This is a genomic window from Mycoplana sp. MJR14 (assembly GCF_029210525.1).
In the GTDB taxonomy this organism is placed as follows: domain Bacteria; phylum Pseudomonadota; class Alphaproteobacteria; order Rhizobiales; family Rhizobiaceae; genus Mycoplana.
This window is the reverse complement of the sequence record NZ_JARGEO010000001.1, coordinates 452,752-565,669: the sequence shown is the minus strand read 5'-3', so window position 1 is coordinate 565,669 and position 112,918 is coordinate 452,752. Positions and strand designations below refer to the sequence as shown.

Here is a 112,918-nt window from a genome sequence, read left to right as displayed (position 1 = left end):
ACGTCACCAAGAAGACGAACCTGCCTGAAGAGCTGGTTCATCTCGTCTTCCTGCGCGTGTCGCAGATCAACGGCTGCGCCCATTGCATCGACATGCATAGTCGCGATCTGCGCAAGACGATGTCCGTCGATAAGATCACGCTTGTTCCGGTGTGGGACGAGGTGCCTCACCTGTTCGGCGAGCAGGAGCGAGCAGCACTGGCCTGGGCTGAAGAAGTCACGAATGTCAGCCAGACCCATGCCTCCGACGAGGCCTATGCCGCCGCTGCCGCCGCTTTCGAACCGAAGGATCTCGTCGATCTGACGATTACGATCGCTGCGATGAACGCGTTCAATCGCCTCGGGGCGCCGTTTCGTCTTCCGGTGGCGGCAAAGGCCTGATGGCACCTTGCTGGCCGAGAAACGTCTTGTCGGCCTAGTTCACGGCCGACAGGACGCCAGGATGTCATGCGCCAAGGACGTCGTCTAAGACGATTGACGCCCAGGGCATCGAACGTTGGGGCACTGGGCGGGCCCTATCGTCTGCATCCATCAACGAATTTGAAGACCGTTATAAACGTGGCGTGATGGTTTTGATCATGCCCGAATGGTATCTGCGGCCATGACCCGATCTGCATCTCCCGCCTTCATGTTCACTCTCGTCGCCTGCGGCACGATACTTGGCATCGCCGGGACCGACCTCGTTCTACCAGCCGTCCCGATAATGCCGCGGGAGCTCGGCGGAACCCCAGCCCTCGCTCAGATGGTGCTTGCCGCCTATGCGGCGGGGACGCTTGTCGGGTTGCTGACCTTTGGCGAACTCGGCGCAAGGTATTCGGCTCGCAAACTCCTAATCTGGTCGCTGGCGCTGTTTGCAATCACGTCGATCACATCGGTGATGGTGCAGTCCTTGGAGTGGCTCGTTGCGCTTCGGTTCGCCCAGGGCGCGTTCGGCTCCGGTCCGGCAGTCTTCGCGCCGGGCTTCATCCAGGGCCTTTTCACTGGCGAGAAGGCAGCCGGCATGTTCGGGCGACTGGGCTCGATTGAATCCCTCACTCCGGCGCTCGCCCCCATAGCAGGCGTTTTCCTGCTCGAAGCTGGCGGGTGGGAGATGTCCTTTGTCGTCCTCGCCATTTTGGCGACCCTCTGTGCCGCCGCCAGCATCGCGTACGGACACCTGCTTCCGGATCGGGCAGAAGCCCTAGAGAGCCATCGCACCTACGCGTCTATCATGCGCGAGGCGGCCTTTCTCCGGCACGCCTTAAGCCAGGCCTTCTCGCTAGCGGCGATCCTCGTCTTCGTCTTCGGCGCCCCCGTAATCATGACTGAGGTTATGGGCGGCAACATCGGGGATTTCATTCTCTTGCAGGTTTGTGGGATTGCGAACTTCATCCTCGCCTCCAATCTCTCGAGTAAGCTGGCCGGCAGGTTCGGAGTGGAGCGCATGATCTTCATCGGAACGACAGGCCTGTTCGCGGGTTTCGCGCTGATCCTGGCCTACGTCGGATTTGGTGGGAGGAGCCTTGGCGTCATCATACCTGTCTGGGTGATCACGAATGCTGGCTTCGGCATCCGAGGTCCGATCGGCTTCCATCAAGCGATCATCGCGTCGAAGGGCGATCACTCGCGAGGCGCCGCGCTGGTCGTGGCGAGTATCCTGGGATTTACAGCGGCAGGCACTGCCGCTGCTGCACCCTTCCTTAACTCGGGGTGGTGGCCGCTCGCCTTGGCGAGCTTCCTGTCAGCTACTCTTGGGCTCGTGTGTCTCGTATTCCTTCCGAAAGGCGTTGCAGAGGCAGGAATGCGATGACACCCAGCGGAGATAAGCGCCGGCGGAGAAGTGCCACTTCCACTTATTACCAGAACCTCATGTCCCAGTCCCTCACGCATGTCGCTTTACTCGTTCGAGAATACGACGAGGCAATCGCCTTCTTCGTAGGGAAGCTTGGCTTTGATCTTGTCGAAGACACGTATCAGCCGGCGCAGGACAAACGCTGGGTGGTCGTTCGACCGGCTGGAGCCCAGGGATGCTCGATCTTGCTCGCTCGCGCATCGAACGTTCATCAGACGCAGTGGCTCGGCAACCAGGCAGGCGGCCGCGTCTTCCTGTTCCTAAGAACCGACGATTTTTGGCGGGACTATCGCGCATTCACCGCGAAGGGCGTTCAATTTGTGCGCGAGCCGGCACAAGCAGATTACGGCGTCGTGGCCGTGTTCAAGGACCTTTATGGCAATCTCTGGGATCTGATCGAATACAACGACGGTCGACTTTGAGAAGTTACTTTCAAAACTCTGTTGGTTGTCTCACGCCCGCTACCTGCTCTGTCCTGCGGCAGACGTATACCCAACAAGCACCGCATCGTGGTGGCGCCACCCGCATTTTAGTCGGTCCCAGCGCGCTTGATGGGATCTGAACCGACGACCTGTCCCTGCGATCGCCAAACCAGAGCCGACGGTAATGATGACCAATATTTCCATCTCAAGGCAAACCAAAACGCCTGCCGCGGGAGGAGAGATGCGGCAAGCGTATAGAACAAATGGCTGCCCATGAAGAGAGGCTTGTGGAGGAGGCTTCCCGAACTGTTCTCAGCCGGTGCGGGAGCCTCACTCCGTTTTCACTTTGCAATCTTGCGATCCAGGAAGCTCCTGATCAGCGGAGCCATCTCGTCTAGCTTGTCTTCAAGCGCAAAGTGGCCTGTATCAAGGAGATGGAACTCTGCTTCGGGAAGATCGCGAAGATAGGGATGCGCGCCCTCTTCCGGGAAGATCTTGTCGTTCTTGCCCCAGACGATCAGCGTCGGCGGCTTACGGTCGCGGAAGAATGCCTGGAACTGCGGATAGAGCGGCAGGTTGGTGCGGTAATCGTAGAACAGATCGAGCTGGATATCCTTGTTCCCTGGCCGGTCGAGCAGTGCCTGGTCGTGGACCCAGTTATCGGGGCTGATGCGCGTCAGATCCTTGACGCCATCGGTATATTGAAACTTGGTTGTCTCCGGTGCAACGAGCACCGAGAGCGCTTCCCGGTCCTTGGTTGCCCCTGATTTCCAGTAGGCGCGGATCGGGTTCCAGAAATCCCGGATGCCTTCGTCATAAGCATTGCCGTTCTGGACGATCATTCCGGTGATGCGATCCGGATGCTTGAGCGCCAGCCGGTAGCCAACGGGTGCGCCATAATCCATGAGATACATCGAATATTTGGTAGCACCGAGCTTGGTCAGCAGCGTATCGATGATATCGGCATAGTGGCCGAAGGAATACTCGAACTTGGTGTGATCGGGCGCATCGCTCTGACCGAAGCCCGGATAGTCAGGAGCGATGACGCGGTAGCGGTCAGCGAGCAGCGGGATCAGGTTGCGGAACATGTGCGACGATGTCGGGAAGCCGTGAAGCAGGACGACGACGGCGCCGTCGGCCGGACCGGCTTCGCGATAGAACACGTTGACGCCGTCGATTTTCACGGAGCGATAGTGAACCGTTGCAGATGCCTGCTGGGAAATCGCCGGCGTTTCGGCGAACACCATGCTTGCGGGGGTTGTAACAAAGATGCTGGCGGATGCGAAAAGCAGGGCGGCAAGAGTGCGAGACATTGTAGCTCTCCTCAGGAGTGGTTGTGGGCGGCTTGTTGCCCGCAGCCAACATCGCTCGTTCGGCCTGGAAGGAGAACGTTCGTATTCGACAAGGGATTATTACATCTGATGGTATGAGTGTGGCTAGGCGGTCGGCCATTTGGATGAATCGCTACGGTAGTATCGGCGTTGTTTAACGCCCACCGACGGATCGCAGCTAGGGATCGACTTACGGTACGACTATTGCGCTTCTTGGCCACGGATGTTGTCTGGTCAAACGGCAATCCCGCGCAAAGAGACGGCGGGCGGACGCAGTTCGCTCCACGAGCTTAGGCCTAGCTCGGTGATATTGAAGGGCTAATTGAAAAGGCGGTTCTCGCGCAGCCTTGCTGCAGCCATATCGACGAAAGTGCGAACCTTTGCTGGAGCGTGCCGACCCTCCGGATGAAGGATGTGTATGGGTAAAGGTGGTTCTTCGAATTCACTGAGGATGATCTGTAGCTCTCCAGCAACGAGCGCTGGGCCAATCTGGTAGTTGAGAACCCTGGTCAGGCCCCATCCCTCGCGCGCAGACTGTATCGCCGCTTCGTTGGTGTTGCATTGTAAAGCTGCATCCACGGATACTCGCAGATCGTCGCGAAACTTCCACTCAGGTGAAGCCCAGGCTGCGGTCGATGCTGCGATGCGGTGGTCCTTCAGATCGGTTGGCGAGTTCGGAACGCCGTAGCGCTCGAAGTACTTCGGAGAACCGCACATGACGCGACGAACACTTCCGACCTTGACGGCCGAGAGATTGGAATCCGGAAGATGACCGATACGCACCGCGACGTCGATCCCTTCCTCGACGATGTTGACCGGTCGATCGATGAATAGCGTCTTCGCTCTCATGGTCGAATAGGTGTCGAGATAGCTTGTCACGATCGGAAGAACGTACATCTGGCCGAACAGCGCGGACGCGGTTATGGAGAGAGTCCCTGTCGGCGTGGCGTAGGAACCGCCGGCAGCCGCCTCTGCTTCTGCGATATCGGCGAGGATCCGGCGACAATCTTCAAAATAGCGAACGCCTGCTTCGGTCATCTTCACCGAGCGGGTGGTTCGCACGAGTAGGCGCGCACCAATAAGATCTTCGAGCGAGGCAACGGCACGTGTGACAGCCGGTGCGCTCATGAACATCTGGCGTGCGGTGTCCGCGAAACTTTCGGTTTCGGCGACCTTTACAAAGATCCTCATTGCTTGCCAGCGATCCATCCATTCCCCCGAACCGGTCGAAATTCCAAGACCTTAGGGGCTTAAAAACGAAGCCTCAAGAGGCACGGGATCATCCGATTGAGAACGGCAAGCCTGCGAGATGAATTCTATCTCCGCGCAGGCTTCCTCGGAAAGACCGGCGCGCAGGGCGCGCTGGTGCGTCTCCCGACAGGCATTCAAAGCAAGCGAGACCGCGACCGAAGTCTCGAAATCGAAGCTGGAACCTTGCCTGGCAACATCCATCTCTGCGCCTGTCATGCCAAGGGCACGACCGGCTTCTTCTTGTTTCGCCAGCAGCGATTTGCTCGCGTTGGCTCCCGTGAGAGCAAGCTCTATTGAAAGCCTTATGCGAGCACCGATTGACGAGCCGGCCATTTTTCCATCTCCTGGCTCAGCCGTCTAAAAGCCGAAATCACTCAGGCCAGGATGGTCGTCCGGGCGGCGGCCCAGCGGCCAACGAAACTTGCGATCGACTTCAGCGATCGGGTGTTCGTTGATGCTTGCATGACGTTCCCGCATAAGGCCATCCTCGGCAAACTCCCAGTTCTCGTTGCCATAGGCACGGAACCACTGGCCGCTGTCATCGCGATATTCGTAGGCGTATCGGACGGCAATACGATTGCCGGTGAAGGCCCAGAGTTCCTTGATCAGGCGGTAGTCGAGCTCCTTATTCCACTTGCGGGTCAGGAAAGCCTCGGCCTCGGCCCGGTTCTTCGCGAACTCGGCGCGATTGCGCCAACGGGTATCGAGCGTATAGGCAAGCGCCACTTTGGCGGGATCGCGGCTGTTCCAGCCATCCTCTGCAAGACGGACCTTTTCAATCGCGCTCTCTCTGGTGAATGGGGGAAGCGGTGGACGGGACATGGTAAAATTCCTCTCGGGATGATTTCTGACCGCGGGGCGGGAGGCGGTAAGTCTTGCGCCGCCTCCAGGCTTGGCCTTAGGCAGCAGTGTCAATGCGGGGGAAGTCGATCTCGGTGTCGAGGGCCTCGTTCACGTAGTTCGTAAAGGTGTTGAGGGCCACATGGGCGATGATCTCGACGATCTCGGCATCGCTGTAGCCGGCATCGCGAACCTTGGCGATTTCGGCTGGCGCGACGGACCCGCGAGCGACCGTCAGAGCCCGGGCGAACTCGACAGCGGCCGCTGCCTTAGGATCGTTGGATGTGCCGTTTCGGTTGGCAACGATTTCACTTTCGTCGAGCTTGGCGAACTTCCTGCCGGTGAAGGTGTGGGCGGACAAGCAATAGTCACAGCCGTTTGCTTCAGCCATGGCGAGGGCGATGCGTTCGCGGGTGGCCGGCGGCAACTTTCCCTTGCCAAGTGCGCCCTGGAGCGACGTCAAGCCCGACAGCGCTGCGGGGCTGTTGGAAACCAGACGAAAGATGTTGGGGACGGAGCCGATCTGCTTCTGGATGGTCTCGAGGATCGGACGAGAGGCTTCCGGAGCGTCGTCGATCGTTGCCGGGGTAGGAATGCGTGACATTGTATTCTCCTTTTTTGGTTGAGGGAGACGTCGCTCCCTTGGGATTGAATATGACCTGGTGGGGCGGCTTGCTGAACATCGAAAGGGAACAAGGGTCCATTACGTCGGACGCAGCAATCGGCCCTTAGACAGCGAGCTGCAGGCCGCCTTCCTGCTCAGCAGGGACGGCGCAGCAGAGGAGCACTTCGTCGGCGTCGACCTTCGCGGTGGGCTGCTTGACGTAAGCGACAGCACCCTTGACGAGCTTCGTCCGGCACGTCCCGCAGTTTCCTTCCCGACAACTGAACTCAGGCTCGACGCCACGCGCTTCGGCAAGTTCCAGGAGAGTGCCGGAACCAGGTGTCCACCGTGCCTCTTTCAGGGAATTCGTGAACACGACGGGCACAGGTTTTTCGGACGGCTGCGCGACAGGAGACATCAGGGCTGGTGTGGGTTGCCCTGTGCGGACCAGCGACGACGGACCGAAGGCTTCAGCCTGAATGCGATCGTCAGCAATGTTGAGAGCCCTCAGTCCGTCATAGAGGCCTTGTGTGAACTGGGGAGGCCCGCAGAGATAGAAATCGTAGTCGTTGAAGGGAAGGAACCGCGTCAGCATCGCCATATCGATCCGCCCTGCGGCATCGAAATCCCTGCCCTCTTCGGCATCCGTGGTGTCACTGAGGATCCTGACCAGCCGCACGGCGCCCTTGGCCGCACCGACCAGTTCCCCGATCTCCTGATCGAACGGCCTATCGGCCTTGGAACGGGACGCATGGAATAACGTCACCGGGCGGACGCGCTGCTTGCGGAGCCCCTCGTAAACGATATGACGGAGCATCGCGAGCATCGGCGTAATGCCGACGCCGCCTGCAAGAAGCACCGCCGGAAGGGTTGAACGCGCGTCTATGCTGAAGTGGCCGGCCGGCGCGCGCGCCTCGATGACATCGCCAACGGCGATGCGATCATGGAGGAACTGAGATACCTGACCATCGCGCTTGACGCTGATGCGGTAGATCCCGTCGGACGGCGCGACCGAGAGCGTGTAGGTGCGAATGACCGCCTTATTTTCGCCGGGCAGCTTTATGCGGATGGGCAGATGCTGACCGGCCGCGTGCGGGAGTAGCCCTGCGCCATCGCCTGGCTGGAGGTGGAAAGACTTGATCGTCGCGCTTTCATCAACGATCGCGGTGACGGTCATTGGCCGCCAGCTCTTGGCAAACTCTGCGGCGCGGAGACGGTCGGCCGCTTGGCTCCAGCTGCCTGTCATCAGGGAACTCGGCGACCAGCCGTCCTTCTGAAAAGCCCATCTCAACGCCAGTGCATTGCGGCGACGTACGATCCGTGTCGACTTGAATGTCCAGAACCGCTCTGCCCCCTGGAAAGCGGCGATCTCGGGGCAGTCGAATATGACTTCGGCTTTGCCCGTCATCTGCAGCATATCGCCGGTGTTGAAATCCACGAACAGAAGTCCTGCCTTTCCGTTCATCAGGATGTTGCCCAACGTTGCAAAGAAGAGATTGCCATCGAAATCCGGGATCGTCATGACGCCATCGTCACCTACGCGGACAAACCCCGCATTGCCGCCCCGGTGGGACACATCCACCTGGCGCCGGTCCTCGCGATCAACGTAGGACGCGACAAAGAAGGCGTCGGCTTCCCGAATGATCGCGCGCGCCTCGTCATCGAGGGCGGGCAGTTCCTCAACCTCACCTGGAAACGAAGTCTCGGGCTGGCGTTCGAATGTAAAGTCGCGCAGCTGAATGTAACGCGGACAATTTCCAAAGCTCTGGTCGACATCGACGCGGAAACCGCCATCGATCGTCGAGACAAAGCCGTTCATACGGTTGCGGCGGCGTGTGTGCATCTCGATCCCGAGAAGACCGATCGGCAAGCCGTCCGCCAGTCCTTCGCTTGCCGGGTCGCTGGGATCTCGGCTTGCGAGGATGTCTAGGATGGCAGGCGAAGGCGACGACATGAACCCCGGCTGGCCTTCGATAACGGTCGCCCAGGCGTCACCTGCTTGATCGACGCTCCCGAGAACGATGAAGGGGAGTTGGGCGTAGAAGTCACGGTGCTGGTCCGGCATGAAATCGCGAACGACACGCTGGCCGACGGAGGCCATGCGTTCCTTTACGCCGAGCTTTTCCTGAATAAAGGTCTCGCCTTCATGCCACGTCGGCAATCTTGTAAGCTTCACGGACATCTCTGTTCTCCAGAAAAAGAGGCGAAGAGCGTGCGAGGTGCCGCACGCCCTGTCCAGGCTCAGGCGGCAAGACCGGCCGGCGTTTTGACGAAATCGACGAAGCCCGGAAGTTGCTCGACCCGGCGCAGCAGGGCATTCACGGACGGATAGGCGCTGAGGTCGACGTTGCCCTCTGGGGCCCGTGCGACATAGCTGTAGACCGCGACGTCGGCGATGGTCGGACGGTTGCCCACCAGCCATTCGCGCCCTTGCAGATGGCTCTCGATCCGGCCAAGGATGGTATGTGCCCGGCCGATAACTTCTTCTGGGTTGAACTTGGCGCCGAAGACCGTCACCAGACGCGCAGCTGCCGGACCGTAAGCAATTTCACCGGCTGCAACCGAGAGCCAGCGCTGAACGTCGGCGGCCCCTTTTGCATCTTCCGGGAGCCATTCCGTCTTGCCCGACTTCTTGGCGAGGTAGACCAGGATCGCGTTGGAATCGGAAATGAAGACATCGCCATCCGCCAGCACCGGGACCTGCCCGAAGGGGTTCATCTTAAGGAAGTCGGGCTGCTTGTGGGCGCCAGATTTCAGATCGACTTCGACCAGCTCGTGGGGGAGCCCGACCAGAGAAAGGAAGAGCCGGGCGCGGTGCGCGTGACCTGACAGCGGGTGGTGATAAAGTTTCATGTGATCGCTCCTGATTGAAGGCCGGGCTCGTTCCCGATCCGTGAACACAGGATGCAATGCGCAACCGCGCGGCTGAATACTCATGTTCGGCACTGGACTGTTACGCTGAGCGGAATAGTTCGGTAGCGCCAGGATGAAAGGTGAACTTCGCATCCATCCCGTCGGGCGATCTCCCAAGCTGAACAGCGGCTCACATCGTTCCGGTTGTCCGCAGTTCCTTTATCAAGTCGACGAGCTGGCGAAGCTTCGCCGGCAGATTGCGCCTTCCGGGGTAGTAGAGACATAAGCCGGGATAAGGCGGGGTCCAGTCAGCAAGAACCTGCTCCAGCTTACCGGCAGCAAGATCATCTTCGACCTGCCACTCACTCAGGTAGGCTAGCCCCGCCCCCTCACGCGCGGCCCGGAGCATCAGATCGCTATCGTCGAGCACGAGCCTGCCGGGAACGTCGAGCGCGAAGGTCTCGCCTCGCCGCTCGAACTCCCAGCGATAGATGGTTCCGCTCGCCATTCGTGCACGAATGCACAAGTGGTTTTGGAGCTCTGCCGGGACCTCCGGCTTTCCATAGCGGCGGAAGTAATCGGTCGACCCGACAATGGCCGGTCGGATGCTGTCGCCGATCGGGACGACCACCATGTCGGGAGGAACGGCTTCTCGGATCCTGATCCCGGCGTCAAAACCCTTTGCGTTGACATCGACCAGCGCACCCTCCGTGACGATCTCCACCCCCATCTGCGGGTTCCGGCGCATGTACTCCAGGATCAGCGGCGTCAGGATCATACGAGTGGCGCCGATGGATGTATTGATCCGTAAAGTGCCTGTAGCTTCAGCCCGATGTTCATCGAGATGCTCGACGGCGTTGCGGATCGCCTCCAGCGCCGGGCCCACAGTTGCGACGAACTGCTCTCCCGCGGCTGACAGCACCACGCTACGGGTCGAGCGGTTGAACAGCCTGACGCCCATGCGGGACTCCAGCGTAGCGATCTGCTGGCTGAGCGATGACGACGAGATGCCGAGCTCGCGAGCCGCCGCGCGAAACCCGCCTTGTGAGGCGACGGCGAGGACAGCCTCAAGTTCAGCAAGTGAGCCGCGCATCATTGTCCGTAATCTCCTATCAGGCTGAGCATCTTTAACCAGCTTATCAGGACAGTGTCGAAGCGCCAGATATGACGGAACAGCCAAAAGGAGTTTGAGATGCGCATCATCGACAAGGTTTATATCGATGGAAGCTTCGTCACACCGAAGGGATCGGAGACCGCCGATCTCTACAATCCGTCGACAGAGGAGAAGATCGGCACAGTCAGGCTTGGCGGCATCGAAGATGCCCATGAGGCTATCGCCGCCGCGAAACGCGCCTTCCCGGCGTTCTCACGGACGACGAAGGCCGAGCGTGTCGAGATGCTTAAGCGTTTGAACGCAGCCGTCGCCGCGCGCGTCTCCGACCTGACGCAAGCGATGGCGCTCGAATATGGCGCTCCTCAGACCTTTACCCGGTTCGCTATTCCCCACGCTGCTTCAAGCTTTCTGACCATGGCGAAGGTTCTGGAGGACTATGACTTCGAGAGACAGATGGGCCGGGCCCGCGTCGTCATGCAGCCCTCCGGCGTTGCCGCCGCTATCACGCCGTGGAACAGCAATATCGGCTTCATCACCTCGAAGCTCGCAACCGCCATCGCCGCCGGCACGACCATCGTCATCAAGCCCAGCGAAATGAGCGCAACGCAGACACAGATCCTTACCGAGTGCCTTCATGAAGCGGGTTTACCGAAGGGCGTGTTCAACATCGTCAACGGGTTTGGCAGCATTGTCGGCGCAGAGCTCAGCCGGCATCCGGATATCGCCAAGGTGACCTTCACGGGTTCCACCGCGGTCGGCAGGGAGATCCTGCGCAGCGCGGCCGATACCTTCAAGCGCGTCACGCTGGAACTCGGCGGCAAGGGTCCGAACATCATTCTCGACGACGCCGATCTGGACGTTACAATACCCGCCGTCCTGCGGATGGGCTTTATCAACAGCGGCCAGGCCTGCATTGCCGGCACTCGTATTCTGGTACCGAGCCATCGGCTCGACGAGGTTCTGGCCAGGTTGAAACAGGAGATCGAGACATTCAAGATCGGCGCCCCCGACGATCCGGACGCAATGATCGGACCGATGGTTAGTCAAAAGCAGTACGACCGGGTCCAGTCCTATATCGAGCTGGGGACACGACAGGGCGCCTGCCTCCTGACGGGTGGTCTCGGACGGCCTGCCGGATTGGAGCGAGGCTGGTTCACGAAGCTAACCATATTCACTCACGTCAACAACCAGATGCGTATCGCGCGCGAGGAGATATTCGGGCCGGTCCTGTCGGTAATCAGTTATCGAGACGAGGACGAAGCCGTGTCCATCGCCAACGACACGCCGTATGGACTTCAGGCCTACCTGCATGGCACCGATGTCGCGCGCATGCAGGCGCTTGCGGATCGCCTGGAGTCCGGCCGCGTCGTCGTCAACGGCGCCCCCCATGAACCTCTCGCTCCTTTTGGTGGGTTCAAGCAGTCGGGTATCGGTCGCGAGTATGGCGTGTTCGGCCTCGAGGCGTTCCTGGAGCCGAAAGCCGTCATCGCCTCATAAGCTAGCTTGATGGGATCGCATCACGCGTTCTGGATTCGGAGGAGAATCTTACCGACAGCTTTCCCGCTCTCCTGCAACTCGTGTGCCTCGGCCACTTCGTCAAGCGCATATGTCTTCGCGATCAGCGGAGCATATACCCCCGATGCGGCACAGGCCGAAACCTCATCGGCTGCCTGCCTCATCGCGGATTCCGGCATGGTGTAGACATAGACGAAACGGAACGAGAAGCCGCCCAGCAGCGCCGGGAAGAACGGAATCGTCAGCTTCGCATCTGGCGATTCCGTCGAATAGGCCGACACGACACCGTCGCGGGCGAGAGAGGCGATTGCTACGTCGATGTTGGCGGAGATATCGACGTCTACGATGCGATCGACGCCATTGCCGCCGGTGGCTGATCGGACGGCCGCAGCGACATTTTCCTCGCGCCTGTTGACGACAAGATCGGCGCCCGCCGCACGCGCGACCTCCGCTTGCTGCTCACGGCTCACCGTCGCCGCCACCCATGCCCCCGCCCACTTCGCAAGAAGGATCGCTGCATTGCCGACGGCGCCTGCTCCTCCTTGGACGAGGACTCGCTTGCCGCGCAGGTCTCCGTCGGCGAAGAGGCAGCGATGCGCTGTCATCGCTGGAACGCCGAGCGCCGCTGCGATCTCGAAGGATGCGTTGTCGGCCAGCCTGACGGCCTGCACGGAGGGCACGACGACAAATTCCGCCGCAGTACCGAACGCACGACCCCATTGGCCCATGTAGATCCAGACGCGCTCGCCGACGCGCGACAGATGCACGCCGGGACCGACGGCGTCGATGACGCCCGCGCCGTCCTGATGCGGCACGATCCGTGGAAACGGCATGGCCTTGCCGCCAAATCCGGTTCTCGTCTTGATGTCGGAGGGATTGATGCCTGACGCGACCACCCTCACCCGGACCTCTCCCGCTCCCGGCTGCGGATCGGGGAGCTCGCCGACGGCGAGCACCTCCTTTGCAGGGCCTTGTCGGTCGTAGAAAGCAGCTCGCATGACGCACCTCTGAATATACTGCTTCCAACTGACGCGACACAGGCGAACTTGCAAGTAGGCAACAATTTTGCCTATAGATATAGAAAATACACTATTGGAGCATGTAATGACTTCTGGCCAGAAGTGCCCTGTCGAAACCACCGTCGACGTTACGGGGGGAAAATGGAAGCCAATGATCATTTACCGGCTGCTGGACGGGCCGCGACGGTTCGGCGAGTTGCGCCGGCTTGTCGGTGACCCGAGCCAGCGTTCGCTGACGATGCAGCTCCGCGAACTCGAAGCCGACGGGATCGTCGCCCGCGAAGTCTTCGCAGAGGTTCCGCCGCGCGTTGAATACTCTCTGACGCCCTTCGGGCAGACTCTGGCACCCGTGCTGATAGCCATGCGCGACTGGGGCGTCGCGTTCCAGGAGCGGCGCTCGGCCACGTAATACTAGCCTTCGTTGCTCTAGCCAGCCACCGCGTTTGCGGAGAACCTCTCGACGAAGAAGTCGATCAGAACCCGGACCTTCCGCGACACGTGTGACCCAGGCGGGCGCACGATGTAGACCCCAATTTCTGGCAGGCTGTAGTCCGTCATGATCGGCACAAGGGTTCCGGCTTCCAGGTAATTCTGAGCGATCACCACGGGTAGCGCTGCCACGCCCAGCCCCGCCGCCGTCCCTTCGGCGATGCCCGCAGCGCTGTCGGCCTTGAACCGTCCCTGAGCGCTGACGACCACGGTCCGGGTGCCGTCGGAAACCCTCCAGCTTTCGGTCCCCTGCAAGATGGCCTGATGGTCGAGAAGATCTGACGGCTTCTGTGGAACGCCGTGGACACGCAGATACTCCGGGTTTGCAAAAAGGCCTGCCGCAAAGGTGCCAATCTTGCGCGCGGTCAGGTTCGAATCCTGCAGGTAGCCGACGCGGATGCCGCAGTCGAAGCCTTCCGCCACCAGATCGACGTAGCGGTCGCTGTAATGCGCGTGGAGCTGCAGGAGCGGATGCAGGCGGGCGAGCTCGGCCAGTGCCGGGGCGAAGTGCCCAGGACCGAAGGACGAGGGGACCGCCACGCGAAGGCGTCCTCGCAGCTCTCCGGTTGGAAGCATCTCCTCGCGCGCCACGTCCATTTCCAGACACATGCGGGCGGCGTGCTCTCGGAAGGAGACCCCAGCTTCGGTGAGGGATGCACCTCTGGTGGTGCGCGCCAGAAGCTGGACGCCAAGCTCGCTTTCAAGCCGGACAAGCCGTCGACTGACGATCGACTTCGGCAGGCCGAGACGCCGAGCGGCCACCGTGATGCCGCCCCCGTCCGCCACCTCGACGAAGGTCTGCATGTCCTCGAAGCTGATCATTTTGGCGTTCCATTTTTCGTACCACAGAGTGGCACACCATAGAGCTACCGTGCCGCCGATCGCAACGCTAAATTCCAATCATCGAGCGGATCGAAACGAACTTCACTAACCGACGCCGACACAAAAAAGGAACACGACAATGCATAAGGACGTATTCACCCCCGAGAATTCAGCAATGCTGCTGATCGACCACCAGATCGGCACCATGGCCTGGACGCACTCGCACGACATCAACCTCGTCAAGCAGAACGCGCTGAAGCTTGCTCGCATCGCCAAGGCTACCAACATCCCGACGATCCTCACCTCCAGCATGGAAGACCGGATCCAGGGCCCGCTGCTGCCGGAACTCGAAGCAATCCTGCCCGAAGCGTTCGAAGCTCGGATCAAGCGCCCCGGCATCGTCAATGCCATGCACCACGACGGCTTCAACCAGGCTGTCAAGGCGACTGGTCGCAAGAAGCTGTTCGTTGCCGGCGTAACGACCGAAATCTGTGTCACCTTCCCTGTCCTGCAGATGCTCGACGAAGGCTACGAGGTCCAGGTCTCGGCCGACGCGTCGGCTTCCTACACCAAATACGGCGACGACATTGCATTGCGCCGCATGGAGAAGGCCGGCGCAATCATTACAACCGTTGACCAGATCATTTCCGAGCTTGCCGTCGACTGGACGAGCCCGCTCGGTCAGAAGCTGGTCGGCATCCTGAACTACCATTGAGCACGACAAGCGCGTTCGGCGCGGGCAATAGAGCCCGCGCACGAATGAAAGGAGCACAACAATGACCATTACCAAGATTGCCGCCGGCCGCGTACGCGGCGACTTCAGTCAAGGCTTCGGCGTCGAGATCCTATATCCGGGGCTGGCGCTGACTTCGGACGACAGTGGTATCGGCCCGATCGGCAGGATCGATCGCGCCGAGGTGCAGCCGGGTCATCTCATCGGCATGCACCCGCACAAGGACGACGAAATCCTGACCTATATTCGCGGCGGCGAGATGCTCCATCGCGACACGGTGGGAAACGAAAAGACGCTCGGCAAGACCCACTTCATGATGATGAACGCCGGGCATACCTTTCAGCATGAAGAGCTGATGCTCGGTGATCGTCCGGTGCGCGCGCTGCAGATATTTCTGCGACCGAACGCTCCCGATCTGGAGCCGATGGTACAGTTCCATGAGTTCCCGGAGGAAGACAGCGTCGATAGCTGGCGGCTCATCGCCGGACCGAGCGCTGCACCGTTGAAGGTCAGATCTGACGTCCGCGTCTTTGACGCCCGTATCGCTGAAGGGGTCCATCTGCGGCTGCCAGCCGAGGAAACTGGAAGAAACACCTTGCTCTACGTCTACAGTGGAAAGGTCGCCATCGCGGGCGAGGTTATATCGGAAGGGCAAAGCGTATTTTCGACCGGTGCATATGACGATCTTACCGCATGGGCTGAATCAGACGTCTTGCTGTTCTCGATGGATCCTGCGGCGGAGGTTTACCGAGGTGGCATGTTCAGTGGGAACCAGAGGCGCCGCGCCTAGAGATGCAGGCGTCGATCACTCCTCGCTTGCCGGCCTCGGCGTCATCTCGATCACCACCCCAAGGTCACACGGCGTCATCGTTCTGGTCAATATTCACGTTAAGGCTCTGGGCTTAGGCTCTTGAGCGGAATCGAACCATCGGCCAGTACCTCGGTATCGTTAAGTAATTGAAATTTCGGTCACCTGATACAGGCGAAACAGTTCTTCATGGCATATGCGAAGCATTTTGACGCATCTCGCCGTCTCAGTCGCCATCACTGTTTCGTGCGCGTTCTTCATCGCTATCGAACTCGACGGGCGACAGATCACCCCAGTCAATGAGCACCCTTCCATGCTCGTCGACGTGGCCGGCATCAATCTTGTCAGATGCGATCAGCAGGATCCGTGCCTTATCCCGATCGAAGATCTCGGTCGGGCTAATGCTATCCAACGCGATCCGGACCAGCGAGCGGTAGGTGACGAAGCCTGTATGACGCTGTCCCTTGTAGTCAAAGGCAAATGCCATCCACTCACGGCCGTCAACGGGATCACGGCGAAACAGGCGGGGCATCGCCTTACGAAGACGAACCCCTACCCCGCCCCCGTTTTCCGGAATGAAGATCACGCCATGCGATTCGAGAGCGACCTTGACCGCATGAGACGTTTTCGGGTGGTAGGCGCGATTGCCGCGCTCGAAATCTGCGATTGTCTTTTTAGCGATGCGCGAACGTTCGGACAGTTCGATTTGAGACCAATCCACAAGGGCCCGCCCCGCCCGGCATTGTTCAGCTGTAATCATGATATTACTCCAAAGGTTATTATATTGAAGCTAATATGTTTCTTTTAGAGTAAAATCAAGGATATTCGCGCGATAAAATCAAACTGCAGTCCTGCCCCCCTCCTCTCGCGGCTCGCGCCGAAGCCGGGTGGCAAGATTACGCACTCTTCTCGGGAAAACAGGCTGTCGAACTGAAGTGACAGAACTTTAAATTCGGATGAAAGAGGGGGCCGCCCTGAGGCGGCCCCCTACCATTTCAAGCTAATTCAGGATCGTAATACATCGAATCGTCGACGCTCCCGCCCGTCTCGAACTCCGGCTCGAAGTACCCGACACGACTGGCAGCACGACGCATTGTCATGATGCTCGTGAACTTGATCTTATCGCCGTGGAACGCCCGATCCTGATCCTGCTCACCGTTGAGCGACCCCGACAGTGTTGCGATCAAACTATCGTCATGAGACTCCACGCTCGTCTCCTCGATGTAGAGCTCATCGAAATAGGCGTTGGTCGTTGCGATCTCTCCAGAGAGTTCGTTTTCAATTACCATGGGGTCGCGCTGGATGTAATCGTTGATGTCATCACTCAGGTAGGTCGAATCCCATATCTCTCCCCTGAAATGCCCAGCCGCCTCAAGAGACGTCGAAATAATCTCTGCAATTACCCTGCCGTCGGGAAGCTCAGCAGGGACTTTAGAGAGTTCCGCACGCCGCCGATTGATACCATCAATGTCCGGAATAAGGATTTCAGCCCCTTCCAAGGAGGATAAGGGAAATGTGAGATCAGCTTGTAGAGCCGCAGCTGTGCTGTAACCGAAGTAAGCTGCAACAAGCTCATGGGCATGAGACGATCGAAGTTTCGCGCCGCTCATATTTCGGTAGGTTACGCGCAGATGATCTGCGCAATCTTTTTGGATAGACATGACAAATCCATTTCACACCGGCGTCGTGGAGGGGTGGTCGCAAGCGCTTTATGAACACCCTGCGCCGGCTGAATGGTTGCCGTTCAGGAAATAGTCTCAGATATGCCGCCTTTTGGGTCGCTTGCAGCCCTGGCGCTCGGCTCCGTCAGCAAAAGATAACAAAACTTTTATGAATTGCAAGCGATGTGGCGCTCCCTCGACGCAGGGCCCCTCCAAGGGTTGCAGTTTCCGTCCACCATGGTATGTTCTTGTTTTGTTCTACTGTACCTCTACAGACGGCCGGATAGTGAAATGAATAACACTGCCCAAATTAGAAAGATAATCCACGTGGATATGGACGCCTTCTACGCATCCGTGGAGCAGCGCGACAATCCGGGTCTCCGTGGGAAACCGATAGCGGTCGGAGGTGCAGGCGCCCGAGGCGTGCTGACCACAGCGAGCTATGAGGCGCGCGTCTTTGGCATTCATTCGGCAATGCCATCAGTGACTGCTGCCCGCAAATGCCCTGACCTGATTTTCGTGAAACCGCGATTCGAAGTCTATCGCGAAGTCTCCCGGCAAATTCGCGAAATTTTCGCCGAGTACACGTCTTTGGTCGAACCCTTGTCGCTGGATGAGGCCTATCTTGATGTGACCGAAAATCTAAAGGAAATGCCGATCGCGACGGAAATCGCCTTGGAGATACGCGCGAAGATCAAAGCGGTTACTGGTCTGAATGCGTCCGCCGGCATTTCCTACAACAAATTTCTCGCAAAGATGGCCTCGGATCTCAACAAGCCCAACGGGCAGGCCGTCATCACCCCACAGAACGGGCCTGCCTTTGTAGAAGGACTTGCGGTCAAGAAGTTTCATGGCGTCGGTCCGGCCACCGCGGAAAAGATGCATCGGCTTGGTATCGAAACCGGGGCGGATCTGAAAACGAAATCGCTGCAATTCTTGTCACAGCACTTTGGGAAGTCGGGTAGTTATTTCTACGGCATCGCCCGGGGTATCGATGAGCGCCAGGTGCGATCGGATCGGGTGCGAAAATCGGTGGGAGCAGAAGATACCTTCATCCAAGACATCAATGACCTCGGGCTTGCCAGGGACGAGCTGAAGCCGCTTGCAGATAAGGTTTGGGGCTATTGCGAGTCGTCGGGCATCGAGGCCAAAACCGTGACCGTGAAGATCAAATATTCGGATTTCACGCAAGCAACACGAAGCAAGACAAGCGTCTTACCCTTTGCAGATGGCCACGACGTTCTCCGCACCGCAGCCGAGTTGCTGACGACGGTTTACCCTTTCAAGCTTTCCGTTCGGTTGCTCGGTGTTACGTTGTCGTCACTGACGAAAGCGGAAAGGAAAGATGCCGGCTTCGAGAAGCCGCAGCTCCACTTCAATTTGTAGCTTTGTAGCAAGCCCACCAAAAATAGCGTCGACCAAATCCGCCGCACCAATTGTAATCACACGGGTGCCCGAAATTCTTCTGATATCGCTCTATCGCGATTGCTCATGACCGCATGCGCAAAAACAGGGTTCTCCTCAACAGAGCGCTCCAGAATGTTGGATAAAAGCGAGAGGTTCACAAGCTGTTGGGGCTTCAACGCTAGGCGAGTTTCCACCAAATCTTCATCCGTTGTCGCACAGATAAATGAGAAATATTTGCCCAGCAAGCCGACCACGACATCTGAGATCTGAATTCCTGGTTCACTGTGGGAGACGACGAACCGAAAATGGTTCATCTTCGATTTGCCATCGACGAAGGTCACATCTTTGAGGTAGTCGATCACGAGCTCCTCGACGTCCAAGATGTGCGACGCGTTCTTAAGGATGTAAAGACGTTCCAGAAAAAAATGACCGAAGCTATCGACCAGAACATTGGGAGCTTCCGCCTCAAGGAAGGGAAGCGATTTGATCTTTCGCCCCAGCTGCAACACGCCCTTCAGCATCATGTAATTGAAGTGATCAAGCAAATCGGATCGAGCTTCAGCGAGGTCCAACAGTTCATCAATGAAGTCACGCCTCCTCTCGGAACCGACGTTGGGAAATGTGTAGCGCCGGAAGAGATTAATTAAGCCTTCAAAATCGTATCGGAGAATTGAAAAAAGATCGTTTTTGAGAGAACGCTCAAAAGGGATGAGATGCGTCGCCACGTCGTCCGACAAAATGGAATCAATAATATCGACAATGCTCCAATAGATTGGATCAACGACCGAATAGTGGACATAGAGGCCCTGCTCGCTGATCCAGCGCAGAAACGTCTCCAGTTTCCTGCTGCTGAGCATCTGCAGAAATCCGCCCGTCGCGACATACTTCAACTTGATCTCGGGGGCATTGTCCTGCACTCCAAGTATTTTGCGTAGATGCCCGAGGTCAAAGACGCGCTGCGGCCCATCGTAAGCCACTCCGCCAACGACGAAGCAATTTGGTTCGGGGATGTTCAGCCCGTCCTCGCGAATGTGGACGAGGCGATGATTGTTGGTTTCGTCGTAAAAGATCGTGTAGGCGCGATCGGCGTTGAAAAGCCCATGAAGCGCGATAGGTCCGGCACGCCGCTCATTCACATCTATGATCATCCTGTCATGTCCTTCTCGCCCGGCTCGCAATGGGCAACGTCACGTCAACGAACTGGCCACCTGGCGTAGTGCCGCCGGGAGGCTGTGGCATTCGACGGCACGCGCGCCGAGCAAATCGATCACCCAGCCATGATGTCTTTCCGGAACAAACATTCTTGCCCCCGCCAAGCTGTTGAAGATTAAATCTCCGACTTGTTCCGCACCCAGGTTTGCGACCATGCGCTCGGAACAGAGGATATCCGCAGTGGCGATGATCTGCATGCCAGCAAAACGTTCGGCCGCAATCCTCTGAGCCTTGCGTTCGTCTATCACAACCGTATGTCCCAATACCGCCCCAACCGCGAGTGTTGCAGCTTCGCCGTCGTCCAGAGTTTCTGCGGCGCTGCCACTAACCAAGCTTGCAAAGATGCGCTCACCCTCATCATCGAGTTCGACGAACTCGAGCAATTCTTCGCTTACGAGCGCTGCGGCCATTTCTGCATCATTTCGTGCACTGAAACGGTCGGCGACGAGCTCATCGCGGACGACGGCGGATGCCCGAAGCTTTACTCCGAATGCGCGCACGATATCGCTCGCTCGTCCCGTCGCATTGAGATTAATGATCACACTCGTATCGACCACGAGATGAGCTGAGACATCACCGGAGAATAGAGGTTGCCGCATTGGCCCCGCTTTCTTCGGTATCGAGATCGCTGAGGATGTCGCGCACTTTGACACGATCCATATGCAGCATCCGCGCGATCTGGCCCTCGCTCAATAGACCGCGCTTTGCTGCTTGATAGGCCATCAGCCCGGTTTTAAGCGGGACCGGCAAAGCGGCTTCGTCCTTCGTACGATCATTTTGGACTGCATCACCGAGAACCTGCCTCACATGGTCATCCGTGATGTGACCGTTCGCCTGAAACCAGTCCCAGGTGCCGCGTTTGGTCAACTGCAGCTCCTCCAGGCGCCGCACCATCGCCTCCCGGGAAACATGGAAAAAATGAGCGAGAACGATGACATGGCGCCGCGTCAGACTCGATGCGCCGGCCGTGACCTCCTCAAACTTCTGGCGGACTGCTTGGGCTGGGGTGAGAAACCCCCTGGCGAACGCATTCGCATATTTCTCTTCTCGCGAGCTTTCGAGCTCGTCGATTTCATTGACTTCCGGCTGAGTCCGCGTTGCAACGAGGTGCCCAAGCTCATGGGCTGCAGTTTGCGTGCGCCGATCGAGAGGGTGGCTTGAATTCAAAAGAATGCAGGCGCCTACAGATTCTTCGAAAGCAAAGAGCCCCGAGATTTTCGCCGGCAGGCGGCGCACGTAGAGACGCACGCCCATCTGCATCTCCAGGACCGCGCCAATATCGGAAACGGGAGCGAGCCCCAGTCCTAACCAATGACGGAGTTCCAAGGCATGCTGTTCAGCCTGTTGGCGAACGTCGCCCGCGAGAATGGCGCGCTCCGGCGGAAGGTTACGGACACGGGAAATGCCGAGAAGCCTTTCCAGTTCGAGATCGGCCCGAACAAGATCTGACATAAGCTCTGCGGCTTTCGCCACGAATTCTTCTTCGTGGTCAGCGAGCTTGCGGAATTTGGGGGTGAGCTCGACGTGCACAGCTTCTTTGCGTAGGATCGCATTGGCACTGGTGCCGTAAAAGCGGGCGAGCTGCTGAAGCTCGCCAATCTTGACCCGCCGAGAGCCTTTTTCCATGGCAACGAGAGTAGTGCGTGCCACGCCGATCAGGGCAGCCGCGTCCGCTTGCGTCTTCGCTGCGGTCTCCCGGGCAATGCGAAGCCGCTCGCCGAGTTGCTCGGGATTGAGCTGGTCATGACCTTCACTCATATCGGTCACGCCAACCATTGGGCGACGAATGATTTTGGCCCAAGATCCTTCATGAATGCCTTCCATTCTCTGTCATGCTGTTCCAGCAGGCCGAAGAGTCGCTCTTCGGCCTCGCCCGTCGATATTTGCAGATGGTCTGCAAGCTGCCAGGCGCTTCGCTTCACGCGTGGCTGATGCACCGTGGAAAAGCGCATTTCGGCAAGATGATCAAGATGCAATGCCCCAGCTATGCCGTAGCGTTGCATTGCGCGCGTCACCTTGGTGAACCCTTTGACGGCACCATCGGCGAATTCACCGGCCCTAAGGTCTTCCCAGATATAGTTTTCCTTCGGCTCGCTGATGCCGGCAGAATGAAAGCTCAGTCTACGCAGCATGCATGCTGCACAAATTCCACAATGCCGGCGTTCGCCATCAAACGAGGAATTTCGGCTCTGCTGCCAACACGATCGGGTCTTGTTCCACTCATCCGGGTTACTCTCGATCTCAGCAAAGGCAGCAAGCGTTTGTCCTTTCGTGCTCCACAGCTGCGGAAGCCGGAAGCAGACAGGATGATGAAATATCGCTTGGACGACTTCCTCCATTTTGCGAAGGAACCGCGGATGATTGCGATAATCTTCATAGCCGTGGCTCGTCGGGACAAGGGTTGGGCCCAATGCCCCCTGCCCGCTTTCTGGCATTGCTACGTCGTACGTTCCAACTAGATAGGCTGCAAGCGCGCTCAGCAGGGTAAATTTGAACCCGCGGCTCCTGACAGACGATTCCTTGATCCCGCCGCCATACCGCATGTTGACGGAAAACGGGATATTCAGAAACGGGACCTTCTTGCGATCACGGAGCGGACGGTCATCGGCCTTGGAGCCGACCCGGACCCTTATCAACCTGTCGGCCCGCCCTTTGGCGCCAAGGATGGCCGACACCGCCCGCGAATCGAGACCGTCGCTGAAGGGCGTTATCGTACGGCCGGGATCCCCCCATTCTAACAGGCTTTGCTGGCCAAAATCGTGGTCCACATCGATCGACGCAGTGGTGAACGTGATTTTCCAATCGTCGCCGGTCAAGAATTTCAACGCCCCAACGATTGAGCCCGCTACGTCGGGATTTTGCCAGTGCGCGACGTCATGCACCGGGACCATAAGCTCAAATCGCCGTGCCCAACGAAGGCCAGACCGCTTCAGCGCCTTGTCACAGTATTCGACTGCGGCAATCAAAAGCATGGCGTCGTAAACGCGACTGTCCCAATTCTTCGTCCGATAATCATCCAGATCCTCGGTCTTGAAGACGATAGCTTTGCCGATTTCGGCCGAGTGCCACCCGTCATAGGGTTTACGCCCTGGCTCTATCACAGAGACCCGGATCGACGGCGCGTCTGCTAGTATCGTGCTCAAAGAGGGACCCCTTGATCGACGCCATCGTGAACAGTCGGCGTTCGTGCGACATTGACGGAGCGATCGCCTAGAATGGATTTGGCCATGCGATCGAAGGTTCCGTTGTTCGTCATGTACGTGATCGTTTCGTTCATCCGGCGACGCATCTGCTGACATGCGCCAGGTCCAGCTTTAACGAGATAGTGCTCCTCCATAGCCCGGCCTCCAGCTGCAAGGCGTTCAGCCAAAGCAGAAGCCAATCCTTTTTCGAAAGCGACAAGCCCGCCATATCCTTCTCGAAGTGCCATCTGAGCCCCCTCGACAGCATTGGCAGCCAACGTATCGACTGCCGGATCCACCCGCAGCCGATCAAGCTGGTCATGCGTAGTGGAGGCCAAACTCAGAAGGTCTTGGCCGTCGACAATGGCGAGTATCGATTTGATTGTAGGGGCAACTTCGATGGCGACATCGCGCAACAACGCGGCCTCGGCCGCCTCGCCAATCTGATTCACGGTAAAGGCAGGCTTGTACGCCCAAGCGGCAACACGTTGGTATCCATGGCGCAGAGGCAAGCTTTTATGCGGACCGTCGCTCATTCGAATCTCCTAATGTCAGATAGCTTGATATTTTTTATCTGACATGTCAACTTCCCTCAAAGGTAGAGTCTTATTTTTCGGAGCAGAGACGAATGACCGGAGCGGACATAGGAAATGATAAGCAAATATTCTTGGCGCCGCGTCGAAGCGACAAAGACTGGCGACGATTGTCAAGTCAGCTGATAATCGGCGGTGATGCGTCACCGTGGGCAGACGCTTTTCAAGAGTTTTTCTTTGAGCGGCTGGAAAGCCGATATCTCAAGCCTATCCGTCTTCTCCAGAACGAGGGAAGCTGGGAGGGTGAGGGTTTCAGCATAGTCTCCATTCAGTGTGCCATGTTGGAATTTCTCGCGGCATGTCGTGGTGGTCTGATCTATCGCCACAGAAACCCCCAGCCGCCTTTCGAGTACAGCGCGAGCGGAGACCTTTTTGCATCTTTTCTGGCGGAAACCGTGCCGTTTAAAGCGCTTTTCACGCGTGACGATGCTCTTGAATTCTATCGGAAGGTTCGTTGCGCGTTATTGCATGAGGCAAGGACCAAGGGCGGCTGGGCCATTCACGCGTCAGGGCAGACCGGCGTCGATTGCTCGCGGAAGATCGTCTATCGAAACACGTTTCAAACGCTCATCGAAAACTATATCGATGGCTACGGCCGTGATCTACTCACCGACCTTGATCTGCAAGCTGCGTTTGTGCGCAAGTTCAATGATCTTGCTTCATAATTCAGACCGGGGAACTGAAGGACAATGAGTGAATTCAATAGGATGACAGTGGTCGCCGCTGCTGAAGTTATCTCGGATAGCTATTCCCATAGCGACATTGATGTTCTCGAAGTGCAATGGGGAATTGAGGATCGGGGCGGAGGGGGCAGTAAGTCGGCAAGAGTCGTCAGTCTCTCCAAGGCTGCTATCGAAGGTGGTCTGTTAGTCTATACGGAATCCGGCCAAATCAGCTTGGAGCGTGCCATGATCGAGAAGGCCCTTACGAACTGGCTAACTAAAAAGGACACGGCGTCGTGGCAAAAGCTGAAAGCAGGTCTTAGGTTCGACGGTTTTGAAATCGTTGAACCTGATGAGGAAGACGACGTGTGGGGAAGACGAGCCGCCAAAGCATCCGCAACGCTTGTAAGAATGTTGCCAGCCGATGCGCCCGAGCTGGACATGAGAGAGGCTGAGAACGAAGTCATTCAACTTCTTAGGAAACACCGACTGACCACAGCCGAAGGCCATTTGTCTCGAGCGATGTCCGCGTTCCAGCGAGGCGAGTGGTCAGGTGCAAATGGCGAGCTTCGGAACTTCCTTGAGAGCTACTTTAACGAGATTGCGGTCCTGGCGGGTTGCGATCATACTTTGGACAGCCGGCAGAAGCGGGACTTCTTGGGTGGAAGCGTCACACCGCCGTTTCTCTTGGCAGATTACAATGAATGGAGTCCTGATGGGAAAAAATCTCCATTTGTCCAGGCACTTATGAGCCGGATGCATCCCCACGGTGGGCATCCCGGGCTGTCCGAAGAAGAAGACGCGACATTCAGGCTCCAGATAAATTTAGTTACCGCGAGACTATTTTTGCGGCGCTTGGATCGTGGCCCATATTAACCGGCCCCATAGGAAACCTTTGTGCCGCGTGATCAGCGCGATGCGCAACTGTAACACGCGAACGGTACATGAATGTTAGACTTGTTCACTCCGAGATTCCCGGAAGAAAAACTCAACGATCATTTCCGTCTTATCTCGGCCGATCCAGACTACACAAAGGTGCAGCCCGTCATTCAAAACTGGGCGACTGGCCTGCTGAATCGTAGGGGAGAGAGCCAGAAGTTCATCAAGGAATTTCAAACGACGTTCAATTCCTCGATGTGGGAGCTATATCTGAATAGAGCGCTCATTGATTTGAAATGCAGTGTGGACTTTTCAAAGTCGGCGCCGGATTTCTTTGTCCGAGGACCCGGGAACTACGAGTTCAACATAGAAGCTGTCGTCTCTGATCAGCCTCCGACTGCGAAGCAGCGGAAGACCTTTGACGCGCAAGATTTCAAGACTCGCGGTGCGCTTAAACTTGCCGGGAAGATCAGGGACAAGCTGGATCTTTTCCGCGGAAGGAATGGAAAGAAGCACCCGTATTCCTCGATGAGCCACGTGCAAGGTCGGCCGTTCGTCATTGCGATCGCCCCCTTCGATAGCGACCTATCGCTCACTCAAAATAACGAACTTATCAACATGGTCCTTTTTGGCTTGGCGCCGCCGGTGCTCGAAGGGCCAGACTATGGGAAGCAAGGCAAGATAACCTCGCTCCTGAAGCCTTCCGGTGCTCCGGTGGAGATGGGGATCTTCACGAACGATTCGTTCAAGGAGATCAGCGCCGTCTTCTTCTCGACGGTCGGAACCTTTGGAAAAGCAGTCGTTGAAAGTAAGATTAATAGGCTAGTCCGGGCAACCCGCTACAGGGTAATCGACAAGCACAAAATTGCGCCGGGTTCCGTGCTCTGGCAGGTCGGGACGCACCGGTTTCAGCTCGCCGCGCTGAACTACCTTCTCACGCAACGAGGAGAGAGCGAGCAACAGATCGGCGGCGCAGATGTGCTCATTCAGCACTCATCGTTTCATCGTGAAACCCATCTGGATGGGCTTCAGGTCTATTTTAATCCGTATGCAGAGGTGCCGTTTGACCCAAACTTCCCATGGCCCGCAGAAATCGCTCTCAATTACTACGACGTCGAAAGCGGGGAGCACATTCAAGCCCATCCTGACGGCGCGCTCGTCTCAAGGCAGGTTTATGCAATAACCCCCACATACATTCGGCTTCTGCTCGGCAGATACGGCTTTCTTCGATGAGGGGGAGCCGGATTGATGAGATGTCTAGATAATTTTCCCCGCACGCGATCTGGGAGGTGGCTCGAATGACTGATGCTGAACGACTGATGCAAGGCTTTGTCCACTTGCTTGCTCAAAGTCCGTTTCGGATCGCACCGGAGCGTGTTGACGAGCTGGTCAGGGAAATGCAGGGAGAGCCGTGGCCGCTGGACATCAACGCGGGGCGGGCAAACTTTACCGCTTATCCGTTGGAAAAGAAAATCACGGGGACCTACGCGGCGATGCTGAGCATATGGGCGGTAGCCGCCGCGGTGCTCGCGATGATGAACCTCGTGAGAGCTGCCGCTGCGGCGGGCAAATCAACGATCGTCATCGAGCCGGGTGGACCGGGCTCCGAAGTGGTGGAATTCAAGCACGCTGCCGTCGCCCTCATCAGGGATTCGGCGGCATCCTGGAGCGAGGATTTGCCTGCTCCATATCACGCGGCCCCGCTTTCTACGCCGGATGGACTCGTTACCAATCTATTCCTGGCGGCGGCCAGCGTCGTCGTGCTGCACGAGTGCGGTCATATCGTGCAAAAGCACTTGCCAGACTCTCCCCAAGCTCACCAACAAGAATTCGAGGCTGACGCCTGGGCCGTGGATTGGATCCTGGCAAAGGTCATGGATGCAAAGGAACGCGAGTTCCGGACGCTTGCGATCTGCGTAGCCTTCATATGGATCGGCCTTATCGACGATGTACGCCGCGGCGGCACAACCCATCCGCACGCTGCGCAACGACTGGGTCAGGCTTTCGAACGGTTCTCCGGCTTGACCGACGAAAGTGAAGCGCTAGAGATCGGAAGCTATATGCTGAAAGCATTCTTCGATCCGACGACAGACCTGCCCCAGGCCGATTGCGCGAGGGAAGGGTTCGTGGACCGTCTCATTGATTATGTTCGGAGCCGATAGGGCTGCTGAAAGCTCGAATTTCCCAATGCCCGACACATCTGTTACTGTCGAACTCGATGCAATCGGAAGAGCTTATCGAAGAAGTCGGTCACCCTCACTTCAGCGCCGGCCCCGACGAGTTCGTTCGCTCCGAAGCGATAGACTTCATATCCAGCAAGGCGCAGCTCGCGATCTGCTGACACCATTTCAGCATAGATCTTCAATGATGGACGATCGTTTTCCGCGAAATGGTGCTGGCCATCAACTTCGACCACGACGCGCTGCCTTCCGGGAAGAAGCAGCAAAAAATCCATGCGTTGACGTGGAAGTGGAAGACGGTGACGCAGGGTCTTCACAACAGCAGGGTCATAATGAAGATAAACTTGTGGGAGGAGCGCCGGTAGCACCTCACCCAGGTCCGAACGGTACGCCTTGAAGTAGCCGGCGAAAAGCCTCCGTTCAGCTTCCGAGGCTAAAGATTCCTGCAAACGCGCTCCGAGACTCGCTGCGTTCCCGCCTGGTGTGACATCGCTCCACCAGTCGACGAGTTCGGACCAGCGAAGGCCGTTCGAACCGATCGGTCGTTCATAGACCAAACAGCTCTCCTCACCAGATAGAATGACGATGTCATTGTTGATGGCGTCGGCAAAGCCGATCTCTGGCTTCTTTCCCCGGGAGGCAAAGATCAAGTTCTTGGGCCGACCACCCACCCCTCTCACGATAGCACGGAACCCGAAGATCGGATGGCCTGAGAGTTCGCTTTTTTGTGCCAGCTCGTAACCGTCGCGTTCAAGGATCTTGTTGATAGCGCCGATCATCTGAAGCTGATCGTCACCCGACCTTGAAAGAGGGTGGACGGCCTCCTCCAGCAAAGCGGCGAAGCGTGCTCTGGAGCAATCAAACGCACCGATTTCACCAAAGAGATGCTCCACCGACCAGTCACCGGGGTTTTGATCCATGTGGCGATCAACACGGTCACGCAAGCTTCGACCGTTGCTGCCAAGGAAATCATCGATGGGGGAGGAGAGAGGGAAGTAGCGTCCGACCATCTCCACCGTGCTACGCTCGCCCGCGAGATCGTCCCCGAAAGCGCGGGCGACATCTCGCCGTGTGATCTGCGAGAGAAGCGGCTCGCCCGCCTCGAGAACCTTTCGGCCGGCTTCGTCGAGATCGACGTCGCCGCGGTGGGCAGCAAATTTTAGTGCAAACTGCGCCAGTTGTGCCTCTGAAAGGGGCGAAAGGGCCATATCGATACGCTGCCGCTTCGACAGTCCATCCTCGCTGGGCACCACCAGTCCGGCAATTCGCGACGGCTCCTCGCTCAACTGGGTGTGGGTCATCCCCTGCAGCAGACTCATGAGTAGGGTTCGAATGTCACCCGCCATGTCCTGTCCCCTTAGGCAAAGCTAAGACGGCCGTGCAACCGTCGCATCGAGCCAGGCACTCGATCTTTACCGAGTGCACGCGTTGGTAATCACCGCACCGAATGTACAACCTGATGACCGACCTCATCAGGTATCCGCCTTCGGCCAGCGTAATTTGCCTCGACCGATACGCAGGGCCTCCACCAGCCTCGTGTTCCCCGACAACCGGCCTGAAAAAAGACTGGGCTTGGGATCGACGGCTGGCTTCCTAAAGGCAGCGATATGCCGATAGTCAGGTGTGGCCAACCAGGTCCGCCCGTCACCCTCGTCGGTGACTATCCGATAGAGGCCAGCAGGCGGGGCTACCTCGATATCAAGCAGACGACTGTAGTGTTCGACCGACCACTTTTGGATGCCGCCACTGAGTGCTTCCGTTCGAAAACGCGCCCAAAGAGCGGCCGTGTCAGGAGTCGGCCAGTTGCCGGCGTCGGTATAGGCGGTGATCTCGTCGGATTCGAGCCAGGCTCGCATCTCGGCCGGACTAACAAAGGCCGGCTTCGCATCCTCGATCGCCTCCATCGCCGCGCGCCGCGATGGGAGTCCCGCGCGGATAAGCATCGACATCATGAGTTGCGGAACGCCAGTTTCAACGGATGCTGCAGCGCCCCCGGCTACCGTTTCCGGCGACCACCCGAGCGACATGCGGCGGGTACGCACAGCCTCGAGTGCCCAGACCAATCGATAGATGAACGCCTCCTCCACGGCGCGCATATTCTGTGGTCCTATCGTGGAAACATCCTCGCCAGCCACCCAACTGCGCAGGATCACCGTCCAGTTCGCAGGAAGCGCATTCGCCTTGCTCGGAATGAAGGGCCGCATGAAAAGCAGACGCTCGCCGAGGCCGCTGAGGGCATCGACAAGCACGTCAATATCGCCGGCCAGCGCTGCGCCATCGGCCCGGTCAAGGAGCTCGGCCAGCACATCAGCCATTGCATCGATTGCAAGACCGGCCTCCAGTCCAACACCCATGGCAAAATGGCCTCGCCTTGCAGGCGCCGTCGTGGTCTTCCAGATTAGGCTGGCACGCGCCTCCAACACCATTTTATGGAGCGGAGCGACGTCCTCGTCCTCGCGGGCGATCTGCCGGGCCCAGAGCGATCCTTTGAGAGCATCATCCAGGAGTTTCGGCAGGTCGGCGCTATCTGAGTCAAGCGCTTCTATCAGGCCAAATACGGTCGCATCGAGACGTTCGACGATCTGAGAAAGCGGCTCTTCTTCAATAGACTCCTCCTGCTCGGCATCATCATCGTCACTATCGATGTCAGTCACATCAGCATCATTTTGCCTCGACGCAGCCAAGCGCTCTGCCAAAGAAGCTTCCTCCCCAGGCGATCTCCAGGCTTCACGGGCGTTGGCGAGATATTCCCAGGCATCTTCGCGATCGAGAATTCCTTCCCGCGAAAGTCGCTCCAGAATCTCGGCGACGATTTGGATGAGACCGCTCTTGAGCGTACGGGCTTTGGCTGAAGCAACGAGCTTTCGCCATTCCTTCTTTCGCCAATCGACCCTGTCGAACATTACGTGGACAATGAGCCCTTCGACATCCACGAAGGCGCGGCCCGCGCGGCCGGCGACATTCGCAAACTCCTCTCCCTGGATCTTTTCTGATGCCCGATACAACGTGGGCACCAGTAGCACAGCGGCGTTCAGGTTAAGGCCTTGCGACAACGTCGGTGATGCGATGATCACCTTTAGCGTTCCCTCGGAAAGCAACGATTCCAGCTCACGCAGGAATGGACTTGGAAGCCGACCGTGGTGAATGGCAACGCCCACTTTCAGGCAGGCAACTGCGGGATGTTCCTCGCCGAGCCATTCCTTTCCGATCTCCAGGGCGCGAGCGATCGACCCTTCATCGTCCAGAAGGGACTGAAGATGGCCGCGCTTGCAGAGGTCGACGACCTGTTTGCCGTAGCTCTCGACCCAATTCGCTTGGGTGGAAAAGATCAAAGTCCGCTTGCCTTGGCCTGCGAACTCCCACGCTGCAAACAGAGTGAGATGCGAGTTCTGGCGGGGATAAGAATTTTTCTCCCTCCCTAGTGGGGGCTTTTCGACAACAAATTTGTCGAGAAAGGGGCCGTTCTCATCAAGGTCTAGCCGAAGCAGCGCGTCCTTACCCCGCCAGGTTAGTGCGCCGAACCGCTGACGCGTGGGGCGCCAGTCGGACCGAACCGGGCCGCCCGGTTCGTCCGAGCGGATCCACGCGGTCAAATCGTCGAGTTCGTCGCCACTCGGCAATATAGCGGAAAGACATACAATTCGGCGGCCGCCCGCGTCCGCACGTCGAAGCAGACGCTGTACCAACGTCTCGTACCGGATTTCGCGCTCGCTCGGGCCGATCATATGTCCTTCATCCAGGACGATCAGGCCGACGTCATCGATGAGCGAAGGGTCGCTTCTCAGCGCAAAGTCGAGCTTCTCGGGCGTGGCGATGATGATCTCGCGGGTTCGCAAGGCATCCTCGTCACCAGCCGAAACACCGCTCGCGCCATAGAGCGAAGAGACGCTGAACCCGAGCGGCGCGAAAGTCTTTCTGAAAGAGCGTTCGGTCTGCGCGGAGAGGGCGCGCAGCGGTGTGACGATCAGCACCCGGCGGGCCGACGACAAGGTCATCAGTGCTGCGATCTCCGCAACACGCGTCTTGCCGGCACTAGTCGGTAAGGCGACGACGAGATCGTCGGTAACGTCAGTGGAACGCCGGGCCGCTTCGCGTTGCGATGGCCATAGCTCCACCTCGGATGTCTTGCGGGCGTAGAGCGACGAGATGAACAGCCGCCGCAGATCCGGGTATCTTTCCTCCGTTCCGTCCGGAGGCTCGGTCGGTAGGTTCTGGTGTAGCGAGTGCTGCCAGAGGTCATCGATCAGGTGGAGACAGAGGTTCGAAATCCACCACAGGGGGACGTTCTCGGCGTTGTCCGCAAGACTGACTGCAGTCCGCAGCAATGCACGTGCATCCTCGATCGGCTCGGGTTCACCTGTCTCGAGCGCGAAATCAAAATGTGCGAGAGCGCGACAGATCGTCGTGTTGAGTATGGTCGACAGAACCTCATCGATGTCGGGTTCTTCGCCGCGAAGCACCTCGGCAATCTGCTCATCTCCATGAGCGGCATCATTCAGCCAATCACGGACGAAAGCACGCATTTCGCCGAGATCGCGCAGGATTAGGTGCCTGATCGCCGCCTCGCCCGGCGATACATTGAGGTCCTCCGCGGTCTCGTTGAAGAGCGAATAGGCGACGGCCGAGAAACCGGCAAGGTGATAGGTTGCGGCAGCCAGCATCCGGCGGAAACCGCGATCGGCCGCCTCCGGATCGCCGTTGCGTACGAGGGCTTCGAAGGCGTTAGCGGCACGTTCAAACGCCTTGCTAGTCAATTCCGAGGGGCCAGCTTGAGCGCGTAGCGCCATCGCACCTCGAAGCAGGGCAAAGGCGTGCTCTGCAAGATCGGTCTCGATTGTCACGCCGAGCGGCGGCGCATTGGGCGGCAGGACACCTTCCTCGCGCATCAGCGACCAGGCGGCGCCGCGATAGAGGAGGCGCCCAAGAATGCCGTCGACAGTTGCGGCTTCCAGAAAAGTGGTCAGCTCGTCAATCGTCTCCAAGATCTTCCGCCTCGTGATACATCGCCTTGATGAAGTCTTGGTGATCTTCGACGTGAATATTCACCACGTAGTGGTCTCGGTTGGTTCCCGCAGCTTGGAGGTCGTCCTTCAGCGAAGCGTGCGGACCATTGCCCGAGACAGTGAAGAGCATGTGGTCGATGCGATCGGCGCGGAGAGACTTCAATCCCACCTCGTCGCGGAGGCTTCGGCCCAATGCATTGTCGTCCAGGTCGTTGCTGTCGAGCAGGCGATTGGCGACGAACAGCAGAGAATCGGGTGTACAGCGCCCGTTGTCACGGTCGAGCACCTTGCGGGCGCTCGTGACGGTAGCCTTCCCAAGCCTCTCATTGCTCTTGGCCTCGCCTTTCAGGAGCCAGAGCTTTTCGCCAGCCCCGTCGTAGCCAGCGCCTATAAAGTCATCGCCGCGCATGGCCATGTTGCGGCCATCCTTGTAGCGAAGACGGCGTACAGGAACGCGCAGGCCGATCTCTTCTTCCACCAACTCCGTCGCAAGAATTTCGCCAAGATCGCCAGAACGGCCCTTTGGCGTTTGAGGCATTGCCTCGCTAAGGATTGTGGCAGCAACATTGTAGCCGAGCCGCTTTACGTCATCGGCAATGCGTTCGAGGCGGTCGTAGTGCGAGCGGATGGTCTCGGCGAGGTCGTCTCGAATATCGTCTCGGCCTCCATCCTTCTCGATATAGGTCCAGTAACGCTTGCGCTTATCCCTTTCTCTGGTGGCATCGCACCATCGTTCGTAGAGCCCCACGCATTCCCCCGAGTTGATTCCCACGCGGCCAAGCATATCAGAATCATGTATATCAATGATTGTATATAGACTTCCGCCAACCTTACGAAAACTGCACAGTCACTCACGCTTTTCGTCCGAAATGGGCGCGCGAACGGACCTTCCAACTTCGAAGGGCATGAGACCGTTTGTGGCCTCGGGCCCGAGACGCATACCTTTCACGTCTTCACCAACCCGCTTTGTCGCTAACGATCGAAACCTGCGACGTGAGGAGGCGCTCCTCACGGTTGAGCCAAGTTCCTTCTTAGCGTGGGGCAGATCGCAAGGCTTCGCGAACCCGGTGTGGGACAGAAACCCCCTTGTGGTGAAATACGTCGAGGACACCTCAGGCGTTAGTAGATAGCCCGAAAACGAGCGAAGCGCGCCGATCGTCTCGCGACTAGACAATCCCCCACGCCCGAAACCTCCCCCTCCCCGTCATCTCTCTGAGGCCGAGCTCCAAAACGATCCGCCGCGCTGCCTGCGGTGTCACCTCCAGCGCTTTGGCCACCATCCCGGCCGACACCAATGGTTTGGCCATTACCAGCTCGACCAGCTCCGGCAATTTTGAGGACGTCCGCCGTCCCTCCAACTTTCGCTCCATGAGCGTGCGCGCCAGCGTCAGCCGGTCATGCTCTTTCAAACCGATCTCGGCGGCCGCCAAAAGCCCTTGTGCGATGGCGAGCAGCCGGGTTTCCCGGTCGCGATGCCGGCGCCGATCGACGGCAATGGTTTTGAGGCCGAGATTGACCGCAGCAAGATGGGCGCCGGTGGTGATGCCGGCTTCACGAAGGATGGAAGCGCAAAATAGCCGGCCGAGCCAGGGCGCATGCTGCAGAACAGAGAGTTCGTTCCAGGCATCGAGGACAACGATCGCCTGCAGCGCTGCCGGCAGATCTTCGGCCTGGCGCCACACGCCGCGCCACTCGTCGAGCCGTTCGTCTTCGTCCCAGTCGAGATCATAGACGAGAGGGTCTCGTTCGCGGGCATCAGCACGGCCGGGCCGCTTCGCCTGCTCGATCGCCGCTTCCGATCGAGCCAGCAAGGCATCGATGGCTGCGTAGTCGACGCCGGGGAGATTCTCGCCCGCATCCACGTCCCCCTCCCCTTCCGGATCGATGGCGACCGCGGGACGAATAATGCGGGCAGGCTCCACTACCTCAGCGCCGATGTCCGCAGTCTGTCGCAAGATTCGGATGCCTTCGGCCGATAACGCCCAATCCGGCGACTGCGCAGCAATCCGCCGGCGGGTGCGCAGCACGTCACGGGCGATTGTCAGCTCGTGGGTGGGGGTGCGAATATCCCGCGTGGCGTCATGCAGGACAAGATCTTCGAGATGGACGAGTTCGCCATCGATCCACAGCGAAGCGCAGGCGTCGGCAAAATGGGATCGTTCGATCCATCCCTGACCGACCGGTGAACGGGCGATACGTTCGTCCAGACGCGTGAGCGCTAAACCGGCGTCGAAAGCCGGCCGCATCAGGGCTGTCATGCTGATTTTTGCGAGATCGTAAGCCATTGAAATCATGGTAAATGACTTCTTATAGGAATGCTATATTAATATTGGTGTTCGCTACATGGTATGATTGGTGGTTGGTGCTATAACCATCGATAAGTAACCCTTATCAATAGTAGAACATTTTTTATATTTGACTTCCGGCGTATATATCGCACGGGCATAGCGTAAATGTCGATATTTCAGTTAGTAAAGTAATAATTACTCTACAGCACTATTTCATGATTGCGTTGCGTAACAATGCTCTTTGTGTGACACTGCTCCTTGCGAGAGCATGTGTGGCGTTATCGGACCGATATGCATTCAGCGTTGGCGCTTTCGGCCTGTCGGAGGTGCGATTTGCACTCCGCCACATCATATCCCTCGGGCACGCGGCATCATCAGCGCTTGCGGCCGCCCCCTGCTTTGCACCTGCTGTATCTCAAATTTGTGTTTTGCACCGGGAATTTAGCGCCGAAGACAGGAGTGCCCGGCGTACTGGATCGTGGTTTGCGGCTATTGTGGGATAGCATAGAGTAGGACTTGGTTGCGGGGGCGGGATTTGAACCTGCGGCCTTCGCATTATGATCCTGACGATCTGCCATGCTGCTGCGCGCTTTCCGAAAGAAGGGAACCCGCGGCAGGTCGCTAAGCGAGAGGAGAACGCTCCCAGGCGACGGGGATGATGGCGGGCGGCCCCATGCGTTTGGCCTTTGGTTATCACCCGCCCAGCGAGGCGATGCCCCAACGCCGTTTCTTCGCTGTGGCATCCGTGATGGCCATGTCCAAGGATTTTGCATGGTCGCTAGTGACGCGATGGGCGCCTCCGGCCTCCATCAAGCGTTCGCCTTCAGGCTGCCGACCGGCTGCTGCCATATTTCCCGAGCGGCTTGTGCTTTTTGATGCCGCCGAGCCACTGACGATCAAGAATCCACCGTCGGCGGCATTTCATACCATTGGCGCCTAAGGATCGCAGCAACTCCCGTTATTCCTGGACCACATACACCGTGCTTCTCCGTTGCAGTCTGCTCCTCCCCAACAGTTGGGGTAGCATTTCGCGTTTTCCGGCTCAGCGGAGAACGGGCCATGGCGTCAGCCGATACTGGGTCATTTCTCCATCGCAACAGGCTCGATCGCTGCGCCGCCGGCTCCGAGCTGCAGGGCGTCATCGCTCCTCCAAAACCGGCGGACGTGGCACATACCTTCACGATTTCGACTTCTTGAAACGTACACCCGCGCCGCCACCGTTTTCCAAGATGAATTCTATTCCCGCCTTTTCGAACGCCGCGACGATGCTCGCAAGATTGTTGCTAATCGGTATGTGAGCTCCCCGTTCAAAATCCGCAATCGTCTGGCGAGAGACGCTTGCCGCTTTGGCAAGCTCCGTTTGACTCCAACCCAGCATAGCTCGTGCGCCTCGGCACTGCTCCATAGTTAGAAGATTGTTACTCAAGGCAAACTTTCTGATTGACTTCCTACATTTTGTAGGAAAAATGACCTCTGCGATCGAACAGGTGGGGGTACACCTGCTCGATCTGACCACAACCAAGCTTTGGGGAGCTCGGATCATGGCTGATTCCGACAATAGCAGAACTTTGCCTACGGTCATCCGGGGAGAATTCCATTCCTTCGTGGCGGCGTCCTTACCCACATCTCATAGTGCATCGAGGCCTCTGCTTCCGGACCGCGGCGACGATCCCGCACTTGCTGTCTGGACGCAGTGGTGCGCCACCTGGAAGCGTTTATGCGAATCAGTTTTGCGCCAGCAGCAGCTCGAGACGACCCTCATTTCGTATGTATGGCGATCTCCGCATGAACAAGCCGCGGCTTCCCAAGCTTACGAGGAGGCCCTCCAAGCTGAGGCGTGTGCGTTCGTCGCGGAGGCTGACGCTGCGGGAGCCTTGTGGGGGACACCGGCCCTGTCGATTGCCGGTGTAGCGGCCAAGCTCCACGCGGCTGTCACGAAATGGCAGCCCTCCCCCACAAGCCGGCACGAGCCATGGCCGCAAATCCGCTCCGCAATCGACGACCTCCTGAGGATCGATGGCGCCGCTGGAACGGGCGGCCGAAGCTGGGGGCCGGCGCCAGAGAGCCGATGTGGTTTTGAAGAAACGGACGCGAGCCCGTCAAAAGCACGCGTGAACCGGACGGAGCCGGCAGCCTGACAAGACGTGCGCATGCACTTCGTCCTGAAACCGCACGCGTTGGGGTCTGCTCCGACGCGGTGTTTTCCGACTCTACCACCAACCAGAACAAGGAACATCAAATGACACTGGGAAACCGACTTCGCGCTCGCCTTATTTCAGCGTCCCTGCTCGCCATCTTTCTGTGGGTTGCTCCGACGGCACCGGCTCTCGCACTTGAAGAGGAAGAGCTTCGGATCGCCACCGCCTACAAGCTGATGACGCTCGACCCGCACTATGCCAACCTCAATGAGAACACCTCATTGCTCTCCCATATCTTTGAGCGTCTGGTCTACCAGGACGAGAACCTCGCTCTGAAGCCCGGTCTTGCGACCTCCTGGCGGCCCCTGTCCGACGCCCGATGGGAGTTCAAGCTCCAGGACAATGTGCGTTTTCATGACGGTTCGGCCTTTGACGCGGACGACGTCGTCTATTCGATCGAGCGGATCCGGGATTTCCTCAAGTCGCCCAGCGGTGGCTTCCGCTCCTATGTGAGCGGCATCAAGTCGATCTCCGTCCCCGATCCCCTCACCATCGTCATCGAGACGGACAGTGCGGTTCCCAACCTGCCCCTCTTCTTTTCTTCGATCTTTGTCATGAACCGTCCTTCCGACGGTTTCGAGACCACCGAGGATCTCAATGCCGGCCAGGCACCGAACGGCACGGGACCATACCGGATCGAGAGTTGGCGCTCCGGCGAAGAGCTGGAACTTGTCCGCAACCACGACTATTGGGGCGGCAAGCCCTCCTGGCAGCGAGTATCCTTCCGCGTGATCGAGAACCCGGCCGCGCGGGTTGCTGCACTGAGGACCGGAGAGATCGATGTGGCAGACGCCATCCCGGCTCGCGACGTCGCCTCGCTGAAGGAGCGGGGCGTGCGGATCGCAAGTGTCGGTGCCGCCCGCATCAACTTTGTCCAGTTCGACGTCGATCGCGAAACGCTTCCGGGTGTGACCGACAAATCCGGTCAGCCGATCTCCAATCCCTTCAAGGATCCCCTCGTGCGACGGGCTTTGGCCATTTCGATCGATCGCGGCATACTCGTCGACAAGATCCTCGCCGGCTTCGGCACCGCTGCATCCCAGGTGTTTCCGAACGGCCTTCCCGGCACTTCAGCAAAACTTTTGCCGGGAGTGCCTGACTACGAGCAAGGCAAGGCGCTTCTTGCCAAGGCGGGGTACCCCGATGGCTTCAGCCTCGTTCTTGCGGGACCGGCCGGACGCTACCCGGGCGACGCCGAGAGTCTTCAGGCGATTGCGCAGAGCTGGGCCCGTATCGGGGTCAAAGCCCAGCCCTCAGCCTCCCCGTTTTCGGTGTTCAACACCAAACGTGCCGCCGGCGACTATGGCATCTGGTATGGTGGCAGCTCCGGCGAGGCGGTGGACATCATTCTTCATTCACTGCTCGCCTCCCCTGATCCGGAGCGGGGGACCGGTGCGCTGAACTTCGGCAAGTATCGCAACGAGACCTTCGACCGGCTTCTGGCCAGCGCAGAAGGTATTGCGGTCGGCCCGGAGCGGAACGCAGCGCTTGCCGAGGCGACCGAACTGGCGATGGCCGATCAACCGATCATCCCGCTCTATCACTTCCATCATATCGTCGGGTACGGGCCGCGGGTCGGCTCCTATGTGATGCACCCACGCGGCTGGACGACCGCGATGCAGACCCTCGTGGCGGCGGAGTAGGTGCTCATGGGGATGATTTCTGCTGTGCTGGGAAGGCTGTCGCAAGCCATCCTGCTCCTCGTCGCCATGTCCGTGATCGGATTTATCGGCATCCACAGCGTCGGCAATCCGGTCTTCAACGTCGTCAACATCGAGACCGCCACGCCCGAGGACATCCGGGCGGCAACGATCGCGCTCGGACTGGATCAGCCGATCTGGCACCAGTACGTGGTCTTCGTCGACAATGTCGTCCGCGGAAACTTCGGCACGTCCTACATCTATCACCTGCCAGCGTTCGAGCTTCTAATGAGCAAGCTGCCGGCAACACTGGAACTCGCCTCGATCGCCATGCTGATCGCCGCTCCGATCGGAACAGCGCTCGGCCTTGTCGCCGGTCGCCGGATCGGTACCCTGTTCGACAGGACCCTGCTCCAGGCGAGCGTGTCGGCGCTCAGCATCCCCTCCTTCTGGCTGGCGATGATGCTGATTCTTGTCGGCGCCCTCCTGACCGGCTGGTTCCCGTCCGGCGGCAGAGGAACGACGGCACATCTCCTCGGCCAGGACTGGAGCTTTCTGACCGCAAACGGACTGTGGCACCTCGTCCTTCCGGCGCTGGCGCTGGCGATTCCGAACATCGCGCTGATTGCCCGGCTGTCACGCTCTGGCACGATCGAGGTCGAGAGCCTGGACTTCACCCGGTTCTGCCGTGCCAAGGGACTGTCGTCACGAAGGATCCTGTTCCGCCACACGCTTCCGAACATCAGCGTGCCGATCGTGACGATCATTGGCCTGCAGTTCGGCGGCATGCTGGCCTTCGCCGTGGTGGTGGAATCGATCTTTTCCTGGCCGGGTGTGGGCAAACTTCTGATCGACTCGATCCAGCTCCTCGATCGCCCGGTGGTCATGGCAACGCTGACCTTCGTCGCCGTCGCCTTCGTCCTGCTCAACGCCCTGGTCGATCTCTTCTACGCCGTGCTCGATCCGCGCGTCCGCCTATCTTCATGAAAGGGACCCTCATGAAAGCTCTGATCCTGAGCGCACTGAAGAAGCGTCGACACGGCCCTGCCCTGTCCGCGCCCCGGGTGCTGCTTGCGACCTACATCCTGCTTGCCGTCGCCGCTCCCCTCATCGCGCCGCAGAACCCTTATGATCCGCTGCAGATCTACGGCTGGGAGGCGTCATCGCCACCCGGAGCGGCCGGCGGCGGCGGCTATCTCTACCTTCTCGGGACCGACGGGCTCGGCCGCGATATTGTCAGTACCATCCTCTACGGCCTGCGCATCAGCCTGGTGGTGTCGATCACAAGCAGCGCAGCGGCCGCGCTGATCGGTCTGACGGCCGGCGTCAGTGCGGCCTATTTCGGCAAGTGGGTGGATGTCGCGATCATGCGCCTCGTCGACTTGCAGCTGAGCCTGCCGACAATCCTCGTGGCGCTGATTGCGATCGTGACACTCGGGCCCGGTATCGACCGGATCATCCTCGCCCTGATCATTGCGCAATGGGCGACCTATGCGCGGATTGCGCGCGGTGTAGCCCTCAGCGAGGTGGGCAAGCCCTACATGGATGCGGCGCGCCTGATGCGGCTGCCGACGCGCCGGATCATCTTCCGCCACCTGCTGCCGAACAGCATCGCGCCTGCCATCACCCTGATACCGATCGAGATCGGCCATGCGGTGGCGCTCGAGGCGACACTCTCCTTTCTCGGTCTGGGCGTTCCGATCGACAAGCCCTCACTCGGCTCGGCGGTCGCAAACGGCTTCCAGTATCTGCTCACCGGCCAGTACTGGATCAGCCTGTTCCCGGGCCTCGCCCTCTTCGGTCTGATCGCCAGCATCAATCTCGTTGGCGAGGACGTTCGCCGCAAACTCGATCCCAGGAACCATGCGCAATGACAGTGGACCACACGAACGCACCGCTTCTACGCGTTGAGAACCTTGGCCTTCGCCATGTGTCGGGCGCCAGTTCGACACCGATCCTCTCCCAGGTGAGCTTTGACCTCGGGCGCGGCGAAATCCTCGGCATCATCGGCGAGTCCGGCGCCGGAAAATCGACGATCGGCAACGCCATCCTCGGCCTGCTCGCCCCCGAATTCCAGCAGACCTCCGGGACAGTCTCCTTCGGTGGCAAGGCGATGGGCAGCATGACGGCCGAGGAACGGGCCGCACTCCGGGGAAAGCGGATCGCTGCGATCTTTCAGGATCACACGGCGTCGCTCGACCCTTTGATGAGCGTGGGCGCCCAGATCGAGGAAACCTGCCTGGCGCTCGACACCAGGCTGTCGAGACATCAGGCACGCGCCCGCTCGATCGATCTTCTCGCCCGTGTCGGCATTCCGGAACCTGAGCGGCGATACGGCAACTATCCGCATCAGTTTTCCGGGGGGCAAAGGCAGCGCATCGTCATCGCCATCGCCCTTGCAGGCGCCCCCGACATCATCATTGCCGACGAGCCGACGTCGGCGCTCGATGCGAGCGTGCAGAAGCAGGTGCTCGAACTCATCAGAGACCTCGTCGATGAGACCGGTGTGTCCGTCATCCTGATTACGCATGACATGGGCGTGATCTCCGAGATCACCGACCGGGTTCTCGTCATGCGCAAGGGCAAGATCGTCGAAGCCGAACGCACGTCGGTCATCCTCGATCAACCCGCTCACGCCTACACAAAGAAGCTCCTGGCCGCCGTTCCGAGACTCCGAGTGACGACCGGGCCGACGCCTGCGGATGGTGGGAGCGAGATCGCCGCCGATGCACCCTCCGGCGAAGGCCTCCGTGTGCCCATGCATCTTGTCGCGGAAGGTGTTTCGAAGCAGTTCGCACCACGCGGTCCGGTCTGGGGCTTTGGCCGGAGGGGTGAAAGCTTCGGCTTGCGGGACGTCGGCATCCGCCTGCCACGCGGTACGATCACCGGTATTGTGGGTGAAAGCGGCAGCGGCAAGACGACCTTCGGCCGTATCCTCGCGGGCCTCGATACTGCACCTTCGGGCCGGATCATCATCGACGACCAGGCCTATGACATTGCCAGAAGCGGCCGCCGCAGCGGTCTCCTGGGCCGGGTCCAGATGATCTTCCAGGATCCTTCCGTCTCCTTGAACCCGCGCATGACCATCGAGGAGACCCTTGAGGAGAGTATCCGCTTCGGTGCAAGCGCGCGCCGACAAGACAGCCAGGCGAATGTGGCGTCGATGATGGATCGGCTGGGTCTTGCCCGCAACCTGCTTGCCCGCCACCCTCACCAGCTCTCCGGCGGCCAGAAGCAGCGGGTCTGCATCGCCCGCGCCCTTCTGGCCGACCCCGAGTTCATCGTCGCAGACGAGCCGACCTCGGCGCTCGACGTCTCGGTGCAGGCAGAGATCGTCACGCTCTTGAAGGAGACCATCGCCGAGCGGGCGATCACCATGGTCTTCATCTCCCATGACCTCGCCATCGTCCAGGCGATGTGCAGTGCCGTCTACATCTTCAAGGATGGGCGGGTGGAGGATTTCGGGTCGTCCGACTTCATCTTTGCGCGCTCTGACAATTCCTACACCCGCACCCTTATCGAAGCCCGGCCGCAGCGGTTCACCTGCTGAGCGCTGCGACCTCAGCGGTCCGATTTCATCCGGCAGACAGCACAAAGGCATGCCGCTCATCAACGCAGAGCGCTTCTTCACCGAGAGTTTCCTCACAGAGAGTTCCTCACAGAGAGTTTCTACAATGAATGACAGGTTCACATTGGCCGTGACCGGCCAGTCGCTGATCAAGCACGACATCCGTGACATCGCCGCCCCGGCCTTCGCGAAAGTCCAGGCGTTGCTTCGTCACGCGGATCTCGCCTTCAGCAACTTTGAAAGCACGATCCTGGGAAGCCACGGTGGCTGGCCGCTCAAAGGCTCTTACTTCGGTTGCAGCGACGCGGCCGTGCTCGACAGCTTGCAGGCGATCGGGATTCAGGCGCTGTCGCTATCGAACAACCACGCCTTCGACCTCGGGCCGCCCGGGGTGCTCTCGACGCTTGAGGAGGTCGAACGACGTGGCTTTCTCCATGCGGGCCTTGGCCGCGACTACGCGCACGCCTCGCGCGCAGGCATGGCGAGGATCGGCGGGCGTCCTGTTGCCATCGTCGCAATGGATGGAGGGCCGGGGCCGGACTTCATGTATGCCGCCGATGCCGACGGCAGCAGACCGGCACGACCCGGCGTGAACCGGCTGCGGCTCACCCAGGTGCTGGAGGTCGACGGAACGGCCTTTGAACAGATCAGGGCCATTCGCGACAAGGTCGGCTATACGGCCATCGATCTTACCAACGACAGCCAGCCCGACGATCCGCAGCACCCTGCCGCAGATGATGAGCTTGGCATCGCACGCGCCGTGTTCCGGCGGGCCGAACGCTTCGGGCGAACCGTCAGGATCGATGAGACCGATCTGTCCAGGAACCTCGATGCGATTGCGACCGCGGCGAAAGACGACAGTCTGGTCGTCGCCTATCTGCATCATCATCACTGGGCATCCGACTGGTACCAGGTCCCGGACTGGGTGAGCGGTGTCGCCAGAGCGTGCATCGATGCAGGGGCCGCCATGTTCGTCAGCCACGGTGCCCCCGTCCTTCAACCTATTGAACTCTACCGGGGTCGGCCGATCTTCTACAGCCTCGGCAACTTCATCTTTCATGTCCGCTCCGAAACGTCGGCCTGGACGGCCCCGGAGGTCTGGGAGAGCGTTGTCGCTGTATGCTCGTTCGGCACTGGCAACCGTCTGGATGAGATCGCCCTTCATCCCGTCGTCATCGGTGGCGACGAGGCGTTGAAGGAGCCTGTGTTGGAACGGCGCCTGGCGCCACACCTTGCGACCGGGGAAAGCGCCAGCCGCATTCTACGGCGGGTTCGTGCACAGTCTGCCAGGTACGGCGTCGACATCGAGGTTCTCGACGACGTCGGCCTGATCAGGATGTAGTCGGTGCGGGCCAACCAACACCCGGGCATCGGCCCCGCATCCTTCACATGAAAACTCGTCGGGATCCCCATGGACGTACGCAAAGAACTGGTCACCCGCTTTTTCCGCTATGCTGCAATCGAGAGCCAAAGCAACGGGCGCTCGCCGTCCCTTCCCTCTTCCCCAGGACAGGCAGCCCTTGCGGCCCTGCTCGCAGACGAGATGCGGGCACTGGGCGTCGACGACGTCCATGTCGACGACCATGCGATCGTCACCGGCGTCAAACGCGGCAACCGCCCTCATGCGCCATCCGTCGGCTTCATCGCCCATCTGGACACGGTCGATGTCGGACTTTCGCCCTACGTCCGCCCGCAGATCCTGCAATTCGAAGGCAGGGATCTTTGCCTCAACGCTGCCGAAGATGTCTGGTTGCGGGTCGACGAGCACCCGGATCTTCTCAGGTGGCTCGGAGAGGACATTATTGTCGGCGATGGCACCAGCGTGCTTGGCGCCGACAACAAGGCGGCGATTGCCGCCATCATGACGCTGCTTGCACGGCTCGATCGGCAAGACGGACACGGCGACGTCTTTGTCGCCTTCGTGCCGGACGAGGAAATCGGCTTGCGTGGCGCCAGGGCCCTCGAGCTTGAGCGCTTTGCTTGCGACTTCGCCTATACGATCGACTGCTGCGAACTCGGTGAAGTCGTGCTGGAGACCTTCAACGCCGCCTCCTGCGAGGTCGTCTTTACCGGCGTCAGTGCCCATCCCATGTCGGCGAAGGGAACCCTCGTCAATCCGCTCTTGATGGCGATCGACTTCATCGCGGGGTTCGATCGCAGTGACACCCCCGAATGCACGGCGGGCCGCGAGGGGTTCTACTGGTTCAAGGATCTCGTTGCCAATGACACCGAAGCAAGGTTGACCGCGCTCATCCGGGACTTCGACACCGATGGCTTTGATCGACGCAAACGCCGGATCGCGGATATGGCCGAGCGGACAAGAGCACAGTACCCGTCCGGGGCGATCCGTTACGAGATCATCGACAGCTATCGGAACATATCCGAGCATCTCAGCGACGATCGCGCCATTGCTTTGTTGTTTCAGGCAATGGACGCGCTCGGGATCGAGAAGAACCTGATCCCGATGCGGGGCGGAACCGACGGGGCGGTTCTATCCGCCCGCGGCCTGAGCACGCCGAATTTCTTCACCGGCGCTTACAACTTCCACTCGCGGTACGAGTTTCTGCCCGTACCGGCCTTCGAAAGCTCGTTTGAAGTGGCGTTGAAAATCTGCCAGCTGGCGGCAGCGAGCTGAGGACTTGGCTGTCAGGCTGCCTTTGCAAACCGCTCCAGCATCTTTCGAAGCTGGATATTCTCCTGCTGAAGCTTGACGGCCAGCTGCCCTTTCAGCCTGAGATTTTCTTCTTCGAGCAAAGTGAGTTCGTCCACTCCGTTTGAAGCTGGCTCCGCCACGACGACTGATGCAGTGCTGCTGCTGCTGTCCGCGGGACGACTGTCACGCTTCATGCGTCGACGAACCGGAGCCTTTACGGTAGCTTTCTGCGCGTCTTCCGTTTCGGCTAGCGATAGCGAAGGGACTTCGACCGCTTGTTCGGCGGGTTCCATCAGGGCATCCTGGACCTGCGCAACAGGGTCCGTGACCGCAATCTCGTTTGCAGCAGATTGAATACTCTGCTCGGGAGCAATCGCGTGGGCTCGTTCGGCCCCGCCAAACAAATGCGGAGCGTCATTCTCGGCCTCACGCACGAGTGCCTTCAGATCCGTATCGCTCCAGATGGACGTTGGCTTGTTTGCCCGACGGCGACCCGATTTGAATTCGACAATGAACTTTCGCTGCTGTGGCTTCATAACTACCCAACGTTCAAGAGAGCTAGAGCGGCTTATGGCGGCGCATTGTACCGCTCAAGCATCGTCTTGAGCTGCGCATTCTGCAAAAGCAACTTTGCGGCCAGTTCGCGTCTCAGATGCTCGATTTCCGCGTCTAGTGCGGTGACCTCGTCAATAAAGGTGATCGGCGCCGGCCGGGCACCGGAACTGCCGCCTCTATATTCCACGACGTCGGACACTGCAATATTGCCGGCGCTCGTTTTTGCGCCGCTGCTTTGCCTTTTTGCCCGCAGTGGCGGACGTGGCGGTTGCGAAAGATCTTCGCGGTCGTCTGCAGATGACTGGTCGAGAGAGGGGGTAGGCGCCTCCACACTTTGGTCAACTGATGTATTCGCCGTGTCGAGGCCAGCAGCATCGAGGTTGGTCACTGCCGCGTTTTCGGTTTCAACGAAAGAGCCTGCAGCAGTGCCCTCAACACCGCGAGCTTCCAATGCGTGACCGGCCGGGGCCATCGGAGATGTTTCCGGACCCCGCTCCTCGACTTCACGAGGTCCGTCTGTCTCCTTTGCGGTCCGGCGGGAGGCCAGATCAACCAGATACTTCCATGGTGATTTCATCGTGCGCCGTCACCCCGAGCAATTGCACCGGCAAGCCATGCTGGCATGACCGGCGCGATATGAAGAAGAGTGCGAGGACGCGGACCGATCGCGGGATCCGACCGGTCCTGCTTCGATTGGTCAGGCAAGACCGAGCCGTTTGCGCAGATCGGCATTTTCGGCCCGCAGTTTCTCGGCCAAAGCCTTGCGCAGCCGTGCATTCTCTTCCTCAAGCTGAAGGAGATCGGAGATATCAGCGAGACCTGGCGTCTGAGCCTCGAGCTTTGGTTTTGCCGCCCGGGTTTTCCCGACGGACTGGCCAACTTTCTTTGCCCGTCCCTTGGTCGTGACGAGAGCTGCGGCCTTTCCCTCCTTGTCTGCCCGCTTCCTGCGTCCTCTTGCGGGAGCAGCACTTGCCGGTGGTGCTTCCGACACCGCTTCCGTTTGAGCAGTTTTCGGTCGGGGTCCCCGACGCTTCTTCGGTGCGGCCGCTACCTCTGCCGGCGGCGGCGTCTCAATGATATCGATATTGGTTTCGTCTGCCATGAGTTGTTTCCCTCTCCAATGGTACACTCTTTTTCCAATGCTTGACGTGCGGTGTCAATGATTGCGACCTTTTAAAGATGACGCCTCTTCCAAGCATGACGAACAGTGTGTGAAACAGCGTGTCGGCAGATACCAGCATCGAGTTTTGTTCCGGCTTCCAAAGTGAAGATGTGGTCGCTTCAATGTGTAGACGTGCGATGGCTACGACGGTCACAGCAAGGCAACCCGCCAAGTCCCTGTCACAACGCTCCTCTTGTAAACGACGAGGAGAACGGACCGAGTGCGCTTCTCGCGCGCTGATCGGGCGTCAAGCTTTTCGCCCTTTTTGCCGACAACCTGAACCGCGACTGTCTCAGCCACGATTTTCAGATCGTGCGACAGGCCGGTCGGGCCGTCGAAAGCGGTTGCGGCCATGGCGAAGATTACCAGGAGGTTTGCGGACCGCAGTTAAACGCTGCCCAGGCGGCCAGCGCTCCCAGGAGCCTATGCGCAAGAGGCCGAGGGAAAATCGCGCCGGCTCGAGGCGTGCCGGGAAGGAACTGGCTGAGCGCTCCAAGATCGGCGTAACCGGCCTCGTCGATCCATTTGGGATGAACGACCAGTTCGTCACGAAAGATGCGCAATCGGACACCGAAAGAGGCGAGCCCAGGTTTCAGGAAGGCCACGAGAACCTCCTGTGGCGTTCCGCGGGGATGATAGCGTGCCCTCTCATGACCGGCTTTGACGTCGCCTGGACCGCGTGATTGCAGCGCGCAGATCGGACACAGCCTCAGCGAAGGTTCTGACCTCCCACACAGGCTGCCACATCCTCTGGAAAGCGATAATTGGAACCACACTCACGTTCAGGGGTTGGCCTACATATACAAACCAGCGGAGGAATACCGATGGTTAGCGATCCGCGACATCTTGTCGATAAGGTGCAAACCCGGCTGCAGGAAGCCATGGACGACATGCGGAAAGACGTCGAACATGTCGACGAGCCGCAAATGAAAGCCATGCTCGAAACTGCCGCCGAGATCCTGGGCGGTCTCAAAAAGGCGTTCGGCGACTATGAGAAGGAGAACGAGGCCGCATGGCGGTAGCGCGCCTATAATGGCGTCGAGGCGATACGCATGAGCAACACAAATACAAGCGGCATTGCGAAACTGCTCAGCACACTGCCGGACAGACTGCCTCCCGAGGTGACCGTAGGCGACATCTTGAATGCGATGGGTGGCCAAGGTGTTGCCATCGTCCTCTCAATGTTCGCCGTCGCCGCCATGATTCCCACGCCTGGAATACCGGCAGGAACCGTGTTCGGAACGGTTCTCGCTCTACTGTCTGTCCAGGTGATCTTCGGCGCGAAACGATTGTGGCTTCCACGTCAGTTGTCAGCACTGGATGTGCCCCGGTCCGTCGTTGAGTGGACCTCCACGCGTGGCTCGAAAATTCTCGCCCGCCTTGAGCGACACATAAAACCCCGCGGCAAAATGCTTTCGAAAGCTGTAACTCAACCTGCTCTAGGGCTCATCATCTTGGCAATGGCCATCCTGATTGTGTTGCCGATTCCATTCGGTAACGCGCTACCAAGCCTTGCGGTACTGATCATGGCTCTGGGCATGGCCCAGCGTGACTCTCTGACGATCGGAGCAGGACTACTCATCGCAATCATCGCCGCGTCGATCTGTGCCGCTCTTCTTGCCGCCAGCTGGCGGCTGGTTGCTGCTTGATCAACTCACCCGCCTTACCTTTGGTGCACCGGCCCGGCCGCGCCGCGCGTTTCAGGCATGGCGACCAGGTTTCGATCGGATGCCCCTGATCCAGCACCAGGACAAGTGAACTGGACAAGAGGCTGTGTTTTGCTGCGACGGCGACGGATCCAGGTCTCGAGCTGACCCATTGCTGCCGTTTCATGTCGGTTCGGGAAACGGCTGTATATGCTAGGATGCAGCTGGAAAAACGGAGTGCGGCATACGCGATGCGAGGGATCGAACCATCGCTCGCGGACGAAAGCCAACGTTGAGCTTTTGAACGGGGAGACGGGGACGATGCGGCCACCACAGCAACCCGATCTGATAGTTCGGCAGAAATCCCCACCGAACATCGAGTTTCCGTTTGCGTCGCTCTCCGATGGGCTGGTCCCAACCGAGCTGTTCTTCGTGCGAAACCATTTCCCGTCGCCGGACATCCAAGTGTTAGACTGGAGGTTGCGCGTGGGCGGGGCGGTGGAGCGGCCGATCGAACTTGATCTCGACAGCATCAAGGCGATGCGCAGCACGACTTTCACCGCCGTCGTCGAGTGCGCAGGCAATGGGCGCGTGTACTACGTGCCGCCGAAGGAGGGGTTGCAGTGGCAGAATGGCGCCGTCGGCAATGCCGCGTGGACAGGTGTTCTTCTGCGCGAAATTTTGGAAATAGCAGGCGTCAAACCGACCGCCCGTGAGGTTCTGCTCGCAGGCGCCGACAGCGGCGTCGTCGACGCAAACAAGAAGACGGCGTCTCCCGGCCCCATCGCCTTTGCACGCAGTTTACCGCTCGAGAAGGCCATCGCTCCCGGCACGATCCTTGCCTATTCAATGAACGAACAGCCGTTGACGCGTGATCACGGATACCCGCTGCGCGCGGTTGTGGGTGGCTGGTTCGGAATGGCCTGGATCAAGTGGATCACGCATATCACTGTTGTGGAGCAACCATTCCTTGGATACTGGCAGGCACGCGACTATTTCCGTTGGGAGCGCAGCCTCGGGGAACCCAGGATCGTCCCCCTTACGGAGATGGAGGTCAAAGCGCAGATCGCGCGTCCCGTACAGGGAGAGCATCTCATCGTCGGCCAGCCGTACCGGATTTTCGGAGCCGCCTGGAGCGGAGAGGCCGTTGTCCGGCAGGTCCAGGTCTGCCCCGGAGATGGCAAGGGCTGGCGCGAGGCAAGGCTACTCGAAGCAGAGCGTCCCTTTGCATGGCGCCTTTGGGAATACATATGGACCCCGAAGGAAGTGGGGCGACATATACTGCGATGTCGCGCGACAGATGGGGCGGGGAACGTGCAGCCCGACCTCCAGCGTTCCGACTGCGAGAGCTACGCGGTCAATTGGATCGTTCCGGTGGAGGTTACGGTCGTTCCTCAGCCAAAGACGTACGAGGAGGAATTCGTGATCTGATCACGCGCATGGGGAGCGAACGTCGGCTTTTGGCGAAATCGCGATGGCGGACTGACCAAGCATCGAATATAGCTCGACGCAGCGCCGTCCTCTGAACAATAACGGGTGTGCTGCGTCTGATGATGGCGCTCTCAGCTTCGAGATGACACATGAGAGTGACGGTAAACGAACTTCGAACCGCAAGCCGTGTCGTTCAGACGCTTTCTAAAGTTGAGCGTCGAGCTCTGTTGCGGCGCGCGATTGAGGCAATCGGTGAAGTGGGACACAACACGGGAACCCGTCGGTTGCGAGCGCACCTCTTGAGGGTCGACGACATTCAACTCGTTGCGTCGTCAAGCGCGACTGCCGCCGATTCGCTGGTGCAGCAGGCATTGATCGCCGCGGCTGAGATACTTGAAGAGCTGATGGAATGAATTGTCCCGCGAGCGCGGCGGGAGAAGCCCCGCTTGGCTAAAGCGGGGCCCACTCTCGCCGGGCAAACTGCAAGCACTTCCCCTAGCTGCAACGTCCCAGCGGTCCGAAAATGTATGCCTATGGGGCGTATTCGTCCACAATCCGACGGTTGCCGAGAACCGGCGCACTCGTGACGCCGCGAAGCTCCATAGGAGTGACGCCGGTCAACCCCCGTTGAATTTCCGCCACGTCCACCAAGCGGCAGCGGTTGCGAAGATCGCCCATATAGCGATGATGGCCAGCACCCCCCACAAGCCGGTTGGTCGCCGCGTTCTCTGTTGAGCGAACATTCTGAATTCGGACATGAGCGGTTCTGGAATCAATCGGACAGCCAGGAGTATCCCGACTGGTACAATCAATAGGTCATCCAAATACCCGAGCACAGGAATGAAATCGGGGATGAGATCGATGGGCGATAGAGCGTAGGCAGCGATTGCGCCTGCGATAACTTTGGCGGCGAGCGGCGTGCGTCGGTCGCGAGCGGCGATCCAAAGAGCGACCACATCGCGCCTTACAGATCGCGCCCATACTTTCGCCGAGGAGAGCCACTGGTTCATGACCGAATGCATACTAGATGAGCGTTGGATATATATTAAGCGCAGGCCCGCATAACGCCGGAAGCAGTCGCTAGGCGCGTAGCGCGCGGCAACACTCGCCGCTCGGGGCATTAAGGCAGCGGCTTTTCAGCGATGAATGCGATGGTTTGGGGCGGCGGGATTTCGGCGTTCAGCGCGACAAGATATGCCGTGATTCCCAACATGAGGACCGCAATCACCCCGAGCGGAAAACCAACACTGAAGTCCGGTTCTTCCTGGTGGCCGAAACGGTGCTTCTTCATGTCTTCTCCTTCCAACTGGGCCTGAGTTGTCGTGCGCCTGCCCCTGTTGCCGAAGGGGGCAGGCGCACACGGGTCAACGAAGGACCTGAACAACCGTATAGGTATTCGGATCAACGATGACGCGTTGCTGATTGACCACCGCAAATGCGTATTTTGGGTTCTCCGGCACTGGTGTCAACACCACCGTCCTGGGCAAGGGCTTTCCTACCTCTACAACTTCCTCGACAATGACAGGATTGGCCGGCATCGGCTGCTGTTCGACATAGGTCACAACCTGGCGCGGCGGTGGGTTGAGGGCGGCACCTGCCACTGCGCCCACTGCGCCGCCGACCACAGCACCAACCGGCCCCCCGACGATAGCGCCCGTTGCGGCCCCACCTGCGGCACCGGTGACAACACTATCATTGTGATCATCAGCAAACACAGCGGTAGAAGATAGGGCAGCGACGAAGGCCGCAGACAGAAGAGACTTAGCAAGCATGGTTTCACTCCCTTTATTGAACATAGGGAGGGAATGCTTGCCGAGTACGACCGTTCCAAAAGAAGGACCTTTGCTCCCTCCGCCTCGGACCAAAGTCTGACGAATGCGTGGACCCGTGACTTCCGTTGACGTCAAAGCCCTCGGCCCCTTTTGCGGCAGAAGAAAAGTCAACCGTTCCCGGGCAGGGCAAAGTCCCTTTCGCGCGGGGAAATCGCTTAGCAAGGCAATCCGTATCCGGGATCATGTCCCATGGCGTGGTGTAGCTTCGGCGATCGCCGTGCTTTCCGGACGGAGCCGGGAATGGGTCAGCTTGCCGCAGCGGGGAGGCTGATGAGCGGATCATCGCTCATTGCGGCGATGGTCTCAAGGGTCAGGTATCTGGAGCGCTGGACAGCCCACTCGTCGTTCTGTTCGAGCAGCAATGCGCCGACGAGGCGGACGATGGCGTCATCGTTGGGGAAGATGCCGACGACCTCGGTGCGCCGCTTGATCTCGCCATTGAGGCGCTCGATGGGGTTGGTGCTGTGAAGCTTGGTCCAGTGCTGCCTGGGAAAGGTCATATAGGCGAGCACGTCTTCTTCAGCGGTGTCCATGAGTTGGGCGAGCTTCGGCACTTTGGGCCTGATCTGGTCGGCGACGTTGCGCCACTGAGTGCTTGCGTTCTCCGGTGTATCCTGGGCGAAGGCCGTGGCGATGAAGGCGGAGACCACGCGTCGGCCGCTCTTTCCGGCATGGGCCAGCGCGTTTCTCATGAAGTGAACCCTGCATCTCTGCCAAGTGGCCGATAGAACCTTGGAGACCGCGGCCTTGATCCCTTCATGGGCATCTGAGACGACGAGCTTGACGCCTCTGAGACCCCGTCGCGTCAGCTTGCGCAGGAATTCCGTCCAGATCGGCTCGGCCTCGGACGTACCGATCTCCATGCCCAAGACCTCGCGCCGTCCGTCGGTGTTGACGCCGACGGCGATGATGACGGAGGGAGTTTATTCCCAGGCGACTTACACAGCCGTAGCAATTCCGACAGCGCAGACGCAGCAGAATGCTCATATCTATGAAGACGCCGAAAAAATGAGAAATCCGAACCGAATGATTGCTTTGACTCAGCAGCCGAAAAGAAAGCTTGGTCGCAATGAGCCCTGCTGGTGTGGAAGCCGGAACAAGTACAAGCGTTGCCATGGCAGATGAGGCGTGACCGGTCCACGCGGCACAAAAGACGCCAGTCGAAACTAGAGAACCTGCGGCCACCGCTGGTGCGCGTGCATGACGGTGAGGATCTCAATGTCCCGGCTGACGCGGTACGGAATGATGTAGGGAATATCAGCCAGCACGATTTCACGGGTGCCCTTGATACGGCCCGGCCGCCCGCTCGCAGGCACTTCCGCCAGCATATCAACGGCAGTCACGATCCGCGCCACCACGCGGGCCGCCGCATCGGGATTGTCTTTCTCGATATACGCGCCGATTTCATCAAGCCGCCGCAACGCCCGAAGCGTCCACCGTATTCGTTTGCCGCTCATGATTGGCGGGCAGACTTGACGTATTTCCCAACGACCTTCGCCACATCAGTATCGCTGGCGAATTCGCCCCGATCGGCCTCAGCCAACCCGGCTTCGATCTCGGCAAGCTGCCACTCCTGCTGCTCAACGAAAGCCTCAATGGCTTCAGCAGCCATGTAAGAGCGGGAGCGATCCAGCTTTTCGGCAAGCTGATCCAGCTTGCTTGCGGTTTCATCTTTTACACGCACGGTAAACGCCGCAGTCATGGCACCTAACTTTCCTTGGTTCACTTTGATTATTGGTGAACCAATGTGGTTCGTCAAGGTTCGGCTCATGAACAGGCTTTCATTTCCTCCGCGATGGGAGGCCTTTCATATTGATATCATTCCTAAATTCTGGTTGCGGGGGCAGGATTTGACCTGCGGCCTTCAGGTTATGAGCCTGACGAGCTACCATGCTGCTGCACCCCGAATTGAGAACAAGAGAAGGTGCTCCCCGAAGGAGCCCGCGGCACGATCGCCAAGGCTGCGAGGGGAGAACGCTCCGAGGCAATGGGAATGATGGGGCGGGAGGACCTTTGCTCCCTCCCCCTCGGACCAAAGTCTGACGAATGCGTGGACCCGTGACTTCCGTTGACGTCAAAGCCCACGGCCCCTTTTGCGGCAGAAGAAAAGTCAACCGTTCCCGGGCAGGGCAAAGTCCCTTTCGCGCGGGGAAATCGCTTAGCAAGGCAATCCGTATCCGGCCAAATCCACGTGCCATTCCTATGGGAACACGGCTGGCAAGGACAGCACGGGATTCAACTATAGAAATCGTCCCCGCGGACACCTCCGCAGCCAGCAATGTCTAACCTCGGCCAGTTCCATGAGCGTGCTATCGCCTCAACCTGTGGTGCCCACGATGTGCCAACAGCGGATCACGTCCGCTGCTCGCGGTGCGGTGGCAAGGGGACCGAAAGCGATGATCAGAGTTGCCGACGCCGGGATGAAGGAAACCATGGCCGCGATGGGCTCGCCTCGAACGCCGATCAGCATGGACCGCCTACGAAGGCGAGGCAGCCGTAGCGACGTGACTGTAGGAGCTTATCTGCGACGCAGTGAAGGCAGGAGGGGATGAGGGGAGGTCTGTACGACGATTGCTACCCTGGCCGCTCACCGTATCCTTTGCCGTCTCAATCCGAAGCCCGGTCGAACAGCCACGCATGCACGGAACAAGCGATGACCTCGCATAAGAAAATGTCGATGGTGCGCTTCTTAGGCGACGCGCTCGGGGCTGTACCGGCATTCATGTGTCAAAGTTAAATGCGCGCCACCCGAAAGTCGCTCATAATGCGTGCCTAGGCCCACGTTGCAGGGCTTCAGCACGGAGGAAACCAGAGATGGATTGGGACCGCGTCGAAGGGAACTGGAAGCAGATGAAGGGCAAGATCAAAGAGCAGTGGGGCAAGCTCACGGATGACGATCTGGACGTGATCTATGGTCAACGCGACCAGCTCGAAGGCAAGATCCAAGAACGCTACGGTTACGAGAAGGATCAGGTTAGACGTGAAATCGACCATTGGTACGGTCGTCAATCCTGGTAAACGCCTCGCATCCCGGTGCGGGAGACTGCGCAACTTCCGCCGGCGGATCTCCGCCGGCTTTTTTTTGCGCGGGGCCGGTGGTTTTATCGCAGGTAGCCGCCGCCCGGGATGTTGTGATGGAGGTTGCCAACGCCCGCGAGGCCGGCCAAATTGCCGACCTCGCCATACGTGCCACATTCGGAAGAACTTTGTAAGCTCGGCTCGGCTGTCACAGTCTCACGGGCCGGCCCGATACCAGCGAGGTGGGTTGGCCCTCCACCCGCTGGCGCGGCGGTCTGCGGGTGAGCGCCCGCCCGGCACCAGGGGAGATGCCGGTCTTTCTTGGCTCCGTAGCCGGGCTCACAATTGTCATATCATCCGACTTAGCCGTGAACTATCTTCATCGGAAAAGGTTCCTGCTCCACCGTAACTTTTTTCAATTTTCGTGTCTGCCTGAGCCCAGAACCGCGAAACTACACCCGCACCATACCTGACCTCTCACACCGGACATTGGCACAGGTGCGGGGCGGGCTTGCAGACAAGGCACCGCGACGACTAAACTCGTTTTTCATCTGCGCCGCTGCATCAAGTGGTCACCCCAAAAAAACTGGGAGGACAATGATTAGATGGAACGAATACTCTATTTTCTGCCCAGCAAGCCACAGCCGCTATGGGTACGATACTCCACAACAACTGCGATAATGGCAATCTGCATTGCTGTACAGATGGGCCTTTACACGCAGAGTGGCTTCGTTGGTTTATTCTTTCTCTTACCGGGCATTTTTCTAGCCGGTATTATGTTTGATCGCGGTTCGTCTCTGTATGCAACTGCGCTGGGTGCCCTGTTCGCATATTTGTCGCTCAGGCCAAGCGTAACGTTTGCCGGCTATGTCCTGCCAGTCGTGTTGTTCTCAGTGACAGGCGCCGCCATTGGACTTGTTGCCGAAGCACTACGGACAGAGATGGAAAAGGTCGTGCGGGCGGAGAAGGCCAAGACGGTTCTCCTGATGGAGCTTGCCCATCGCACCAAGAACAACCTGGCGATGCTATCGGCAATGATGCGGCTTCAGGCGAAGCTTCCTGGGGTAAGTACTTCAGAAGCCCTCACCGAGATGAGTGAGCGTGTTCGGATCATGGCGCAAGTGTATGACCATCTTACGATACGTGCAGACCGGAAGGTGGTGGATGCACGCACATACTTGATGGAAATCTGCCAGCACCTCACTGCGTCGATCAGCGGAATGAGCCCGGTTGCCGTCAAGGCCGATGCCGATGAACTGTATATTCACAGCGAGCAAGCCGTTCCGATGGCGATCGTAGTCAACGAGCTTGTGACCAATAGCCTCAAGTATGCTTTCCCGGAGGGCCAAGCCGGCCTCATCCAGGTTACTCTGAGGGCCAACGAGGAGGTTGTCCTCTCTGTGACTGACAATGGGGTAGGCATGCGTTCTGACGTCGCAGACGGCGTAGGCGCTCGCGTAGTTTCGCTCCTGGCCCAGCAGCTTGGAGGGACGATCACTCGTGAGAATCTAGAGACAGGGTGTCGCGTCACACTCCGGATGCCAAAATCACACGTTTAGTCATTATGGAAAACCCAGCGGGCATTTCTGCTGAGACCCCCACAGCCTTCCTTTTCTGCCAGTGCCTTTCCTGTGGAACACAGGCCGAAACCGCCGCCCAAGCGACGTCAATGGCTAAGTCACGCCATGTAAAACCCCAACAGCCGCGCTATCCATCCTCACGATGGAGGAATCTTACCGGGCACGACCGAAGAGGAAGGCCCGCGCCCCCGCTATCAGTGCCGCGGAGATCCGCATGCGGAGCATGTGTTCGCCGGATGGAATGGAGAGCGTCAGTTCGGTCGACTGGTCAGGTCGATGAACGACACCTCCTTGTGGGATTGGAACCTGACATGCCTGCACGGCGTGAAGGACATCAGGGGGCTTGATGGCTGGAGCGGCCGCGAAGGTGGAACAAGGCTCGCGGCAAAGGCCTGCGAGGACGCTTATGACGACGCGACGGCGGGAAAGCTCTTTGGTACGACGCAACAGGACGTCGCGGATATCCAATCATGTAGCCTGAGTTGGGACAGGGTGGACGGGGCTCCACCCAGGAAAGGCATGCATCAAAACGCCGATGGTGCTTTGCATCGTGCGGGGGTCGCGAGCAAGCTACGATCGATCTTGAACCGTTCCGCACTCAAGCTCAAGTTCGTCGGGCGTTCCGAGGCTGTTCCAGCTGTCGCTTTCGATGTGTTCGGTGTGGGACATTCGTCCACGGCGGGATGTCTCCTTCCGGTCACGTAGGGAACTCGCTGCGCTGCAAACTGTTAAGCAGCTGAGGAGGCTTTCCTGATGTTCGAACAGAAGTCCCAGAAGTGGCAGAAAGCCGTACTCGTGGAGATCGAATTCGAAGAAGAATTGGCAGTTCTTCAGATCGACAACACCAACGAGGCAGCCAATTGCCTTATGGAGTTGTGGCCAACGCTGGATGGTCCGGCTTTCCATAGGGCGCTGATGATGTGCGCAAGCGCGCTAGAAGGCAGCGCTGACGTTCGCGGCGCGCGGGAGGCCTTTAGGGCAGCAGCGGAAGAAGCGAATATCCTTGTGTCGATTCACTGAACTCACCGCCGCGATCCCGCGCGGCGGTCGTTTCCGATGGGAGGAAGCGCCATGACGAAAGGCCCGAAAGATCCGAAGAAGCCCGTCGAAGTTCCCCCGGGAGAAACCCCTGACTCCCTACCTGATAGCCCCAGTCGCCCGCTTGAGGAGCCTGGGCCAGACGCCGTTCCTCAGGAGGCTCCCGATATTACCCCGGTTCCGAACGAGGAAGTGCCTTCGAAAATGTAACGACGGGGTGAACTAGCGTTCAAGGGCCAGAGCAAACTGTCCGATAGATGCTGCAGACTGTTCTAACACTAGAGGAACGCATCATGACCAGCAAGCAAATCGCCATCGCTTTCATTATTGCGATGATCGGCATAATCGGCGCGGTGGCGACATTTTATTCTGTGGGTCCTGTAGCGGGCCCAAGAGAAATGTCGCGCCTGGTTGAGCCGCGGTATAGTGCAGATCGCTGAATGACGTCGGGCGAACATCGGAACAAGCTTCCAGGGCCACGTGAGCGCCTCTCTGAGATGGAGAAAAGCCGATGCTAGCCAGACTCATTACGATGACGCTTCTTTGCCTTGGGACAGCGTTGTTGTTGCCCAGAATCGACCGGTGGCGGCGGCTCCGGGGTGACGGTTGGCGCGCATTGCCGGCCCTCAGAACAGATCTGAGCTCTGCCAGGTTGATAGCCGGGCGCAGCAAACCGCCGATCAAGGCATGCGCTGGGCGAACCAACCTATTCCCCCGCATTTCGCGCATATGCCGGAAAGATCTCGTCCGTTGGCATTACAATTTGGGCACTCGAGCCAATTACCGTCCGCCAGGCGGCTGCCATAAACACCATCACATCGTCTGGCACCTGTCCGGCGGCTGCAGCGCAGGTTGATGGTCGTTGCATCGTACTGCAACATGCCGCAGCGCGTACAAACTGCGACCGGTTTCGGCTTGACGCCCATATGCCCCTCCCACGGACAGCCGCCAGAGGCCCGCTGCCGCCACGAGGATATCATGACCAACCGTACCGTGAAGCCCGCACGGCACGTTGCCGAATACCTGGTCGATTTGGGCGGCAAGAACCTGTTGCAAGGAGGCCTCCGGAGTCCTGACAGTGATGCAAGCCGCTCTTGGCGCGTTTAAGAACAATCAGTTGCTGAGATTCGCCTCTTCGCCGATACGCGGTCGACTGATGCGCCACGCGGAGCAAGAGGTCATCGCCGGTGACGCCATATACGCGTTTGAAGCTGGTGGGCGAATAAGCCGCCAATGGCTAGCAACACCGACTATCGTCCCCCTCGTTGGAGAGCGTGGAAAAAACGCGACACAAGAGCGGGCCGGATGGCGCTGCATCGTACCGGGCCGCCAGACACGGAACCACTAAGCGTCCAACAACCCGAGAGCCAATCACGTGCTGGGTGACGGCCGAATGCTCTGCGGCTAGCAAGATCCCCCCGTGAAGGAGACGGTGACAGGGAAGTGAAAGGTTCCCCAGTCGTTGGAACACTGCTCGACCCGAACCATCGTTTACCGGCGAGCGGCAGAGACACAACCACCTCAAGTGAGGATTGACTGGAGGGGGACCGCTTCTGCGGCAACGGGGGCCTGACCATCCGGGGCCATCGTCCGCAGTCCGGACGTTTTCAGATCCAAAAGTTGAAGCATCCGAAGGGACATGACGCGGCAATTGCCAACAGTGAGGAAACGATTATCTTTCGAGGGATAGGCTTTGTGACTAAATTCGCGCCTCATCAGCGGGTTGACGGACAGGGATGGGAAGCATGTTGCTGGAAGATTTGTATCGCCTGATGAAGACCGCACACGTTCAGGCTCAAGGAATTGTCGACACTATGACACAGCCCGTCGTCGTCCTGGATCAGCACTTTATCGTGTGAACGCGAACAATGCCTTCATCAACACGTTTAATGTCGAGCGCGAGGATGTCCTCGCGCTGAATTTCTTCAGTCTTGGCAATGGGCAGTGGGATATTCCGGAGCTTAGGCAGCTCCTATCCTCGATCATCCCACGGACGGCTGCGGTCATCGGGTTCGAGGTGCACCACACTTTTCCGAACATCGGCGAGCGTACGTTTCTTGTCGACGCCCGCCGCCTCGTCCATCCTGACAACAATAGTCGGCACATCCTTGTCATCTTCGACGATGTAACGGAGCGGCAGCGCCGGGAAGCCGAAATGGACTTCATCGTCGCAGAGATGCGGCATCGGTTGAAGAACCTCGCGTCCGTTGTTCGGGCGGTGGTCAAGAATATTAGAACCGCCGATCCAGCGGTGGCAGTCTTCAAAGAAGCGATGCTCGGAAGACTGGATACCACTTTTCAAGCTCAGGAAACAGCCGCGTTTGGGGCGGTGACCGAACTTGGACCGTTTGTCAGGAGCACTGTCGGTGAGACGCTCGCGGAGCGGCTCGAATGCTCTGGACCTTCGGCAGAACTGTCGCCTTCAATCATTCTTCCCGTCAGTATGATTCTCCACGAGCTTGGTACGAATGCGATGAAGTACGGGGCTGCGTCGGTACCCGGTGGAAGGGTGGTCGTTACCTGGGAACTGGAAGCCGGTTCTCGTGGTCGCACGCTGCTCGTATGGCAGTGGCGCGAGGAAGACGGGCCGAAGATTTCCCCGCCCGAACAAAAAGGATATGGGACCGAATTGATTGAGGGCCTCGTCAGCCATCTGGGGGGAAGCTTGCAACTTGCCTACCCTCCTAGTGGCTTCACGGCGACGATTAAAATCCCGATGTGAGGTTGTGCTGGCCTGATCGCAGCCGGGTTTAATAACTTTTGCGTCCGCTGCAGGCGCAAAGGGACAGGTTCTGCCCGGAGCATCAGTTGGTCCAACCGAAAGACGAAATGTGTTGGCAATATCCACTGCTCGCCGCGCGCACCGTGGACCGCGTGACGGCTTCGCCGGCCAACTCAATGGATACCACTTCTCCCAACGGCCCAACGATAGATGTGCCGCACTACTACTGCGTTTAGGCCGCCAAATGTGGAAGAACTCTAATGTGAAATGGAAAATGCCGGTGAAATCGATGCCTTAGGGCCGGTCACCAGTCCGTGCGCGGCCCGACGCAGCAGCGATGCTGCTCATGATCTTTTGGCCTATACTACAGGATCGTGAGCGCGATCTAACCGAGCGGATGTGCCTTTGCGCGGACCGGCGGGTTCAAGCAGAAGTCGCGCGAGAGGTGTTCCTGCGCAGCAACTGAAGCCGCCGGCGTCACCGTTGACCGCGTGAGCGGAATCCGCCGGCCGGGTCAATTCAGTGACGCGCTACCGCTGAGGGCCGCAGTCTCGATGCCGCGGCAGCCACGTGCCCCGCGGCATAAAGAATCGAACTTAGTCGCGATGCTCGGGCGCGGCCTCGAGCTGGTCCTTCGACCATGCGGTAACCGCGTGGACATTACCGCTTTCGTCCCGCATGAAGTCCAAATCGGTAACCGGTACGGCTACAGGCTTTGCACCGATACCGAGGAACCCGCCGACATCAATGACCGCGGTACTGCCGTGGAGATGGTCCAGAGTCCCAATACTGCTATCGTCCGGGCCATAAATCGTTGCGCCTTCAACCACATCCGGTGTCAGCTCACTTGGCGCGAGCCGAACATGTTTTGAATGATCCATCTTTTCGTTCCTCCACTCAACGGAGCCTCAATCCCTCATCAACTCAATTGTTCCACATGGACTTGCTCTAAACCTTGATCAATCCGCGAGATGCGGCGATCCTGTCGGCAACTTCCTTGTTCGTCGTCATGATCGTTCCTTAGCGGACAAGGTGGCTGCACCAGGGAGCGTTCACCCCTCATGATCTATGCGGTCACGGGATCGTACACACTTCTCAACAGTATTCGACAAATCGCAGTAACAATCGCCGTCATTTCCATTCGTAGGATCGTTCCGTGTAATGCGGTCGTTCCGCGACCAGAACTGAGGGCTCTGTCGTTTCTGCATACTGCTGTGCGTCCGCTAGGTCATTGAATCCAATGAAGACCATCAGCATCGATCGGGCGACTGGCTGCCCTTTTTTCCGGTAAGAGAAGTTTACGGCACAGTGCGGGTACCGCGTGTCGATCACACTCGACCCGCTACGCCCGTTTGTCACTCTCGTTAGGGCAAGAAACTGGCCAAGGGAAAAAAATCGATCGATTGCCAAGAAAGCTGATGCCTGCGAAATCTGCTGGCTCGCACCTGTCGCGGAACGCCCGTAATATATGCGGTCCGTCTGACCTTTACGCCTTTTCGTCTCGTAGACAAAAAGGCTCCCACCTGCGACCAACTCCAGCCGAACGTCGAAAGTCTGAAAGCGCTCAGGGCGGCGATCCAACTCGGAAAACAAGGCCCTAAGGTTCGCTATATAGTCAGCGTAGAACGCAGTCATTGGACCTCACCCGCAGATTCGAAGGTCCGTCCCTAACACATCGGCCCGACACGCACACCATCTTGCCGCGGGCGGAGGCGATGGAGCGACCACTCCATTTACCCGCTCATGGGTGGGGGATGGTCATCCTCCTCAAGGGAGGTGCTCCATGCCGGCGGTCGCATCCAAAACCTGTGGGACACAAATCAGCGTCGGGTCTGCCATCGCTCAGCCTCGACAGGCCCGCCCGGCGCGGGGGGCCTGCGATTTCGAAACCTACCTGTGGCTAGGCTACATGGTTTTCAGCTTCAATCTGCAGCGGCGCGGTAGACTGGGCGCTACCAATCTCGATGCGCCGAGGCTTCATCGCTTCGGGCAATTCGCGCTTGAGCGCGATCCGCAAGAGACCGTCGGAAAGCGTCGCCGATTCGACACGAACGTGATCGGCGAGTTCGAAACGACGCTCGAACGACTGAGGGCCGATGCCCCGATGCAGGAATTCACCTTGGTGCTTGTCCACCTTGCCGCCCTTGATAACAAGGACGTTACGCTCCTGAGTTACGTCGAGGTCGCCGTCTCCGTAACCGGCGACGGCCATGGCAATCGCATAGTCGTCGTCGCCCAGTTTGACGATGTCATAGGGCGGCCAGAGATCGACGGCCTGAAGCCGTTGGGCGTGGGTGAGAAGATTGATCACCCGGTCGAAGCCAATGCTGGACCGATAGAGGGGTGCGAAATCGAGTTCGGTTCTCATTGCCATATCCTCCGCAAAGCAACATGGATCGAGACGCTCGGAAACTCGCGTCTCCGTTTGCCGGCCCCTTCCTAGGCGACCGTGCAACTGATCTGGTTTTCCGGATTTGGCCGTTCAAGGGGTGATGCAGATTTTTTCGACACCTCGATCCGCTCCATCAATGTTTCCACCAAAGCTTGTTGGCACCATCAACTCGGCACCTGACGGATCGTCCCGCCGACTGAATGCCCATCGTCGACCCACCAGTCAGCAGTCTGGCCTTCCTCGGTGGGAGAAGCTTCTGCTTTGGCTGCGCTCAGATGTAGGCTCAAACCTTCGTCTGCGGCCCACCTCCCCATCACCACTTGCCACTCCTTCTCTGGTGCGCATATAATCAGTATATATTCTGTCGTGAGCGTTTTAAATTGAATATCAGACAAAAAGGACGGCGCCGAGTTCGCAAATATTAACGGATCTCCTAGCTAAATCCCTGCGCGAGGTAATTTTATCCGATAAGTGTCCCATCTGCCTTTGGGGGAGCTGCATGAGTATTAGGAGTGCGGACCAATCATACCAATGCGACAAGTTTCCAGACGAACAAGAAATTCGCGCTCAGTTGGCAATTATCCTTGCCAACCAAACGTTCGAAGCAACTCAAAGAGGGCGCCGCTTTCTGGAATTCGTGGTGGAGGAGACGCTTTCCGGCAGATCCAATCGCATTAAAGCGTTCACCGTAGCCACGAAAGTATTCGGCAGGACAGCGGACTTTGATCCACAGAACGATCCGCTCGTAAGAATCGAAGCAGGGCGACTTCGGAGAGAACTCGAAAGATACTACCTGCTTGCGGGGCAATCGGACAGAATTCTCATATCGATACCAAAGGGCGGATATGTGCCGGAATTTCGGTATCTGTCTGATCCCGTGGCAGCTTCACTCGACGTGGTTGCCCGATCTCCATCCCATCGGCAGAGCCCGAATTTGTATGTCCTTGCTATCGCGGCTGGCGCGCTCATCTTTGCCTCCAGTCTCTTCCTGCGGGACTTGCACACCCACCTAGCCGCTTCTACGGCATCCCGTGAGCTTCAGGTCTCAACTGTTCCGTCGATAGTGGGTGTAAATTTCGAAACCCTGGACCAGTCGGCGGAACTCACGCGGTTGGCAAATGCGCTTACCGACGAGCTGGTAGGCCAACTCGCGAGGGTCGGTCGCCACGCCACCGCCCATGAGGAGCCGGCTGGCAGAGCCATCACGACAGATACAAGCGCATCGAAAGAAGACCGTTACGTCGTCGTGGGCCGTTTGCGCAGGGACGCTAAGAACATAAGGATCTCCGCACGCCTGACTGCGCAATCGGAAGGATCAGTAATCTGGGCAGACAGCTACGACGTCAGCCTTGCTTCGCTAAACTCCCTGGATATCGAGACCAGGGTCGCTCAGCAGATTGTCGCCGCCATTTCGCAGAGCGGGATTCTTCGAACCAGCAGCGGTCAGCCGAAGGTCGGTTTCCGGGTGACCGAGCCGACACGCGATTGATAAGAGATGGGTTGAGCGCGGAGGAGGCGCGCCTTTCACCGATCATGCGATGCCCACCATCGGGTTGGCACCTTCGCTTGCGCTCAAGCGCGTCGCTCAGCGCTGTATGTCGCGCCGGCGGCCACCCCAAGTGGCGCCGGTACTCGTGGCGGAACTGCCACGGCTTTCATGTCCCAGCGCAAGGCGTCCGTCGCGACATCGATGTCCTCGACCTACATCATTCTGTGCGTCCTGCAGCCTCCGCTGCTTCTGGACTGCAGCGGCGTCATTGCCGTCACGGCGCGAAAATGCTCATGCAGGCCTGAAGGGCTCATGCCCGCTTCCGCGGCGCGTTGTTCCATGCTGAACCGTTCCCGAAAACTTTCCCGATCCAGGCAATGGCGCGACCAACATGCCCACCCCTGGCCGTAGGGAATGTGGCGCATTCTATCGGGTTTCGCTGGGCCCATGAGGGCAATCTGCGACACGCACCTCCGCGATATTCAGGACAAAGCCGCTGTCTTCGGCAAACGAGCTGCCGCCCCGCTGAAATGAACAGGGCGCTCGACCAGTTGGGGAGCGCCCTGTTCGACCCGGATCAGCGCGCGCAACAGCCAAACTGCGCAGCAAAGCGGTGATCAAAACGGGCGATGGCCGTCAGATGGTTGCCTTCTTTCCAGATGTCAAGATTCCTGGATGCGCTCCAGTTCAAAGAAATATATCCGCTCGTCGCCGGTGATTGTCATTGCCCCCATGACCCTGTTTTCATCGATCCGTCGGAAATGGTCGACGATTGGCTGATGGTCATAGACCATGACCGCACTCTCAACGCCTGCAAACACATCGGTTTGCACGGATGCGACCGGCCCCCGCGCCCGAAGCCGGCGCAGCAGATAGGAGAACAGGTTTCTCGCAGCGCGCGTCCGGCCGACTGCATGGAGGCGCAGCGCCAGGCGGATTGGTATCCATTTCGGATTGATAGCAACCAAGTGCCGCTCACCTGCGCGAAACAGCAAGGGGTCCGCGCGCCTGTCTAGGTTAAACCGCTTGCCGAACCAGCCGAGGTTCTCCAAGACGCCATCGAGCGGATGCCCTGCCGGTGTACCCCGCCCTTGCCATAGTCCAACAAGTTCGCGCGGCTCGATCGGGGCCAGGCTTCGAAATGCTTCAAGGGTGGTCTTCTGATCTTTCATCGGGTGACTTGTCCTTGCGCTTTCGGTTCGCCTTCCTGGATCTTGCGTCACGTCGCGCCATTCGCAACTCGTCAAGCGTTGGCATCCACCAACCCCTGAGGCGCTCGTGCGGTTCCGGTGGCGCGCGCGCGGGCCAGGTGCCCACCAGTTCTTCCAGTGTGCCGGTTCGCCAGGACATCCAGACATATTCCTCGCCCTTCGCGGCGGGAAAATAGAAGGCTTCGATGGTCGTAGTGTCGGCCATCTCGCCGTCCGTGCCGGTGAAGAAAATCACCCCGACATGGGCGCCGATCGCACGTTGGAGAGGCGGCGCGTCATCGACTGGGGCCGGATACCGTTTCCGACGGCGTTCCCTCGCCCTCGCCTTTGACGCCGCCTCTTCCACAGTCCCCTTGATCGCCTCGCGCCGCGCGCGCCGTACCTGCGGCTCACTGGCCTCAGCCGCACCCTCGATGACCGGCCAGCGCTGCCGAAGTTCCTCAAACGAGCGGTAAGGCACCGTCCAGAGGCGACGGTCAGCGTCCCAGCGAGCATATGGGATTTCCCGGATCTCATTGATGGCGGTCCGCGAATAGGGCGTCCGGATCTGCAGGGCCGCAGGTGCTGCTTCGAGATAACGGCTTTCGATCGGCTCGAACGCAAAGGCGTCCCGCCCCTTCTCATCGGCGAACCTGTCGGCTTCGGCTTCCGTTTCGGCCAGCCAGCGCCCAATCCGGCTCTCGGCGGTGCGTCCTGGCACAAACCACGCATTCAGGCGATCGCTCCAGCGGGCGCGAGGGAACGCTTGACGAAACCGCTGTACCGTGATCCGGTCATGCGGCAGGTCGATAGTTGCCCCCTCATCCGATCTTGATGTCCTTCGTTTCGTTGTCCCTGTCATCAATCGTTGGTCCGCTGTTGCGAGATCACACAGCCAGCCCTGATTTTTCGAGGCGCCTGATGGCCGCCTCAAGCGGGCGCTCGCCACCATAATAGTCCTGCCAGGCGGATGTTTTAGCAAGCAGCGCTGGCACTGTGCGGATTGTGAACCGCTTCGGATCGAGATTGGATTTCACCTGCGTCCAGGTCAGCGGCATCGACACAGTGGCGCCGGGCCGAGCGCGTGGCGACAGTGGCGCGACGGCGGTGGCCATGCGATCGTTGCGGAGATAGTCGAGGAAGATCCTGCCACCCCTCAGGCTCTTGGTCATCCTGATGAGAAAGAGATCGGGATTGTCGCTGGCCATCTGCTGGCAGATGGCACGCGCGAAGCGCTTGGCCACGTCCCAAGAAAGGGGCTTGCGCTTGCTGACGGCAATCGGCGTGACAACATGCAGTCCCTTGCCGCCCGTCGTCTTGCAGAAGCTGACGAGACCAAGCTCATCAAGACGGTCGCGCATCTCCCGCGCGGCGGCGACGACGGTTGCAAAAGCAACATCAGGACCGGGATCGAGATCGAATACCAGCCGACCGGGTACTTCAGGCTTGCCGGGCGCGCAATTCCAGGGGTGCAGCTCGACACCACCGATCTGGGCGATCGCCGCCAGTCCCTCGATCCGATCGATCTGCAGGTAAGGTTTCTTGTCGCCAGAGACCTTCACCAGTTCGACAAGGTTCGACGTACCGGGCATCCCATGACGCTGGAAGAACTGCTCTGCACCGATACCGTCGGGCGCTCGGATAATCGAGCAGGGCCGACCCTGGATGTGCTCGATGAGCCAGCTTCCGGTGGCTTCGAAATAGCGAGCAAGATCTTCTTTAGTGACGGGCTCACCATCGTTCGCATCGGGCCAAAGCGGTTTATCTGGGCTGGAAATCAGTACGCCCATGACCTCTGCCTTGGCGGCTTTGCGCCGGAAAGGTGTGGACCTGGGGGGCCGAGCAGGTTGAGCTGTACCGGTCCTGGCGGGCGGCGCCGCTTTTTCGGCCTCGACCTCCTTCGCGGGCTTGTCCTCGCGCAGTCCTTTGAATGCAGCCTGGCGAACAAGGCCGTCCGCGGTCCACCCTTCGAACTCGATTTCGGCAACAAGCTCTGGTCTCACCCAGACAACCTCACCCTGCTTCTTCGGTGCACCGATGCCGGTGAACGGCGATCTCGCCGTCTCGACAGCCTTCAGTTTCGGCAGGAGCATCTTGACCTTTGCTGCGCTGTAACCGGTGCCGACGCGGCCGACATACACGAAATGATCCCCGCGGTAGACACCGACCAGAAGAGACCGGAATTTGCCGTTGGTCTTGGCAAATCCACCAATCACGACCTCATGGCCAGCACGGCATTTAGACTTCGCCCAGCTGTCATTGCGACCCGAATGATAGGGCGCGTTCATTTGCTTGGAGATAACACCCTCGAGATGCAGCTTGCAGGCAGAGCGCAGCACGGCGTCTCCACCGGATTCGAAATGTTCGACATAGCGGATGCGGGGATCGTCAAGGGGTGCATTGAGAAGGTCTTGCAGCCGCTTCTTGCGATCGACCAGGCGCATGGATCTTAAATCCTCGCCGTCTTCGAACAGCAGATCGAATGCGAAATAGACCAGATCGCCAGTCTTGCCCTCCGAAAGCGCTGCCTGGAGGGCGGCAAAATCGGGTGCGCCGTTCTCGTCGAGCGCGCAGATTTCGCCGTCAATGATGCAGTCGGGGAGTGCGGACGCTGCATCGGCGATGCCAGGATATTTCGCTGTCCAGTCCAACCCCTTGCGGGTCTTCAAGGTCACCGACCCATCGGCAACGCGCAACTGGATGCGATAGCCGTCGAACTTGATCTCGTGCAGCCAATCGTCACCGGCCGGCGGCCGAGCGACCTTTTCGCACAGCTGCGGGGCGATGAAGACCGGTATATGGATGGCTCCAGTGGCCTTGCGAGATCGTCTCTTCCTTTCGTCAGCCGCAAGCCCACTCTTGCTGTCCCAGACCGCATCCGCATCGACATCCGCATTCGCCATCATGAACGGGCGCGGCCTGCGACCCTTACCTTGGGCGATTTGCTCCATGCTTCGGCCGGAGGCGACCGACGTGGCATTCTCCTGGAGGATGTTAGCACCGTTTTCGTCGACCGAATGATCGTCATGATGCTTGATCAACAGCCAATTGTTCCGTTTGCCTCCATCGCGATCGTTGCGCATTCGCACGAGCACGAAACTGCCGTTCAGCCGCTTACCCTTTAGCGTGAATTTGAAGTCGCCCTTCTTCAGCGCCTCTTCCGGTGACTTCCTGCCTTCCGGCTCCCAGTAGCCGCGATCCCAGAGCATTACCGTGCCGCCACCGTACTGGCCCTTCGGGATCGTACCTTCGAAGTCGCCATAGTCGAGCGGATGATCTTCAACCTCGACCGCCAGCCGCTTGTCGCCGGGGTCGAGCGACGGCCCCTTTGTCACCGCCCAGGACTTAAAGACCCCATCGAGTTCCAGCCTGAGATCGTAGTGGAGGCGGGTGGCGTCGTGCTTTTGGATTACGAACCGCCGGCGGTTTGCAGCTTTGACATGCGCCTCGCCGCTCGGTTCACTCGTCTTCCGGAAATCGCGTTTTGCACGATATTTCGAGAGATTGTCCGCCATGCTCAACGACTCGATACTCGAAGCGCGCCGGCTTCTGCGAGAATGCGCTGGACGGCGGAGGCCTGAGTGGAGGCCATGTCCACGGAGACCTCGATCTCGCCGGCCAGCGGCGCGTCTCTGCGAGCACCCCCGTCATGAGAGGCATCGCCGCCCGACGGCGCAGACCCCGCCGTGTTGCGATCCCCTGCTGACTGGAGAAAGATATCCGATCTCGAGATACCCTGTTGCTGAACTAGATGTTCGACGGCGAGATCGGCTGCCTCGCGTGTTTCGAACGTGGCTCTTATTGTCACGGTGCTGTCGTCCGCCATGGGATATCTCCCCAGTTCGAGTTCTACGGATAAGAACGCGTCTGAGGGCTCGTAGTTTCGATAGCATCGCCAAAGTCATCGCCAAATCTGGTGGAAATCGCCGCCAAGGCTGCTATGTTCCCTGTATGTTTCGGCGGATAGTTTATCCGATACCGAGGGTACCGCGAGCGACAGAAGCCGCAATGAACGACATGAGCTCAGCGCCCAATCGAAAAATCATCCATGTGGACATGGACGCGTTTTATGCCTCGGTCGAGCAGCGCGACAATCCGGAACTACGCGGCAAGCCGGTCGCGGTTGGCGGGGCAGCCGCACGCGGCGTGGTGGCGGCGGCAAGCTATGAGGCGCGGAGTTTCGGCGTCCACTCGGCAATGCCGTCGGTGACTGCCAAGCGTAAATGCCCAGAGCTGATTTTCGTGCCACCGCGCTTCGATGTCTACAAGGCGGTGTCCCAGCAGATCCGTGAAATCTTTGCCGACTATACGCCGGTAGTCGAGCCGCTGTCGCTCGACGAGGCCTATCTCGATGTGACGCAGAATCGGAAGGGCATGGAGATCGCTACCGAAATTGCATCGGAGATTCGCGACAGGATCAAGCAGACCACTGGCCTCAACGCGTCAGCCGGGATCTCCTACAACAAGTTCCTCGCCAAGATGGCGAGTGACCTGAACAAGCCCGACGGCCAGGCTGTCATCACTCCGAAGGCCGGACCGGCCTTCGTCGAGGCCCTGCCCGTCAAAAAATTCCACGGCGTCGGTCCAGCAACCGCTGAAAAGATGCATGGCCTCGGGATAGACACAGGCGCCGACCTTAAACAGAAGACGCTCGAATTCCTTGTAGAGCATTTCGGCAAGTCAGGGGCCTATTTCTACGGCATCGCACGCGGGATCGATGACCGCCAAGTCAAGCCTGACCGGGTGCGCAAATCCATAGGCGCGGAAGATACGTTTTCGGAGGACCTTCATGCCTATGAACCGGCTCGCGAAGGATTGCAGCCACTCATCGAAAAAGTGTGGGATTATTGCGAGGCCTACGAAATCGGTGCGAAAACTGTAACGCTGAAGGTCAAATATGCCGACTTCAACCAGATCACCCGCAGCAAGACAGTCCCCTCACCTGTTGCGGCCATCACAGATCTCCAAGCCGTGGTCGACCTGCTGCTCTCTCCGATCTTTCCGCCGCGCAAGGGCATCCGCCTGCTCGGCGTCACCCTGTCTTCGCTGGAACGACGATCACCTGTGGTGGAGCCACAGTTGCGGCTGGCCCTCTAGACCGCCAGCATCCACCATGCGGAAGGCTTGCGAGCCAGTGAAGTGAACGACTGATCGCGTGCCAGCACGGTCGGCCCCCGGTAGGATCGCCCCATCGCTTCGCTTGCACCCGGCCTGGCTGATGATGCTGCGGTCCTGCATTGGGGATCCGGCACCAGAACAGACAGATGCAGTCACTGCCTGGAGCCGGTCAATGAACAGCGGGTGGGTCGTCTTCCTCTAGAAACGATTGGATCCCATCACGCGCTACCGTGGCCAGGAATTCGTCGAACGCTTCGCGATCGGTCGCAAAACCGCCCTCCCACTCAAACACGTCTTCATTCTGGGTGATCACCTCGAGGCGCCAGTCGTTGTTGGTGCCGGCCGGTCGGAAAATATCGACAAGCACCGTGATATCTCCATCGGTGAATTCCCCGGCGAACTCGGAGTGTTCGTTCTTGGGCTTTTTGGACATCCGGCTTCCTCACGTTGATCGTAGCAGGCACCCCAGTGTTTAGCGGCCTGGCATCGCTGGTGTAACTTCCATCCCCATTTGCCTCGCGTATACGCACGAATCGTAGTTGGTGCCGTTGCCGTAGCGGGTGAAGCAGTAATTTGACGCGTCAATCGTCTTCTGGGTCGGCGGATTTGACTGGCAGCTGCTCACCACCAAGCCTACCAGCACTAGCATGGCGTTGCGCATATTCGCCTCTCAAATCTCCCAGTATCGGCCCCGCCAGCTGACCACCAGCGGACCATCTGGTCTGCGAAAGGCTTTTCTGATGCGGGTTCGATGTCCCGGTGAAGTTGGCGCTCCTCACCATCGATGCGTGTGATGTAAGCGCCGCTTTCATCAATGACAAGCCTGCGAAGCAAACAATCACAATGATGAGCCTGATGTCATCGATACCACTGTATGCCATATACGAAGCGAGAGACCCGGAAAGCGTCGGCCGGTTGCCATGGCTGCCGCACAGGCACATGGCGCCAGCCTTCACGACAGCAACTGGAAGTGGGAAGCGCCGACCTACTATTTCGTTGCAGGGATCCAACCGAGGAACGCCGAGACACAGAGGGCAGGATGCCCCCAGAGCCTGGCCCCATTGCGACATGGGGATACCTATTCTTCACTCGGGCAACCTTGGATCGCTCAAGCCAATCGCAGATGTCGAGACGCCCTACCGCAGTCTTCAATCAGAGATGACGACGAGGTCAGAAGGCCTGCTTGCACCTGCCTTGCTCAGCTCTGCACAGATCACTCGCCTTTATCGCCTTTACCTAATATTCAGAATATGAGGGCACCTTGTCGCTGTGGCGCGACATGTCACTGCGTACGCGCCCGTTTCCTGGCCCGCTCCGGCGGGCCTTTTTTCGCCGACGCGGATCGCTCGGTCTGATGATCGTCCGTAGCCGGTGCGGTCTTCCTCCCGCTTGCCGGCTCTCGGCCGCGAATCGACCTCGTCCGGCGAGCAGTTTGAAAGCTGAGTGCCGTGGATGGCGTTGCGCAGGCATCGAGAACGGCGGTACCCCTGTTGGCCCGGCACGAGTCCGCCTTTCATTCCAGGCCTTTTTTGAAGTTGCGGTTTGCTGGCCCATCTCGATTGCGCACAACCCTGAAGCACGCTATCGCTAAGGCGCATTAAACTGTGGGGGCATCGATGGGTGTAGTTGTAAAGACGGGTGGCCAATATTGGATCGACATGGCCAATCTTGGTTTCGATCTGGATTCGGTCGGCAGAGCAGATATTACATCCTTCAGTTCGAGCAAGATTGTCGGATATGTTTCCGGCGAGAAGGTAACGATCAATGGCTCCGGTTTTTCCACCGATGCGGATGGCTACCTCAGGGCTGCCGGCACGATCCACAGCGTCAAGCTGAGCCATGCCGGGGAGACGACTGTGTCCGTGACAGGCCTGAACCTATCCGTAGCCAAACTCGTCGATGTCGCCGAATCAGGGTCGGAAAAGCAATTGCTTTCGCTTCTCAGGTCCGCACTCAAGGGCGACGACAAGATTGGTGGCGGGACATTCGCAGACGCCATCTTGGGCTATGACGGCAACGACATTCTCTCGGGCAACGGAGGTCGCGACAAGCTCTATGGTGGCGACGACAGCGACAAGCTTTTCGGCGGGGCCGGGGGCGATAAACTCTATGGTGGGAGCGGCAAGGATACCTTCATCTTCAAGAAGGCCTCCGACAGCGCCGCCTCGGGAACCGGCCGCGACACCATTTTTGATTTCAGCAAGAAACAGGGCGACAAGATTGATCTGAGCCCGATCGATGCCAACTCGAAGGCCTTGGGCAACCAGAGCTTTAAGTTCATCGGTGACGACGACTTCCACGGCAAGGCGGGCGAGTTGCGCTTCACCAAGTTCAGCTCGGATACCTATATCCAGGCCGACCTCAATGGAGACAGGAAGGCCGATTTCGGTATTCACCTGGATGACAGCCTGTCCCTGTCGAAGGGAGATTTTCTGCTCTGAATAGGCAGCATTCTGGCGGGCCCGCACGAGAGGGCCCGTTTGTCATCTGCGATCCGATTGCTCTTGCCCCGCAAGAAGCGGTCACAAATGTACCGACGCCCGTTCAGCCAGTGGGAGCAGGGAGGAGAAGAAACCGAAACCTTCGCCAGACTGGCCGAAATCGGCTCGACGATCGCCTGCTTCGTCACTGTGCATTCCAGGATGGCAGGGGGCGGATTGGACGGCAATCGCGAACAATTCGATCCGCGGGACGATCTAGTTACCACTCAGATTTCGAGAGCGTTTGGAATGCTCCATGTCGGTACGCTGTACGGCGTCCGCGCAGTCTCTTTTCCTGCTTCTCAATCCTGCCCAGTCTTCATCTCCCGGACTTCTTGCATGACCTGCTCGAAATTGTAGCTTGCTGGTCCTGCATCGGCGGGAATGTCTCCAAGGTCAATCACGCCAACATGATCGCCGCGATGGTCGACTCCAGAGACTTCCTCTCCGCCCGCCGGGGTGCCGAGATCGAGGTTCTGATCCGGTCGCACCAAGATCGCCTTCGGAGGCGGTGGACTACAACAATCACGAGCGGGTCTGGGCGGCGCTCGGCAAGGCGCTCGCCAAGCACGCGGACAGCGTGCTGCTGCACGGTGGCTCGCCGGACGGCGCAGAACGCATCGCAGCGTGCTGGGCCGAATCCCGCGGCGCGACACAAGTCGCCTTCAAGCCGATGGAGCAAACACGCGAAAGCCGCCCCGTTCCGCCTAGGATGGAGACAATCACTGCCGGGTCCTTTGCGCTGACCGCCAGGTTCATAGTCACGGGTCGGTTTTGCCGTTTCCTCATCAGAACGGCAACACCACCCGTTCGCCGATCTCCTGACCACCGGTCTCGAGGCATTGGCGGAGGAAGCTTTTGTTCTCATCCGACAGCGTTGCCACGCCGCCCCTGATGGCATCCTGCCAGGCAGATCCGCGCTCCCACGCTTCGCTGTAGGCAATGGCAAGGTCGGCAGATCGGCGGGTCTCAAGCATTGCCTCTGCAAGGATACCGGCCTGCATGACATCCTTGTCGCGCTTGAGGACGCTGTCGGCATGGCGGCGGGAGGCGACGATCAGCTTATGGATCGCATATCGGGCCGGATTTGGGACAAGGACTGAAACGCCGGCCCCGTGGAGCAGGACTGCCCGCACCGGCTCGCGGATCAGAAAGTCCATGAAACGAAGCGGTTGGGCGCGGGCGCCGCCAAGAGCCGGCATCGCTGCCGGTTTGTCGAGATATTCGTCCTTGCCGCGGTTGGTGGTCAGAAACTCGACGCGATAGCCCTGCTGATTAACGAAAGCCGTCGTATCGGCCGCCGCTAGGGTCGGCACGGCCCGGAAGGTCGGATCAACGCCTTGCAGCAGCTCGAGAATGGGCGGCAGACTGTCCATCACCTCGGCCGAGACCGCATAGTCCTGTGCGAAGTCTGCATCTGCGGTCATGATGGCGGCAGACGGAAGGCGAACACCCAACAGCCCGGAATACGTGCCGAAGGCAAGCGTCCCGACGAGAACCGCTCGCAGGCGAAAGAGGCCTGCAGCCGCCAGGGCTCCGATGATCGCCCCCGAAGTCGGATCAGCGGCCTGCAGGCCGCCATCGCGCGTGAGGCTGGAAACCAGGCGCCGTCGCGTCCGATAATCCGATTTGGTGCGGGAAAAGTCGTGCACCCGCCTGGCGATCTCCGGGTCTTCAGCGCGGCCGACATATTTTCGCGCCTGCCCCCCTTCTCCGTCCGGTTGGTCGAAATACCAATAGTCGCGCTCCTTGACCTTGACCTTGACGAAGCGCCCGGTCGGAGGGAAATCGCGCGTCCACGCATCATCCAGAGCGCGTTGACCGATCTCGGCAAGCATGGTCTGGTACGTCAGATCGATGTGGCGCAAGGGAGCTCCTCGTTATATCATACTCGCGATTATAGTATAACGGACATGAACTGGCGATCAACGTCTAACTGCATCGGTTCCCCGATTGCGCCATGACCCCGAAGACCGAACATGGTTATATCATAATTACAATTCTAGTATACTTGCGATGGCGGACGCGCTACCGTAACAAAACTGAATTGCGTCAATGCGCTGCGGCCAGCACGATCCCGTCAGCCACCTCATCGCATCGATCCGTCAGCGTAGAGGTCGCAACGCGCAGATGGTTGCTCGGCAGAACAGAGAATTTCGCTCCAAGATGGGCGATACCCTCGCCGCCGACGTGACCAGGCTCAAAGGGTTCCGACGATACCGGGATCCAGGCGCACAACCCGCCGCCATGGGCAGCCTCGACGCGAGGTCACTCATTGCCTCAATCTGTACGCCGACCGGTGGCGGCGTCGAAAAGATGAACATCCGCGGCGCTGACAGCCAGGTTTATTGTCTCGCCGGGGCGGAGGGCGACGCGTTCGCGCAGCAGTATTGTCAGATCCTGCTCTTGCGTCCGGGCGGTTACCTGCGTCTCCGACCCCGTCGGTTCAACTATCGCAACACGGGCGGGAACGCCGCCTTGCGTGACCAGGATGAGTTTTTCCGGGCGCACACCGTAGATCAATTCGCGATCGCTGCCCGCGATCTTCCGGTCAGGCGGGAGCGGCAGAGGAATGCCACTTGCAGTGCGGAATATCTTGGAATCATCGGCCTGAATGCGGCCTTTGATCAAGTTCATGGGTGGCATGCCAATAAAGCCGGCGACGAAAGTCGTCGCGGGATTGTCGTAGATATCGAGCGGCGTGCCGACCTGTTCGACCATGCCGTCGCGCATGACGACGATGCGGTCCGCCATAGTCATCGCCTCTGTCTGGTCATGGGTAACATAGACGGTCGTGATTTTCAGCCGCTGATGCAGTTCCTTGATTTCCGCGCGCATCGCCACGCGCAGCTTGGCATCAAGATTGGACAGGGGCTCGTCGAACAGAAAGACCTTTGGATCGCGCACGATGGCCCGGCCCATGGCCACGCGCTGGCGCTGACCACCGGAGAGATGGCGCGGATGGCGATCGAGATATGGCTCCAGCGCCAGGATCCTCGCCGCATTATCGACCCGCCGCGCGATCTCGGCCTTGTTCACGCCGCGCAGCTTCAGCGAAAATCCCATGTTTTCGGCGACCGTCAGGTGGGGATAGAGCGCATAATTCTGGAACACCATGGCGATGTCCCGATCCTTTGACCTGAGGTCGTTGACCACGGTTTCTCCGATCGAAAGCCGGCCGTCGCTGATCGATTCCAGCCCGGCGATCATCCTGAGCAGCGTGGATTTTCCGCAGCCGGACGGGCCGACCAGGACGATGAATTCGCCGTCCTTGATTGTGACATCGATGCCGTGGATGACCGGCAGGCTGCCGTAGCTCTTCCTGATATTCTGCAATGCAATCGAAGCCATCTCTGTCCTCCTGCCGGGCGGCTTTCAGGCGGTGCCCGCGCCTTCATGGTTCACGGCCGTGCGCTGGCCGGACGAAAACATGATCAGCGCGAACAGCGGCTCGGAGCCGAGCGCGCGCGCCCAGTGGCGGATGTTGCGGGGGATACGGATGGCATCACCCTGTTGCAAGACATACAGTGTGTCCCCAAGCTTGTGCTCGCAACTGCCCGACACGACATAGAGGATTTCCTCGCAATCGGGATGGGAATGCAACTGGTTGCGTTCACCCGGATTGATACGGCAGGTGCCGAAGGTCATCTCCGCGCCGGGCGTGCCCTCGCCCGTGATCTTCCAGTTCAGTTCGCCCCAGGACGTCGGCACGAACTCGCCATCCGACTTCCTGAAAATGATGTCGCTTTCCGTCATGTGCGGCTCCCGGATCAAAGTTCGATGGTGACACCGGCATCGGCGCGTCGATAGAATTCGAAGAGTTTCATGATCTCGCTTGCGACCTCGAGCGTGCCCTTGGTGATAAGGCGGCCGGACTGGATGGCGTCCGTCAGGTGCAGAATTTCTGGAACGTATCCAAGATAGAAGAGGTTGTTGTTGTAGAGTTGCCCCAGCGAATGTTCCGGCTCGTAGACAAGTGCGGCATTGCCGTCGGCCTGGATGAAACTCGCCGCACGGCCATAGCTCGGCAGCTCCGCCCTGCGGAAGTAGGTAAGCTTGCTGCCGTTCTCGACAATGGCATTTGCGCCCTCGCCGACGACCTCGACCCTTTCAAACATGCTGCCACCGGACTGGCCCGCCGTGAGGTGCAGTGTGCCGATCGCGCCCGAGCGGAACTTCATGTTGGTGATGCTCGCTCCCGTCCCCGGCTCCCACTCGTAGCTCGCCCGCTCGATCTCACCGCCGAGAAAGTTGAGGATCGAGCCGGGATGGTAGATGTGGTCGAGGAAGCTCTGCATCTTGATGAGGTCGCCGCGCTCACCCGGCGCCGGCAAGCTTTGGGGATATCGCACGTTGATCGAGGTCAGGCGGCCGAATTCGGGCGTGCCGATCAGGTCCTTGAGCTTTTCGATGGTGGGGAAGAAGGTTTTCTTCAACCCCGTCATCACCATGCGGCCAGCGGCCGCGCTGGCGAACATCAGTCGCTCGATTTCCTCGACACTGGCCGCAGTCGGCTTTTCCATCCAGACATGGGAGCCGGCGTTCAGCGCATCGTGTGCCAGGTCGGTTGCCTGCACCCGCCCGTCAGGATGATAGGCGGTAACGAGGAAAACAAGGTCGGGCTTTTCCTTCGCCAGCATCTCGTGGTGATCGCTGTAGGCCCTCTCGGCGCCGAACAGCCTGGCGAACTTGGCCGCACGCGCGATATCGAGGTCGCAGATGCCGAGCAGCTCGACCGGTGCATAGCGCAGGGCCGGATATACATTGCGATAGGCGTGGCCGCCGGCGCCGATGAAGCAGGCCTTGATGCGATGGTCGAATTCGAAATTGTAGCGGATTTCCCGCTGGATGTGATGTGACATGGTCAGCCCTTGATTGCACCCTGCGTCAGGCCCTCGGTGAAGCGGCGCTGCATGAGGATGTAGAGAATGATGATAGGCAGGAAGGAAATGACGGTGCCGGAAAACACCAGACGGTACTCGGAAGCATAGGTGCTGGCGAACCTGACCAGGCCGAGCGGCAGGGTTTGCACCTCGGGACTGATCAGCACGATCAGCGGCAGGAAGAAATCATTCCAGGTGGACAGCGCGCTGATGATGACCAGCGCCTGGATCGCCGGCGTGGAGATCGGCAGCAATACCTTCGTCAGGATCTGCAGATGCGATGCCCCGTCGATCTTGGCGGCCTCGACCAGTTCGTCCGGCACGCTCATGAAGAAGCTCCTCATCAGGAAAATGCCGAAGGGAATGCCGCTGCTGACCTGCGCCAGCACGATGCCCGACAGCGTATTGACCAGATTGAGGCCGAACAGGACCTGATAGAGCGGTATGACGATGGCCTGGACCGGGATCGTCAGGCCCAGGATGAATATGTAGAACAGCCATTCCCGGCCGGGAAAGCGGATCTTCGCCAGGGCATAGCCGGCCGGAGCGCAGGTCAGCAGGGACAATAGCACTACGCCGGCGAGATTGAGCAGGCTGTTGCCGACCAGTTCGCCGAAGCCCCCGATCTGCCAGGCATCCTGGTAGTTGCGCCACATGAGATCGGCGGGCCACGCATAGGGATCGGCTTGCCCGATCTCAGCCTCGGTTTTGAGACTCGACACGACAAGCCAGGCAAAGGGAGCCAGGATCAACAGCATGACAGGCACCAGGCCGAGCACGACGGGCCATTCGCGGTGACGGGTACTCATCGGGAAAGCCTCGCGCGCCAGCGGTTGAAGGCGATGGTTACGGCAATTGCCAGCAGGCTGAGCAGGATGCAAAGGACGGCCGCCCGCCCGTGATCCTGGGACTGGAAGGCCAGCCTATAGATGTAGGTGGTGATCAGCTCGCTCTGGTAAAATGGGCCACCATTGGTCATGACGAAGACGGTCGCGAAACCCTTCAGGCCGTTGATCATAGCCAGCGACACGACGAAGGTGGTCACTTCCCGCAGCCCCGGCAATGTGACATGCACCAGCTTCTGCCAACTCGATGCGCCATCGACCTCAGCCGCGTCGTAGAGCGCGCGGTCGATACTCTGAAGGCCGGCGATGAACAGCAGCATGTAGAGACCAAAACCCTGCCACGAGCTTGCGACATTGACAGAGAAAAGCACCAAAGCGGGATCGGACAGCCACCCCTGCGTGAAGGCACCAAGCCCCAGTTCCGTCAGCCCGGTATTGAGCAGGCCGTAGAACGGATCGTAGATATTAGCCCAGATGACCCCGACCACGGCGAGCGACACAAGATGCGGCAGGAAAAAGGCCGTACGGAAAAACACCTGCGTGACCTTCAGGCGGCTGATGGCGAGCGCCAGCGCCAGCCCGAGCCCCCCGGCCAGCACCACATGGTAGATCAGCCACAGGAACGTGTGCCATAGGCTCTGCCAGACGATGGGATCGGCCGCCGTTGCCCGGTAGTTGTGGAGGCCGACGAAGGCGGACGCGGTGTTGAAACCGGCCGAACTGTTGAAGCTGAGCCAGAAGGTGGCGGCAATCGGCAGCAGGCTGAAGATCGCGTAGAGCACCAGCGCAGGGGTCATCAGCCCTATCGCACTGCGGGCGTCGTGGCTGTCGAAGCCGTCGCCACGGGCTTCCCCTTTTGCTGTCCTGGCGAGACCAGGCCGGGTTTGGGCGGCATCCGCCAGCATTGCTCCATCGGCCCGGTGGCCGAGGGGAGCAGCAGCGCTGCTCCCGGGCGTTTCACGAACGGTCACGCTATTTCGCCTCTGCCATTTTCGCCTGCATCTGCTGCATTCCGGCCGCGCCGGTCACCTGTCCGGAAATCAGTCCCTGGATCATTTGGAAATAGGTGTCGAGGACCGTGGCGGGCAGGTAGACGCTGGGATTGTAGCCGACACCACCAGCCGCAGCCGCGAAGATCTCCCTGAGCACAGGGGTCGACGGCTCGATGCCTTTGAGCTCACGGGGGTAGATCATGGTGCTGGCCGGCGCCTGAGCGCGCTTCTTCATCACGGCGTCGGACAGCATGAAATCGATCCATTTCATCGCGAGGTCAGGCTGCTTGGAATTAACCGGCACAAGCCAGCTCCAGCCCACGCCGCCGGTCGGAATGGCCTCGCCAGGAAGATCGGAAGGCATCGGCGCATAGCCGGCATTGGCAAGATCATACCCGGCCTTGCGCGCATTGGCAGTGAACCAGGGACCGGCGACGAACATCGCGGCGCGCTTGTTGAACCACAGCCGCGAAGCACCATCGAGATCGAGGCCCGCCATCTCCTTCTTGATGAAGCCGGCCTCGATCAGTTTCTGCAGCCGCACGGCACCGGCAGCGACCTTGGGATCGTCCCAGGCTATTTCCTTGCGCAGTGCCTGGCCGATCGTCTCCTTGCCGCTGGCCGATTGCAGCAGGTTGCCGAACAGGTGGCCGGCGCTACCGCTGGTCCGAGGACCGATGGCGATCGGTTGCAGGCCCTTGGCCTCAATGGCCGCCAGCAGGGTTTCGAACCCCTTCCAGGTGTCGGGAACCTCCCAGCCGGCCGCCGCAAAGACGTCCTTGTGGTACCAGATGCCCAGCGCATCCAGCCCATCCGGCACCTCGTAGATCTCGCCCCCGAACTGCCCCTTCAGCTCGGTGTAGAGCCAAGGATAGATCTGGTCCTTCCATCCGCGCTTCTCGTATTGCTCGGTCAGCGGCATGACCTGCTTGGCATTCCTGACGATGGTGATGCGGCCGATGCCGGAATTGGTCAAGATGACATCCGGCCCCGCATCGGACTGTATGGCCGCCTGTACGGCGCCGTTGCTGATCGTGCCGGTCGGCGGCATGAACTCAACCGTCACACCGGGATTGGCCTTCTCGAAATCGGCTTTGATGCCATTCCAGAGTTCAGCGACGAGCGGCTCGGCAATCTGCTCGGGGCCCCACATCTTCAGCGTCTGGGCATTGGCCACGGCGCCGCCGGCCAAAATGGCAAGCGCGGCCACACTGCCTGCGAGAAATTTCAGCATTGCTTCCTCCTCTTGAGCGGCCATGGCATGGACCGCCTCCCGTTTGCCGGAAAAGGGGACCTCCCTCCCCTTCCCTTGCCCCGGCTATGCCGCCGGGGTTTCCTTCTTGAAGCGTGCGAGCACCGCGTGCTGTACGTCGCTGATATGCGCATGCATCAGCGCCTTTGCCTGCGGAATGTCGCGGGCCCTGAAAGCCTGCAGGATCTGATCTCGCTCCTGCGCTGCCCGTTCGGCGAACTCCCTGCTTTCATTGGCAATGGTGCGGCAGATCTGGATTTGCAAGGCCAGTCGCGAGAGCGTTTCGATGAGGGGCGCGCTGCCCGATAGTTCGGCGATGGTCTCGTGGAATTCCCTGTCGCGCGCGCCATAGGTCTCAAGGTCACCCCGCCGCAGCGCCGCCACCGCCTCATCGAGCAGCCGCTCGAAGCCAGCGATATGGGCATCGCTCATCTGCGGAACCGCCAGCTCCACGGCAAAGCACTCCAACGTCTTGCGCAATTCGTAGAGATCACTGACTTCCTTGCGGCTGAAGCTGCGGACGAAGAAGCCGCGATAGGGCTTGATCTCGACCAGGCCTTCCTTGGCAAGCGTGCCGATCGCCTCGCGAAACGGCGTGCGGCTCACCTGGAGTCGCTCCGTCAGCAGCTTCTCGTCGATCGACACGCCGCTCGGCAACTCTCCCGATACGATGAGGCGAACGATTTCCTCGTAGATCCGCTCTCGAAGGGTCTGATGATGCGGGGCATTCATGGTGTCGTTTCCGTCTGGATTTCGATGACTAAGTATGCAATATCCTAAATAATATACAATATGCAAAATGGAGTTTTCTGCAGATCCACTCCGCCGTGAGGAGACGGTGAGGAAAACGGGAGGAACAACAATGGGAAAGGCTTATATCATCGGCACTTGCGACACAAAGTTCACAGAGCTGGACTATGCCCGGACCGCTGTCAGGCAGGCAGGCGCCGAGGCAATTTTGGTCGATGTCGGCACGCAGGGCGCGCATCCGGGTGCAGACATTCCGGCCAAGGATGTGGCCGCATGCCACCCGGCGGGAGCCGCGGCGGTGCTCGAGCAGACCGACCGCGGCAAGGCCATTGCCGCGATGGCAGAGGCATTGTCCGTATTTCTGCGGGAATGCAAAGACGTCGGCGCGGTTCTCGGGCTCGGAGGCACCGGCAATACGGCCCTCGTGACCCAGGCCATGCGGGACCTGCCTGTGGGGCTGCCAAAGCTGATGGTCTCCACGGTCGCTTCCGGCAACGTGGCCCCCTATGTCGGACCCAACGACATTGCCATGATGTACTCTGTCGTCGATATTGCCGGCCTCAACGCTATATCCCGCAAGGTCATCCGCAATGCCGCACATGCCGCCGCCGGCATGGCACTGCATCCGCCTGCTTCCTCCGTAGACGACCGGCCGGCCATCGGCATCACCATGTTTGGCGTGACGACGGCCTGTGTCACACAGTTGAGGGACATGCTGGGCGAGAGTTACGAGCTATTCGTCTTTCACGCCACCGGCGTCGGCGGCAGATCGATGGAGAAACTGGCGGATTCCGGCCTGCTGCAGGGGGTCATCGACGTAACGACGACGGAGGTTCCGGACCTTTTGGTGGGAGGCGTCTTTCCCGCGACCCAAGACCGCTTCGGCGCGGTCATCCGCACCAGAATTCCTTATGTCGGTTCAGTCGGCGCCGTGGACATGGTCAATTTCGGTGCGAGGGAGACCGTGCCGGCCGAGTTCCGCGACCGCCGGCTCCATGTGCACAATGCCCAAGTGACGCTGATGCGTACCACGCCGGAGGAGAACCAGCGCATTGGCGCGTTCATCGTCGAGAGGCTGAACCGCATGGAAGGACCAGTCCGCTTCCTGCTGCCGCTGCAGGGGGTATCGGCGATCGACGCTCCGGGGCAGCCGTTTTATGACCCTGCCGCCAACGAAGCCCTGTTTTCGGCCATCCGCGCCGGCTGGAAGACCGCGCCGAACCGGCAATTGATCGAAGTCGACGCCCATATCAACAGCCCTGAACTCGCAGCCGCCCTTGTTACCCATTTCCACGACATCACCGCCTGAGAGTGCCCGCTTTTCTTTAGACCGCGAGAACTCGCTACTGTGTCGTTTTGGCCGCAAGCCGCTGCGCGGTCTTGCTGAAATTACTCGGAGGAAGCTTCATGAATCGCCATTCACGCAACGAAATCCTGGATCGCCTGCGCCGCAAGATCGCTGAGGGGAGACCGATCATCGGGGGCGGCGCCGGCACCGGCCTTTCGGCCAAAAGCGAGGAAGCCGGTGGCATCGATCTGATCGTGATCTACAATTCCGGCCGATACCGCATGGCCGGCCGTGGCTCTCTGGCCGGCCTGATGGCCTACGGCAATGCCAATGACATCGTGCGGGACATGGGACGGGAGGTGCTTCCCGTGGTGCGTCACACGCCGGTGCTGGCCGGCGTCAACGGAACCGATCCTTTCATGCTGCCCGACCTGTTCCTCGATGAGTTGAAGGCCATGGGGTTTGCCGGAATCCAGAACTTCCCGACGGTCGGCCTGATCGATGGCACCTTCCGCGCCAATCTGGAGGAGACCGGGATGAGCTTCGACCTTGAGATCGACATCATTGCGCGCGCTCATGCGAAGGACATGCTCACGACGCCCTATGTCTTCGGAGAGAACGACGCCGTCGCCATGACCAAGGCTGGAGCGGATATCGTCGTGTGCCATCTCGGACTGACGAGCGGCGGCGCGATCGGGGCTGAGACGACGGTCACGCTCGACGAATGCGTCGAACGCATCAATGGCTGGTCGGAGGCGGCCCGCTCGGTGCGGGACGACGTTATCGTGCTCTGCCACGGAGGCCCGATCGCCATGCCGGACGACGCCGCCTATGTGCTCTCCCGCTGCAAGGGCTGCGACGGGTTCTATGGCGCGAGCTCCATGGAGCGGTTACCAACGGAACAGGCAATCAAAGCACAAATCGAGGCCTTCAGCAGTCTGGCCAGTGGAAGGTAAGCCTCCCGTCTGAGTGAACCCACGTGCTCCGAGGTCATTGGTGTGGTCGCGAAAGGCGGTGTCCGGTGAGATCGGCGGTGGCTTGGCCCACTCCTGGGGTGTCAATTTGCACTCAAGCCCTCGACAAGTCGATTGACGCCGTTTTGATGGCGATCACCACCGGGGGCCTAGGTGCGCGACCAGGCAGCCAACCAAAGAAGCCAGCCTGAGCTATCGAAGCGCAACGTGACACACCGACATACTCACCTGCGCAGTTTGGCCACACCGCCCACAAGATCATAGGGTTCGCCGTTCCTGCGCAGGCCCGCCTCGCGGACGATCTCGGCAATCTGACCGAACTGGGACGCCAATGGATTCGTCTTTCGCCACACCATCCCGATGGTACGGAAAGGTCGAGGCTCGGCAAGCCTGAACACGCTGACGTCGGCAGAACGCGTTTCTGTCGGCACGGCCATCTTCGGGAGCAGAGTCACGCCAATACCAGCACCCACCATCTGCACCAGCGTGGTCAGCGAGCTTCCCTCCATCAATTCGCGCGGCGGTGCGCCGGCAATGTTACAGAACGAAAGCGCCTGCTCGCGAAAACAGTGCCCCTCCTCGAGCAGGAGAAGGCGCATCTCCTGCAGCATTTCGGAACTCGGCACGGGCTTGTCTGCATCCTCAAGCGGCCGCACCAGAACAAACTCCTCACTGAAGAGCGCGACTTCCTCCAGCGTCGCCTCTGAGACCGGCAGGGCGACGATCGCCGCATCAAGTCTTGCCTCCTGCAAGTCCTTTATCAGCCGCTGGGTCACCGCTTCACGGGGTCTTGGCTCAAGCCCTGGATAGCGACGCGTGAGCGTCTTGATGACATCAGGGAGCAGATAGGGGGCGATGGTCGGTATGACGCCAATGCGGAGCCGGCCCGCCAGTGAATCATGCGCCGCCCGCGCCAGTTCAGCCAGTTCATCGACGGAGCGCAGGATCGCACGCACGCGCTCGGCAAATTCCTCGCCCATGCTCGTCAGCCGGATCTGCCGCCCGCCGCGTTCGACCAGAGGGGCGCCGATCAATTCCTCCAGTTCGCGGATCTGCACGGACAAGGCCGGCTGCGAGATCGCGCAGGCTTCCGCCGCCCGGCCGAAGTGGCCCAGCCTGGCCAGAGCCTCGAAATAGCGTAGATGCTTCATGGACAGGCCAATCATAACCTCAGCATATCGGACTGTTTAGAATATACAATTGGAATTTATCACCCGGCTTCCTTATTGGTGTGTCTCGGGACTTGGACCCAACGATGCGACCACGTCAAAGCGACCGGCCGCTCCTTGAACTCTTGGCAACTATGGGGACCCAAAATGGACACGCAAACGAAACCGGCCGGTAAGTGTCCGGTAATGCACGGTGGTAACACGGCGCTCGGCAAGTCAGTCACGCAGTGGTGGCCGAATGCGCTGAACCTGGATATCCTGCATCAGCAGGACACCAAGACCAATCCGCTCGGCAAGGACTTCAACTACCGTGAGGAACTGAAGAAGCTCGACGTCGAAAGCCTGAAAGCAGACCTGCGCGCGTTGATGACTGAAAGCCAGGAGTGGTGGCCGGCAGACTGGGGCAGCTATGTCGGTATGATGGCACGTGTTACCTGGCACGCGGCGGGCTCCTACCGGGCAGCCGACGGCCGCGGGGGCGCCAATACCGGCAACCAGCGTTTCGCGCCGCTGAACTCCTGGCCGGACAACGTCAACACCGACAAGGGCCGCCGCCTGCTGTGGCCGATCAAGAAGAAGTATGGCAACAAGATTTCCTGGGCCGACCTGATCGCGCTCGCCGGTACCATCGCCTATGAGGTCGCCGGTCTGAAGACTTTCGGTTTTGGATTCGGCCGCCAGGACATCTGGCATCCCGAAAAGGACGTCTACTGGGGCGACGAGCAGCAATGGCTGGCGCCCAGCGACGGCCGCTACGGCGATGTCAGCCAGCCGACGACGCTCTCCAACCCGCTGGCAGCCGTCCAGATGGGCCTCATCTACGTTAATCCCGAAGGCGTGAACGGCAAGTCCGATCCACTGGCGACCGCCGCACAGATGCGCGAGACCTTTGCGCGCATGGGCATGGACGACGAAGAGACTGTCGCGCTCACCGCCGGCGGCCATACGATCGGAAAGACGCACGGCAACGGCAACCCGGCCGATCTGAGCGCGGACCCCGAAGCAGCCGGCCCAGAATTCCAGGGGCTCGGCTGGATGAACACGAAGGGTCGCGGCATTGGCCGCAACACCGTCGTATCCGGCCTCGAAGGAGCCTGGACCACCGAACCCACCAAGTGGGACAACGGCTTCTTCGAGATGCTGTTCAAGCATGAATGGCACCTGGTCAAGAGCCCGGCCGGCGCAAGCCAGTGGGAGCCGGTCTCGATCGCCGAAGAAGACAAGCCGGTCGACGTGGAGGACCCGTCCATCCGCCTCAATCCGATGATGACGGATGCCGACATGGCGCTGAAGGTTGACCCGATCTACCGTGAGATCTCGCTGCGGTTCCTCAATGATTTCGACGCGTTCTCGAACGCCTTTGCACGTGCCTGGTTCAAGCTGACCCATCGCGACATGGGGCCGAAGGCTCGCTATTTCGGTCCGGACGTTCCTGCCGAGGACCTGATCTGGCAGGACCCGATCCCGACCGGCAGCACGGCCTATGATATTGCTGCGGTCCGGGCGAAGATTGCTGCTTCCGGACTCTCGGTCTCCGATCTGGTCAGCACGGCCTGGGATAGTGCCCGCACCTTCCGTGGCTCCGACAATCGCGGCGGCGCCAACGGTGCGCGCATCCGTCTCGCGCCGCAAAAGGACTGGGCCGGCAACGAGCCTGCACGTCTGGCCCGGGTTCTGGCCGTGCTGGAACCGATTGCCGCCGAGACCGGCGCCTCGGTGGCCGATGTGATCGTCCTGGCCGGAAACTACGGCATCGAGCAAGCGGCCAGGGCTGCCGGCTTTGCCATCGAGGTTCCGTTTGCGCCCGGTCGTGGCGACGCCACCGCCGAGCAGACCGACGCCGACAGCTTCGCCCCCCTCGAGCCGCTCGCTGACGGTTTCCGCAACTGGCAAAAGGAAGACTACCTGGTCAGCGCCGAGGAACTGCTCCTTGACCGTGCCCAGCTGCTCGGATTGACGGCATCGGAGATGACAGCACTCGTCGGCGGTTTGCGCGTCATCGGCGCCAACCATGGAGGTACGGCGCACGGCGTCTTCACCTCCAATGTCGGCGCGCTGACCACCGACTTCTACGTCACGCTGACGGATATGGCCTATTCCTGGGTCCCCACCGGCAGGAACCTTTACGAGATCCGTGATCGCAAGACGGGCGCCACCCGTTTCACCGCGACCCGCGCCGACCTCGTCTTCGGTTCCAACTCGGTGCTTCGTGCTTACGCGGAAGTCTACGCTCAGGACGACAACAAAGAGAAATTCGTCAAGGATTTCGTTGCCGCCTGGGCGAAGGTCATGAACGCCGATCGCTTCGACCTCGCTGCCTGAGGCGCTAGGCCTGGCGACAGCCGCCCGTCACGACAGAACCCTCCCCGGTAAAGACCGGGGAGGGTTCGCTAAAGATGCCGAGTACGCCACGCGACGAGGAGCCGGATGCGCTACGGCCTTCCTGCCGGCTTGTCCTCAGGCTTGTCCTTCCGAGATCGTTCGCTTTGGGCGGGATGCTTGCCCACGCGCTCGCGCGCATGGGCCTCGGGCCCGGCAACGATTACCCCGTTCTGGTCCTCGTCCACATGTTCTTTGGCCTTGCGGTTGGTAACGTCCCTGCTCATCGTCTGGGCCTCCTTTCGGCTCCTGACACCTTAATGACCGGGACTGCGGCTGGTTCCATCCTTCAGGAGATCTTGCCCCTGACCTGACCATGTCGAAAGAGAACCGCACAGGCGGGACCGACGGCTGACTGCCGTTTGACTAGCGAATCTGGCGTGCAACCGATTGCAGTCTTTTGAAGGCATCGAACCGCGTTGCATGAATTGCCCCGAATTCTCCGCCTGCGGGCTGGTAGATGCGATCTGTTGCCGAAAGTGCCGACATGGCCGCGCGAACATCAGGCAGGACTGCTGCAGCCACGGATCCGAGAATTGCAGCACCGAGCAAGACTGGCTCCCCGGAACGGGTGGCCAGCACGGGTTTGCCTGTTGCATCTGCCAGGATCTGGCGCACGACATCCAGCTGACCTGCACCGCCGCTGATGACGACTTTTTCTATCGGAGCACCAGCATCCGCCTGGGCATCGATAATTTGCCGCAGACCATAGCCTATGCCGCAAAGCCCGGCGATATAGAGCGCGACCAGATTTTCGATGTCGTGTCCCATCCCGAGGCCGGCGATGATGGCGCGGGCATGGGGATCGGCAAAAGGAGCCCGATTCCCCAGGAACTCAGGTACTACATGAAGCCCGTCGGCAAGAGCAACGGTACCCGAAAGCGTATCAGCCTGGCCGGTGGCGAAATTGGCCAGAAACACTGGCAGCGACAGGCCCCTCGCCTCTGCCTGCAAGCGAGCCTCTGGCGCCGCCGGGTGGAACGAAAGGAGCTGCTCGATTGCGGCCCCGGCGGCGGACTGGCCACCCTCGTTCAGCCACATCCCCGGCACCATGGCGGAATAATAGGGTCCCCAGACGCCCGGAACGAACACCGGTTCGGCAGTCGACGTCATCGTGCATGAGGAGGTGCCGAAGACATAGCCGAGGTTGCTTTCGGGCGGGCCGTCGGCACCGACGGTTCCAATCCCGCCTGCGTGCGCGTCGATCATGCCCGCGCCAACGGCAGTACCGGCCACCAGCCCGAGCTCCGTCGCCGCCTGCTCTGTCAGGCCATTGCCGAGCGGTGTTCCCGGCTCTACCACGTCCTGTCCGATCCGAACAAACGCCTCATCGGCGATAACGCCGAGCCCAATCTGCCGGAAGTAGTCCGGATCCCAACGCCTTTCATGGGCCAGATAGGTCCATTTGCAGGTGACAGTGCAGGTAGATCGTGCGCAGTCGCCCGTCGCACGCCAGGTTAGGTAATCGGCAAGATCGAAGAACTGCCAGGCTGCATCAAACACCTGCGGACGATTTTCGCGCAACCAGAGCAGCTTCGGCGTCTCCATCTCCGGCGAGATGCGACCGCCCACATAGCGCAAGACGTCGTGCCCCTTGGCGTTGATACGCTCGGCCTGCTCCACTGCGCGATGGTCCATCCAGACGATGATGTCGCGTTTCGGGTCCTCGGATGGCCCGACAGGCAAGGACACGCCATCCTTGCCGAGAACGACGAGCGAGCAGGTCGCGTCAAATCCGATGCCCGCGATACGCTCGGGCGCGACCCCCGCTCGTGCGACTGCTTCGCGAACGGAGGCGCAAACCGCTGACCAGATCTCCGCGCTCGACTGTTCTACGATCGAACCGGCCTCCCGGAAGAGGGTGATGTCGTGCTTGCCTGATGCCAGCATACGCCCGGTCAGGTCAAAGACGCCCGCCCTCGCGCTGCCTGTTCCGACATCGACGCCAACAAGATAGCGCTCGCCGCCCGAAGGCTGCGCGGAAGCGATGTTTGTCATGGTTCTACCGCCTGCTCAGGTATATTTTTCGGCGGAAGGCCAAAGGCCGCCGCCGGCTTCACTCTAGAGATCCACGCTGTTTGGCAGGATCACTAGGTCGCGGACCGTCACGTTGCGTGGCCGGGTCAGCATGAACAACACCGCATCTGCCACTTCCTTCGGCTGCATCAGGCTGCCGTTGGCAAGCGCTTCGTCCATCTTCTCCTTCGGCCAGTCATCGAGGAGCGCCGTGACAACCGGTCCAGGCAAGACGGCGCCGACACGTACGCCGTGTTGGGCCACCTGACGGCGCGTGCTGTGAACGAACGCCTGAACGGCAAATTTCGAGGCCGTGTAGATCGGCTCCCACACGACGGGAACGACCCCGGCAATCGAACTGGTGAAGAGGATGTCGCCCGTCTTTTGCTCGATCATATAAGGCAGGACCGCGTGGACCGACCGGAACGCCGCATTGATGTTCAGGTTGAGCATCCGGTCCCAGGCATCCGGGTCGCCCTCAGCTACGGGACCGCCGATGTAGGCCCCGGCATTGGCGTGGAAGACGTCGAGCTTGCCCGCGATCTGGAGAATGCGCGGCAACATCCCGGAAACGTCCGCGGGCCTGAGCAGGTCGACGACCAGCGGCAGCGCGTTCGCTCCCAGCTCCTTGCAAAGCTGCTCCAGCTTGTCCTGCGCGCGATCGACCAGAACAACCTTTGCGCCTTCATCGAGGAGCGTGCGAGCGCACTCGAGACCGATGCCCGAGGCCGCACCGGTGATGGCGGCGACTTTGCCCTTCATGAGGTCTGCCATTTCAAAACTCCATTCCCTATCGGTTGTCAGGCGCGGCCATGGCTGACGCGGGAGCGCCGTGCCAGCGAGTCGACGATCACCGCAATTGCCAGCACGCCGCCAGTAATCATGTAGCGAAGCGAGGAACTGAGGTTCAAAAGGGTCAGGCCATTCGAAATCGCCTGGATAACGATGATACCGAGCAGAGCCGAGTAGGCGCTGCCGCGTCCGCCAAACAGGCTGGTGCCGCCGATGACTGCGGCTGCGATAGCGTTAAGGTTGACGTCACCGGTACCGGCCTGCTGGCTCGAAGAAGCAAGGCGAGAGGCCGAGAGAATGCCGCCAAGTGCTGCCAGCGTGGAGCAGAGCATGAAGGCGCTCATGTAGATCCGCTTCACGTTGATGCCCGAACGGCGCGCCGCTTCCTTGTTTCCGCCCACCGCAAACATCGATCGGCCCCACTTCGTGCGCGTCAGCGCATAGTTGAGGATCACTGCCAGCGCGACGAAAAGCGCGAACATCCATGGCACGCCACGGCCGAGATTGAGGTAGAAGACGGCCAGCTCGAGCGCGACTGTCAAGACGACGGCCTTGAGGATCAGTGCACCGAGGGGCTGTGCCGAGAGGTTTGCGGCTTGCCGCTGGCGCATCGTGCTCAGCCCCTTGCCGATCATCACCAGACCCGGAACCAGCGCCAGCGCGTGGGAGAGCCAGTCAGGCATGATAAGGATCTGTCCGAACCGGACCAGCGGCGAGGCATAGGGGAGATTGATCGAGCCGGACGCCCCCAGGATGTAGAGCTGCATGCCGAGCAGAGCCAGAAGACCGGCGAGCGTGGCAATGAAACTCGGCATTCCAAGGCGATTGTAAAGGGTTGCGTAGAGCAGCCCCACACAGGCCCCCAACAGCAGCGCCGCGATGATGGCGCCGGCGACAGGCCAGCCCATGTTGACCCACAGTACGCCGACGGTTGCGGACGCAAGGCCGCTCATCGAGCCTACGGACAGATCGATTTCGCCGAGCACAAGCACGCAGATGATACCGAGCGATATCACGCCGACGGTGGCGCAATCGAAGAGGAGGTTCACCAGATTATTGGGCGCAAGAAAGACCGGGTTGAGTGCCGAGAAGACGATTGAGATGACGATCAGCCCGACGGCAACCGGGAGCATGCCGAGATCGCCTGAGCGCACGCGGTCAATGAACCCGTGCGCCATGCCAAGGATGCCCTCGTCATGGCGCACGCGCTCATCGCTGCGGTCCAGCTGCTGCCGGCCTCGGGAGTTGTCGTCGGAAACGTTCTGGCTCATGCTGCTCCCCCGCTCGTCTCGTTGACCAGGCCGGCCTTGCGGTCGAGCCGACGCGAAACCGAATTATCCGTTGCGCCCGTGATGGCAGAAACCAGCTCCTGATTTGACGAACCCGGCGAGAAGACGCCGTTGTTCCGGCCAAGGCGAAGGACCACGATCCGATCGGCGACCGCACGCACGTCTTCCATGTTGTGACTGATGATGATGACGCCGAGGCCGCGGTCTCGCACGCGCTCTATCAGGTTGAGCACTTCCGCGGTCTGGGCAACACCCAGGGCGGCCGTCGGTTCGTCCAGCATAATGACCTTGGGATCAAGCAGCAGCGAGCGCGCAATTGCCACTGTCTGTCGCTGCCCGCCGGAAAGTGAAGCGATCGGTTCTCGTACCGAAGGAATGCGGGCTGCCAGTTCGCGCAACAGCGTCCAGGCGCGCACTTCCATCGCCACTTCATCGAGATGCCATGGCGACAGTTCGTGACCCAAAAAAAGATTGGCGACGACGTCGAGGTTCTCGCACAGAGCGAGGTCCTGGAAGACGGTGGCGATCCCGAGATCCAGAGCCTTGGCAGGATTGTCCAGCGTGACGGTTTGCCCGCAGAATTCGATCGAGCCCGCCGATGGCTGGTGTACGCCGGCAAGCACCTTGACGAGCGTCGACTTACCGGCACCGTTGTCGCCGACGAGGGCAACGACTTCGCCCGCATTCACGTCCAGCTCGATGTCCGTCAGGGCGGACACGGCGCCGAAGTTCTTGGAAATGCCACGCAGCCTCAGCACGGGCTCGCCCCTGGCGGGAAGGTTCTGGGTAGTGATCGTCATGGCCTCGTGACCTTTCAACCGAAAGGGGCGCCCGGCCGCGGCAAGCGCGGCCAGGCACACGCCTGGAGCTTAGTTGATGATGCCGAGTTTACGGCAACCTTCAACATATTCGCCTGTGCAGATTTCTTCAGGTTTGTTGATGCCCTTGTCGAAGATCTCGGCCTTGATGTTCTCGGCCGTGACGACAGCAGGAACGAACAGCTGCGAGGGCGTGTCGTAAAGCTTGTTGGGCGCCTCTGGCGTCTCACCCTTCAACAGCTTGACGGCGACGTTTGCCGCTGCTGCTGCGACGATTTCGGACGGCTTGGAAATCGTATTGTATTGATCACCCGAGATGATCAGCTGCAACGCGGCGATTGTGGCGTCGTTGCCGGTCACCGGGGGCAGTGGCTTGACGCCTGCTGCCTTCAAAGCGGCAATCGCGCCACCACCGGTCCCGTCGTTGGCCGCGACGATCCCCTTGATTTGATCGCCGAAGCGGGTAATCTGCCCTGCAGCCCATTCCTGCGCCTTTGGTGGCGCCCAGTCGGGGGTGTCGAATTCGGCAAGTGTCTTGTACGGGGATGCATCGAGTGCGGAATCGATACCGTCACGGATCAGGCCCGCGGCCGCATCGGTCGGGGAACCATTGATCTGCAACACCCCGGCCCCGTCCGGAACACCGGTAGCCTTTAGATGGTCGACGAGCGACTGGGCAATGGCGCGGCCAATGCCTTCGTTGTCGAAGGAGACATAGTAGTCTGCCGGCTTGTCGGGTATCGGCCGATCATAGGCAATGACCTTGACGTCCTGGGACTGCGCGATTTCGACCAGCGCCGCCGCTGCTGCGGAGTCCACGGGATCAAGGACGATGATTTTCGCACCCTGAGCGATCACGGAGTTGAACTGTTGTTGCTGGAGGGCAACGTCAGCGTTGGCATTCTGGTAGATCACCGTGCAGGATGGGCACAGCTTCTCCATTTCCGCCTTGAACCCCGGATAGTCATGCTGCTCGTAGCGGGTAGAAGCCTGGTCGGGCATGAGAAAGGCAACGGTTGCTGCTTCTTGCGCCATTGCGGCGCCACCGAGAGACACGGCCAGACCGGTCGTGGCGAGCAAATAAGTAAGCGTGTTCATAAGGTTCCTCCACAAACAATGGGCCGGCGAGTTGCGGCTTTCCAGGATGCTGTCCCGGCTCAGTCCAAGTTCGGCCACGCCGTCATGGCGCAGCAAATCGGTCGTTGCAGCTTGGCGCTGCCGCGTTGATCGACTCGGTTCTGATCCGACTCCTCCCCTGAGTCAGCTCCGCTTTTGCTGGCGACTTCATCGATTGCGCAAGCTTGCTCAATCGATGAAGCAGAATTGCCACCTCTCCCCATTGATGTCAAGGTGACGCGCGAAGTGGAGAACGAATTGTGAAGCGCGCGACCCAGACGAAGAGGACAACGATTTACGATCTGGCCGAGCTTGCCGGGACCTCGGCCAGTGCGGTCAGCGCTATCCTCAATGGAAACTGGAAAAAGCGCCGAATCAGCGCCCAGCTCGCCGCAAGGATCACCAAGCTCGCGGAGGAACAGGGCTACGCACTGAACATGCAGGCGAGCGTGCTGAGGCGCGAGCGATCCAAGATCATCGGGATGATCGTTCCCAAATACGACAACCGCTATTTCGGCTCCATTGTCGAGCAGTTCGAGGCAATGGCGCGCGAACGCGACCTTTTTCCCATCGTCACCTGTACTCGCCGTGATCCCGCTCTGGAGATGGAAGCGGCGCGTGCCATGCTTTCCTACCAGGTCGACTGCCTGATCGCCACGGGCGCGACGGATCCGGATCGAATTGTCGAACTGTGCTCGGCCGCCGGGGTACGAACAGTCAATCTCGACCTGCCAGGATCGCGCGCACCTTCCGTCATCTCCGACAATTTTGGTGGTGCGCTGGAGCTCACACGGCGGGTGTTGACGAATTGCGAGCGAGAATTCGGTGTGAAGTCGCCGCTTCTCTTCGTGGGCGGTCGCGGAACCGATCACAACACCTCCGAGCGTGTGAGGGGGTTCCGTGCCGCCCATGCCGAAGCGGGAATTCGTGTTGACGAAGACCTCGTCCTTACTTGTGGTTATGCGCCAGAGAAGGCGGAAAATGCCATGCGGCAGCTTGCCGAGGCAGGAACCATCCTGCCCAGGGGCATGTTTGTCAACTCCACCATTTCACTCGAAGGGGTCATGCGCTGGATCCGCCGATCGGGTGAGTATGCTGCAGCCATGCCGCATCTCGGCTGCTTTGACTGGGACCCTTTCGTGGCCATGCTCGGCGATCACATCGAGATGGTGCGCCAGGATGTGCCGAAGATGCTCGATGCCGTTTTCGAGATCATCGATTCAGATACACTGGAATTGAAGGTGGTTCAGATCCCGCCGATCGTCGAGACGGCTGGCTGAAGCACGCTCGGTGCGGCGTATCCTCGAGGCAGGCAACCCCAGGCACTTTTGCTCTCATCCGGCATGCCATCGCGCCATTGGATGTTCGCGCCGCCTGCGGACGGAACAAACACGCTCACGCTCTTGCTTCGACCTCGCCCATCACCTAGATCCAGGCTGGCGCGAAGACGACCCGGCGCATGCAGCGAAACCCGGGGCTGCTGCGAATCGGAACGGCAACGGTTCGTCGGCGGCTGACCACCTGTTCAGTCCTGAGGCGTTGGCGCGGCGCCGCACTGCACTGCGAACCTTGGCTAGCAGGCGGCTATATAGCGCCGCCCGTATCGGTCACGATAGTAGCAGCGACCCGGTTGCCCCGCGACGTTACCGATGACTGCACCCGAGACGCCTCCTATCGCGGCACCGACGGCCGCGCCTCTGACGTTGCCGGTAACCGCTCCCCCGACGACGGCACCTGTGGCCGCCCCGATTCCTGCACCCCGTTCGGTCGGCGTGCATCCAGCCAACATTCCAATTGCCAAGATGAGCACTGAGAACCGCTTCATCGAATTTCCTCCCTTTGTTTATTTTCCGCAAACGACAGCAAGGAAGCTTTGTTCCATTCAGCGACGAGGTGCACCGCAATCTGGCGTCTGTGCCGGAGAGTATTGCCTCCTGAACCCCCTTGTCTGTGCGCGCGCTATGCTGGTCGCTGCTAGGAGACTTCTGGTCGAACAAACAGCGCCCCCGCATATGTTCAAAGCATTCAAGAAAGAGCTAGATCGAAATTCCTGCCGCCGGATGATGTGGTGAATGGAACTTCTTCTTCCCATGCAGGTTTCAGGCGACAGAGGAGACTGACCATGGGTATAGAAAAACCTAAAGATGGTGCGCCTGGCACGACTGAACAGTCACCGCGTTGGGAAGGGCCCGAGGCCAGCCGACCGCGCGGATATCTGCCCGCGAAAGACGATCCCGATGTGGACCGCGATGCAGCGGGCGAAAACAACGCCGATCCGGAGCGCAGTTCGCCATCAGACGCGCTAAAGGTTCGAAACAATGCGAAGGGCCAGTACGCGCCGTCCCAAGCCGATCGCTCCGGCGTGACAAGCGCAAAGCCGACGGTGAACACCGGGCCAGAGGACGTCACGGGCCATCTGGACCCGTCTGGCCGTGAACGCGAAACAGACCAGGACAATGATGAGGATTCACGCCCGCCCGGGTAAGCGGTTTCGATCGTGTCGCGGCATACAAGCCGCGGCGGCATCAGGCCAGTTCTACCACCTGGGACAGTATGGCGGGCGCTCCATGACAGACACCATGAGCAAAGTTCTCCCTCTGGGGAAACCCTTAAGGCACCATACCGGTGTGTGGATTGTTCTGCGGGAGCAGCTTCGGTTTGCACTCAACAAGCTGATCCACTCCGCCCTCAGTCATATTCTGTACGGTACGGCCCCCGTCACCAGGGAAATTGGGGCCGACGGAATCCTGAGGGAAATCCAAATTGTGAGACGCGGCACGGTCGTTGGGGCGTTGGAGTATTTCGCGGCGAAGGACGAACGGGGGACATGGCGCGGCGGTCATGCACCCTGCTCCTACTTGCATCGCGTCATTACCGACAACAGTGCGAGTGACAGACAAAAACTCCGCATTATCCGACAGCTCATCGCGCAACTTCCAGGCAACGTTTTGTTCGGCCTTACGGCTGGGCCGCATGCCGAAGATATCGAGATCCTGAAGAGAGCGTTCCAGGGGGCCGGTTTCCGCACCTGGCCGCAAACAACATTCGTCTATTCGCCGCCGAGCGAAAGCGGCGATTTGATAGCCTCGATGAAGGGCGCCAGGCTTAGAACGGCGCTGCGTGCCGCCAGGAGGGATCTCGACGTCATTGAAATTTCTCCTACGCAGTTTATCCGGTATTTCGTCGACAACCTGCAGCGGGCGGGCAAACGCAATTATTGTAGCCCCTCCCTCGACCATGCCCTGCTCAGCGATGCAGTCAACCGCCAGCCGCCGCAAGCGCGCATAGTCGCAGCGCGTCGCAAAGGGGTTGAGGAGAACACCTTGGAAAGTCGTCTCGAATCGGCCATCGCACTGACGTGGGGCGGCGACGGGCTGGTGAAGCTCTTTCGGGTCACCTACGATCCCTGCGGCCACCCACATGGGACGAAGCTTCTGATCCTGGAAGGTGCTGAAACTGCGGCCTGTCAGGGCATGCATCTTGATACCGATGCGGCAACGGAAGGCGGAAAGACTCTTTACCAACGATTTGGCAGCTTTGGAGCGCACACGCGACACGAATTCGTGCGCTATCCCCTCGACTGGTATTTCGACAAGTCGTTTCCTCGGTTGGCCACACAACTCCGCCAGCTCAGTGGACAGTACAGCTAACAGGTTACTAGAGCTGTCTACGACCTGAACCATTTCGGGGAAGGCCCGTCTCCGTGCGGTCCAAATCCTCTGGTATCGGGTGCATTCTGCTACGGTCCTTGACACTATTCTCCTGGTGGCCAAGTACGCCCACGCCCGCCATGATCTTCGCATGACGACCCCTTCGATCAAAACCGCTTCGCACGACGACCATAAAGCCATGCGCCGGTGGGTGGGCAGCAAGTTCGACCCGGAGACCTGCAACCACGACGAGATCAACAAGGCGATCGCCAAGGGCATGAACCGATCGGAGGGCCACTACCGGTTTCGCCGCGAGAGCGCGCGCTATTAACGGACCGAAGACGCCGTTGGAAGTGGCGGGTCGCTTGCATCCATGTTGCAGAAGGTACCTGGGGCTAGGCCACCTGCGCATCGCCGACACGATTTTCGACCAGCGAACAAGGCATTACCCTGTTCCTGGCGACAAGAACGCTGGTATTCGGGACTGCCTGCAATGGCGTCTTCGACAATGTTGTTGGCTAGATAGCTGAATCAGAGGGTGGGATTCCTCGCCCGGCTGCCGATCTGAAGCGTGCGCCTGACTGTCCTTTGCCGGACAGTTCGTCACTGAGCTGTTCGGAGGACATCTGCTTTGCCGTTTCCCGGGCCTCGTCCTCCGTCTCAAACGCACGATGAATCGAATATCTGTCGAATATGGCGCGTACAATCCAGCTGCCATTGTGCTGAACAATCGTCACCTTTTTTTTCTCGCCACCCATCAAGAGACTCCTTCCCATATCTGCGATCCAGCCGGTGCCGCGACAGTCGTGGCATTCAATTCACGCCAGAACGGCTGGACGAACCTCTCAGGCTTCAAATAGTTCCTGCGAAACATCTGTTAGAGCTGGTGCCCGCGCGACCAACCGCCCAATCACCGACAGGGTGCCAAGTTGACAAGATTCCGTCGACAGACCGACCGCGCGGAACGGGACTTCCTGGAGCTGCGCGTGTCGGAGATGAGTTGCCCGTGAGTGCCGAGCGACTTCTGAAGGTCTAGGGACGGGCTTTGACAAGGAGAGCTGGACTCTAAAATAAGCTCGGCCGTAGCGTCCGTGTAGGTGGTGTCGTTTCAGGGGCGCTTGAGTGGAGATTGCGGTGGAGAATAAGCTCCGGGTTTTCGAGAGACGTCCGATGGCATCAGGCCCGTCGAAGAAGGTGGCGTTGCGGGTCTTCAACAGAGCGAAACGGAGAACCCGTTCCCGTGTCGCCACGGTGAGGTGCATGCGGGCGCGCGAAGCGCTGACGTCGAGCGGTGCTGGTCATGCCCGCCAATCAGCCACCATCCTGAATCTCGCAATCACCGCCGAAGAGCATGGTGACCAACAACGCTTCTCAAGCCCATCAAGCTCTGTCTGGCATTGCTAGCGGGTCTGCAGTTGAGGTTCTTTGTGTCGCAGGCGTCGAGACGGCTTGCGGGACCGCGCCCGCCCGCGCCGTCGGGCTGGTCGAACCAAACTTGGAGGCGCAAGCAGCAACTTGGACGGGCATGGTTTGAAGCTATATCTCAAGTGGACTTGTCTCAAGAATCTGACCAGTGACACAGAGACCGGCGGCATCAAAGACGTGGATGTCACCCGCCTGCGCGGTGAAATGCACCGTGTCCGTTCTTGTGTACGCTTTTTCGCCCGGTGCCTTGATAATGTACTTGTTGGTCGCGCTGCCCAAGTCGACGTAGAGCAGCTGAACTTCGCCGAGATTTTCTACCAGGTCGATCCTGCCACTCAGCAGTGGTCCGGCATGACCGGATGCCACGACCTGCGTGTTTTCGGGTCGAATTCCGATGCTTATCCGGTCTCCCACTGACACCGCTGAACCTTTGGCGGACACGCCCAGCGAAAGACCGCAGTCCAGCACGAGGTGCACAAGCTCGCCAGATTTTCTGACGACTTTTCCTTGCAGAATGTTCATCGCCGGTGAGCCGATGAACTGCGCCACGAAAAGATTGGCCGGTCTCTTGTAGAGATCGATGGGCGTCCCGACCTGCTCGATCTTGCCGTCCTTGAAGACGACGATGCGATCCGCCAAGGTCATCGCTTCGACCTGGTCGTGCGTGACATAGATCATGGTCACATCCGGCATGTTTTGCTTCAACTTCGCAATCTCGATCCGTGTTGCCACGCGCAATGCAGCGTCGAGGTTGGAGAGTGGCTCGTCGAACAGGAAGACCTTCGGATCGCGGACGATCGCTCTTCCGATGGCCACCCGCTGCCGTTGCCCTCCGGAGAGAGCCTTCGGTAGCCTCAGGAGGTATTTGTCCAACTGCAGGATTGCCGCAGCCTTTTTGACACGGTCGTCGATTTCGGCCTTGGATACGCCCGCGATGCGCAATCCGAACGACATGTTCTCATAGACTGTCATATGAGGATAAAGAGCGTAGGACTGGAATACCATGGAGATGCCGCGCTTGGATGGCGCTACCGTGTTCATCCGCGAGCCGCCGATGACAAGATCGCCGGATGTAATGGTCTCGAGACCTGCTATGCAGCGTAGCAAGGTCGATTTTCCGCACCCCGAAGGACCGACGAACACAATGAACTCCCCGGCCATGATATCCAGGTTAATCCCATGCAGGACTTCGAGATCGGCGTATGCCTTACGAATGTTTCTCAGCGACAGATCAGTCATCGTGTCTCGCTCCGCTTATTGATTTTGCGCGCTTGTCGGCTACCGTCATGGCGCAAGGCCTGCCAGAAAGCGCGTTAGCCGGCCTGGCTTCCGGTTGAGAATTTCAAGATCATTTTTCCGGCGAATAGCGCGTCGCACGACGCGGGCGCCCAGGTAACGCAAAGGCTCTGGCGGCAAGCGCGTTCTCTTGTTGATGCCGACGAGTCCACATCGGCTCCACACATCATCATAACCAAGAACAAGACTTGCCATGATCCGGCCGGCCACCGGTGCCTGCGCAATGCCGGTACCGTTGAAACCCACTGCATAGAAGATGTTTGGGTGGTCCCTGAGATGATCGAACACTGGCAGGTGCTGCGCGGTGCAGTCGATCGGTCCGCTCCAATCATAGAGCACCGGGACATCCTTTAGCTCGGGATAGACCCGGTGCATCTCGCGAATGTTGTCCGCTCCCTTGCCGCTGTCACGATTAAAACGCCCGTCGATCCGGTCGCCGAAGGCGATGCCGCCTGTGCCGCGCCCGAAGATCACCTCGCCCCCCCGCGTTCGCTGATAATAGAGGACATGATGCTGGGCATCGCAGATCGAAGCACCATCCATCCAGCCAATACGCTCGAGAAGCTCCGGGGCGGGCGCTGTCGCAACAACTTGGCTACTGACCACGTAGAGATAGGAATGCAACTCGGGTATGGCCGATAGCCAGGCATTGGCGGCGAGAACCACCTTGCTGGCGCAAAGCGTACCGCCAGCTGTGCGAAGGTGTGGACGCGGACCGGGTGCGATTTCCAGCACCGGGCTGTTCTCGTGAATGGTGACGCCTTTTTCAAGCGCCAGTCGCCTCAGACCGAGGGCGAGTTTTGCCGGCTGAACCGTGCCCGCGCGATCCTCGACAATCCCGGCATACGATACGCCGGAACCGGTACGCCGCAGGATGTCGTCGCGCTGAAGCAGGCGGAAACGGTCCTTGCCCAGCGCGCGGCAGAGGTCGTAGGCCGCCCCCCAGGCCCCTTCTTGGGCCGTCGAGCTTGCTGTCCACAGCCAGCCGTCGAGCCGAAGGTCCATGTCGAGCGCACCCGATGTCTGCAGGTGCCTCAGCTCCTCGATGGCATCGGCGGTCGCATCACAGAGCATGAGTGCATCGCTTTCGCCGACGAGCGCGAGCAACATGTCGACTTCTGCAAACCAGCTGTGGACTTGCCCTCCGTTGCGGCCGGAGGCACCCGAGCCGCAGAAATCCGCTTCCAGCACAGTGATCCGCGTTTCGGGTGCGTGCTCCTTGATCCGCAGGGCCGTCCACATCCCGGCATAGCCCCCGCCGACGATGGCCACATCGCATTCCGCACTCCCCTGCAAAGGCGAGGTGGCGGCCTCAGCCTCGATGCTCTGCAGCCAGTAGGAACGATCCTTCCTTGCGGCTGCAACCGGTGGCCTCAATGTTATAGTCCTCATCTATCTGCCCCATCCGTGGTCCGTATGACGCTGTCATATTTTGCGAGCAGCCACCCCGGAATCGGCCGGATGGGCTGCGGAAAGCCGCCGAGATGAGTGCAGGTCTCCGATGCCATTAGTGCGGAGCGGTCAAGAGCGGCTTGCTCGGACAAACCCTCGAAGAAGCGCGACATGATGAACGTCGCAATGAAGCTGTCTCCGGCCCCACAGGTATCGACAACGGGGACCGGCATCGAACCCGCCATGACGACCGTGTTCGCCTCGGCATAGAAGGAGCCGCGCTTGCCGCAGGTGATCACGGCCCGGCGCGCCCCTGCCTGCGCGAAATGCGCAATCAGCGGCTCGACCGGGTCGTCGGGCCGATCCGGGCCGGAAGCGAATACCAGCGGCACGCCGTCTAGCGAGAGGTCGAAATGGCGCGTGGAGACGTCAATACTGAAGGGTACGCCGTCGGCGACGAGGCGACGAACGAGTTCCTGATTGGAATTGGTTCCTAGATGAACCCAATCGGCCTGTCGCAGTGCTTCGTAGCGTTCGGCGCTCGGAATATACGCCTCGCCCACACCGAGAGATTCCAAGAGGAAACGTCGCTCACCCGCATCATCGACAAGCAGTGTCACTGCCGAGGCACCGGGACGAACTTCGATATCGCTACCGTCGAGACCCGCCTCCCGGATTGCAGCGAGCATGATATCGGCCTCTGCATCCGGGCCCAACGCCCCGAAATAACGCGCATTCAGGCCTCGCCGCCGCCATTGCACGGCAACATTCAGGGCATTGCCGCCGACCGTCACAAAACCCTTGGTAAGATAGGCATCAAGGCAATTGTCGCCAACGGCGATCAGCTGTGGATTTGCTTTCGTCATGCTTCATCCGCTTGGTGGAGAAGGGGGGTGATGGCGGCCAGGCAACGCCGCCAGGCGGAAACGGGATGGAGGGCATAGGAGCCGTTGCCAAAGAGCTCGAAAGTAAGGGTGCCCGCAAAGCCATGCGCACGCAGCGCAGCGATGTTGTCATGAAGCGGCAGATTGCCATCCCCCCAGGCGAAATGCCCGGCCGGCGTTCCATCGGCAATATGGACGTGTGCGATGCGCGCTCCGAAGTACTCGAAATACTCGGCGATACTCTCGCCGGCTGTGGCCATGGCCACCACATCGAGGACAACGTCGATGTCGTCCCCATCAAGCGAACGCCAGAAGGTTCGAAGCTCGCTCGCAGTGTTGACAATATTGCTTTCGACGCGCTGAAGAGGCTCAAGCAGGCAGGACACGCCAAGAGATCTCGCATGCGCGGTAATCCGGTTGACCGACTCCACCGAATGCGCCCAGGCGGTTTCGCGGCTCTCAGACTCAAATCCCCGGCCTGGCGTCAGAAAGAGGTAGGGCGCCCCGAGTTCCGCGCAAAGATCGGCCGCGCGCAAGAACCGCTCCACACTGGCTTGGCGATAGGCGCCGTCGCCGGAGGCGATGTTGACGGGATAGAGGACCTGCTCGGGCGTAAAGCACCGGACGGTCAAGCCATTGTCGCCAAGGATCGACTTTACCTCGGCCAGCCGCCCGCAACTGTCGTGGAAGAGGTCCAGATGTGGCGCAATACCCCATAGTTCCATCCGGTCGAAACCCAGGGCGCGGAGATTTTCTGCAGTCCAGCGAAACGAATGATGCTGGAAAGAAAAGTTCGCGCCGATGATCTGGTTGCGTTCCAATATGAGATCCGCCTTATTTTCCGATGCCTTCGGCAAGCCCGCGAATGAAAAAGCGCTGGGCTGCGAAGAAGGTGATCACGATGGGAAGCGCCGAGAGCGTCATGGCCGCGAAGACGACGGCATAGTTTGTACCGTGCTTCGCCATGATCGAGGTCAGGCCAACCGGCAGCGTCTGCAAACTGGCACCGCTGGTGAAGATCATTGCGAAGAGGTATTCGTTCCAGGCGAAGAGCACGTGCAGGATGGCACACGACACCAGGATTGGCTTGCACAGCGGCAATGTCACTTTCCAGAAGATCTGACCCTCGCTGGCCCCGTCCATGATGGCGGCTTCGTCGAGATCACGCGGCAGTCCCAGCATGTAGGCGCGGATGAGGAAGGTCGTGAAGGGGATGCGGAAGGCGGTATAGAGGATGATCAGTGCCCAGTAGGTATTGTAGAGGCCAAGGTCCTGCATCATCCGCACAAGCGGAATGACTGCGACCGTCGGGCTCAGCATGAGCCCCCCGAGCACGATGCCGACGAAGAACGGTTTGCCGGGCAGCTTCGATCTGGTCAGGCCGTAGGCGGTCCAGGCGCTGGTCAGCACGGTACAGGCTGCCGATCCCAACGTCACGATGATGCTGGTTGCGATGTAGTTCCGAATGCCCTGGTTCCAGGCCGCGACATAGTTTTCCAGGCTCAAGCCGCTCGGCAGGGCGAACGGATTTCCGAAGATCTCGCCATTCGACTTGAAGCCGCTCAACGCCATCCAGATAAGCGGATAGATAACGACTATGCCAAGACTGGACAGGAAGGTGACGAGGCAGACTTTTGCCAGTACGGCGAGGAAGTCTGGGCGATCCATTTCGCGCGATTGACGGGGTACGCTCACAGCTCGACCCTCCTCTTCTTCGTGTACCAGAGCTGTGCGAAGCCTGTCAGGAGGGTAATGACGAAGATGACCGAAGCGATGGCGGCGCCATAGCCGAAGTCGTTTTCGATAAAGCCCTGCTGGTACAGCCATGTACCCAACACCTGGCTGCTGTTGTTCGGCCCGCCGCCCGTCATCACCATGACCTCGTTGAACACCTGGAAGGCCCCGGTAATCGTGACGATCACCATCAGTCCGGTCATTTCGCGCGTGAGCGGAAATGTGATGTTCCACAGGCGCCGCCAGGTCCCTGCGCCATCCATGATGGCCGCGTCGTAGAGTTCACGCGGGATTTTCTGGATCGCGATGGCGAACAAGAGAGTGGAATAGCCGAAGCCCTGCCACTGGCTCATGGCAACAATGGCGTAGATTGCGGTCTCTTCCTCCCCCAGCCAGGCCCGCGACCAGCCATCGAGTCCCATAAGGGTCAGTGCTGCGTCCAGAAGACCAATGTCGGGCTGATAGATGAAATAAAAGAGCAGGCCCGCGACGGTGATCGAGATAGCCGATGGTACGAAGTACACCGCCCGCCAGAAACGGCGCCATCTCTCCTGGCTCAGCCCCTCGATCAGGGCCGCAAGGACGAAGGCCGCGAGAACCTGGAAGATGACGGAGATGAGGGCATAGAGCGTGTTATTGACAAGGGCGGTCCGGACTACCGGATCGGCTTGTAGCCGGCGGTAGTTGTCCAGTCCGACAAAAGCCGTCTCGCCGGTGAAGATGTCCTGCTCCTTCGTGCTGACCACGAAGTTGTCAACGATCGGGTAGTAGACGAACCAGAGAATCAGGACGAAGGCGACCAGGATCCAGCGAAACGACAGGACCGCGGTGGCCGGGCCGGGCCCGTCTCTCTCAGCCCGGCTCGGGCCGGTGAAGCCGATCCTGTCGACTTCACCGGTTTGCTCATGCTTCATGACAGTCATCGAAGGCCTATTTCTACTTGGACGAAGCCGCCGCTTCCTTGACACGTTGCATGACCTCTTCCGGGCTCAGCGTGCCTCCGATCAATGCCTGCAGACCCGATAGCCACGCAGCCGCCACGCGCGGCGGGTTAGCAGTGTCCAGCCAGGGCATGAGATAGGAGGAATCGGCGATGACTTTCAGGCCATCGACAACAGCCGGGTTCATGGTGTCTGCAGAGTAGCCGCCGACGGTCGCGCTGGGCTGGCCATAAGGCGGCGCCGACAGAACCTTGCCGTTCTCTGCAGAGGTGACGAAACGCATGAAGTCGATCGCAAGCGGAATGTTCTCCGAGGCCGCATTGATCATGTAGCCTTCCGGCGCCCCTTCGATGGCCTTGATATCTCCCTTGGCATCCTTCGGCGCGGGCAGCTTGAAGAAGCCGAAGTCCGCAGGCTTCAGCGCGCCTTCGGCCGTCGCCTGGTCGAATTCGATAATCTCCTGGTAATACATGGCGGACTTGCCGTTGCTAAATTGCTGCAGCGCCGAAGCATAGGAAGCCCCGTTCGTCCCCGCTCCGTCAGAGCATTCATCAACCAGTTGCTTGAACTGCTGGAGGCTTGCGACATAGCCGGGATCGGCAAACTCGGCCGTCGCCGGCACGAAATCCTTCTCGAGCGTCGCCCGCGAGACGTTGTAGGCAAGAAGCTGTCCGGCATAATGCACGCCCGGCCAGCCTTCCTTGTTGCCGAAAGATACCGGCGTTATGCCCGACTTCTTGAAGGCCGCACAGGCGGCCAGCAGGTCCTCGAAAGTCGCAGGCTCGCCAATCCCCGCCTTTTCGAATAGGCGCCGGTTGTAGCCCATGAATTTGGCATCAAGGTAAAGCGGAATGCCATAGAGCTTGTCATTGTACTGGAAGGCGGAAACTGCGGCGGCCGCTAGCGTTTTACCCCATTGCGTATCTGGCCCGATGACAGGGGTCAGATTGACAGCGCGCTTGCCGCGCACGAAATTCTCACCCCAACTGCCGGTCCAAGTAAAATAGACATCAGGCAACGAATTGGACGCAACGAGCGCCTTGGTCTTGCCTTTCACACTGTCGTCGCTTTCCTGGATGAGCTCGACCGTCACGTCCGGATGAAGCTTTTCATATGCTTTGGCGGCGTTGACGAAGAAAGGAGAAAGCTGCTGCAGGCCAAATTTCGTCAGTACGCTGACTGTCCCGGAATAGTCGATAGCCGCGTTCGGATCGGCCACGGCCGGGTCGGCAGCACCTGCAGCACTGACGCCGGCGCTGACGAGGGTGGCGGCAGCAAGCGCCGCTAGGTTGCTCGTGCGTGAAAACGTATTGCCTTTCATTTCGCAGTTCCTCTCTGTTGTTTTTTCTGTCAGGCATGCACGGATGGATCGGCCCGGCATCACTGCCGGACCGGAAAAACCCTAATATTCAACACGTTTATAGTAGCGGCGGGTCGTGAGCGGGTGATCACGCAGGACCTCCAGATGCGCGCTCAGCCGCTCAAGCATTGTCGCCAGGATCACGGGCGAGATGAAGCTGCGCGTTCTGGCCGAAATGCCTGGAAGGTCGGCGGAGGCCGCATCCAGGACGCGCACCTTGTCGGTGTAGCGCTTGGCGAAGGACTCCACACGATCCGTAAGCGGCCGGAAGGCATCCTCGCCCTTGAAGATGAAGAGGCTGACACCCGGCTCGACCAGTTCCAGCGTGCCGTGGAAAAAGTCGGATGCCTGAACTGGACGCGTGCGGATCCACTGCATCTCTTCCAGGATGCACATGCCGTAATAGTGCGCCTCCGGCCAGACGGAACCAGCACCCGTGAAGATGTGGTAGGTTTCGTCCTTGATTTCCCTGGCAAGGGCCGCCGCTTCGGCCTCATAGCTTTCCTTCACTGAAACGAGGAGCTCGGGCAGCAACTCGAGTTCAGCCACAGTCGAATCGAAATCAGAATACTCGCCGCGTTCGGCAAGCAATGCGAGAACAAGCAGCAATGTCTGGAGGTAGAACGATTCCGACGACGTATCGTCTTCTGCGAAGTTGGTGAAGTTGTAGTCGCAATCGCGCCCGAGGGGCGTATCCCTGTGGCCGGTGAGCGAGAGGGTCTTCACGCCGCGCGCCTTGAGAAAGGACAAAAGCTGCACGCTTTCTTTTGTGGTGCCCGAAAGCGAAGGTAGGATGACGAGTGCCTTCTCGTTCAGTCCGGCCGGCGGCTCCAGAACAACCTGCGCAGAATAGGCCGCCGACACCGGAAAGAGCGTCGCATTTCGAGCGAACTCGATGGCCGGCTGCGTCAGGAACTGCACACCGCCGGTCCCCATGAAGAAGATGCGTTCGAGACCGCCCTTCAGCAGGTCCCGCATCAGAACACGCATGTCCTTGCCGATTGCAACCGCGCCGCTTTGGATCTTTATAAAGCGATCCCTATCGAAATTGAGCATTTAGAACCTTCCCGTTTTGCGTTCCAGGCGTCTTTGAGCAACTCACATGGGCACGCAAATAATCGTTGAGACTGTGTGAGATCGATCTCACACACATTAAAGGCACAAGAATTTCATACTGGCAAGTGGGGCTGTCAAAAATAAAATCGAAGCGCTTTGCGCCTCAGCCGGCGCTGCAGTGGCTCACGGAACCACGAATTATCAGCTTGGTTTCAAAGCGGATTTTCCGCAGCGGGTGAGACTTGCCGGAGAGACGGTCGAACAGCAGCTGTGCCGCCGCACGTCCGATTTCCGAAACCGGCTGGGAGACGACGGTGATCTGCGGATCGGTGAACGTCGCCAGGTTAAAATCGTCAAATCCGATCAACGACACATGATGAGGGATGGAAATCCCCATGGAGCGAAAGGCCAGAAGAGCACCTTGCGTCATCAGGCTGTCGACCGTGAAGAGTGCGGTCGGGGGTGTCTTCTGGCTGAAAAGGCGGATCGTAGCGTCGACGGCGTGCTCTACCGTCGATTGCGACACTGCAACCAGTCGCTCGTCCAGGGAAATGTTGCCGGCCGCCAATGCCGCCCGGTAGCCGCTCATGCGTTCGCGCGAAGTAAAGATGCGCATATCATCCTGCAGAAGTCCGATGCGGCGGTGCCCCATGCCAATCAGATATCGGACTGCCTTGTGCGCACCACCCTCGTTGTCGACGACGACACTGTCGCACTCTATGCCCTTGGCCACCCGGTCGATGAGTACCAGTGGGATGTTGTCCGCAATCAGTCCTTGCAGGTGCGCATTGTTGTCAGCCGATGTGGGTGCGACGATGAAGCCTCGTATGGAGAGTGCCTGCAGGCTTGCCAGGAGCGACATTTCCTGGTCCAGCTCTTCTTCACTGCTCCCGATGACCAGATTGTACCCGGACTGCCGCGCCACAACCTCAATATCGTGCGCGATTCGGGCAAAGAACGGATTCTGGATGTCCCCTAGAATGCATCCGACAATAGGCAGCTGGCCATTGCGCAACGCCTGTGCCAATCGGTTGCCGCGATAGCCCAGCTTTTCCGCAGCTGCCTGCACCCTTTGCGCTGTCTCGTCGCCAACATAACCGTAGTTGTTAAGGGCGCGCGCAGCCGTAGCACGTGACACATTGGCGAGCGCCGCCACATCCTTCAAAGTTGCCGGCTTCCGACCCATTTCGCCCCGTGCCTTCTCCAGCAGAATCTGCAGGCCTTCCTTTTAACGTCGGTTCGCCAACTCGCATAGGCACAGCCCAAGCGAAATCCGCCCGCGCCGGCCGCTAGGAGATCGATCGTATGACGGGCGCACAGTTGCGACGTAAGCAATTACCGGACTGTTTTCGGCCGGGGCCACGCACGCTTTCCGGTCAAGATTTTCTCGGCACTTTAATGTCCCGGGGAAGCAATCAACCGGCTCACTCAACCGGCTCCTGCTGGAAACAATCTCGGCACTTTTTCGTTAGCCATAAGGTCGCACGCTGGTGAATGCGGCATCTGGAGGACTGATGCATGGACGAGAGGCAGACACTTTCCCTCAAAGATATCGCAGCCGAGTATGTTCGACTGGGGGGTCAACGTCGTGCAGTCATCGATGATAACAAGCTCTCCATCCGCAAGTGGGACTCCGAGCCTGCAGCTGCGCGAGCATTCTGGGAGCGCCATGTTTCCCCACTATCAGATAAAGATCTGCAGGAACTAGAGACGTATCTTCCCACCATCAATCGGCGTTAAGCCATCACGCTTGATGGCCGTTGCCAGTGGTGCGCCGCCCAACTCCGATGACGACGCTGTCACGCCGGTGATGGATGCATGCTGTTGTGGGATGGAGAGAACAGTCTGGACGTGGGTCGCCCGCCTTTTCAGCTTTTGCTGAGAATTCCGGCTTCCATTGCAGCCGCGACGAACGCTTCTCTCGCATGATCAACGGGCATACCTTCCTTGAGCACGGCGAGACAGGCGGCTCGGCCCAGGCGATTTGCAGGGCCGGGGTTAACGGGCCAGTCGTCCGTCAGAAAGCGGAGAGCTTCGGCCGTGCTACATATTGCACGCAACCTGCCACTCTCGCCGGTCTCCAGCACAACGGCCATGCTCCATCTTTGTTCTTCCATGTGGCGATAACCTCCAGCCGATGATCTTACGACAGGCAAGGATGCTTCCGTCAGGCTTCGCGCGGCGGGAGCGGTACCGTGCCGCGGAAACGGTTGTTCCGGTTGACGCCTCCATCGCGAACTCCTCACTACAGGCGCTTTGTCGAAACCTCTGTAGCCCGATTTGTTCCCTGCCGGCATGAAATTTGGCGAATAGAACGCTCGCTATCGGGGAGTCGAACGATAGCTGTACTCCCTCGCCAATTTCAGATTCGAGGTTCTCATCGATCGTATGGTTCGCGAAGGAAAGGGCAGTAGCATCCCCGGCCACGGCTTTTTCTTCTTACGGCCCCCAATCTCCGTCGGTGATCTACCCAAGATATGTGAACGCCGTGGACGAGGCGGCCATCACACCTGAGCCGGCTGCGAGCAATCGCCAGGCAGTGAAGTCTCTACCTGCGAAATCGGCACACCAGCAGCCACGGCGAAGGTAATTCGGCGGCGTCTGCTGTGGATGAAGGCGATTGCCCGACATCACAGCAAACTGGCTCCGACAAGGAAGCGGCGGCAAACAGTCAGCGGCTTGCGAGTAAGAGGACCGCTGCCTGATCGCTGTAGCCTCCGGGATGATCTCCCAATCCATCGGGGCGGCAGACCGCCAATGGACGGGTGCAGGACGCCACTGCCCACATCGGCTACCCGCCCGGCTTCAGCAGCATAAGATAGACAGACTCCGCCATCCCCGCAGGAGATCTTGGATCATGTATCGCCAAGCCCGTGGCCGCGCGGCCCGGCCATCGAGCGCGTAGTTGCAAGCACAGATTTCCTGGATCAATGAAGCAATTCGCCGCCTGATCTTTTCGTGCGCCCTCTCCCGAGCGCGCTCCGTCCTACGGGACGACGCGGGATTGCCGCGTCGCGCTGCTGGCGAAGAATTTCCTTACTGCGCGGAATTTAATTCCCGGACCTGGACGCACCTTCAACGGCGATTGGCTTTCGTGCAAAGAAATAGCCTGCAACGGCGTCGATGTCCTGCTCGTCGAGATTGGCCGCAACCCGTTCCATCAGTGCTCGATAAGGTCCACCGCCCCTTCTCGCATCAGCAAACAGTCGCAGTTGTGCCGCGAGATAGGTGGCAGGCTGGCCCGAGAGCCTTGGATAGGCCGGGTTGGCATTTTCCCGGTCATGACAGGACAGGCATGCGGGAATGCGCCGCCCGGGGTCGCCGAAACGCGCGATCTGCTCGCCTCTGCCGACCTGTGCCGGAGGGGGCCCCGTCTGCAGGTCGAAGGCGGATTTCTCGGCAAAATGTAGGGCCAGGGCGTCGCGCTCCCGCTCCGTCAGCGACTGGATGGCGACGGCCATGATGCCACTCCGGCGCGTTCCCTCCGCATAGGCTGCGAGGCTGTCCCTCAGATAGGTCTGTGACTGGCCGTCGAGCCGGGGAATCAGACTGTCTCGATCAAGCTGGTCCGGTGCATGACAGTCGTTGCAGGTCTCCGGCGTCCGTCCCGGTTCATGTGCCGAAGAGGCCGCGTGGCCCGCGAGGCGGCCATAGGATGAGGCATCGAGCTCAGGATAGCGTCGGAGGAACGCTACCATGGCCCAGACCTCATCCTCACGCTCTGTGACGGGCCATGACGGCATTCCGGTGAAGCGCACGCCATGCTGCACGATCTGGAAGAGTTCGGCATCGGTCCAGCCCGGAATCACCGTCTTCAGATCGGGCGGCACTGGCAGCATCCCACGTGCGATTGCCGGAGACGGCATTGCCGGCGAACCATGGCAAATGGCGCAGCCCCTCTCGAAGTGCCCCGCTGCCATCGGCAGCATGCCGTCGTGAAATGGCGGAACCTCCGTGCCGATGGCAGCGGTGCGGACAGAGGATCGCATCGCCCAGTGCAGGAACCAGTCGGTAACCTTCCAGTGGCCCGTGCTCGCACTGATGCCGATCAGTCCCGACCATGCAATGAAAAGCCCGGCCACCGCCGCTCCGAGGACAAGGACAGTGGTCTGCTTCCATCCGATCACCATCCCCGTTCCTCGCCCACCACGTCGCCTTTCTCGCGAAGCACGCTGTAAAGTAGAACGACGGCGCCCATGAGGTAGGAAGCGGCGCCGACAGCAAGCATGACAACGCCACCGATCTGCTGGTCGGAGGCCGCGTCCAGCCGAATGCCAAAGCAACTGACTTCGCCTCTGCCATAGAGCGGTCGTGGCGCCAGTGCGAGCAAGACGCCAAGCAGTGTCATGTGCACGGAGGTGAAGAGGAGCCCGATCGTCCCGGCCAAACGTCCCTCACCATTATGGCCGCGCCTCAGACAAACGAGCCAGAGGAGAAATCCAGCGACGAGGAAACTGAAGAGTTCCAGCAGCGAGACGTGGGCGCTGGCGGACGCCAGTGCCCGCGATGCCGGAACATGCCAAATCCAGACCACGATCAGCTCGATCACCGAGGCGAGAACCGGCGTCATCCACACAACCCTTCCCGAGAAATCGAACTGGGTGTCCATTATGCCGTAGGCGAGCAGCGGTGCCGCCACGGCGACGATGCCCATATGCAGCAACATGTGCACCGTAAACGAGCTACCGTCGAAGGAGGCATATAGCGCAACCGGCGTGAGCGCGATCAACAGGCCTCCTGCCATGAGCGCGACGGTCTTCATGGCTGGCACGTCTCGATGAAGAACAGAGGGACTGCGACAAACACGACGGAGACGAAGCTGAGCCCGGACAGGAGCAAGGTCGCAAATCCCTGAAACAACAGCCGGTCCTCCTGGGTGGGAGCGTCGTGTGGTGGGTCACCGCTGCCAAACCCCCATTGGCGCCACGCGAGCCACGCGGAAAGCGTGATACCGGCAAGGGCCAGAAGCGTGATGAGGACGAGTGCCAGGCGCATCTGCGCGAACGTGAAGCCCGCTGCCGCGGCCTTCTCGCAATAGACCGCCACGAGGACATAGCTGACAAGGAAATGCACCGCCCAGATTGTCGGCGCGGTGAAAAGTGTCCAGAGGCTCTCGATTTCCTTCGGAATCAACCGCATCCGCGTCACCTCACAGCGGGAAACAGGCCGAGCACGCCAAACGACGTTACGGCCGTGATGACCAGGAAATGCCAGTAGAGCACGACGTTCTGCAGATCCATGTCGTGTCGTGCGCTCATGCGACCGGCAAGGCTGCGGGCCAGGCAGTAGGCCTGCATGACGATGGCCAGTGCACCATGCACGGCCGTCCAGAGGGCAATGACCCAGACGATCGCAGGATAGACGTGCGCGGTCGGATCCATCGCGTTCAAATGCGGGCCGGCCAGTCCGGCGCCACACCCGGCGGCGGTCAGAAAGGCCGAGAAGATGAGCATCGCACGCATCAGCCACCGCCTGTCGGAACCATTGACGCGGCGCGCCATCAACATGGCAAGCCAGGCGAGCAGAAACAGGCTTGCGGCCAGGAGCGGCCACAGCATTCCCGGTCCCGCATGTCCGGCGGTAAAGTCGTCGTGAATCGTCCAGTAGAAGAAGTAGCCGAACATCAGGCTGGCATAGGCGGTGCCGTCACCTGCCATGGTTATGAACATCCCCCACCAGCCGACGGACTGTGGTCCGGAACGGTAGAGCGGCAGGCTTTTGCCCAGACCGATGTGGCGGACTTCCGAGCGGGGGATTTGCGCCGTCCCGGTCCAGAGCCAGGCGGTGATTGCAGCGAACGTGAGAGTCGCGCAGACCAGCGTGAGCATCCACCAGTGAAAGGTCAGGGCGATGAAGACACCGCCCAGCGAAAACGCCGCGACCATGGTCATGATCGAGGTGCCACCGACCCGAAGGCACTGTTCTGGTCGCGCATCCAGTACAGACGTCACCAGCGTCTCGCGCGCCCCGTCCTGCACGTCCGGAAGGTAGTAGCGACCCGCCTTGATGTCGTCGAGCAGGCCCGGCTGGTCCCAGATCGGGTAGCGACTCTTGATGATCGGAATCGAGCGCACGCCCCAGGTCTCCTCCGGCTCACTGATCCATTCCAGCGTACCAGCCCGCCAGGGATTCATCTCCAGCGGCGGCTGGCGGTGCTTCGGGCGAACGACGTCGATCACCACGACGGCGACACCCGCGGCGAAAATG

At 59.6% G+C, this 112,918-nt stretch carries 108 protein-coding genes, 1 tRNA gene and 4 pseudogenes (2 of these 113 running past the window's edge); 41 read left to right on the top strand and 72 right to left on the bottom strand.

What is annotated here, in order from left to right; translation table 11 throughout:
- The 3 genes from P0086_RS02775 to P0086_RS02765 form a co-directional block, all read left to right on the top strand.
- On the top strand, positions 1–380 hold the 3' portion of the coding sequence (locus tag P0086_RS02775) for a carboxymuconolactone decarboxylase family protein (protein ID WP_117195541.1). It extends 67 nt beyond the left edge of the window; 380 of the gene's 447 nt are visible here — the last part of the coding sequence; its start codon lies off the left edge, out of view; it ends in the stop codon at positions 378–380.
- Between the two features lie 205 nt (positions 381–585).
- On the top strand, positions 586–1,788 hold the full coding sequence (locus tag P0086_RS02770) for an MFS transporter (protein ID WP_165911964.1): 1,203 nt from the start codon (positions 586–588) through the stop codon (positions 1,786–1,788).
- A 59-nt stretch (positions 1,789–1,847) separates the two neighbouring features.
- The gene (locus P0086_RS02765; protein ID WP_117195542.1) at positions 1,848–2,252 is read left to right on the top strand and encodes a VOC family protein; all 405 of its coding nucleotides are present in this window, start codon (positions 1,848–1,850) and stop codon (positions 2,250–2,252) included.
- Positions 2,253–2,593: 341 nt separating this feature from the next.
- Here P0086_RS02765 and P0086_RS02760 read toward each other — a convergent pair whose 3' ends face one another.
- The 8 genes from P0086_RS02760 to P0086_RS02725 all read right to left on the bottom strand — a co-directional run bounded on the left by P0086_RS02760 (position 2,594) and on the right by P0086_RS02725 (position 10,224).
- Positions 2,594–3,565 (bottom strand): alpha/beta hydrolase, encoded by a 972-nt coding sequence (locus P0086_RS02760; protein ID WP_117195543.1) that lies wholly within the window; start codon positions 3,563–3,565, stop codon positions 2,594–2,596.
- A gap of 336 nt (positions 3,566–3,901) precedes the next feature.
- Positions 3,902–4,792, bottom strand: coding sequence for a LysR family transcriptional regulator (locus P0086_RS02755; RefSeq protein ID WP_132657473.1), 891 nt, complete (start codon positions 4,790–4,792; stop codon positions 3,902–3,904).
- 33 nt (positions 4,793–4,825) lie between these two features.
- Positions 4,826–5,167 (bottom strand): hypothetical protein, encoded by a 342-nt coding sequence (locus P0086_RS02750; protein ID WP_117195545.1) that lies wholly within the window; start codon positions 5,165–5,167, stop codon positions 4,826–4,828.
- A 24-nt stretch (positions 5,168–5,191) separates the two neighbouring features.
- The gene (locus P0086_RS02745) at positions 5,192–5,656 is read right to left on the bottom strand and encodes a DUF1348 family protein (protein ID WP_117195546.1); all 465 of its coding nucleotides are present in this window, start codon (positions 5,654–5,656) and stop codon (positions 5,192–5,194) included.
- Between the two features lie 76 nt (positions 5,657–5,732).
- A complete protein-coding gene (locus P0086_RS02740; protein ID WP_132657475.1) occupies positions 5,733–6,278 on the bottom strand; it encodes a peroxidase-related enzyme in 546 nt (181 codons plus the stop codon).
- A 124-nt stretch (positions 6,279–6,402) separates the two neighbouring features.
- Positions 6,403–8,460, bottom strand: a complete 2,058-nt coding sequence (locus tag P0086_RS02735; protein WP_275782318.1) for a pyridoxamine 5'-phosphate oxidase family protein — start codon at positions 8,458–8,460, stop codon at positions 6,403–6,405.
- A gap of 59 nt (positions 8,461–8,519) precedes the next feature.
- Positions 8,520–9,131 (bottom strand): glutathione S-transferase, encoded by a 612-nt coding sequence (locus tag P0086_RS02730; protein ID WP_117195549.1) that lies wholly within the window; start codon positions 9,129–9,131, stop codon positions 8,520–8,522.
- A 190-nt stretch (positions 9,132–9,321) separates the two neighbouring features.
- Positions 9,322–10,224, bottom strand: a complete 903-nt coding sequence (locus P0086_RS02725) for a LysR family transcriptional regulator (protein WP_275782794.1) — start codon at positions 10,222–10,224, stop codon at positions 9,322–9,324.
- 99 nt (positions 10,225–10,323) lie between these two features.
- Here P0086_RS02725 and P0086_RS02720 point away from each other — a divergent pair, with 99 nt between their 5' ends.
- On the top strand, positions 10,324–11,742 hold the full coding sequence (locus P0086_RS02720; protein WP_275782317.1) for an aldehyde dehydrogenase family protein: 1,419 nt from the start codon (positions 10,324–10,326) through the stop codon (positions 11,740–11,742).
- A gap of 20 nt (positions 11,743–11,762) precedes the next feature.
- On the opposite strand, the gene P0086_RS02715 is transcribed toward P0086_RS02720, so the two are convergent.
- On the bottom strand, positions 11,763–12,758 hold the full coding sequence (locus P0086_RS02715; RefSeq protein ID WP_117195552.1) for an NADPH:quinone reductase: 996 nt from the start codon (positions 12,756–12,758) through the stop codon (positions 11,763–11,765).
- Between the two features lie 106 nt (positions 12,759–12,864).
- On the opposite strand from P0086_RS02715, the gene P0086_RS02710 reads away from it, so the two are divergent.
- Positions 12,865–13,188, top strand: a complete 324-nt coding sequence (locus P0086_RS02710; RefSeq protein ID WP_117195553.1) for a helix-turn-helix domain-containing protein — start codon at positions 12,865–12,867, stop codon at positions 13,186–13,188.
- 17 nt (positions 13,189–13,205) lie between these two features.
- Here the strand turns inward: P0086_RS02710 and P0086_RS02705 are convergent, their stop codons facing one another.
- On the bottom strand, positions 13,206–14,090 hold the full coding sequence (locus tag P0086_RS02705) for a LysR family transcriptional regulator (RefSeq protein ID WP_207609370.1): 885 nt from the start codon (positions 14,088–14,090) through the stop codon (positions 13,206–13,208).
- Between the two features lie 139 nt (positions 14,091–14,229).
- Here P0086_RS02705 and P0086_RS02700 point away from each other — a divergent pair, with 139 nt between their 5' ends.
- Both P0086_RS02700 and P0086_RS02695 read left to right on the top strand, forming a co-directional pair.
- Positions 14,230–14,805: an isochorismatase family protein gene (locus tag P0086_RS02700; protein WP_221144223.1), complete on the top strand. Its 576-nt coding sequence runs from the start codon at positions 14,230–14,232 to the stop codon at positions 14,803–14,805.
- A gap of 61 nt (positions 14,806–14,866) precedes the next feature.
- A complete protein-coding gene (locus P0086_RS02695; protein ID WP_207609368.1) occupies positions 14,867–15,613 on the top strand; it encodes a pirin family protein in 747 nt (248 codons plus the stop codon).
- Between the two features lie 244 nt (positions 15,614–15,857).
- Here P0086_RS02695 and P0086_RS02690 read toward each other — a convergent pair whose 3' ends face one another.
- Together P0086_RS02690 and P0086_RS02685 are read right to left on the bottom strand one after the other, a co-directional pair.
- A complete protein-coding gene (locus tag P0086_RS02690; RefSeq protein ID WP_275782316.1) occupies positions 15,858–16,391 on the bottom strand; it encodes a helix-turn-helix transcriptional regulator in 534 nt (177 codons plus the stop codon).
- Positions 16,392–16,626: 235 nt separating this feature from the next.
- A complete protein-coding gene (locus tag P0086_RS02685) occupies positions 16,627–17,292 on the bottom strand; it encodes a hypothetical protein (RefSeq protein ID WP_275782315.1) in 666 nt (221 codons plus the stop codon).
- 291 nt (positions 17,293–17,583) lie between these two features.
- On the opposite strand from P0086_RS02685, the gene dinB (P0086_RS02680) reads away from it, so the two are divergent.
- Complete coding sequence (gene dinB, locus P0086_RS02680; RefSeq protein WP_162700420.1) at positions 17,584–18,678, top strand: DNA polymerase IV; 1,095 nt, start codon at positions 17,584–17,586, stop codon at positions 18,676–18,678.
- A 56-nt stretch (positions 18,679–18,734) separates the two neighbouring features.
- Here dinB (P0086_RS02680) and P0086_RS02675 read toward each other — a convergent pair whose 3' ends face one another.
- The 5 genes from P0086_RS02675 to P0086_RS02655 are packed head-to-tail and all read right to left on the bottom strand — an operon-like array spanning position 18,735 to position 23,629.
- A complete protein-coding gene (locus tag P0086_RS02675; RefSeq protein WP_275782314.1) occupies positions 18,735–19,847 on the bottom strand; it encodes a DUF3800 domain-containing protein in 1,113 nt (370 codons plus the stop codon).
- Between the two features lie 39 nt (positions 19,848–19,886).
- Positions 19,887–20,510, bottom strand: coding sequence for a hypothetical protein (locus tag P0086_RS02670; RefSeq protein WP_275782313.1), 624 nt, complete (start codon positions 20,508–20,510; stop codon positions 19,887–19,889).
- Positions 20,485–21,669 (bottom strand): XRE family transcriptional regulator, encoded by a 1,185-nt coding sequence (locus P0086_RS02665; RefSeq protein ID WP_112528552.1) that lies wholly within the window; start codon positions 21,667–21,669, stop codon positions 20,485–20,487. Before P0086_RS02665 ends, P0086_RS02670 begins: the two co-directional genes overlap by 26 nt.
- Before the next feature lie 5 nt (positions 21,670–21,674).
- Positions 21,675–23,054: a 7-cyano-7-deazaguanine synthase gene (locus P0086_RS02660; RefSeq protein WP_112528517.1), complete on the bottom strand. Its 1,380-nt coding sequence runs from the start codon at positions 23,052–23,054 to the stop codon at positions 21,675–21,677.
- Complete coding sequence (locus P0086_RS02655) at positions 23,051–23,629, bottom strand: hypothetical protein (protein WP_112528519.1); 579 nt, start codon at positions 23,627–23,629, stop codon at positions 23,051–23,053. The genes P0086_RS02660 and P0086_RS02655 overlap by 4 nt, the downstream gene beginning before the upstream one ends.
- A gap of 92 nt (positions 23,630–23,721) precedes the next feature.
- Here P0086_RS02655 and P0086_RS02650 point away from each other — a divergent pair, with 92 nt between their 5' ends.
- The 4 genes from P0086_RS02650 to P0086_RS02635 all read left to right on the top strand — a co-directional run bounded on the left by P0086_RS02650 (position 23,722) and on the right by P0086_RS02635 (position 27,389).
- Positions 23,722–24,351, top strand: a complete 630-nt coding sequence (locus tag P0086_RS02650; RefSeq protein WP_275782312.1) for a hypothetical protein — start codon at positions 23,722–23,724, stop codon at positions 24,349–24,351.
- Between the two features lie 24 nt (positions 24,352–24,375).
- The gene (locus P0086_RS02645; protein WP_275782311.1) at positions 24,376–25,224 is read left to right on the top strand and encodes a hypothetical protein; all 849 of its coding nucleotides are present in this window, start codon (positions 24,376–24,378) and stop codon (positions 25,222–25,224) included.
- A 72-nt stretch (positions 25,225–25,296) separates the two neighbouring features.
- On the top strand, positions 25,297–26,460 hold the full coding sequence (locus P0086_RS02640; RefSeq protein WP_112528525.1) for a hypothetical protein: 1,164 nt from the start codon (positions 25,297–25,299) through the stop codon (positions 26,458–26,460).
- Positions 26,461–26,525: 65 nt separating this feature from the next.
- Positions 26,526–27,389 carry a phage exclusion protein Lit family protein gene (locus P0086_RS02635; RefSeq protein ID WP_275782310.1) on the top strand — a complete coding sequence of 288 codons (864 nt, stop codon included), beginning with the start codon at positions 26,526–26,528 and terminating at the stop codon, positions 27,387–27,389.
- Between the two features lie 41 nt (positions 27,390–27,430).
- Here P0086_RS02635 and P0086_RS02630 read toward each other — a convergent pair whose 3' ends face one another.
- The 5 genes from P0086_RS02630 to P0086_RS02610 all read right to left on the bottom strand — a co-directional run bounded on the left by P0086_RS02630 (position 27,431) and on the right by P0086_RS02610 (position 36,103).
- Positions 27,431–28,753: a hypothetical protein gene (locus P0086_RS02630; protein WP_112528529.1), complete on the bottom strand. Its 1,323-nt coding sequence runs from the start codon at positions 28,751–28,753 to the stop codon at positions 27,431–27,433.
- Positions 28,754–28,879: 126 nt separating this feature from the next.
- On the bottom strand, positions 28,880–32,389 hold the full coding sequence (locus P0086_RS02625) for a DEAD/DEAH box helicase (RefSeq protein ID WP_275782309.1): 3,510 nt from the start codon (positions 32,387–32,389) through the stop codon (positions 28,880–28,882).
- Complete coding sequence (locus P0086_RS02620) at positions 32,376–33,158, bottom strand: DUF1837 domain-containing protein (protein WP_112528554.1); 783 nt, start codon at positions 33,156–33,158, stop codon at positions 32,376–32,378. The genes P0086_RS02625 and P0086_RS02620 overlap by 14 nt, the downstream gene beginning before the upstream one ends.
- A gap of 418 nt (positions 33,159–33,576) precedes the next feature.
- The gene (locus P0086_RS02615) at positions 33,577–34,704 is read right to left on the bottom strand and encodes an RHE_PE00001 family protein (protein WP_275782308.1); all 1,128 of its coding nucleotides are present in this window, start codon (positions 34,702–34,704) and stop codon (positions 33,577–33,579) included.
- 1,171 nt (positions 34,705–35,875) lie between these two features.
- Complete coding sequence (locus P0086_RS02610; RefSeq protein ID WP_275782790.1) at positions 35,876–36,103, bottom strand: helix-turn-helix domain-containing protein; 228 nt, start codon at positions 36,101–36,103, stop codon at positions 35,876–35,878.
- A gap of 136 nt (positions 36,104–36,239) precedes the next feature.
- Here P0086_RS02610 and P0086_RS02605 point away from each other — a divergent pair, with 136 nt between their 5' ends.
- The 7 genes from P0086_RS02605 to pepT all read left to right on the top strand — a co-directional run bounded on the left by P0086_RS02605 (position 36,240) and on the right by pepT (position 44,739).
- Positions 36,240–36,836: a hypothetical protein gene (locus P0086_RS02605; RefSeq protein ID WP_275782787.1), complete on the top strand. Its 597-nt coding sequence runs from the start codon at positions 36,240–36,242 to the stop codon at positions 36,834–36,836.
- Between the two features lie 101 nt (positions 36,837–36,937).
- Entirely contained in the window at positions 36,938–38,539 is a 1,602-nt protein-coding gene (locus P0086_RS02600; protein ID WP_275782307.1) for an ABC transporter substrate-binding protein, read from the top strand.
- 6 nt (positions 38,540–38,545) lie between these two features.
- Positions 38,546–39,523, top strand: coding sequence for an ABC transporter permease (locus P0086_RS02595; protein ID WP_275782306.1), 978 nt, complete (start codon positions 38,546–38,548; stop codon positions 39,521–39,523).
- An 11-nt stretch (positions 39,524–39,534) separates the two neighbouring features.
- Positions 39,535–40,410 (top strand): ABC transporter permease, encoded by an 876-nt coding sequence (locus tag P0086_RS02590; RefSeq protein ID WP_148189308.1) that lies wholly within the window; start codon positions 39,535–39,537, stop codon positions 40,408–40,410.
- Positions 40,407–42,086, top strand: coding sequence for an ABC transporter ATP-binding protein (locus P0086_RS02585; RefSeq protein WP_275782305.1), 1,680 nt, complete (start codon positions 40,407–40,409; stop codon positions 42,084–42,086). Before P0086_RS02590 ends, P0086_RS02585 begins: the two co-directional genes overlap by 4 nt.
- A 124-nt stretch (positions 42,087–42,210) precedes the next feature.
- On the top strand, positions 42,211–43,446 hold the full coding sequence (locus P0086_RS02580; protein WP_275782304.1) for a CapA family protein: 1,236 nt from the start codon (positions 42,211–42,213) through the stop codon (positions 43,444–43,446).
- Positions 43,447–43,515: 69 nt separating this feature from the next.
- Complete coding sequence (gene pepT, locus P0086_RS02575; RefSeq protein WP_275782303.1) at positions 43,516–44,739, top strand: peptidase T; 1,224 nt, start codon at positions 43,516–43,518, stop codon at positions 44,737–44,739.
- Positions 44,740–44,750: 11 nt separating this feature from the next.
- Here pepT and P0086_RS02570 read toward each other — a convergent pair whose 3' ends face one another.
- From P0086_RS02570 to P0086_RS25275, 4 genes are all read right to left on the bottom strand, one after another.
- On the bottom strand, positions 44,751–45,293 hold the full coding sequence (locus tag P0086_RS02570) for a hypothetical protein (protein ID WP_275782302.1): 543 nt from the start codon (positions 45,291–45,293) through the stop codon (positions 44,751–44,753).
- A gap of 32 nt (positions 45,294–45,325) precedes the next feature.
- Positions 45,326–45,784, bottom strand: a complete 459-nt coding sequence (locus tag P0086_RS02565; protein ID WP_275782301.1) for a hypothetical protein — start codon at positions 45,782–45,784, stop codon at positions 45,326–45,328.
- 225 nt (positions 45,785–46,009) lie between these two features.
- Complete coding sequence (locus P0086_RS02560; RefSeq protein ID WP_275782300.1) at positions 46,010–46,414, bottom strand: hypothetical protein; 405 nt, start codon at positions 46,412–46,414, stop codon at positions 46,010–46,012.
- Positions 46,415–46,836: 422 nt separating this feature from the next.
- Positions 46,837–47,079, bottom strand: coding sequence for a chromate transporter (locus P0086_RS25275; RefSeq protein ID WP_345799294.1), 243 nt, complete (start codon positions 47,077–47,079; stop codon positions 46,837–46,839).
- A gap of 219 nt (positions 47,080–47,298) precedes the next feature.
- Between P0086_RS25275 and P0086_RS02550 the strand changes: the two genes are divergently transcribed.
- From P0086_RS02550 to P0086_RS02535, 4 genes are all read left to right on the top strand, one after another.
- On the top strand, positions 47,299–47,496 hold the full coding sequence (locus tag P0086_RS02550) for a hypothetical protein (RefSeq protein WP_275782299.1): 198 nt from the start codon (positions 47,299–47,301) through the stop codon (positions 47,494–47,496).
- A gap of 30 nt (positions 47,497–47,526) precedes the next feature.
- A complete protein-coding gene (locus tag P0086_RS02545) occupies positions 47,527–48,123 on the top strand; it encodes an exopolysaccharide biosynthesis protein (protein ID WP_275782298.1) in 597 nt (198 codons plus the stop codon).
- Positions 48,124–48,441: 318 nt separating this feature from the next.
- Positions 48,442–49,551, top strand: a complete 1,110-nt coding sequence (locus P0086_RS02540) for a sulfite oxidase (protein ID WP_275782297.1) — start codon at positions 48,442–48,444, stop codon at positions 49,549–49,551.
- Positions 49,552–49,700: 149 nt separating this feature from the next.
- Positions 49,701–49,964, top strand: coding sequence for a hypothetical protein (locus P0086_RS02535; RefSeq protein WP_275782296.1), 264 nt, complete (start codon positions 49,701–49,703; stop codon positions 49,962–49,964).
- A 204-nt stretch (positions 49,965–50,168) separates the two neighbouring features.
- On the opposite strand, the gene P0086_RS02530 is transcribed toward P0086_RS02535, so the two are convergent.
- The 7 genes and pseudogenes from P0086_RS02530 to P0086_RS02500 all read right to left on the bottom strand — a co-directional run bounded on the left by P0086_RS02530 (position 50,169) and on the right by P0086_RS02500 (position 53,291).
- A complete protein-coding gene (locus P0086_RS02530) occupies positions 50,169–50,561 on the bottom strand; it encodes a YkvA family protein (protein ID WP_275782295.1) in 393 nt (130 codons plus the stop codon).
- Positions 50,562–50,671: 110 nt separating this feature from the next.
- Positions 50,672–50,842, bottom strand: coding sequence for a hypothetical protein (locus tag P0086_RS02525; protein WP_275782294.1), 171 nt, complete (start codon positions 50,840–50,842; stop codon positions 50,672–50,674).
- Between the two features lie 73 nt (positions 50,843–50,915).
- Positions 50,916–51,323 (bottom strand): DUF1236 domain-containing protein, encoded by a 408-nt coding sequence (locus tag P0086_RS02520; RefSeq protein ID WP_275782293.1) that lies wholly within the window; start codon positions 51,321–51,323, stop codon positions 50,916–50,918.
- Positions 51,324–51,628: 305 nt separating this feature from the next.
- A pseudogene (locus tag P0086_RS02515) lies at positions 51,629–52,300 on the bottom strand (IS256 family transposase); the annotation flags it as partial.
- 249 nt (positions 52,301–52,549) lie between these two features.
- Positions 52,550–52,840, bottom strand: a complete 291-nt coding sequence (locus P0086_RS02510) for a type II toxin-antitoxin system RelE/ParE family toxin (protein WP_275782292.1) — start codon at positions 52,838–52,840, stop codon at positions 52,550–52,552.
- Positions 52,837–53,085, bottom strand: a complete 249-nt coding sequence (locus tag P0086_RS02505) for a CopG family ribbon-helix-helix protein (RefSeq protein WP_275782784.1) — start codon at positions 53,083–53,085, stop codon at positions 52,837–52,839. Before P0086_RS02505 ends, P0086_RS02510 begins: the two co-directional genes overlap by 4 nt.
- Before the next feature lie 130 nt (positions 53,086–53,215).
- Positions 53,216–53,291 (bottom strand) — tRNA-Met (locus P0086_RS02500).
- Positions 53,292–54,197: 906 nt separating this feature from the next.
- Here P0086_RS02500 and P0086_RS02495 point away from each other — a divergent pair.
- The 6 genes from P0086_RS02495 to P0086_RS02470 all read left to right on the top strand — a co-directional run bounded on the left by P0086_RS02495 (position 54,198) and on the right by P0086_RS02470 (position 59,741).
- The gene (locus tag P0086_RS02495) at positions 54,198–54,401 is read left to right on the top strand and encodes a CsbD family protein (RefSeq protein WP_275782291.1); all 204 of its coding nucleotides are present in this window, start codon (positions 54,198–54,200) and stop codon (positions 54,399–54,401) included.
- A gap of 605 nt (positions 54,402–55,006) precedes the next feature.
- Entirely contained in the window at positions 55,007–55,960 is a 954-nt protein-coding gene (locus P0086_RS02490) for a sensor histidine kinase (RefSeq protein ID WP_275782290.1), read from the top strand.
- Between the two features lie 297 nt (positions 55,961–56,257).
- On the top strand, positions 56,258–56,686 hold the full coding sequence (locus P0086_RS02485) for a hypothetical protein (protein ID WP_275782289.1): 429 nt from the start codon (positions 56,258–56,260) through the stop codon (positions 56,684–56,686).
- A 48-nt stretch (positions 56,687–56,734) separates the two neighbouring features.
- Positions 56,735–57,001: a DUF982 domain-containing protein gene (locus P0086_RS02480; protein ID WP_112596536.1), complete on the top strand. Its 267-nt coding sequence runs from the start codon at positions 56,735–56,737 to the stop codon at positions 56,999–57,001.
- 311 nt (positions 57,002–57,312) lie between these two features.
- Complete coding sequence (locus tag P0086_RS02475) at positions 57,313–57,459, top strand: hypothetical protein (RefSeq protein WP_275782288.1); 147 nt, start codon at positions 57,313–57,315, stop codon at positions 57,457–57,459.
- Between the two features lie 1,415 nt (positions 57,460–58,874).
- Complete coding sequence (locus tag P0086_RS02470; RefSeq protein ID WP_345799293.1) at positions 58,875–59,741, top strand: histidine kinase; 867 nt, start codon at positions 58,875–58,877, stop codon at positions 59,739–59,741.
- Between the two features lie 596 nt (positions 59,742–60,337).
- Here the strand turns inward: P0086_RS02470 and P0086_RS02465 are convergent.
- Both P0086_RS02465 and P0086_RS02460 read right to left on the bottom strand, forming a co-directional pair.
- Positions 60,338–60,622 carry a PRC-barrel domain containing protein gene (locus P0086_RS02465; RefSeq protein ID WP_112605925.1) on the bottom strand — a complete coding sequence of 95 codons (285 nt, stop codon included), beginning with the start codon at positions 60,620–60,622 and terminating at the stop codon, positions 60,338–60,340.
- Positions 60,623–61,641: 1,019 nt separating this feature from the next.
- Positions 61,642–62,109, bottom strand: a complete 468-nt coding sequence (locus P0086_RS02460) for an Hsp20 family protein (RefSeq protein WP_275782287.1) — start codon at positions 62,107–62,109, stop codon at positions 61,642–61,644.
- 523 nt (positions 62,110–62,632) lie between these two features.
- Here P0086_RS02460 and P0086_RS02455 point away from each other — a divergent pair.
- Positions 62,633–63,622 carry a hypothetical protein gene (locus P0086_RS02455; RefSeq protein WP_275782286.1) on the top strand — a complete coding sequence of 330 codons (990 nt, stop codon included), beginning with the start codon at positions 62,633–62,635 and terminating at the stop codon, positions 63,620–63,622.
- 662 nt (positions 63,623–64,284) lie between these two features.
- Here P0086_RS02455 and P0086_RS02450 read toward each other — a convergent pair.
- From P0086_RS02450 to P0086_RS02435, 4 genes are read right to left on the bottom strand one after another with little or no spacing between them, the layout of a single operon-like run.
- On the bottom strand, positions 64,285–64,794 hold the full coding sequence (locus P0086_RS02450; protein WP_275782285.1) for a DUF4334 domain-containing protein: 510 nt from the start codon (positions 64,792–64,794) through the stop codon (positions 64,285–64,287).
- The gene (locus P0086_RS02445) at positions 64,769–65,674 is read right to left on the bottom strand and encodes a hypothetical protein (protein ID WP_275782284.1); all 906 of its coding nucleotides are present in this window, start codon (positions 65,672–65,674) and stop codon (positions 64,769–64,771) included. Before P0086_RS02445 ends, P0086_RS02450 begins: the two co-directional genes overlap by 26 nt.
- A gap of 25 nt (positions 65,675–65,699) precedes the next feature.
- The gene (gene ligD / locus P0086_RS02440; protein WP_275782283.1) at positions 65,700–68,327 is read right to left on the bottom strand and encodes a DNA ligase D; all 2,628 of its coding nucleotides are present in this window, start codon (positions 68,325–68,327) and stop codon (positions 65,700–65,702) included.
- Between the two features lie 2 nt (positions 68,328–68,329).
- Positions 68,330–68,638, bottom strand: a complete 309-nt coding sequence (locus tag P0086_RS02435) for a hypothetical protein (RefSeq protein ID WP_275782282.1) — start codon at positions 68,636–68,638, stop codon at positions 68,330–68,332.
- A 182-nt stretch (positions 68,639–68,820) separates the two neighbouring features.
- Here P0086_RS02435 and dinB (P0086_RS02430) point away from each other — a divergent pair, with 182 nt between their 5' ends.
- Positions 68,821–69,909, top strand: coding sequence for a DNA polymerase IV (gene dinB, locus P0086_RS02430; RefSeq protein ID WP_275782281.1), 1,089 nt, complete (start codon positions 68,821–68,823; stop codon positions 69,907–69,909).
- Between the two features lie 190 nt (positions 69,910–70,099).
- On the opposite strand, the gene P0086_RS02425 is transcribed toward dinB (P0086_RS02430), so the two are convergent.
- Positions 70,100–70,363, bottom strand: a complete 264-nt coding sequence (locus P0086_RS02425) for a hypothetical protein (RefSeq protein WP_275782280.1) — start codon at positions 70,361–70,363, stop codon at positions 70,100–70,102.
- A 1,183-nt stretch (positions 70,364–71,546) separates the two neighbouring features.
- Between P0086_RS02425 and P0086_RS02420 the strand changes: the two genes are divergently transcribed.
- Both P0086_RS02420 and P0086_RS02415 read left to right on the top strand, forming a co-directional pair.
- On the top strand, positions 71,547–72,371 hold the full coding sequence (locus tag P0086_RS02420) for a hypothetical protein (protein ID WP_275782279.1): 825 nt from the start codon (positions 71,547–71,549) through the stop codon (positions 72,369–72,371).
- Positions 72,372–72,799: 428 nt separating this feature from the next.
- A pseudogene (locus tag P0086_RS02415) lies at positions 72,800–73,117 on the top strand (DUF2493 domain-containing protein); the annotation flags it as partial.
- Positions 73,118–73,198: 81 nt separating this feature from the next.
- On the opposite strand, the gene P0086_RS02410 reads toward P0086_RS02415, so the two are convergent.
- The 9 genes and pseudogenes from P0086_RS02410 to P0086_RS02370 all read right to left on the bottom strand — a co-directional run bounded on the left by P0086_RS02410 (position 73,199) and on the right by P0086_RS02370 (position 81,114).
- Entirely contained in the window at positions 73,199–74,278 is a 1,080-nt protein-coding gene (locus P0086_RS02410) for a GSU2403 family nucleotidyltransferase fold protein (RefSeq protein ID WP_275782278.1), read from the bottom strand.
- Positions 74,279–74,462: 184 nt separating this feature from the next.
- A pseudogene (locus P0086_RS02405) lies at positions 74,463–74,672 on the bottom strand (GntR family transcriptional regulator); the annotation flags it as partial.
- Positions 74,673–74,690: 18 nt separating this feature from the next.
- Entirely contained in the window at positions 74,691–75,761 is a 1,071-nt protein-coding gene (gene ugpC / locus P0086_RS02400; RefSeq protein WP_275782277.1) for a sn-glycerol-3-phosphate ABC transporter ATP-binding protein UgpC, read from the bottom strand.
- A 24-nt stretch (positions 75,762–75,785) separates the two neighbouring features.
- Entirely contained in the window at positions 75,786–76,166 is a 381-nt protein-coding gene (locus tag P0086_RS02395) for a cupin domain-containing protein (RefSeq protein ID WP_275782276.1), read from the bottom strand.
- A 14-nt stretch (positions 76,167–76,180) separates the two neighbouring features.
- Positions 76,181–77,272 (bottom strand): Gfo/Idh/MocA family oxidoreductase, encoded by a 1,092-nt coding sequence (locus P0086_RS02390; protein WP_275782275.1) that lies wholly within the window; start codon positions 77,270–77,272, stop codon positions 76,181–76,183.
- Between the two features lie 2 nt (positions 77,273–77,274).
- Positions 77,275–78,072 (bottom strand): carbohydrate ABC transporter permease, encoded by a 798-nt coding sequence (locus tag P0086_RS02385; RefSeq protein ID WP_275782274.1) that lies wholly within the window; start codon positions 78,070–78,072, stop codon positions 77,275–77,277.
- 26 nt (positions 78,073–78,098) lie between these two features.
- Positions 78,099–79,109: a sugar ABC transporter permease gene (locus tag P0086_RS02380; protein WP_275782273.1), complete on the bottom strand. Its 1,011-nt coding sequence runs from the start codon at positions 79,107–79,109 to the stop codon at positions 78,099–78,101.
- 1 nt (position 79,110) lies between these two features.
- A complete protein-coding gene (locus tag P0086_RS02375; RefSeq protein WP_148188236.1) occupies positions 79,111–80,364 on the bottom strand; it encodes an extracellular solute-binding protein in 1,254 nt (417 codons plus the stop codon).
- A gap of 84 nt (positions 80,365–80,448) precedes the next feature.
- Positions 80,449–81,114: a GntR family transcriptional regulator gene (locus P0086_RS02370; protein WP_275782272.1), complete on the bottom strand. Its 666-nt coding sequence runs from the start codon at positions 81,112–81,114 to the stop codon at positions 80,449–80,451.
- Between the two features lie 130 nt (positions 81,115–81,244).
- Here P0086_RS02370 and P0086_RS02365 point away from each other — a divergent pair, with 130 nt between their 5' ends.
- Complete coding sequence (locus P0086_RS02365) at positions 81,245–82,441, top strand: Tm-1-like ATP-binding domain-containing protein (RefSeq protein ID WP_275782271.1); 1,197 nt, start codon at positions 81,245–81,247, stop codon at positions 82,439–82,441.
- A gap of 98 nt (positions 82,442–82,539) precedes the next feature.
- Complete coding sequence (locus tag P0086_RS02360; protein ID WP_112605965.1) at positions 82,540–83,376, top strand: phosphoenolpyruvate hydrolase family protein; 837 nt, start codon at positions 82,540–82,542, stop codon at positions 83,374–83,376.
- Between the two features lie 242 nt (positions 83,377–83,618).
- Here the strand turns inward: P0086_RS02360 and P0086_RS02355 are convergent, their stop codons facing one another.
- Positions 83,619–84,560, bottom strand: coding sequence for a hydrogen peroxide-inducible genes activator (locus P0086_RS02355; protein ID WP_275782270.1), 942 nt, complete (start codon positions 84,558–84,560; stop codon positions 83,619–83,621).
- Positions 84,561–84,710: 150 nt separating this feature from the next.
- On the opposite strand from P0086_RS02355, the gene katG reads away from it, so the two are divergent.
- Positions 84,711–86,885: a catalase/peroxidase HPI gene (gene katG, locus P0086_RS02350; protein ID WP_275782782.1), complete on the top strand. Its 2,175-nt coding sequence runs from the start codon at positions 84,711–84,713 to the stop codon at positions 86,883–86,885.
- A gap of 110 nt (positions 86,886–86,995) precedes the next feature.
- Here katG and P0086_RS02345 read toward each other — a convergent pair whose 3' ends face one another.
- The 6 genes from P0086_RS02345 to P0086_RS02320 form a co-directional block, all read right to left on the bottom strand.
- Entirely contained in the window at positions 86,996–87,169 is a 174-nt protein-coding gene (locus P0086_RS02345) for a hypothetical protein (RefSeq protein ID WP_275782269.1), read from the bottom strand.
- A gap of 139 nt (positions 87,170–87,308) precedes the next feature.
- Positions 87,309–88,940, bottom strand: coding sequence for an FGGY-family carbohydrate kinase (locus P0086_RS02340; protein ID WP_275782268.1), 1,632 nt, complete (start codon positions 88,938–88,940; stop codon positions 87,309–87,311).
- Positions 88,941–89,003: 63 nt separating this feature from the next.
- Positions 89,004–89,732, bottom strand: a complete 729-nt coding sequence (locus tag P0086_RS02335) for an SDR family oxidoreductase (protein WP_112605980.1) — start codon at positions 89,730–89,732, stop codon at positions 89,004–89,006.
- A gap of 26 nt (positions 89,733–89,758) precedes the next feature.
- A complete protein-coding gene (locus tag P0086_RS02330) occupies positions 89,759–91,021 on the bottom strand; it encodes a sugar ABC transporter permease (protein WP_275782267.1) in 1,263 nt (420 codons plus the stop codon).
- Positions 91,018–91,839 carry an ATP-binding cassette domain-containing protein gene (locus tag P0086_RS02325; protein WP_275782266.1) on the bottom strand — a complete coding sequence of 274 codons (822 nt, stop codon included), beginning with the start codon at positions 91,837–91,839 and terminating at the stop codon, positions 91,018–91,020. Before P0086_RS02325 ends, P0086_RS02330 begins: the two co-directional genes overlap by 4 nt.
- A 69-nt stretch (positions 91,840–91,908) precedes the next feature.
- Positions 91,909–92,955: a sugar ABC transporter substrate-binding protein gene (locus P0086_RS02320; RefSeq protein ID WP_112596585.1), complete on the bottom strand. Its 1,047-nt coding sequence runs from the start codon at positions 92,953–92,955 to the stop codon at positions 91,909–91,911.
- Positions 92,956–93,233: 278 nt separating this feature from the next.
- On the opposite strand from P0086_RS02320, the gene P0086_RS02315 reads away from it, so the two are divergent.
- A complete protein-coding gene (locus P0086_RS02315; protein WP_275782265.1) occupies positions 93,234–94,253 on the top strand; it encodes a LacI family DNA-binding transcriptional regulator in 1,020 nt (339 codons plus the stop codon).
- A gap of 293 nt (positions 94,254–94,546) precedes the next feature.
- Here the strand turns inward: P0086_RS02315 and P0086_RS02310 are convergent, their stop codons facing one another.
- The gene (locus P0086_RS02310) at positions 94,547–94,798 is read right to left on the bottom strand and encodes a YMGG-like glycine zipper-containing protein (RefSeq protein WP_112596588.1); all 252 of its coding nucleotides are present in this window, start codon (positions 94,796–94,798) and stop codon (positions 94,547–94,549) included.
- 297 nt (positions 94,799–95,095) lie between these two features.
- Here P0086_RS02310 and P0086_RS02305 point away from each other — a divergent pair, with 297 nt between their 5' ends.
- From P0086_RS02305 to P0086_RS02295, 3 genes and pseudogenes are all read left to right on the top strand, one after another.
- Positions 95,096–95,458, top strand: coding sequence for a hypothetical protein (locus P0086_RS02305; RefSeq protein ID WP_345799298.1), 363 nt, complete (start codon positions 95,096–95,098; stop codon positions 95,456–95,458).
- Positions 95,459–95,540: 82 nt separating this feature from the next.
- Complete coding sequence (locus P0086_RS02300; RefSeq protein ID WP_275782264.1) at positions 95,541–96,623, top strand: hypothetical protein; 1,083 nt, start codon at positions 95,541–95,543, stop codon at positions 96,621–96,623.
- 181 nt (positions 96,624–96,804) lie between these two features.
- Positions 96,805–96,954, top strand: a pseudogene (locus P0086_RS02295) (plasmid pRiA4b ORF-3 family protein); the annotation flags it as partial.
- A 187-nt stretch (positions 96,955–97,141) separates the two neighbouring features.
- On the opposite strand, the gene P0086_RS02290 reads toward P0086_RS02295, so the two are convergent.
- From P0086_RS02290 to P0086_RS02245, 10 genes are all read right to left on the bottom strand, one after another.
- Positions 97,142–97,381, bottom strand: a complete 240-nt coding sequence (locus P0086_RS02290) for a hypothetical protein (protein WP_275782263.1) — start codon at positions 97,379–97,381, stop codon at positions 97,142–97,144.
- A gap of 778 nt (positions 97,382–98,159) precedes the next feature.
- Positions 98,160–99,287 carry a sn-glycerol-3-phosphate ABC transporter ATP-binding protein UgpC gene (gene ugpC / locus P0086_RS02285; protein ID WP_275782262.1) on the bottom strand — a complete coding sequence of 376 codons (1,128 nt, stop codon included), beginning with the start codon at positions 99,285–99,287 and terminating at the stop codon, positions 98,160–98,162.
- A gap of 45 nt (positions 99,288–99,332) precedes the next feature.
- Positions 99,333–100,616, bottom strand: coding sequence for an FAD-binding oxidoreductase (locus P0086_RS02280; protein WP_275782261.1), 1,284 nt, complete (start codon positions 100,614–100,616; stop codon positions 99,333–99,335).
- Positions 100,617–100,732: 116 nt separating this feature from the next.
- A complete protein-coding gene (locus tag P0086_RS02275) occupies positions 100,733–101,602 on the bottom strand; it encodes a PfkB family carbohydrate kinase (protein WP_275782260.1) in 870 nt (289 codons plus the stop codon).
- The gene (locus P0086_RS02270) at positions 101,599–102,441 is read right to left on the bottom strand and encodes a TIM barrel protein (RefSeq protein WP_275782259.1); all 843 of its coding nucleotides are present in this window, start codon (positions 102,439–102,441) and stop codon (positions 101,599–101,601) included. The genes P0086_RS02275 and P0086_RS02270 overlap by 4 nt, the downstream gene beginning before the upstream one ends.
- 13 nt (positions 102,442–102,454) lie before the next feature.
- Positions 102,455–103,315, bottom strand: coding sequence for a carbohydrate ABC transporter permease (locus P0086_RS02265; protein ID WP_275782258.1), 861 nt, complete (start codon positions 103,313–103,315; stop codon positions 102,455–102,457).
- Positions 103,312–104,277 carry a sugar ABC transporter permease gene (locus P0086_RS02260; RefSeq protein WP_275782257.1) on the bottom strand — a complete coding sequence of 322 codons (966 nt, stop codon included), beginning with the start codon at positions 104,275–104,277 and terminating at the stop codon, positions 103,312–103,314. The genes P0086_RS02265 and P0086_RS02260 overlap by 4 nt, the downstream gene beginning before the upstream one ends.
- A gap of 13 nt (positions 104,278–104,290) precedes the next feature.
- A complete protein-coding gene (locus tag P0086_RS02255; protein WP_275782256.1) occupies positions 104,291–105,616 on the bottom strand; it encodes an extracellular solute-binding protein in 1,326 nt (441 codons plus the stop codon).
- An 81-nt stretch (positions 105,617–105,697) separates the two neighbouring features.
- A complete protein-coding gene (locus P0086_RS02250) occupies positions 105,698–106,711 on the bottom strand; it encodes an SIS domain-containing protein (RefSeq protein ID WP_112596602.1) in 1,014 nt (337 codons plus the stop codon).
- Positions 106,712–106,874: 163 nt separating this feature from the next.
- Complete coding sequence (locus P0086_RS02245; protein ID WP_112606001.1) at positions 106,875–107,897, bottom strand: LacI family DNA-binding transcriptional regulator; 1,023 nt, start codon at positions 107,895–107,897, stop codon at positions 106,875–106,877.
- 332 nt (positions 107,898–108,229) lie between these two features.
- Between P0086_RS02245 and P0086_RS02240 the strand changes: the two genes are divergently transcribed.
- Positions 108,230–108,451 (top strand): hypothetical protein, encoded by a 222-nt coding sequence (locus P0086_RS02240; protein WP_275782255.1) that lies wholly within the window; start codon positions 108,230–108,232, stop codon positions 108,449–108,451.
- A gap of 128 nt (positions 108,452–108,579) precedes the next feature.
- Here the strand turns inward: P0086_RS02240 and P0086_RS02235 are convergent, their stop codons facing one another.
- The 5 genes from P0086_RS02235 to ctaD form a co-directional block, all read right to left on the bottom strand.
- The gene (locus P0086_RS02235) at positions 108,580–108,828 is read right to left on the bottom strand and encodes a DUF982 domain-containing protein (RefSeq protein ID WP_275782254.1); all 249 of its coding nucleotides are present in this window, start codon (positions 108,826–108,828) and stop codon (positions 108,580–108,582) included.
- Between the two features lie 933 nt (positions 108,829–109,761).
- On the bottom strand, positions 109,762–110,841 hold the full coding sequence (locus P0086_RS02230) for a c-type cytochrome (RefSeq protein ID WP_112606010.1): 1,080 nt from the start codon (positions 110,839–110,841) through the stop codon (positions 109,762–109,764).
- Positions 110,835–111,473 (bottom strand): cytochrome c oxidase assembly protein, encoded by a 639-nt coding sequence (locus tag P0086_RS02225; RefSeq protein WP_275782253.1) that lies wholly within the window; start codon positions 111,471–111,473, stop codon positions 110,835–110,837. The genes P0086_RS02230 and P0086_RS02225 overlap by 7 nt, the downstream gene beginning before the upstream one ends.
- A complete protein-coding gene (locus tag P0086_RS02220; protein WP_275782252.1) occupies positions 111,470–111,850 on the bottom strand; it encodes a hypothetical protein in 381 nt (126 codons plus the stop codon). Before P0086_RS02220 ends, P0086_RS02225 begins: the two co-directional genes overlap by 4 nt.
- Before the next feature lie 5 nt (positions 111,851–111,855).
- On the bottom strand, positions 111,856–112,918 hold the 3' portion of the coding sequence (gene ctaD, locus P0086_RS02215; protein ID WP_275782251.1) for a cytochrome c oxidase subunit I. 1,457 nt of this gene lie beyond the right edge of the window; 1,063 of the gene's 2,520 nt are visible here — the last part of the coding sequence; the start codon falls outside the window, past its right edge; the stop codon is at positions 111,856–111,858.

Excerpts from the sequence above, each read along its gene's own strand:
- P0086_RS02770 (WP_165911964.1), top strand. The coding sequence starts at position 586 with ATGGTATCTGCGGCCATGACCCGATCTGCATCTCCCGCCTTCATGTTC.
- P0086_RS02765 (WP_117195542.1), top strand. The coding sequence starts at position 1,848 with ATGTCCCAGTCCCTCACGCATGTCGCTTTACTCGTTCGAGAATACGAC.
- P0086_RS02760 (WP_117195543.1), bottom strand. The coding sequence starts at position 3,565 with ATGTCTCGCACTCTTGCCGCCCTGCTTTTCGCATCCGCCAGCATCTTT.
- P0086_RS02755 (WP_132657473.1), bottom strand. The coding sequence starts at position 4,792 with ATGGATCGCTGGCAAGCAATGAGGATCTTTGTAAAGGTCGCCGAAACC.
- P0086_RS02750 (WP_117195545.1), bottom strand. The coding sequence starts at position 5,167 with ATGGCCGGCTCGTCAATCGGTGCTCGCATAAGGCTTTCAATAGAGCTT.
- P0086_RS02745 (WP_117195546.1), bottom strand. The coding sequence starts at position 5,656 with ATGTCCCGTCCACCGCTTCCCCCATTCACCAGAGAGAGCGCGATTGAA.
- P0086_RS02740 (WP_132657475.1), bottom strand. The coding sequence starts at position 6,278 with ATGTCACGCATTCCTACCCCGGCAACGATCGACGACGCTCCGGAAGCC.
- P0086_RS02735 (WP_275782318.1), bottom strand. The coding sequence starts at position 8,460 with ATGTCCGTGAAGCTTACAAGATTGCCGACGTGGCATGAAGGCGAGACC.
- P0086_RS02730 (WP_117195549.1), bottom strand. The coding sequence starts at position 9,131 with ATGAAACTTTATCACCACCCGCTGTCAGGTCACGCGCACCGCGCCCGG.
- P0086_RS02725 (WP_275782794.1), bottom strand. The coding sequence starts at position 10,224 with ATGCGCGGCTCACTTGCTGAACTTGAGGCTGTCCTCGCCGTCGCCTCA.
- P0086_RS02720 (WP_275782317.1), top strand. The coding sequence starts at position 10,324 with ATGCGCATCATCGACAAGGTTTATATCGATGGAAGCTTCGTCACACCG.
- P0086_RS02715 (WP_117195552.1), bottom strand. The coding sequence starts at position 12,758 with ATGCGAGCTGCTTTCTACGACCGACAAGGCCCTGCAAAGGAGGTGCTC.
- P0086_RS02710 (WP_117195553.1), top strand. The coding sequence starts at position 12,865 with ATGACTTCTGGCCAGAAGTGCCCTGTCGAAACCACCGTCGACGTTACG.
- P0086_RS02705 (WP_207609370.1), bottom strand. The coding sequence starts at position 14,090 with ATGATCAGCTTCGAGGACATGCAGACCTTCGTCGAGGTGGCGGACGGG.
- P0086_RS02700 (WP_221144223.1), top strand. The coding sequence starts at position 14,230 with ATGCATAAGGACGTATTCACCCCCGAGAATTCAGCAATGCTGCTGATC.
- P0086_RS02695 (WP_207609368.1), top strand. The coding sequence starts at position 14,867 with ATGACCATTACCAAGATTGCCGCCGGCCGCGTACGCGGCGACTTCAGT.
- P0086_RS02690 (WP_275782316.1), bottom strand. The coding sequence starts at position 16,391 with ATGATTACAGCTGAACAATGCCGGGCGGGGCGGGCCCTTGTGGATTGG.
- P0086_RS02685 (WP_275782315.1), bottom strand. The coding sequence starts at position 17,292 with ATGTCTATCCAAAAAGATTGCGCAGATCATCTGCGCGTAACCTACCGA.
- dinB (WP_162700420.1), top strand. The coding sequence starts at position 17,584 with ATGAATAACACTGCCCAAATTAGAAAGATAATCCACGTGGATATGGAC.
- P0086_RS02675 (WP_275782314.1), bottom strand. The coding sequence starts at position 19,847 with ATGATCATAGATGTGAATGAGCGGCGTGCCGGACCTATCGCGCTTCAT.
- P0086_RS02670 (WP_275782313.1), bottom strand. The coding sequence starts at position 20,510 with ATGCGGCAACCTCTATTCTCCGGTGATGTCTCAGCTCATCTCGTGGTC.
- P0086_RS02665 (WP_112528552.1), bottom strand. The coding sequence starts at position 21,669 with ATGAGTGAAGGTCATGACCAGCTCAATCCCGAGCAACTCGGCGAGCGG.
- P0086_RS02655 (WP_112528519.1), bottom strand. The coding sequence starts at position 23,629 with ATGAGCGACGGTCCGCATAAAAGCTTGCCTCTGCGCCATGGATACCAA.
- P0086_RS02650 (WP_275782312.1), top strand. The coding sequence starts at position 23,722 with ATGACCGGAGCGGACATAGGAAATGATAAGCAAATATTCTTGGCGCCG.
- P0086_RS02645 (WP_275782311.1), top strand. The coding sequence starts at position 24,376 with ATGAGTGAATTCAATAGGATGACAGTGGTCGCCGCTGCTGAAGTTATC.
- P0086_RS02640 (WP_112528525.1), top strand. The coding sequence starts at position 25,297 with ATGTTAGACTTGTTCACTCCGAGATTCCCGGAAGAAAAACTCAACGAT.
- P0086_RS02635 (WP_275782310.1), top strand. The coding sequence starts at position 26,526 with ATGACTGATGCTGAACGACTGATGCAAGGCTTTGTCCACTTGCTTGCT.
- P0086_RS02630 (WP_112528529.1), bottom strand. The coding sequence starts at position 28,753 with ATGGCGGGTGACATTCGAACCCTACTCATGAGTCTGCTGCAGGGGATG.
- P0086_RS02615 (WP_275782308.1), bottom strand. The coding sequence starts at position 34,704 with ATGATTTCAATGGCTTACGATCTCGCAAAAATCAGCATGACAGCCCTG.
- P0086_RS02610 (WP_275782790.1), bottom strand. The coding sequence starts at position 36,103 with ATGGAGCAGTGCCGAGGCGCACGAGCTATGCTGGGTTGGAGTCAAACG.
- P0086_RS02605 (WP_275782787.1), top strand. The coding sequence starts at position 36,240 with ATGGCTGATTCCGACAATAGCAGAACTTTGCCTACGGTCATCCGGGGA.
- P0086_RS02600 (WP_275782307.1), top strand. The coding sequence starts at position 36,938 with ATGACACTGGGAAACCGACTTCGCGCTCGCCTTATTTCAGCGTCCCTG.
- P0086_RS02595 (WP_275782306.1), top strand. The coding sequence starts at position 38,546 with ATGGGGATGATTTCTGCTGTGCTGGGAAGGCTGTCGCAAGCCATCCTG.
- P0086_RS02590 (WP_148189308.1), top strand. The coding sequence starts at position 39,535 with ATGAAAGCTCTGATCCTGAGCGCACTGAAGAAGCGTCGACACGGCCCT.
- P0086_RS02585 (WP_275782305.1), top strand. The coding sequence starts at position 40,407 with ATGACAGTGGACCACACGAACGCACCGCTTCTACGCGTTGAGAACCTT.
- P0086_RS02580 (WP_275782304.1), top strand. The coding sequence starts at position 42,211 with ATGAATGACAGGTTCACATTGGCCGTGACCGGCCAGTCGCTGATCAAG.
- pepT (WP_275782303.1), top strand. The coding sequence starts at position 43,516 with ATGGACGTACGCAAAGAACTGGTCACCCGCTTTTTCCGCTATGCTGCA.
- P0086_RS02570 (WP_275782302.1), bottom strand. The coding sequence starts at position 45,293 with ATGAAGCCACAGCAGCGAAAGTTCATTGTCGAATTCAAATCGGGTCGC.
- P0086_RS02565 (WP_275782301.1), bottom strand. The coding sequence starts at position 45,784 with ATGGCCCCGGCCGGTCACGCATTGGAAGCTCGCGGTGTTGAGGGCACT.
- P0086_RS02560 (WP_275782300.1), bottom strand. The coding sequence starts at position 46,414 with ATGGCAGACGAAACCAATATCGATATCATTGAGACGCCGCCGCCGGCA.
- P0086_RS02550 (WP_275782299.1), top strand. The coding sequence starts at position 47,299 with ATGGTTAGCGATCCGCGACATCTTGTCGATAAGGTGCAAACCCGGCTG.
- P0086_RS02545 (WP_275782298.1), top strand. The coding sequence starts at position 47,527 with ATGAGCAACACAAATACAAGCGGCATTGCGAAACTGCTCAGCACACTG.
- P0086_RS02540 (WP_275782297.1), top strand. The coding sequence starts at position 48,442 with ATGCGGCCACCACAGCAACCCGATCTGATAGTTCGGCAGAAATCCCCA.
- P0086_RS02535 (WP_275782296.1), top strand. The coding sequence starts at position 49,701 with ATGAGAGTGACGGTAAACGAACTTCGAACCGCAAGCCGTGTCGTTCAG.
- P0086_RS02530 (WP_275782295.1), bottom strand. The coding sequence starts at position 50,561 with ATGAACCAGTGGCTCTCCTCGGCGAAAGTATGGGCGCGATCTGTAAGG.
- P0086_RS02525 (WP_275782294.1), bottom strand. The coding sequence starts at position 50,842 with ATGAAGAAGCACCGTTTCGGCCACCAGGAAGAACCGGACTTCAGTGTT.
- P0086_RS02520 (WP_275782293.1), bottom strand. The coding sequence starts at position 51,323 with ATGCTTGCTAAGTCTCTTCTGTCTGCGGCCTTCGTCGCTGCCCTATCT.
- P0086_RS02510 (WP_275782292.1), bottom strand. The coding sequence starts at position 52,840 with ATGAGCGGCAAACGAATACGGTGGACGCTTCGGGCGTTGCGGCGGCTT.
- P0086_RS02505 (WP_275782784.1), bottom strand. The coding sequence starts at position 53,085 with ATGACTGCGGCGTTTACCGTGCGTGTAAAAGATGAAACCGCAAGCAAG.
- P0086_RS02495 (WP_275782291.1), top strand. The coding sequence starts at position 54,198 with ATGGATTGGGACCGCGTCGAAGGGAACTGGAAGCAGATGAAGGGCAAG.
- P0086_RS02490 (WP_275782290.1), top strand. The coding sequence starts at position 55,007 with ATGGAACGAATACTCTATTTTCTGCCCAGCAAGCCACAGCCGCTATGG.
- P0086_RS02485 (WP_275782289.1), top strand. The coding sequence starts at position 56,258 with ATGAACGACACCTCCTTGTGGGATTGGAACCTGACATGCCTGCACGGC.
- P0086_RS02480 (WP_112596536.1), top strand. The coding sequence starts at position 56,735 with ATGTTCGAACAGAAGTCCCAGAAGTGGCAGAAAGCCGTACTCGTGGAG.
- P0086_RS02475 (WP_275782288.1), top strand. The coding sequence starts at position 57,313 with ATGACCAGCAAGCAAATCGCCATCGCTTTCATTATTGCGATGATCGGC.
- P0086_RS02465 (WP_112605925.1), bottom strand. The coding sequence starts at position 60,622 with ATGGATCATTCAAAACATGTTCGGCTCGCGCCAAGTGAGCTGACACCG.
- P0086_RS02460 (WP_275782287.1), bottom strand. The coding sequence starts at position 62,109 with ATGAGAACCGAACTCGATTTCGCACCCCTCTATCGGTCCAGCATTGGC.
- P0086_RS02455 (WP_275782286.1), top strand. The coding sequence starts at position 62,633 with ATGAGTATTAGGAGTGCGGACCAATCATACCAATGCGACAAGTTTCCA.
- P0086_RS02450 (WP_275782285.1), bottom strand. The coding sequence starts at position 64,794 with ATGAAAGATCAGAAGACCACCCTTGAAGCATTTCGAAGCCTGGCCCCG.
- P0086_RS02445 (WP_275782284.1), bottom strand. The coding sequence starts at position 65,674 with ATGACAGGGACAACGAAACGAAGGACATCAAGATCGGATGAGGGGGCA.
- ligD (WP_275782283.1), bottom strand. The coding sequence starts at position 68,327 with ATGGCGGACAATCTCTCGAAATATCGTGCAAAACGCGATTTCCGGAAG.
- P0086_RS02435 (WP_275782282.1), bottom strand. The coding sequence starts at position 68,638 with ATGGCGGACGACAGCACCGTGACAATAAGAGCCACGTTCGAAACACGC.
- dinB (WP_275782281.1), top strand. The coding sequence starts at position 68,821 with ATGAACGACATGAGCTCAGCGCCCAATCGAAAAATCATCCATGTGGAC.
- P0086_RS02425 (WP_275782280.1), bottom strand. The coding sequence starts at position 70,363 with ATGTCCAAAAAGCCCAAGAACGAACACTCCGAGTTCGCCGGGGAATTC.
- P0086_RS02420 (WP_275782279.1), top strand. The coding sequence starts at position 71,547 with ATGGGTGTAGTTGTAAAGACGGGTGGCCAATATTGGATCGACATGGCC.
- ugpC (WP_275782277.1), bottom strand. The coding sequence starts at position 75,761 with ATGGCTTCGATTGCATTGCAGAATATCAGGAAGAGCTACGGCAGCCTG.
- P0086_RS02395 (WP_275782276.1), bottom strand. The coding sequence starts at position 76,166 with ATGACGGAAAGCGACATCATTTTCAGGAAGTCGGATGGCGAGTTCGTG.
- P0086_RS02390 (WP_275782275.1), bottom strand. The coding sequence starts at position 77,272 with ATGTCACATCACATCCAGCGGGAAATCCGCTACAATTTCGAATTCGAC.
- P0086_RS02375 (WP_148188236.1), bottom strand. The coding sequence starts at position 80,364 with ATGCTGAAATTTCTCGCAGGCAGTGTGGCCGCGCTTGCCATTTTGGCC.
- P0086_RS02370 (WP_275782272.1), bottom strand. The coding sequence starts at position 81,114 with ATGAATGCCCCGCATCATCAGACCCTTCGAGAGCGGATCTACGAGGAA.
- P0086_RS02365 (WP_275782271.1), top strand. The coding sequence starts at position 81,245 with ATGGGAAAGGCTTATATCATCGGCACTTGCGACACAAAGTTCACAGAG.
- P0086_RS02360 (WP_112605965.1), top strand. The coding sequence starts at position 82,540 with ATGAATCGCCATTCACGCAACGAAATCCTGGATCGCCTGCGCCGCAAG.
- P0086_RS02355 (WP_275782270.1), bottom strand. The coding sequence starts at position 84,560 with ATGATTGGCCTGTCCATGAAGCATCTACGCTATTTCGAGGCTCTGGCC.
- katG (WP_275782782.1), top strand. The coding sequence starts at position 84,711 with ATGGACACGCAAACGAAACCGGCCGGTAAGTGTCCGGTAATGCACGGT.
- P0086_RS02345 (WP_275782269.1), bottom strand. The coding sequence starts at position 87,169 with ATGAGCAGGGACGTTACCAACCGCAAGGCCAAAGAACATGTGGACGAG.
- P0086_RS02340 (WP_275782268.1), bottom strand. The coding sequence starts at position 88,940 with ATGACAAACATCGCTTCCGCGCAGCCTTCGGGCGGCGAGCGCTATCTT.
- P0086_RS02335 (WP_112605980.1), bottom strand. The coding sequence starts at position 89,732 with ATGGCAGACCTCATGAAGGGCAAAGTCGCCGCCATCACCGGTGCGGCC.
- P0086_RS02330 (WP_275782267.1), bottom strand. The coding sequence starts at position 91,021 with ATGAGCCAGAACGTTTCCGACGACAACTCCCGAGGCCGGCAGCAGCTG.
- P0086_RS02325 (WP_275782266.1), bottom strand. The coding sequence starts at position 91,839 with ATGACGATCACTACCCAGAACCTTCCCGCCAGGGGCGAGCCCGTGCTG.
- P0086_RS02320 (WP_112596585.1), bottom strand. The coding sequence starts at position 92,955 with ATGAACACGCTTACTTATTTGCTCGCCACGACCGGTCTGGCCGTGTCT.
- P0086_RS02310 (WP_112596588.1), bottom strand. The coding sequence starts at position 94,798 with ATGAAGCGGTTCTCAGTGCTCATCTTGGCAATTGGAATGTTGGCTGGA.
- P0086_RS02305 (WP_345799298.1), top strand. The coding sequence starts at position 95,096 with ATGGGTATAGAAAAACCTAAAGATGGTGCGCCTGGCACGACTGAACAG.
- P0086_RS02300 (WP_275782264.1), top strand. The coding sequence starts at position 95,541 with ATGACAGACACCATGAGCAAAGTTCTCCCTCTGGGGAAACCCTTAAGG.
- P0086_RS02290 (WP_275782263.1), bottom strand. The coding sequence starts at position 97,381 with ATGGGTGGCGAGAAAAAAAAGGTGACGATTGTTCAGCACAATGGCAGC.
- ugpC (WP_275782262.1), bottom strand. The coding sequence starts at position 99,287 with ATGACTGATCTGTCGCTGAGAAACATTCGTAAGGCATACGCCGATCTC.
- P0086_RS02275 (WP_275782260.1), bottom strand. The coding sequence starts at position 101,602 with ATGACGAAAGCAAATCCACAGCTGATCGCCGTTGGCGACAATTGCCTT.
- P0086_RS02260 (WP_275782257.1), bottom strand. The coding sequence starts at position 104,277 with ATGACTGTCATGAAGCATGAGCAAACCGGTGAAGTCGACAGGATCGGC.
- P0086_RS02255 (WP_275782256.1), bottom strand. The coding sequence starts at position 105,616 with ATGAAAGGCAATACGTTTTCACGCACGAGCAACCTAGCGGCGCTTGCT.
- P0086_RS02250 (WP_112596602.1), bottom strand. The coding sequence starts at position 106,711 with ATGCTCAATTTCGATAGGGATCGCTTTATAAAGATCCAAAGCGGCGCG.
- P0086_RS02245 (WP_112606001.1), bottom strand. The coding sequence starts at position 107,897 with ATGGGTCGGAAGCCGGCAACTTTGAAGGATGTGGCGGCGCTCGCCAAT.
- P0086_RS02240 (WP_275782255.1), top strand. The coding sequence starts at position 108,230 with ATGGACGAGAGGCAGACACTTTCCCTCAAAGATATCGCAGCCGAGTAT.
- P0086_RS02235 (WP_275782254.1), bottom strand. The coding sequence starts at position 108,828 with ATGGAAGAACAAAGATGGAGCATGGCCGTTGTGCTGGAGACCGGCGAG.
- P0086_RS02230 (WP_112606010.1), bottom strand. The coding sequence starts at position 110,841 with ATGGTGATCGGATGGAAGCAGACCACTGTCCTTGTCCTCGGAGCGGCG.
- P0086_RS02225 (WP_275782253.1), bottom strand. The coding sequence starts at position 111,473 with ATGAAGACCGTCGCGCTCATGGCAGGAGGCCTGTTGATCGCGCTCACG.
- P0086_RS02220 (WP_275782252.1), bottom strand. The coding sequence starts at position 111,850 with ATGCGGTTGATTCCGAAGGAAATCGAGAGCCTCTGGACACTTTTCACC.